The 113,860-nt window shown below is 61.9% G+C and carries 100 protein-coding genes, 1 tRNA gene, 1 other RNA gene and 1 pseudogene (2 of these 103 only partly in view); 48 read left to right on the top strand and 55 right to left on the bottom strand.

The window, feature by feature from the left end; genetic code table 11:
- The 3 genes in view from algB to ACSSNI_RS00695 are tightly spaced (at most 35 nt apart) and all read left to right on the top strand, a layout consistent with a single transcriptional unit that may run on beyond the window.
- Positions 1–1,154, top strand: partial view of a sigma-54-dependent response regulator transcription factor AlgB gene (gene algB, locus ACSSNI_RS00705; protein ID WP_102836595.1) — the 3' portion only. The gene continues 193 nt to the left of window position 1, outside the view; 1,154 of the gene's 1,347 nt are visible here — the last part of the coding sequence; the start codon falls outside the window, past its left edge; the stop codon is at positions 1,152–1,154.
- Positions 1,151–2,938 (top strand): KinB sensor domain-containing domain, encoded by a 1,788-nt coding sequence (locus ACSSNI_RS00700; RefSeq protein WP_200640027.1) that lies wholly within the window; start codon positions 1,151–1,153, stop codon positions 2,936–2,938. Before algB ends, ACSSNI_RS00700 begins: the two co-directional genes overlap by 4 nt.
- 35 nt (positions 2,939–2,973) lie before the next feature.
- On the top strand, positions 2,974–3,381 hold the full coding sequence (locus ACSSNI_RS00695; RefSeq protein ID WP_200640028.1) for a DUF1330 domain-containing protein: 408 nt from the start codon (positions 2,974–2,976) through the stop codon (positions 3,379–3,381).
- A gap of 9 nt (positions 3,382–3,390) precedes the next feature.
- Here ACSSNI_RS00695 and ACSSNI_RS00690 read toward each other — a convergent pair whose 3' ends face one another.
- The 5 genes from ACSSNI_RS00690 to ACSSNI_RS00670 form a co-directional block, all read right to left on the bottom strand.
- Positions 3,391–4,167 (bottom strand): N-acetylmuramoyl-L-alanine amidase, encoded by a 777-nt coding sequence (locus ACSSNI_RS00690; protein WP_200640029.1) that lies wholly within the window; start codon positions 4,165–4,167, stop codon positions 3,391–3,393.
- Between the two features lie 146 nt (positions 4,168–4,313).
- Positions 4,314–6,170, bottom strand: a complete 1,857-nt coding sequence (locus ACSSNI_RS00685) for a GGDEF domain-containing protein (RefSeq protein ID WP_200640030.1) — start codon at positions 6,168–6,170, stop codon at positions 4,314–4,316.
- Complete coding sequence (locus tag ACSSNI_RS00680; RefSeq protein WP_200640031.1) at positions 6,170–7,039, bottom strand: endonuclease/exonuclease/phosphatase family protein; 870 nt, start codon at positions 7,037–7,039, stop codon at positions 6,170–6,172. The genes ACSSNI_RS00685 and ACSSNI_RS00680 overlap by 1 nt, the downstream gene beginning before the upstream one ends.
- A gap of 6 nt (positions 7,040–7,045) precedes the next feature.
- Positions 7,046–7,675 carry a thiol:disulfide interchange protein DsbA/DsbL gene (locus ACSSNI_RS00675; RefSeq protein ID WP_200640032.1) on the bottom strand — a complete coding sequence of 210 codons (630 nt, stop codon included), beginning with the start codon at positions 7,673–7,675 and terminating at the stop codon, positions 7,046–7,048.
- A gap of 183 nt (positions 7,676–7,858) precedes the next feature.
- A complete protein-coding gene (locus ACSSNI_RS00670) occupies positions 7,859–8,491 on the bottom strand; it encodes a c-type cytochrome (protein WP_102836588.1) in 633 nt (210 codons plus the stop codon).
- 280 nt (positions 8,492–8,771) lie between these two features.
- On the opposite strand from ACSSNI_RS00670, the gene yihA reads away from it, so the two are divergent.
- Complete coding sequence (gene yihA / locus ACSSNI_RS00665; RefSeq protein WP_200640033.1) at positions 8,772–9,434, top strand: ribosome biogenesis GTP-binding protein YihA/YsxC; 663 nt, start codon at positions 8,772–8,774, stop codon at positions 9,432–9,434.
- A gap of 57 nt (positions 9,435–9,491) precedes the next feature.
- On the opposite strand, the gene gcvP is transcribed toward yihA, so the two are convergent.
- From gcvP to ACSSNI_RS00620, 9 genes are all read right to left on the bottom strand, one after another.
- On the bottom strand, positions 9,492–12,368 hold the full coding sequence (gene gcvP, locus ACSSNI_RS00660) for an aminomethyl-transferring glycine dehydrogenase (RefSeq protein ID WP_200640034.1): 2,877 nt from the start codon (positions 12,366–12,368) through the stop codon (positions 9,492–9,494).
- Between the two features lie 107 nt (positions 12,369–12,475).
- Positions 12,476–12,865 (bottom strand): glycine cleavage system protein GcvH, encoded by a 390-nt coding sequence (gene gcvH, locus ACSSNI_RS00655; RefSeq protein WP_159966828.1) that lies wholly within the window; start codon positions 12,863–12,865, stop codon positions 12,476–12,478.
- An 80-nt stretch (positions 12,866–12,945) separates the two neighbouring features.
- Positions 12,946–14,028 (bottom strand): glycine cleavage system aminomethyltransferase GcvT, encoded by a 1,083-nt coding sequence (gene gcvT, locus ACSSNI_RS00650; RefSeq protein WP_200640035.1) that lies wholly within the window; start codon positions 14,026–14,028, stop codon positions 12,946–12,948.
- Between the two features lie 137 nt (positions 14,029–14,165).
- A complete protein-coding gene (locus ACSSNI_RS00645; protein ID WP_200640036.1) occupies positions 14,166–15,782 on the bottom strand; it encodes an ABC transporter permease in 1,617 nt (538 codons plus the stop codon).
- Between the two features lie 136 nt (positions 15,783–15,918).
- The gene (locus ACSSNI_RS00640; protein ID WP_159966826.1) at positions 15,919–16,920 is read right to left on the bottom strand and encodes an extracellular solute-binding protein; all 1,002 of its coding nucleotides are present in this window, start codon (positions 16,918–16,920) and stop codon (positions 15,919–15,921) included.
- Between the two features lie 107 nt (positions 16,921–17,027).
- Complete coding sequence (locus ACSSNI_RS00635) at positions 17,028–18,248, bottom strand: 2-octaprenyl-3-methyl-6-methoxy-1,4-benzoquinol hydroxylase (RefSeq protein WP_200640037.1); 1,221 nt, start codon at positions 18,246–18,248, stop codon at positions 17,028–17,030.
- Positions 18,249–18,407: 159 nt separating this feature from the next.
- Positions 18,408–19,586 carry a 2-octaprenyl-6-methoxyphenyl hydroxylase gene (gene ubiH, locus ACSSNI_RS00630; RefSeq protein ID WP_200640038.1) on the bottom strand — a complete coding sequence of 393 codons (1,179 nt, stop codon included), beginning with the start codon at positions 19,584–19,586 and terminating at the stop codon, positions 18,408–18,410.
- A complete protein-coding gene (gene pepP, locus ACSSNI_RS00625) occupies positions 19,587–20,918 on the bottom strand; it encodes a Xaa-Pro aminopeptidase (protein WP_200640039.1) in 1,332 nt (443 codons plus the stop codon). It lies immediately after the preceding gene.
- A gap of 13 nt (positions 20,919–20,931) precedes the next feature.
- On the bottom strand, positions 20,932–21,486 hold the full coding sequence (locus ACSSNI_RS00620; RefSeq protein WP_200640040.1) for a YecA/YgfB family protein: 555 nt from the start codon (positions 21,484–21,486) through the stop codon (positions 20,932–20,934).
- A gap of 124 nt (positions 21,487–21,610) precedes the next feature.
- On the opposite strand from ACSSNI_RS00620, the gene ACSSNI_RS00615 reads away from it, so the two are divergent.
- From ACSSNI_RS00615 to ACSSNI_RS00600, 4 genes are all read left to right on the top strand, one after another.
- Complete coding sequence (locus ACSSNI_RS00615; protein ID WP_019341928.1) at positions 21,611–21,820, top strand: TIGR02449 family protein; 210 nt, start codon at positions 21,611–21,613, stop codon at positions 21,818–21,820.
- Positions 21,817–22,131, top strand: a complete 315-nt coding sequence (locus ACSSNI_RS00610; protein ID WP_046161525.1) for a cell division protein ZapA — start codon at positions 21,817–21,819, stop codon at positions 22,129–22,131. Before ACSSNI_RS00615 ends, ACSSNI_RS00610 begins: the two co-directional genes overlap by 4 nt.
- Positions 22,132–22,164: 33 nt before the next feature.
- Positions 22,165–22,343: non-coding RNA, 6S RNA (ssrS, locus tag ACSSNI_RS00605), on the top strand.
- Between the two features lie 6 nt (positions 22,344–22,349).
- Positions 22,350–22,952 carry a 5-formyltetrahydrofolate cyclo-ligase gene (locus ACSSNI_RS00600; RefSeq protein WP_200640041.1) on the top strand — a complete coding sequence of 201 codons (603 nt, stop codon included), beginning with the start codon at positions 22,350–22,352 and terminating at the stop codon, positions 22,950–22,952.
- 50 nt (positions 22,953–23,002) lie between these two features.
- Here the strand turns inward: ACSSNI_RS00600 and ACSSNI_RS00595 are convergent, their stop codons facing one another.
- A complete protein-coding gene (locus ACSSNI_RS00595) occupies positions 23,003–23,188 on the bottom strand; it encodes a hypothetical protein (protein WP_045423487.1) in 186 nt (61 codons plus the stop codon).
- Between the two features lie 157 nt (positions 23,189–23,345).
- On the opposite strand from ACSSNI_RS00595, the gene ACSSNI_RS00590 reads away from it, so the two are divergent.
- Positions 23,346–23,795, top strand: coding sequence for an EVE domain-containing protein (locus ACSSNI_RS00590; RefSeq protein WP_200640042.1), 450 nt, complete (start codon positions 23,346–23,348; stop codon positions 23,793–23,795).
- Positions 23,796–23,822: 27 nt separating this feature from the next.
- Here the strand turns inward: ACSSNI_RS00590 and ACSSNI_RS00585 are convergent, their stop codons facing one another.
- Positions 23,823–24,230 carry a flagellar basal body-associated protein FliL gene (locus ACSSNI_RS00585; protein ID WP_200640043.1) on the bottom strand — a complete coding sequence of 136 codons (408 nt, stop codon included), beginning with the start codon at positions 24,228–24,230 and terminating at the stop codon, positions 23,823–23,825.
- Between the two features lie 186 nt (positions 24,231–24,416).
- Here ACSSNI_RS00585 and ACSSNI_RS00580 point away from each other — a divergent pair, with 186 nt between their 5' ends.
- Positions 24,417–25,394 (top strand): NADPH:quinone oxidoreductase family protein, encoded by a 978-nt coding sequence (locus ACSSNI_RS00580; RefSeq protein WP_045423482.1) that lies wholly within the window; start codon positions 24,417–24,419, stop codon positions 25,392–25,394.
- 52 nt (positions 25,395–25,446) lie between these two features.
- On the opposite strand, the gene secB is transcribed toward ACSSNI_RS00580, so the two are convergent.
- From secB to ACSSNI_RS00565, 3 genes are all read right to left on the bottom strand, one after another.
- Positions 25,447–25,941 carry a protein-export chaperone SecB gene (gene secB, locus ACSSNI_RS00575; RefSeq protein WP_102836573.1) on the bottom strand — a complete coding sequence of 165 codons (495 nt, stop codon included), beginning with the start codon at positions 25,939–25,941 and terminating at the stop codon, positions 25,447–25,449.
- Positions 25,942–26,030: 89 nt separating this feature from the next.
- Entirely contained in the window at positions 26,031–26,285 is a 255-nt protein-coding gene (grxC, locus tag ACSSNI_RS00570; RefSeq protein ID WP_045423478.1) for a glutaredoxin 3, read from the bottom strand.
- A gap of 2 nt (positions 26,286–26,287) precedes the next feature.
- A complete protein-coding gene (locus ACSSNI_RS00565; protein ID WP_200640044.1) occupies positions 26,288–26,701 on the bottom strand; it encodes a rhodanese-like domain-containing protein in 414 nt (137 codons plus the stop codon).
- Between the two features lie 140 nt (positions 26,702–26,841).
- On the opposite strand from ACSSNI_RS00565, the gene gpmI reads away from it, so the two are divergent.
- From gpmI to ACSSNI_RS00545, 4 genes are all read left to right on the top strand, one after another.
- Positions 26,842–28,377 carry a 2,3-bisphosphoglycerate-independent phosphoglycerate mutase gene (gene gpmI, locus ACSSNI_RS00560; RefSeq protein ID WP_200640045.1) on the top strand — a complete coding sequence of 512 codons (1,536 nt, stop codon included), beginning with the start codon at positions 26,842–26,844 and terminating at the stop codon, positions 28,375–28,377.
- Positions 28,378–28,533: 156 nt separating this feature from the next.
- A complete protein-coding gene (locus tag ACSSNI_RS00555; RefSeq protein WP_102836570.1) occupies positions 28,534–29,802 on the top strand; it encodes a murein hydrolase activator EnvC family protein in 1,269 nt (422 codons plus the stop codon).
- Between the two features lie 42 nt (positions 29,803–29,844).
- Positions 29,845–31,182 carry a S41 family peptidase gene (locus ACSSNI_RS00550; RefSeq protein WP_200640046.1) on the top strand — a complete coding sequence of 446 codons (1,338 nt, stop codon included), beginning with the start codon at positions 29,845–29,847 and terminating at the stop codon, positions 31,180–31,182.
- Between the two features lie 3 nt (positions 31,183–31,185).
- Positions 31,186–31,998 carry a divergent polysaccharide deacetylase family protein gene (locus ACSSNI_RS00545; RefSeq protein WP_200640047.1) on the top strand — a complete coding sequence of 271 codons (813 nt, stop codon included), beginning with the start codon at positions 31,186–31,188 and terminating at the stop codon, positions 31,996–31,998.
- A 7-nt stretch (positions 31,999–32,005) separates the two neighbouring features.
- Here the strand turns inward: ACSSNI_RS00545 and ACSSNI_RS00540 are convergent, their stop codons facing one another.
- The 7 genes from ACSSNI_RS00540 to hisB form a co-directional block, all read right to left on the bottom strand.
- Positions 32,006–32,752 (bottom strand): substrate-binding periplasmic protein, encoded by a 747-nt coding sequence (locus ACSSNI_RS00540; RefSeq protein WP_200640048.1) that lies wholly within the window; start codon positions 32,750–32,752, stop codon positions 32,006–32,008.
- Positions 32,753–33,075: 323 nt separating this feature from the next.
- Entirely contained in the window at positions 33,076–33,822 is a 747-nt protein-coding gene (locus tag ACSSNI_RS00535; RefSeq protein WP_200640049.1) for a substrate-binding periplasmic protein, read from the bottom strand.
- 91 nt (positions 33,823–33,913) lie between these two features.
- Positions 33,914–34,684, bottom strand: a complete 771-nt coding sequence (gene hisF, locus ACSSNI_RS00530; protein WP_046161518.1) for an imidazole glycerol phosphate synthase subunit HisF — start codon at positions 34,682–34,684, stop codon at positions 33,914–33,916.
- A 95-nt stretch (positions 34,685–34,779) separates the two neighbouring features.
- Positions 34,780–35,523 (bottom strand): 1-(5-phosphoribosyl)-5-[(5-phosphoribosylamino)methylideneamino]imidazole-4-carboxamide isomerase, encoded by a 744-nt coding sequence (gene hisA, locus ACSSNI_RS00525; RefSeq protein WP_102836567.1) that lies wholly within the window; start codon positions 35,521–35,523, stop codon positions 34,780–34,782.
- Between the two features lie 101 nt (positions 35,524–35,624).
- Positions 35,625–35,885, bottom strand: a complete 261-nt coding sequence (locus ACSSNI_RS00520; protein WP_102836566.1) for a DUF2164 domain-containing protein — start codon at positions 35,883–35,885, stop codon at positions 35,625–35,627.
- Positions 35,885–36,523, bottom strand: a complete 639-nt coding sequence (gene hisH, locus ACSSNI_RS00515; protein ID WP_200640050.1) for an imidazole glycerol phosphate synthase subunit HisH — start codon at positions 36,521–36,523, stop codon at positions 35,885–35,887. Before hisH ends, ACSSNI_RS00520 begins: the two co-directional genes overlap by 1 nt.
- Positions 36,523–37,116, bottom strand: a complete 594-nt coding sequence (gene hisB / locus ACSSNI_RS00510) for an imidazoleglycerol-phosphate dehydratase HisB (protein ID WP_102836564.1) — start codon at positions 37,114–37,116, stop codon at positions 36,523–36,525. Before hisB ends, hisH begins: the two co-directional genes overlap by 1 nt.
- Positions 37,117–37,347: 231 nt before the next feature.
- Here hisB and ACSSNI_RS00505 point away from each other — a divergent pair, with 231 nt between their 5' ends.
- The 19 genes from ACSSNI_RS00505 (at position 37,348) to ACSSNI_RS00415 (ending at position 56,317) form a co-directional block, all read left to right on the top strand.
- A complete protein-coding gene (locus tag ACSSNI_RS00505; RefSeq protein ID WP_148925971.1) occupies positions 37,348–37,746 on the top strand; it encodes an acetyl-CoA sensor PanZ family protein in 399 nt (132 codons plus the stop codon).
- A 165-nt stretch (positions 37,747–37,911) separates the two neighbouring features.
- Complete coding sequence (locus ACSSNI_RS00500; RefSeq protein WP_200640051.1) at positions 37,912–40,137, top strand: AsmA family protein; 2,226 nt, start codon at positions 37,912–37,914, stop codon at positions 40,135–40,137.
- A gap of 11 nt (positions 40,138–40,148) precedes the next feature.
- Entirely contained in the window at positions 40,149–41,216 is a 1,068-nt protein-coding gene (mutY, locus tag ACSSNI_RS00495; RefSeq protein WP_200640707.1) for an A/G-specific adenine glycosylase, read from the top strand.
- Complete coding sequence (locus ACSSNI_RS00490) at positions 41,213–41,485, top strand: oxidative damage protection protein (protein ID WP_148925556.1); 273 nt, start codon at positions 41,213–41,215, stop codon at positions 41,483–41,485. The genes mutY and ACSSNI_RS00490 overlap by 4 nt, the downstream gene beginning before the upstream one ends.
- A gap of 160 nt (positions 41,486–41,645) precedes the next feature.
- Positions 41,646–41,721, top strand: a tRNA-Phe gene (locus ACSSNI_RS00485).
- A 407-nt stretch (positions 41,722–42,128) separates the two neighbouring features.
- Positions 42,129–43,067 (top strand): TonB-dependent receptor, encoded by a 939-nt coding sequence (locus tag ACSSNI_RS00480; RefSeq protein ID WP_448258761.1) that lies wholly within the window; start codon positions 42,129–42,131, stop codon positions 43,065–43,067.
- A 66-nt stretch (positions 43,068–43,133) separates the two neighbouring features.
- Complete coding sequence (locus ACSSNI_RS00475) at positions 43,134–44,258, top strand: TonB-dependent receptor (protein ID WP_448258960.1); 1,125 nt, start codon at positions 43,134–43,136, stop codon at positions 44,256–44,258.
- Positions 44,259–44,262: 4 nt separating this feature from the next.
- Positions 44,263–44,604: a hypothetical protein gene (locus tag ACSSNI_RS00470; protein ID WP_200640053.1), complete on the top strand. Its 342-nt coding sequence runs from the start codon at positions 44,263–44,265 to the stop codon at positions 44,602–44,604.
- Positions 44,605–46,182 carry a PepSY-associated TM helix domain-containing protein gene (locus tag ACSSNI_RS00465; protein ID WP_200640054.1) on the top strand — a complete coding sequence of 526 codons (1,578 nt, stop codon included), beginning with the start codon at positions 44,605–44,607 and terminating at the stop codon, positions 46,180–46,182.
- The gene (locus tag ACSSNI_RS00460) at positions 46,175–46,510 is read left to right on the top strand and encodes a DUF3325 domain-containing protein (protein ID WP_200640055.1); all 336 of its coding nucleotides are present in this window, start codon (positions 46,175–46,177) and stop codon (positions 46,508–46,510) included. The genes ACSSNI_RS00465 and ACSSNI_RS00460 overlap by 8 nt, the downstream gene beginning before the upstream one ends.
- Positions 46,511–46,637: 127 nt before the next feature.
- Positions 46,638–47,369 carry a TetR/AcrR family transcriptional regulator gene (locus ACSSNI_RS00455; RefSeq protein ID WP_448258758.1) on the top strand — a complete coding sequence of 244 codons (732 nt, stop codon included), beginning with the start codon at positions 46,638–46,640 and terminating at the stop codon, positions 47,367–47,369.
- Positions 47,366–48,322 (top strand): DMT family transporter, encoded by a 957-nt coding sequence (locus tag ACSSNI_RS00450; RefSeq protein ID WP_159969593.1) that lies wholly within the window; start codon positions 47,366–47,368, stop codon positions 48,320–48,322. The genes ACSSNI_RS00455 and ACSSNI_RS00450 overlap by 4 nt, the downstream gene beginning before the upstream one ends.
- A 311-nt stretch (positions 48,323–48,633) precedes the next feature.
- Positions 48,634–50,691: a BCCT family transporter gene (locus ACSSNI_RS00445; RefSeq protein WP_102836546.1), complete on the top strand. Its 2,058-nt coding sequence runs from the start codon at positions 48,634–48,636 to the stop codon at positions 50,689–50,691.
- A gap of 295 nt (positions 50,692–50,986) precedes the next feature.
- Positions 50,987–51,760: an ABC transporter ATP-binding protein gene (locus tag ACSSNI_RS00440; RefSeq protein ID WP_200640056.1), complete on the top strand. Its 774-nt coding sequence runs from the start codon at positions 50,987–50,989 to the stop codon at positions 51,758–51,760.
- 16 nt (positions 51,761–51,776) lie between these two features.
- The gene (locus tag ACSSNI_RS00435) at positions 51,777–52,532 is read left to right on the top strand and encodes an ABC transporter substrate-binding protein (protein ID WP_200640057.1); all 756 of its coding nucleotides are present in this window, start codon (positions 51,777–51,779) and stop codon (positions 52,530–52,532) included.
- A gap of 61 nt (positions 52,533–52,593) precedes the next feature.
- On the top strand, positions 52,594–53,289 hold the full coding sequence (locus ACSSNI_RS00430; RefSeq protein WP_159969591.1) for an ABC transporter permease: 696 nt from the start codon (positions 52,594–52,596) through the stop codon (positions 53,287–53,289).
- Positions 53,286–53,975, top strand: coding sequence for an ABC transporter permease (locus ACSSNI_RS00425; RefSeq protein ID WP_200640058.1), 690 nt, complete (start codon positions 53,286–53,288; stop codon positions 53,973–53,975). Before ACSSNI_RS00430 ends, ACSSNI_RS00425 begins: the two co-directional genes overlap by 4 nt.
- 144 nt (positions 53,976–54,119) lie before the next feature.
- On the top strand, positions 54,120–55,016 hold the full coding sequence (locus ACSSNI_RS00420) for a D-hexose-6-phosphate mutarotase (RefSeq protein WP_200640059.1): 897 nt from the start codon (positions 54,120–54,122) through the stop codon (positions 55,014–55,016).
- A 221-nt stretch (positions 55,017–55,237) separates the two neighbouring features.
- Positions 55,238–56,317, top strand: a complete 1,080-nt coding sequence (locus ACSSNI_RS00415) for an FAD-dependent oxidoreductase (protein WP_200640060.1) — start codon at positions 55,238–55,240, stop codon at positions 56,315–56,317.
- Between the two features lie 5 nt (positions 56,318–56,322).
- Here the strand turns inward: ACSSNI_RS00415 and ACSSNI_RS00410 are convergent.
- The 5 genes and pseudogenes from ACSSNI_RS00410 to purE all read right to left on the bottom strand — a co-directional run bounded on the left by ACSSNI_RS00410 (position 56,323) and on the right by purE (position 59,512).
- A pseudogene (locus tag ACSSNI_RS00410) lies at positions 56,323–56,999 on the bottom strand (uracil-DNA glycosylase family protein).
- A 3-nt stretch (positions 57,000–57,002) separates the two neighbouring features.
- Positions 57,003–57,533: a DUF3299 domain-containing protein gene (locus ACSSNI_RS00405; RefSeq protein ID WP_200640061.1), complete on the bottom strand. Its 531-nt coding sequence runs from the start codon at positions 57,531–57,533 to the stop codon at positions 57,003–57,005.
- 49 nt (positions 57,534–57,582) lie between these two features.
- On the bottom strand, positions 57,583–57,834 hold the full coding sequence (locus ACSSNI_RS00400; protein ID WP_025243550.1) for a GlsB/YeaQ/YmgE family stress response membrane protein: 252 nt from the start codon (positions 57,832–57,834) through the stop codon (positions 57,583–57,585).
- A gap of 101 nt (positions 57,835–57,935) precedes the next feature.
- Complete coding sequence (locus ACSSNI_RS00395; RefSeq protein WP_200640062.1) at positions 57,936–59,021, bottom strand: 5-(carboxyamino)imidazole ribonucleotide synthase; 1,086 nt, start codon at positions 59,019–59,021, stop codon at positions 57,936–57,938.
- Positions 59,021–59,512 (bottom strand): 5-(carboxyamino)imidazole ribonucleotide mutase, encoded by a 492-nt coding sequence (gene purE, locus ACSSNI_RS00390; RefSeq protein WP_102836537.1) that lies wholly within the window; start codon positions 59,510–59,512, stop codon positions 59,021–59,023. The genes ACSSNI_RS00395 and purE overlap by 1 nt, the downstream gene beginning before the upstream one ends.
- 248 nt (positions 59,513–59,760) lie before the next feature.
- Between purE and adhP the strand changes: the two genes are divergently transcribed.
- Positions 59,761–60,783: an alcohol dehydrogenase AdhP gene (gene adhP / locus ACSSNI_RS00385; RefSeq protein WP_200640063.1), complete on the top strand. Its 1,023-nt coding sequence runs from the start codon at positions 59,761–59,763 to the stop codon at positions 60,781–60,783.
- Between the two features lie 45 nt (positions 60,784–60,828).
- Here adhP and ACSSNI_RS00380 read toward each other — a convergent pair whose 3' ends face one another.
- Positions 60,829–61,755, bottom strand: coding sequence for a LysR substrate-binding domain-containing protein (locus tag ACSSNI_RS00380; RefSeq protein WP_200640064.1), 927 nt, complete (start codon positions 61,753–61,755; stop codon positions 60,829–60,831).
- Between the two features lie 190 nt (positions 61,756–61,945).
- On the opposite strand from ACSSNI_RS00380, the gene ACSSNI_RS00375 reads away from it, so the two are divergent.
- Together ACSSNI_RS00375 and ACSSNI_RS00370 are read left to right on the top strand one after the other, a co-directional pair.
- Positions 61,946–63,370, top strand: a complete 1,425-nt coding sequence (locus tag ACSSNI_RS00375; protein WP_148925576.1) for an aspartate ammonia-lyase — start codon at positions 61,946–61,948, stop codon at positions 63,368–63,370.
- Positions 63,371–63,535: 165 nt separating this feature from the next.
- On the top strand, positions 63,536–64,294 hold the full coding sequence (locus tag ACSSNI_RS00370) for a substrate-binding periplasmic protein (RefSeq protein ID WP_200640065.1): 759 nt from the start codon (positions 63,536–63,538) through the stop codon (positions 64,292–64,294).
- 130 nt (positions 64,295–64,424) lie between these two features.
- Here the strand turns inward: ACSSNI_RS00370 and ACSSNI_RS00365 are convergent, their stop codons facing one another.
- Entirely contained in the window at positions 64,425–65,246 is an 822-nt protein-coding gene (locus ACSSNI_RS00365) for a helix-turn-helix domain-containing protein (protein ID WP_200640066.1), read from the bottom strand.
- Positions 65,247–65,397: 151 nt separating this feature from the next.
- Between ACSSNI_RS00365 and ACSSNI_RS00360 the strand changes: the two genes are divergently transcribed.
- Together ACSSNI_RS00360 and ACSSNI_RS00355 are read left to right on the top strand one after the other, a co-directional pair.
- Positions 65,398–66,843 carry an alanine/glycine:cation symporter family protein gene (locus ACSSNI_RS00360; RefSeq protein WP_200640067.1) on the top strand — a complete coding sequence of 482 codons (1,446 nt, stop codon included), beginning with the start codon at positions 65,398–65,400 and terminating at the stop codon, positions 66,841–66,843.
- A gap of 58 nt (positions 66,844–66,901) precedes the next feature.
- Complete coding sequence (locus tag ACSSNI_RS00355) at positions 66,902–67,894, top strand: asparaginase (RefSeq protein WP_200640068.1); 993 nt, start codon at positions 66,902–66,904, stop codon at positions 67,892–67,894.
- A 9-nt stretch (positions 67,895–67,903) separates the two neighbouring features.
- Here the strand turns inward: ACSSNI_RS00355 and ACSSNI_RS00350 are convergent, their stop codons facing one another.
- The 3 genes from ACSSNI_RS00350 to nudE form a co-directional block, all read right to left on the bottom strand.
- Positions 67,904–70,768 carry a hybrid sensor histidine kinase/response regulator gene (locus ACSSNI_RS00350; RefSeq protein ID WP_418952682.1) on the bottom strand — a complete coding sequence of 955 codons (2,865 nt, stop codon included), beginning with the start codon at positions 70,766–70,768 and terminating at the stop codon, positions 67,904–67,906.
- Between the two features lie 116 nt (positions 70,769–70,884).
- Positions 70,885–71,700, bottom strand: a complete 816-nt coding sequence (gene cysQ / locus ACSSNI_RS00345) for a 3'(2'),5'-bisphosphate nucleotidase CysQ (RefSeq protein WP_200640069.1) — start codon at positions 71,698–71,700, stop codon at positions 70,885–70,887.
- Positions 71,697–72,263: an ADP compounds hydrolase NudE gene (gene nudE / locus ACSSNI_RS00340; RefSeq protein ID WP_102836778.1), complete on the bottom strand. Its 567-nt coding sequence runs from the start codon at positions 72,261–72,263 to the stop codon at positions 71,697–71,699. Before nudE ends, cysQ begins: the two co-directional genes overlap by 4 nt.
- A 121-nt stretch (positions 72,264–72,384) precedes the next feature.
- On the opposite strand from nudE, the gene yrfG reads away from it, so the two are divergent.
- Positions 72,385–73,065 (top strand): GMP/IMP nucleotidase, encoded by a 681-nt coding sequence (gene yrfG / locus ACSSNI_RS00335; RefSeq protein ID WP_200640070.1) that lies wholly within the window; start codon positions 72,385–72,387, stop codon positions 73,063–73,065.
- A 165-nt stretch (positions 73,066–73,230) separates the two neighbouring features.
- A complete protein-coding gene (locus tag ACSSNI_RS00330; RefSeq protein ID WP_200640071.1) occupies positions 73,231–75,336 on the top strand; it encodes a PAS domain-containing sensor histidine kinase in 2,106 nt (701 codons plus the stop codon).
- Positions 75,337–75,409: 73 nt separating this feature from the next.
- On the opposite strand, the gene fdhD is transcribed toward ACSSNI_RS00330, so the two are convergent.
- Positions 75,410–76,255 (bottom strand): formate dehydrogenase accessory sulfurtransferase FdhD, encoded by an 846-nt coding sequence (fdhD, locus tag ACSSNI_RS00325; protein ID WP_200640072.1) that lies wholly within the window; start codon positions 76,253–76,255, stop codon positions 75,410–75,412.
- A 576-nt stretch (positions 76,256–76,831) separates the two neighbouring features.
- Between fdhD and ACSSNI_RS00320 the strand changes: the two genes are divergently transcribed.
- Positions 76,832–77,293, top strand: coding sequence for a hypothetical protein (locus ACSSNI_RS00320; RefSeq protein WP_200640073.1), 462 nt, complete (start codon positions 76,832–76,834; stop codon positions 77,291–77,293).
- Positions 77,294–77,380: 87 nt separating this feature from the next.
- Here ACSSNI_RS00320 and ACSSNI_RS00315 read toward each other — a convergent pair whose 3' ends face one another.
- The 4 genes from ACSSNI_RS00315 to ACSSNI_RS00300 are packed head-to-tail and all read right to left on the bottom strand — an operon-like array spanning position 77,381 to position 82,102.
- On the bottom strand, positions 77,381–77,824 hold the full coding sequence (locus tag ACSSNI_RS00315; RefSeq protein WP_200640074.1) for an acyl-CoA thioesterase: 444 nt from the start codon (positions 77,822–77,824) through the stop codon (positions 77,381–77,383).
- A gap of 58 nt (positions 77,825–77,882) precedes the next feature.
- Positions 77,883–79,046, bottom strand: a complete 1,164-nt coding sequence (locus ACSSNI_RS00310; RefSeq protein ID WP_200640075.1) for an iron-containing alcohol dehydrogenase — start codon at positions 79,044–79,046, stop codon at positions 77,883–77,885.
- A 24-nt stretch (positions 79,047–79,070) separates the two neighbouring features.
- The gene (locus ACSSNI_RS00305) at positions 79,071–80,861 is read right to left on the bottom strand and encodes an acyl-CoA dehydrogenase C-terminal domain-containing protein (RefSeq protein WP_200640076.1); all 1,791 of its coding nucleotides are present in this window, start codon (positions 80,859–80,861) and stop codon (positions 79,071–79,073) included.
- A gap of 2 nt (positions 80,862–80,863) precedes the next feature.
- Positions 80,864–82,102, bottom strand: a complete 1,239-nt coding sequence (locus tag ACSSNI_RS00300; RefSeq protein ID WP_200640077.1) for a 3-hydroxyacyl-CoA dehydrogenase — start codon at positions 82,100–82,102, stop codon at positions 80,864–80,866.
- Between the two features lie 102 nt (positions 82,103–82,204).
- On the opposite strand from ACSSNI_RS00300, the gene ACSSNI_RS00295 reads away from it, so the two are divergent.
- Together ACSSNI_RS00295 and ACSSNI_RS00290 are read left to right on the top strand one after the other, a co-directional pair.
- Complete coding sequence (locus ACSSNI_RS00295) at positions 82,205–83,119, top strand: LysR family transcriptional regulator (protein ID WP_200640078.1); 915 nt, start codon at positions 82,205–82,207, stop codon at positions 83,117–83,119.
- 773 nt (positions 83,120–83,892) lie between these two features.
- On the top strand, positions 83,893–84,105 hold the full coding sequence (locus ACSSNI_RS00290) for a cold-shock protein (RefSeq protein ID WP_102836520.1): 213 nt from the start codon (positions 83,893–83,895) through the stop codon (positions 84,103–84,105).
- A gap of 730 nt (positions 84,106–84,835) precedes the next feature.
- Here ACSSNI_RS00290 and ACSSNI_RS00285 read toward each other — a convergent pair.
- The 5 genes from ACSSNI_RS00285 to ACSSNI_RS00265 form a co-directional block, all read right to left on the bottom strand.
- Positions 84,836–85,399, bottom strand: coding sequence for a histidine phosphatase family protein (locus tag ACSSNI_RS00285; protein WP_102836519.1), 564 nt, complete (start codon positions 85,397–85,399; stop codon positions 84,836–84,838).
- A gap of 133 nt (positions 85,400–85,532) precedes the next feature.
- Positions 85,533–85,955, bottom strand: coding sequence for an HPF/RaiA family ribosome-associated protein (locus tag ACSSNI_RS00280; protein WP_102836518.1), 423 nt, complete (start codon positions 85,953–85,955; stop codon positions 85,533–85,535).
- A 179-nt stretch (positions 85,956–86,134) separates the two neighbouring features.
- On the bottom strand, positions 86,135–86,716 hold the full coding sequence (locus ACSSNI_RS00275) for an Sbal_3080 family lipoprotein (RefSeq protein ID WP_200640079.1): 582 nt from the start codon (positions 86,714–86,716) through the stop codon (positions 86,135–86,137).
- Between the two features lie 67 nt (positions 86,717–86,783).
- Positions 86,784–88,076, bottom strand: a complete 1,293-nt coding sequence (locus tag ACSSNI_RS00270) for an NTP/NDP exchange transporter (RefSeq protein ID WP_200640080.1) — start codon at positions 88,074–88,076, stop codon at positions 86,784–86,786.
- A gap of 37 nt (positions 88,077–88,113) precedes the next feature.
- Complete coding sequence (locus ACSSNI_RS00265) at positions 88,114–89,031, bottom strand: aldo/keto reductase (protein ID WP_200640081.1); 918 nt, start codon at positions 89,029–89,031, stop codon at positions 88,114–88,116.
- Between the two features lie 323 nt (positions 89,032–89,354).
- Between ACSSNI_RS00265 and ACSSNI_RS00260 the strand changes: the two genes are divergently transcribed.
- Entirely contained in the window at positions 89,355–89,498 is a 144-nt protein-coding gene (locus tag ACSSNI_RS00260; RefSeq protein WP_234484681.1) for a hypothetical protein, read from the top strand.
- A 29-nt stretch (positions 89,499–89,527) separates the two neighbouring features.
- Here ACSSNI_RS00260 and ACSSNI_RS00255 read toward each other — a convergent pair whose 3' ends face one another.
- Positions 89,528–91,162: a methyl-accepting chemotaxis protein gene (locus ACSSNI_RS00255; RefSeq protein WP_200640082.1), complete on the bottom strand. Its 1,635-nt coding sequence runs from the start codon at positions 91,160–91,162 to the stop codon at positions 89,528–89,530.
- A gap of 328 nt (positions 91,163–91,490) precedes the next feature.
- Here ACSSNI_RS00255 and ACSSNI_RS00250 point away from each other — a divergent pair, with 328 nt between their 5' ends.
- Positions 91,491–93,512 carry an FIST N-terminal domain-containing protein gene (locus ACSSNI_RS00250; RefSeq protein ID WP_448258747.1) on the top strand — a complete coding sequence of 674 codons (2,022 nt, stop codon included), beginning with the start codon at positions 91,491–91,493 and terminating at the stop codon, positions 93,510–93,512.
- Between the two features lie 17 nt (positions 93,513–93,529).
- On the opposite strand, the gene ACSSNI_RS00245 is transcribed toward ACSSNI_RS00250, so the two are convergent.
- Both ACSSNI_RS00245 and ACSSNI_RS00240 read right to left on the bottom strand, forming a co-directional pair.
- Positions 93,530–95,455, bottom strand: coding sequence for a RecQ family ATP-dependent DNA helicase (locus ACSSNI_RS00245; RefSeq protein ID WP_200640084.1), 1,926 nt, complete (start codon positions 95,453–95,455; stop codon positions 93,530–93,532).
- Positions 95,456–95,706: 251 nt separating this feature from the next.
- Positions 95,707–96,309, bottom strand: coding sequence for a nitroreductase family protein (locus tag ACSSNI_RS00240; RefSeq protein ID WP_159969567.1), 603 nt, complete (start codon positions 96,307–96,309; stop codon positions 95,707–95,709).
- Between the two features lie 17 nt (positions 96,310–96,326).
- On the opposite strand from ACSSNI_RS00240, the gene ACSSNI_RS00235 reads away from it, so the two are divergent.
- Complete coding sequence (locus tag ACSSNI_RS00235) at positions 96,327–96,590, top strand: hypothetical protein (RefSeq protein WP_200640085.1); 264 nt, start codon at positions 96,327–96,329, stop codon at positions 96,588–96,590.
- Here ACSSNI_RS00235 and ACSSNI_RS00230 read toward each other — a convergent pair.
- From ACSSNI_RS00230 to ACSSNI_RS00220, 3 genes are all read right to left on the bottom strand, one after another.
- Positions 96,565–98,106: a phosphoenolpyruvate carboxykinase gene (locus ACSSNI_RS00230; protein WP_200640086.1), complete on the bottom strand. Its 1,542-nt coding sequence runs from the start codon at positions 98,104–98,106 to the stop codon at positions 96,565–96,567. The two genes, ACSSNI_RS00235 and ACSSNI_RS00230, sit on opposite strands and share 26 nt — an antisense overlap.
- A gap of 155 nt (positions 98,107–98,261) precedes the next feature.
- Positions 98,262–99,155 (bottom strand): Hsp33 family molecular chaperone HslO, encoded by an 894-nt coding sequence (gene hslO, locus ACSSNI_RS00225; RefSeq protein WP_418952683.1) that lies wholly within the window; start codon positions 99,153–99,155, stop codon positions 98,262–98,264.
- A 135-nt stretch (positions 99,156–99,290) separates the two neighbouring features.
- Entirely contained in the window at positions 99,291–99,686 is a 396-nt protein-coding gene (locus tag ACSSNI_RS00220) for an RNA-binding S4 domain-containing protein (RefSeq protein ID WP_159969566.1), read from the bottom strand.
- Between the two features lie 101 nt (positions 99,687–99,787).
- On the opposite strand from ACSSNI_RS00220, the gene rimB reads away from it, so the two are divergent.
- The gene (gene rimB, locus ACSSNI_RS00215; RefSeq protein WP_256061602.1) at positions 99,788–100,255 is read left to right on the top strand and encodes a retropepsin-like aspartic endopeptidase RimB; all 468 of its coding nucleotides are present in this window, start codon (positions 99,788–99,790) and stop codon (positions 100,253–100,255) included.
- Positions 100,252–101,157 (top strand): 30S ribosomal protein S6--L-glutamate ligase, encoded by a 906-nt coding sequence (gene rimK / locus ACSSNI_RS00210; RefSeq protein WP_019340871.1) that lies wholly within the window; start codon positions 100,252–100,254, stop codon positions 101,155–101,157. Before rimB ends, rimK begins: the two co-directional genes overlap by 4 nt.
- A 58-nt stretch (positions 101,158–101,215) precedes the next feature.
- Here rimK and ACSSNI_RS00205 read toward each other — a convergent pair whose 3' ends face one another.
- The 3 genes in view from ACSSNI_RS00205 to ACSSNI_RS00195 are tightly spaced (at most 56 nt apart) and all read right to left on the bottom strand, a layout consistent with a single transcriptional unit that may run on beyond the window.
- Positions 101,216–101,944 carry a SapC family protein gene (locus ACSSNI_RS00205; protein ID WP_200640088.1) on the bottom strand — a complete coding sequence of 243 codons (729 nt, stop codon included), beginning with the start codon at positions 101,942–101,944 and terminating at the stop codon, positions 101,216–101,218.
- A gap of 48 nt (positions 101,945–101,992) precedes the next feature.
- Positions 101,993–103,588, bottom strand: coding sequence for a ShlB/FhaC/HecB family hemolysin secretion/activation protein (locus tag ACSSNI_RS00200; RefSeq protein ID WP_448258743.1), 1,596 nt, complete (start codon positions 103,586–103,588; stop codon positions 101,993–101,995).
- Between the two features lie 56 nt (positions 103,589–103,644).
- Positions 103,645–113,860 carry the 3' portion of a hypothetical protein gene (locus tag ACSSNI_RS00195; protein ID WP_448258741.1) on the bottom strand. It continues 7,895 nt past the right edge of the window, so 10,216 of the gene's 18,111 nt are visible here — the last part of the coding sequence; the start codon falls outside the window, past its right edge; the stop codon is at positions 103,645–103,647.

The following is a 113,860-nucleotide window of genomic DNA, read 5'->3' as shown; positions in this document are numbered from 1 at the left end:
ACAACGGTCTTGATGTCCTGCAGCAGATGCGTGTGCTTGCGCCCTGGATGCGCGTAGTCATCGTGACCGCTCATTCGGCCGTGGACACCGCGGTGGACGCGATGCAGGCGGGCGCTGCGGATTACCTGGTCAAGCCATGCAGCCCGGAGCAGCTGCGCCTGTCGGCCGCCAAGCAGCTGGAAGTTCGTCAGATGGCAGCGCGTCTTGAGGCTTTGGAAGGCGAAGTGCAAAAACGCAGCGATGCGCTGGGCTCGTACAGCCCGGCGATGATGAATGTGCTGGAAACGGCCCGTCAGGTGGCCGATACCGACGCGAACATCCTCATCCTTGGCGAGTCAGGCACGGGCAAAGGCGAACTGTCGCGGGCGATTCACAACTGGAGCCGGCGCTCGAAGAAGGCCTTCATCACCATCAATTGCCCATCTCTGTCGGCAGACCTGATGGAAAGCGAGCTGTTCGGACACAACCGCGGTGCCTTTACAGGGGCGACCGAAAGCACCTTGGGGCGCGTCAATCAGGCTGACGGCGGCACACTGTTTCTCGACGAGATCGGCGACTTTCCTCTGGCCTTGCAGCCAAAACTGCTGCGCTTCATCCAGGACAAAGAATACGAGCGCGTCGGTGACCCGGTCACCCGACGGGCTGATGTGCGCATCCTTGCTGCCACCAACCTGAATCTGGAGGAGATGGTTCGCGAAGGTAAATTCCGCGAAGATCTGCTCTATCGCCTCAACGTCATTACTCTGAACCTGCCGCCCATGCGCGAGCGGCCGGAAGACGTGCTGACCCTCGCCGAACGCTTCCTGGCATTCTTCGTGAAGAGCTATGGACGCCCGGCGCGCGGCTTCAGCGACGGCGCCATTGGCGCACTGAAAGCCTACCGCTGGCCTGGCAACGTGCGTGAATTGCGCAACGTGGTTGAGCGCGCCAGCATCATTTGCCCGCAGGACATGATCGAAGTCAGCCATCTCGGTCTGGCCGATCAGGCGGTCAGCAATGCTCCGCGCATCGGTGAGCCGCTCAGCCTGGAAGCGCTGGAAAAAGCGCACATTTCAGGCGTGTTGAGCACCAGCGACACCCTTGATCAAGCCGCCCGAATCCTTGGCATCGACGCCTCGACGCTCTATCGAAAACGCAAGCAATACGGCCTATGAAAATCCAGATGAAGCTGAGGACCCGATTGTTCCTGGGGTTCTCCGCATTGATGACCGTGGCCTTGCTTGGGCTGCTGCTGGCCCTGGTCAGCGTCGTGCAAATGGCCAAGAGTCAGGAGCACCTCATTCGCGATAACTTCGGTGTTATCGAGGTCAATCAGCAGCTGCGCCAGGCGCTCGGAAACCAGCTGCTGCTGCTGGTCCGGGAAGACCGCGACACCGAAGCCCTGGACGCTTCGCGCAAAGTGTTCCTGAGCGCCCTGGCACGCGGCATGGCGGACGCCCCCGACGAGCAGGACCGCAAAGCTTATGAGGCCATCGGCGACGCTTACACCCGCTTTGCCGTGCAGCTGGAAACACCGTCCAATCTGAACGCGACACTGCTTGAGGACAATCCTCTCAGCCAATCCTTCAACCGCGTTCGTGAGTTGATGGTCGACATGCAACAGGCCGCCTACAACCAGATTCGCGATACCGAGATTCGCAGTCGCGATCGAGCGCAGTTGCTCGCCGGGCTGCTGGGGTTGACCGGTATTGCCGTGCTGCTGATCGGGTTTGTGACCGCACACAGCTTTGCCCGGCGTTTCGGTGACCCGATCGAGCAACTGTCCAGCGTCGCCGACCAGATCGGCCGCGGCGACTTCAATATCAGCCTGCCCACCTCGCCTATCGCTGAGCTGTCATCGCTGATTCGTCGCTTCGGTCTGATGGCTCAGGCGCTGCACCAGTTCAAGCAAACCAATGTCGAAGCACTGGTCGATGGTCAGCAACGGCTGCAAGCGCTGCTCGACAGCATCGATGACGGCTTGCTGATCATTGACCGCCAGGGCCGCCTGGAACATGCCAACCCGGTCGCGCAACGCCAACTGGCTTGGGAGACAGAACACCTCGGTTCGACGCTTGGCCAAGCCCTCGGCTATCCGGAGCTGGATGAGGCAGCTCAGCAAGTGTTGGCCGACACGCCGTTATCCGCCCCGCCGGAAGATCTGGTGATCGAGGCCGACGGCGAGCGCCGCCTGTTGTCATGGCGCATGAGCCCCGTGAACCATCACGACGGCCGCATCAGCGGTGCGGTGATGGTGCTGCACGATGTGACTGACCAGCGCACCTTCGAGCGGGTACGCAACGAGTTCGTTCTGCGTGCCTCGCATGAACTGCGCACCCCGGTGACAGGCATGCAGATGGCCTTCAGCTTGCTGCGTGAACGAACGCATTACCCGGACAACAGCCGCGAAGCCGACCTGTTCACCACTGTGCATGAGGAGATGCAGCGCCTGGTCACATTGATCAACGATCTGCTGAATTTCTCCCGCTACCAGAGCGGTCAGCAAAAGCTTGAGCGCGTGCCGTGCGACCCGGCGGCGCTTCTTGAGCAAGCACGGCAGCGCTTCCAGCCAAGCGCCGCGCAGAACGGCATTGAAATCAAGCTGGAACTGCAGACGCCACTGCCAAGCCTGCTGCTGGATCAACAGCAGATGGACCGGACCCTCGACAACCTGCTCAGCAATGCCCTGCGGCATACGCCGGACGGCGGCGAGATCCGCCTGTTGGCGCGGCATCACGGCGAACGGGTCATCCTCAGTGTCGAAGATAACGGCGAAGGCATTCCGTACAGTCAGCAGGCGCGCATATTCGAGCCGTTCGTGCAGATCGGTCGACGCCGTGGCGGCGCCGGACTGGGTCTTGCCTTATGCAAGGAAATCGCTCAGCTGCATGGTGGTCGTATCGGCGTGCATTCACGGATCGGCCACGGCACCATCTTCTACATCGCCCTGCCCATCTGAGCCTGGCAGGGCGGCAAGAATAAAAAGGAGCCACCATGCCCAGCCTCAATCCGACCCAGGACCAGCTGAAACGCTTCGCCGAGCAGATGCCCGCCGGCGAGCCAATCCTCATGCTCAACCTGCTGCGTTTCAACGACCAAGCCGCCTACCCTGCCGAGAGTGACCAGCAGCCATGCTCCGGCAGAGAAGCCTATGCAGTCTACAGCCGCACGGCCATCAAGAAGGTGCGTGCAACCGGCGGCAACGTGGAGATCATGGCCAACGCCCGCGTCGCGCTGATTGCGCCAGAGCACGAACATTGGGACGAGGTGCTGCTGGTGCGCTATCCCTCGCCTGAAGCATTCCTCGCCATGCTGGCGGACCCGGAATACCGCGCCGCCACGATCCACCGCACCGCAGCACTTGCCGACTCACGACTGATCGGCTGTAACCCGCGCAGTTGAGCTGAACCCTCAGCGTGCTGCATTCAGCACCGCGAGCAGCGCTGCGGTTTCTGCATCCGGCTCGCCATCGAAGCGTGCCGGGCGGTATTTCATCTGGAACGCCGCAATGACGTTGCGGGTTTCCAGATCCAGATAGCCGTGCACTGGCACCTTGTAGCCCTGCTCAGCCAATTGCGATTGGAACCAAGCCACGTCTGGCAAAGCCGTGGCGAACAGGCTGCGCTGACGGGCTACGGCCTGGGCGTCCGGCCAGGGCACCAGGCCGGCGTCCGCCAGCCGTTTCCACGGAAACAGCGGGCCGGGATCGACCTTGCGCTGCGGGGCAATGTCGCTGTGCCCGATGATAGCGCCAGGCTGCAGGCTGTGACGCTGCATGATGTCCTTGAGCAGCACGATCAAAGCGTCGATCTGCTCATCGGAGTAGGGATACCAAAGCCGTCCGTTGCCGCTTTCGATATAACCTCGATTGACCAGCTCGATACCGATGGAGCTGGAATTAAGCCAGGTGCGCCCGTTCCATTGGCTATCCCCGGCGTGCCAGGCACGACGATCCTCATCAACCAGACGGTAGATGGTCGCGGGCGCCTCGCCGATCAGATAGTGGCTGCTGACACCGTCGCCCTTGAGAATTTCCAGCGACCGCTGCAGATTACTTGAGGTGTAATGCAGCACGATGAACTGCGCGCGGCTGTCATGTCCCAGCGAAGTATGGCGGGTATCGATACGCGGACCGCTGGCGCAGCCGGCAAGCAACAGGCCAAACAGGGCGAGGATCAAGGTTTTCATAGGAGACCTCTGGTCGACAGCGACAGGACGCAGACTTAAACATCTGATCGGGCAGAGAGCGGCCCGCAGAGAAGCGCCGAGAGATCGGCGCCAGAACAGAGCGCGGGATTATACCGGGGCAGCCCTTGGGCTCCCAGCGCGTCCCGTCAGCCCGCTTCGATACGGTTGCGACCGGAATCCTTGGCCCGGTAGAGAGCTTGGTCGGCGCGCTCGAACACCTGCTCGGCTCGATCGGCTGCAGCGAAGCTTGCGAGCCCTCCCGACAGCGTTACCTGGATGCGAGCTCCCTTGAAGTGGAAAGGACAGTTCTCGATACCGGTGCGCAGATTGTCCAGCAACTTGAGCCCCGCCGAGGGAGGCGTCTCGGGCAGCAACAGCGCGAACTCTTCGCCGCCGAAGCGGGCGATGAAGTCAGTCTTGCGCAACCGCTTGCGCAGCTCATTGGCGATAATCTTCAACACCCGATCGCCAGCCAGATGGCCGAAACTGTCGTTGATACGCTTGAAATGGTCCACGTCCAGCACCGCGAGCAGCAGCTCACCGCCGTAACGTTGGTGTCGCGCGACCTCAAGCTCTAGGCGCTCATCCCAGGCGGCTCGATTGGGCAAGGTGGTGAGCGGGTCCCGCAGGGCCTTCTGGCGCTGCTCTTCGAGGTGTTCGCGCATCCCCGTGGCTGCCTTTTCGAGGCTAGCCACACGCTCAACCAGGGTGCCAAGGCGATCACTCAAGGTCTGTTCATGTTCACTTCGCTGACGCTGATACGCATCAACGGTCTCCAGCAAACCATCAAGCCGTAATTGAACAGTCTGCTTCAGGCTCGGAAGGTCCTTGGCGCCGAGCATGCTGTCTTGCAGGCCACCGACTTGCTGGCGCAGCTCTTCGTCAAGCGCCTGGGCCGTTTCTTTGCTCTGCACGTGCCCTTCGCGGGCCGCGCCAAGGCTGTCCTGCATGGTGGCCAGCCGCTCGTTGAGCAGACCAAGATAGCTTTCGAATTCACGCTGCCCCTGATCCGCCACCGCCAACATCAACTGAGCCAGATCATCGAGCACTGGCACCAGCTCATACCAGTTGAGGCCCTGCTGAATTCGCTCACGCATGGCCTGCGCCTGCGCCTGCTGGTGTTCGGGAAGCCGCAAATTCTCCAGCAGTCCGAGCAGCGTCGACTCAACACGCTCGGCGATAGCGCTATAGGCCTGCTCTGGCGAAGGTGGCAACCGATACGGGTCGGCCGGCTGATTCTCCGGCGTCGGCTCCGGCAACGTCACATCGGCTAGCACATCGCTGCGCGGTTCCGCGATATCAATGGCAGCTTGCAGCGCTTGCGCCGCCTGCGCACTGGAATCCGGGCCGTCTGGCTGAGGCAGAGGCTCGGGTGTTTCCGGCGACCCAACGGGCGGCAGTCCTTGAAGAGACTCTGCCGGCTCAGCAGGAAACGCCGACGAATCACCGTTGGGTTTCGCTGTGATCTCATTGGCGCGCTCGCGCTGTCCGAACAACCGGCCTAGCAAGCCCACCGAAGCGGAGCCGCCTAGCGGCCGCTGTGCAGTCAGTGCCTGATTCTGCAAATCACCCAGCTCGCTCAATAGCGTGGGCAGCTCGCGCGATTGAGCGGCTCGCGCACCAAGCTGTCGTGAAAACTGCTTCAGTGGCTTGCGGATTTCACTGGGCAGCTGCAGCTCAAGCAGTTGCGAAGCCAGTCGATCAAGCGCCTCAGTCAACTGCTTGAGGCGCTCCTGTTTACTGCGCTCGGTGTCGAGTACGGCGCGCTCGAGTCGCGGGACAAGGGCACCCAGACGATCATCCTGCACGTCGTCACGTAGCACGTCACGCAGCTCGCGCATGCAACGCTCAACGGCAGGATCGGCGCCGTCTACGGCAAAACTGCTGCGAACCAGGCTACGACGCAGAAGATCCAGTCGCGTATTCCAGCGCCCTTCAAGTTGCTCCTGTTGTTCCAACTGCTGCAGATATTTGTCTTTCCAGCGTTGCGCGTCGTCGCTCATCAGGTCCTATCCATAGGTACAGGCAATGCGTCAGCACCGTGCAGTGCGTCTGGCAAGCGGATTTCCACCGCTACCGGCAAGTGGTCAGAAGTCGCCTGAGCCAGCACATCGACACGCTCGAGAGTCAGACTGGGACTCAGCAGGATGTGATCCAGGCAGCGTTGCGGACGCCAGCTGGGAAACGTCGCTTCGATTTGCGGCGCTTGCAGGCCAAGATCACGTAGCGGTGAGTGCTCCAGCAGATCACTGGCGTGGGTGTTCATGTCGCCCATCAGAATCTGATGGCGGTAGCCGCCGATTAAGTCGCGGATGTAGGCCAGCTGGCGAGTGCGCGCGCCGCCGCCCAGGGCCAAGTGCATCACCACGACAACCAGGGCGTCCTCACCCTGACCAAACCGAAGCAAAATCGCACCGCGCCCGGACGGGCCCGGCAATGGATGGTCTTCCAGTCCCTGCGGCTCCAGTCGACTCAAGACGCCATTACTGTGCTGAGCGAAGCGTCCCAGGTTACGGTTGAGCTGCTGGTACCAATAGGGAAAGGCGCCGAGTTGCGCAAGATGTTCGACTTGGTTGACATAGCCTGACCGCAGGCTGCCTCCGTCCGCTTCCTGCAGCGCCACAAGGTCGTAGTTGCCCAGCAAATCGCCGATGCGCTGCAGGTTCCGCGCGCGCCCAGTGTGCGGCAACAGATGCTGCCAGCTGCGGGTGAGGTAATGATGATAGCGCTCGGTGCTGATGCCGACCTGAATGTTGAAACTCAGCAGACGCAATCGGCCGTCGCAGGGCAGGCCGCTGGAATCCAGACAAAGCGGATTGACTCGCGCCTGGCCCGGGCCAGCCAAGCGCGGTGAACTCCAGCGACGAAGCATCTGTGCTTACCGGGCCGCGCGTTCTTTTTCGATCAGGAAGTCAGCAACATCCAACGCCCGCTCCGGGCCGCCGGCGGAACCGATATCGAAGCGGTACTTGCCGTTGACAATCATTACCGGAACGCCAGTGATCTGATAAGCCATCGCCAGCTTCTTTGCCTGCTCGGCACGGCTCTTCACACCAAAGGAGTTATAAGCCTTGAGGAACGCTTGCTTGTCGACTCCCTGCTCCTCAAGGAGCTCAGCCATTTTCTCCGGAGTGTCGAGCTTGTTACCATCGCGATGATAGGCGTTGAACACGGCATCATGAACCTTCTGCTCGACGCCCATGGACTCCAGCGCGAGGAACATCTGGCCATGGGTGTTCCAGACGCCACCGAACATCGCCGGAATACGCTTGAAATCGACATCGTCAGGCAGTTGCTTGATCCATGGATTGATCACCGGCTCGAACTGGTAGCAGTGCGGGCAGCCATACCAGAACAGCTCGACAACCTCGATCTTGTCCGGCTCGGCAACCGGTACCGGATTCTTCAGCTCAACATATTCCTTTCCTGCCTGAAACTCTGCCGCACTGACTGAAAAGCCAAACAGGCTGGCGGTAACGAGAAGGGCACTGAGAACGAGTTTACGCATGGTGACTCCCTTGGTAATGAACGGCTGACCGATAGCGCCACAGGCTGCAGCAATTCATGCGTGCTCGCCAGCGCTTTCCGACGCTTTTCAATATCTTGACAATCATTATAGCGAGGGCAAAAACAAAAAAAGGCGTCCAGGCTCGAGCCCTGAACGCCTTTTGCAGGCTGATCGGTTTAACGATCAGTGCAGACCCTGGATGTAGCTCGACAGGGCCTGGATTTCCTTGTTGCTTAACTTCGACGCGATGGTGCGCATGATGGCTGCATCGCCATCGTTTGTCCGGTCTCCCTCACGGAAGTCAGTGAGCTGCTTGGCGGTATAGGCCGCGTGCTGACCGCCCAAGCGCGGGAACCGCGCAAGATTATTGCCAACACCGTCAGGCGCATGGCAACCGGAGCACGCTGGCATGCCCTGTTCCAGCTTACCACCGCGGAAAAGCTGCTCACCCTGAGCGACCAGAGCCGGGTCGGCAGTACCGATGGTCATCTTCTGGCTGGCGAAATAAGCAGCCATGTCCTGAAGATCCTGTTCGCTGTACGGGTCAAGAATACCGGTCATTTCCAGCACCTTCCGGCCAACGCCCGGCTCGGCTGTAGGGCTGCTGCCCGCCTTGATATCCTGCAGCTGCTTAAACAGATAGTTCGAGCCCTGGCCTGCGAGTTTCGGGAAGTTCGGTGCGGCACTGTTTCCGTCTGCACCGTGGCAAGCACCACAGACGGCGACCTTTTCTTTTCCTGCTTCTGCATTTCCAGCCGCGTGGGCGATACCGGTGATGCCAAGGGTCAACAGCAGACTCACGAGTACTTTGTTCATCAGCTCATCCAACTACGGCTAAGGGTTTAAAGAAATCTTATTCGGCAGTCCGACCGCTTAGGGCCATGGCGACGCTCGTTATAAACAGGGTGACGTCTGACCTGGCGCTAGAGCAGCGCTTCACTCGCTTCCGATCAATCGCCATAAGCGACCGACAGAGCGGCTAGCCGGCTCGTTTTTAGACCAAAGCGCACACAAAATCTGCGGCATTATATACTGGCGTTCCTGAAACGGAAATGAACCATTGCCGCACCCCCCGCGCGCACTCACCGGAAAGCCCATGCTCCCAAAAAACCCGATTCTAGGCCTCTGCCAGCAAGCCACGTTTATGACCAGTGCCGCCAAGGTCGATCAATGCCCGGCTGACGAAGGCCTGGAAGTCGCTTTCGCCGGTCGCTCGAATGCAGGCAAGTCCAGTGCGCTGAACACGCTCACCCACGCCAGCCTGGCCCGCACGTCCAAGACGCCAGGACGCACCCAGCTGCTTAACTTTTTCAGCCTCGACGAGCACCACCGGTTGGTCGATCTCCCCGGCTACGGCTATGCAAAAGTGCCGATCCCTCTGAAGCAACATTGGCAGCGTCACTTGGAAGCCTACCTGAGCAGTCGCGAGAGCCTCGCGGGAGTGTTCTTGATGATGGACATCCGCCATCCGCTGACCGAATTCGATCGCATGATGCTCGACTGGTCCAACGCCAGCGAGATGCCGCTACATATCCTGCTGACCAAGTCGGACAAGCTTGCCTTTGGCGCAGCAAAGAGCGCGCTGCTGGCCATCCAGCGCGACATCCGCAAAGGTTGGGGAGACGGTGTGAGCGTCCAGCTATTCTCGGCACCGAAACGCCTGGGCGTGGAAGAGGCACAGCTGGTGCTGGCGCAGCTGCTGGGAATGATCGGCGAAGAAGACGAGGATGCGCCCGACGAGCCTTCTCAAGAAGGCTGACCCTTAGGGAGAGATGCCGCCCAGTCTGATTCAAAAATCAAACCGGGCGGAGCGACACTACTCGCGATAATCCTCAACCGGTACGCAGGCGCAGAACAGGTTGCGGTCACCAAATACGTTGTCAACCCGATTCACCGCTGGCCAGTACTTGTGCGCCCGGGTATGTGAGCTGGGCGTAACGCCTTCGGCGATACTGTAAGGGCGGTCCCAAAGATTGGCCACATCGGCCAATGTATGGGGAGCGCGTACCAGCGGATTGTCCTCTGCAGGCCAACCGCCGTCCTGCACCTTGGCTATCTCCGCACGGATGCTCAGCATCGCCTCGACGAAACGATCCAGTTCGGCTTTCGACTCGCTCTCGGTCGGCTCGATCATCAGGGTGCCAGGGACCGGGAAGGACATGGTTGGCGCATGGAAACCGTAATCGATCAGTCGCTTGGCGACGTCCTCCTCCGTAATGCCGGTCTGCGCCTTCAAGGGGCGTAAATCGATGATGCATTCATGGGCTACACGGCCGTTGCGGCCGCTATACAGGACTGGGAAGGCTTCACCGAGACGCATCGCGAGGTAGTTGGCGCTGAGGATTGCAACCTCAGTGGCATCCCGGAGTTGCGGGCCCATCATGGCGATGTACATCCAGCTGATTGGCAGGATGCTGGCGCTCCCCCAGGGCGCTGCGCTGACCGCGCCATTCTCGGGGTTGGGACCTTGCAGCTCGATAACCGGATGGTTGGCAACGAATGGCTGCAGATGCGCTTTGATGCCGATCGGTCCCATGCCTGGACCGCCACCGCCATGCGGAATGCAGAAGGTCTTGTGCAGGTTCATGTGCGAGACATCGGCACCGATGTCAGCCGGCCGCGCCAAGCCGACCTGGGCATTGAGATTGGCGCCATCCATGTAGACCTGGCCACCATGGGCGTGGATGGTTTCGCAGATCTCGCGGACGCCTTCTTCATAGACGCCGTGGGTCGATGGGTAGGTGATCATCAGGCACGACAGCTTGTCACCCGCCTCGGCGGCCTTGCGCTTGAGGTCCTCCAGGTCCACATTGCCGGCCTTGTCGCATTCGACGATAACCACGCGCATGCTGACCATCTGCGCCGACGCCGGATTGGTGCCGTGCGCCGAGGACGGAATCAGGCAGATATCACGCTGCCCTTCGCCGCGGCTCTCGTGATACTTACGAATGGCCACCAGCCCCGCGTACTCGCCCTGCGCACCGGAGTTGGGCTGCATGGAGATCGCGTCGAAGCCGGTGATCGTGCAAAGCCAGGCTTCCAGCTCGTCGATCATCAACTTGTAACCCTGAGCTTGCTCCTGCGGGGCGAACGGATGCAGGTTGGCAAACTCTGGCCAGGTGATCGGAATCATCTCGCTGGTGGCGTTCAGCTTCATGGTGCATGAACCGAGCGGGATCATCGCCTGGTTCAACGCCAGATCCTTGTTTTCCAGCTGCTTGAGGTAGCGCAGCATCTCGGTTTCGCTGTGGTGGGTATTGAACACCGGATGCGCAAGATAGCCGCTGCTGCGTTGCAGCTCAGCCGGAATTCCGCTGACGATTTCGCCGCCATCCAACGCTAGGACGTTCAGTCCATGATCTGCGCCCAGGAAGACCGTTAGTAGCCTCTCGACGGTCTGCTCGTTGCAGGTCTCGTCCAGGCTGACGCCCAGCTTGCCGCGCCCAAGGATGCGCAGGTTGATCCGAGCGGCACGTGCGCTTTCGAGTATCGCGGTCTGTGCGCCACCGACTTCCAGAGTCAGCGTGTCGAAGAAGTGCTGATTGATACGCTTTATGCCGCGTTGCTCCAACGCACCGGCCAGAATCGACGTCAGCCGATGGGTGCGCTGAGCGATACGCTTGAGCCCTTCAGGGCCATGGTAGACCGCGAAGCAACTGGCAATGTTGGCCAATAGCACCTGGGCGGTACAGATATTCGAGTTAGCCTTTTCGCGACGGATATGTTGTTCGCGGGTTTGCAGTGCCATGCGCAGCGCCATGTTGCCGCGGGCGTCCTTGGACACGCCGATGATGCGGCCAGGCATGGCGCGCTTGAAGGCGTCGCGGGTGGCGAAATAGGCGGCGTGCGGACCACCGTAGCCCATGGGGACGCCGAAGCGCTGGGTCGAGCCGAGTACTACATCCGCGCCGAGCTCGCCAGGCGGTGTCAGCAGCAGCAGGCTGAGCAGGTCCGCTGCGACGCAGGCCAGCGCTTGCTTGGCATGCAGCGCTTCGATCGCCGGACGCAGATCGCGAATTTCGCCGTGAGTGTCGGGGTACTGCAGCAGTGCGCCGAAGACGTCCTGCGCCGCGATATCCTCAAGCGCACCGACCACCAGTTCAAAACCAAAAGCCTCGGCACGCGTCTGCACCACTGAAAGCGTCTGCGGATGACAGTTCTCATCGACGAAGAAGCAGTTGCTTTTGCTCTTGGCCATGCGCCGCGCCAGGGTCATGGCCTCAGCTGCAGCGGTTGCTTCATCGAGCAGCGAGGCGTTGGCGAGGTCGAGCCCGGTGAGATCGATGGTCAGCTGCTGGAAATTCAGTAGCGCTTCAAGGCGACCCTGCGCGATCTCCGGCTGATAAGGCGTGTAAGCGGTATACCAGCCCGGATTCTCCAGCACGTTGCGCAGGATGACGGGTGGCGTGATGGTGCCGTGATAACCCACGCCGATCAGGCTGGTCCAGAGCTGATTCTGTTCCGCATAGCTCCGCAGGCGCGCCAATGCTTCCTGCTCGTCCAGCGCAGCCGGCAGTGCCAGGTCGCCTTGCAGACGAATCGCCGGCGGCACGGTCTGCTTGATCAGCTCTTCGCGGCTGGACAAGCCGAGCGCTTCAAGCATGGCCTGCTGTTCAGCGGCATCAGGGCCGAGATGACGACGCAGAAAGGCGTCAGATTGCTGGAGCTGGGAAAGGCGCGGCACTTGAGACATCACTGCTTCTCTCGAAAAAGGAAAGCCCCGATATGCCGGACTGCTGTGAAAAGCGACTACGCTCGGTTTTCACGCGCCTGCACTGCGGGGCTTTGAGTTTGGACGGCTTAGGCTTCGGCGTCGCAGGAGGCCTTGTAGCCCTCTGCATCGAGCAGCTTCTCCAGTTGCGAAGCATCGCTCGGCTGAAGCCGGAAGAACCAGCTGCCATAGGGCTCGCTGTTGACAGCTTCCGGCGAGTCGGTGAGTTGCTCGTTGATCGCGACCACCTCTCCGGAGAGGGGTGCATAGATGTCCGACGCAGCCTTCACCGACTCCACCACACCGGCCTGCTGCCCTGCAGTCAGTTGCTGGCCGATTTCTGGCAGTTCCACATACACCACGTCGCCCAACGCTTCCTGGGCATGGTCGGAGATACCGACGCTCACACTACCGTCGGCTTCGAGACGGGCCCACTCGTGGCTGGCGGCGTAACGCAGATCGCTGGGGATATCGCTCATTCGTAGGTCCTCAATAAAACTGTCGGTTGCGGGCACGAAGCAGGCTTTGCGGCCCGTTGCAAAATTGCAGTCGGCCGAATTTACACCAGTACTTTGCCGTGACGCACGAAAGTCGGCTGCACCACGCGCACGGGATACCACTTACCACGAATTTCCACTTCGGCACGATCGCCTGAACCGGCAGGAACACGCGCTAGCGCGATGGCCTTGCCAAGCGTAGGCGAAAAACTGCCGCTGGTAATCTCGCCCTCACCAATACCATTGACCCGAACGATCTGATGGGCACGCAGAACGCCGCGCTCTTCGAGCACCAGCCCTACCAGTTTCGGCAGATCGCTTTGCGCCTTCTGAGTCTCCAGCGCGGAGCGCCCTATAAAGTCACGCTCCATCGGCTTCCAGGCTACCGTCCAGGCCATGTTGGCCTGCAGCGGCGAGACGTCTTCGGTCATATCCTGGCCGTATAGATTCAGCCCAGCCTCCAGTCGCAGCGTGTCACGCGCGCCCAGGCCGATCGGTGAAATACCGGCCCCGACCAACTCGCTTAGAAAGTCCGGCGCCTGGTCGGCCGGCAGGATGATCTCCAGGCCGTCCTCGCCGGTGTAGCCCGTGCGACCGATGAACCAATCGCCGACGGCGCGACCATGAAATGGCTTGAGCTCGTGAATCAATGCAGCGCGGGCCTGGTTGACCAGCTCGGAAGTCCGTGCTCGTGCGTGGGGACCCTGGATAGCCAGCATCGCCAGCTCTGGACGCTCGGTCACCTCCACGGCAAAGCCCTCGGCCTGCGCGTGCATCCAGGCCAGGTCCTTGTCGCGGGTGCTGGCGTTGACGACCAGGCGATATCCCCAATCGGTGAGATAGACGATCAGGTCGTCTATCACGCCGCCGCGCTCGTTGAGCATCGCCGAATACAGTGCTTTGCCGTCTTGCCCAAGGCGGCCCACATCGTTGGCCAGCAGACGCTGAAGGTAGGCCTTAGCATCCGCCCCCGCGACATCGACGATCGTCATGTGGGAGACGTCGAAGACCCCACAATCACGTCGCACCTGATGATGTTCTTCAACCTGGGAGCCGTAATGCAGCGGCATGTCCCAGCCGCCGAAGTCGACCATTTTGGCGCCAAGTGCAAGATGCTGATCGTAGAGGGGAGTACGCTGACCCATGGGTTTCTCCTTCCGGGCAGGTCGCCAAAGCGGCGTGGGTAGAGCTTATTAGAGCCGAGCAGCCGGCCCGACGTATTTTGAATGGCGCGCATTGTAGCCCCAAGGCCGTGACAGGTCACGGTGAGGTGATGGAGCGCTCAACCGACTCGCCGGGCAGAGCGCCGAATCAACAGGATGACCGGCAACAGCCCCACCAGCACCAGCGTCAGCGCAGGCAGGGCAGCACGCGCCCACTCGCCTTCACTGGTCATCTCGAAGATCCTTACCGACAGCGTGTCCCAACCGAATGGCCTCATCAGCAGCGTGGCGGGCATTTCCTTCAGCACATCGACGAATACCAGCAATGCGGCACTTAGCGTTCCGGGCAACAACAACGGCAGGTAGACCCGAAAGAACAGCGCCGGGCCGCCGACGCCAAGGCTGCGTGACGCCTGCGGCAAGGAGGGCCGGATGCGTGCCAGCGCGCTTTCCAGCGGACCGAAGGCTACCGCCATGAAACGAATCAGGTAGGCCAACAGCAAAGCCCCGAGACTGCCGAGCAAGATCGGCTTTTCCGCACCACCGAGCCAGCCGGACAACGGCACCACCAGTTCGCGGTCCAGGTAGCTGAACGCGAGCATGATCGACACGGCCAGCACCGACCCCGGCAACGCGTAACCCAGATTCGCCAACCCTACTGCCATTTTTATCGGACGCAGCGGTGCCTGGCGTCGAGCAAAGGCCAGCAACAGCGCCACGGTCACCGTGATCAAAGCCGCCAGACCGCCCAGATAGAGGGTATGCAGGATCAAGCCGTTATAGCGCTCATCGAGATCGAAGCGTCCGCGCTGCCAGAGCCAGACCAGCAACTGCAGCACGGGTATGACGAAGGCGCAAAGAAACACCAGGCCACACCAGCTGCTGGCGGCCAGAGCCTTGAAACCGCGAAGGCGATAGAGCACCGCCGAGCGCGCCCGATCATTCGCCGGCCTGGCCGCTCCCCGCGCGCGCCGCTCACCGTAGAGCACCAGCATTACCGCCAACAACAACAAACTGGCCAATTGGGTCGCGCTGGTGAGGCTGAAAAACCCGTACCAGGTTTTGTAGATCGCCGTGGTGAAGGTATCGAAATTGAACACCGCAACGGCACCGAAATCGGCCAATGTTTCCATCAAGGCCAGCGCCAGACCGGCACCGATAGCCGGGCGCGCCATCGGCAGCGCGACGCTCCAGAAAGCCTTCCAGGGAGACTTGCCGAGGACGCGCGCCGCCTCCATCAGCCCCTTACCCTGAGCAATGAAGGCTGAGCGGGCAAGCAGATAGACATACGGGTAGAAGACCAGCACCAGCACGGTGATGACACCGCCGGTGGAACGGACCCGCGGAAAGCGCACGCCACTGCCGAACCACTCCCGAGCCAGCGTCTGCACCGGCCCAGCGAAATCGAGCAGGCCAATGAAGACGAACGCCAGCACATAGGCGGGAATCGCAAAAGGCAGCATCAGCGCCCAATCCAGCCAGCGCCGCCCCGGAAACTCGCATAACGAAGTCAACCACGCCAGGCTCACGCCGAGCACGGTTACACCCACCGAAACGCCCAGAACCAGCGTCAGCGTATTGGCCATCAGGCGAGGCATCTGGGTCTGCCAGAGATGCGACCAGATGTCCGTATCGATATCGCTCCAACTGAACAGCAGGACGCTCAGCGGCAACAATACCAACGCGGCAATTGCGAAAGTGATGGGATACCAGCGGCGCTCGACGGGGTGGGACACGCAAGCCTCAACAGCAAAAAAGACGACGCCCCCGGCGTGCGGGGGCGTCGATTATAGCCGTAGCTGCAAACTGCAACCCAGCACTCAGATGTGCGCAGAGCCTGGCTGGCTGCCTAGGCGGCCAGCCGCGAGCGGCTTATCGCCAACCCGCACGGTCCATCAGCATGATCGCTTCGGCCTGACGCTTACCGGCCACTTCGACCGGGATGGTGTCCGCCTTGAAATCACCCCAGGCAGAAACCTCAGCCGAGGATTTCACCTCGGGGTTTGCCGGAAACTCCATGTTGATGTCGGCGAAGATGTTTTGAGCTTCGGCGGTAGTCATCCACTCGACCAGCTTGCGTGCAGCCTCCGGATGCGGCGCGTGCTTGGTCAAGCCGATACCCGACAGATTGACATGCACACCGCGACCGTCCTGGTTCGGCCAGAAAAGCTTGGCTTTCAGATCCGGGTTTTGTGCATGCAGGCGACCGTAGTAGTAGGTGTTGACGATACCTACATCACACTGACCGGCGTCGATCGCCTGAATCAACGCGGTGTCGTCGGCGAATACGTCTGTGGCCAGGTTGTCTACCCAGCCCTTGACGATTTCTTCGGTCTTCTCGGCGCCATGAGTTTCGATCAGCGTGGCGGTCAGCGATTGGTTATAGACCTTCTTGCTGGTCCGCAGGCACAGACGGCCATCCCAGTTCTTGTCGGCCAGCGCTTCGTAGGTAGTCAGCTCGCCTTCTTCGACACGCTCAGGCGAATAAACGATGGTCCGCGCTCGCAGCGACAAACCTGTCCAGCCATCAGTAGAAGAGCGGTACTGCGATGGGATGTTGTCGTTCACAACCGCCGAGTTCATCGGCTGAAGAATACCCATCTGCTCGGCCTGCCAGAGGTTGCCGCCGTCTACCGTCAGAAGCAGATCCGCCGGCGTATTTTCGCCTTCAGCCTTGATGCGGGCCATCAGCGGCGCTTCCTTGTCCGTGATGAACTTGACATTGACGCCCGTCTTGGCGGTGTAGGCATCGAAAACCGGCTTGATCAGCTCATCGATCCGCGAAGAGTAAACCACTACTTCGTCGGCAGCCTGTACAGCACTCGACAGCGCGGTGAGCGCGAGAACGGCGAGTAAACCTTTGCTTGCCTGCATGGATCAGCCTCTTATAAATTGTTCAAGAGACTGAATAGTATTGAATGTCATTTACTTTCTCAACGCGACAATTCGCGCGCCCCGACGGCGGGGAAGCTCACAACCGATCAGATCCGAGCCAGGTCCGGCATGTCACCGCTCAAGCCCAGCGCCTGACGAACAAACAGCGCTTTGGCTGCCGGAAGCGCCTGAACACCTTTCAGGCCCGCATTGCGCAACCAGCGCAGCGGCAGCGGATCGGCCTGGAACAAACGTTCGAACCCCTCCATCGCCGCCATCATGGTCAGATTATGTGGCATTCGGCGCCGCTCGAAACGCCCCAATACCCGCGGATCTCCCAGCTGCGCGCCTCGCGCGACGGCGGCCTGCAGCACCTCTGCAAGCACGGCTGCGTCGAGCAACCCAAGGTTAACGCCCTGGCCAGCCAACGGATGAATGGTATGTGCCGCATCGCCAATCAATGCCAAACTAGGTTGCACGTAACGCTTGGCATGGCGTTGACGCAGCGGGATGCATAAGCGCGGATCGGCCTCGACTATCTCACCCAAGCGATATTCGAAGGCGCGACCAAGCGCCTGACAGAACGCATCATCGCCCAGCGCCATCAGGCGCTGCGCCTCCGCCTCGGTGACAGACCAGACGATGGAGCACCAGTGCGCGTCGCCCTCCCGCTGCAATGGCAGAAACGCCAACGGCCCTTCGTCAGTGAACCGCTGCCATGCGGCCTGCTCGTTCGGCTCGGCACAGCGCACGCTGGTGACTATGGCGTGATGAAGATAATCCCATTCGCGAGTTTCAAAGCCGGCCAGCTGGCGGACCGTAGAATTGGCGCCGTCGGCCGCAACTACAAGGTTGGCGCTCAGCTGCTGTCCGTCAGACAGTGTCAGAGTCCACCCGTCCTCGTTCTGCTGTAGCTGCTCAAGTCGTGCATCGCCCTTGAGTACTACTGAGCCACGGTTCTTCAGCGCGTCCAGCAAAGCATCCTGCACGACCCGATTCTCGACGATATGGCCAAGCACATCGGCGTGTACCGCGGCGGCGGAGAAATCAATCTGACCGGTGCCAGAGCCATCCCACACATGCATGTCCAGATAAGGACTGGCGCGTCGACTGACAATCCCCTCCCAGGCACCCACGCGCTGGAGAATCCGTTGACTGGCAGCCGACAGGGCACTGACGCGAGGCTCGAAGGGGTCCGACGCTTTGAACGGATGCACGTCCAGCGGTCCGCCGTCGACCAGCATGATGGAAAGGCCAGAGTCCTGCAGGGCCAAAGCCAGGGTGCTGCCAACCATTCCGGCGCCAACGATGATGAGGTCCGCTTGCATTACTGCTCTCTCCTGCCCGTCTAGCCTGCATACAGTCGGTCCGCTCGCGCGCCAACGCGTCTTCGAGCCTCCTACCTCTGGGTTCAGCCGTAGCGGCTGGTCGAAATACTGCTGGTCCGACGTGTCGGTACTTGCTAAAGCAGCATACTCGACTCAGTCCTAACGCTCGCGCACGCCCATCCCCATCGCCTGTCGTGCAAACCAGGCTTTGGCGGGTGGCAGCAAATCCAACCCCAGCAATCCGAGATTTCGCCCGGCGACCGATAGGCGCTCCGACTCACCGAACAGCTGGGTCAGTTGGTCGGAAAAACCCACCGTGAGTCGCTGATCCGAACGCTGCTGCTGATGGTAGCCCTGCAGTACGCTCAGGTCGCCCAGCGGCGCCGAACTGCGCAACAGCGCGACCGCTAGCGCCTCGGTGTCCCGCAGGGATAGGTTGTAACCCTGCCCGGCAATCGGGTGCAAGCTGTGTGCAGCATTGCCCAGCACGACCAGACCGGAGCGCACCTGCTCTTCCGCCTCGATCAGCACAAGCGGATAAAGGTGCCGCGCGCCAACCTGTTGGAACCCCCCAAGCCGATAGCCGAACGCCTGCTGCAACTCCTCAAGAAACTCCGCTTCAGGGGCTGCGGCAAGACGCGCGGCATCCCGCTCCGGGCGAGTCCAGACGAGAGCGCAACGGTTATCAGGCAGCGGCAGCAGCGCCATCGGTCCTTCATCTGTGAAACGCTCGAACGCGCGCCCGCCGTGGGGGGTGCCGGGCGTTACATTGGCGATCAGCGCCGTCTGCCCATAAGGAGACTGTTTGACCTCGATACCGAGGTGCTCGCGCAACCCCGAGCGGCCACCGTCGGCCAGCACAGCGAGATCGCAGTCGAGCGTCTGACCGTCAGTCAGCGTTAGCCGATAGCCGCCCGGCACTGCTCGCATGCGTTCGACTTCGGCAGGGCAGCGGCGGGTCACCACATCGTCATCAAGTGCTTGCCAGAGACAGTGACCGATCCAGGCATTCTCCACCACGTAACCCAGCGCTGGCACTTGCTGGCTGGCGGCATCGAGCCGAGTGACACCTGCCCGTCCGCGGTCGGAGACATGAATATCGGTGATCGGCTCTGCACGCTCGGCGATTTGATCCCACACGCCCAAGCGCTGGTAGATAAGCCGTGTGCCGTAGGACAACGCCGTAGAACGTGCGTCGTAGCTCGGCTGATAGTCGTGGCCCGGCTCGAATGGCTCAATCAGCTCGACCGTCCAGCCACGCTCTTTCGCGCCATGCTGCAGCGCCAACGCCAAACTGGCGCCAACCAGCCCGCCGCCAACGATTGCCAGCGCGGCCATCTACGCGACCTCGGCGGAAACCGCCATCAGTGCCTCGATCTCGGCAACCGATTTAGGCACGCCGTTCGTGAGAATTTCACAACCATGACGAGTCACCACTACATCATCTTCGATGCGAACGCCGATACCGCGCCACTTCTTCGCCACATTCTGGTTGTCAGCCGCAATATAAATGCCAGGCTCGACTGTCATCGCCATGCCAGGCTCGAGCACACGCCATTCACCACCGACCTTGTAGTCACCAACGTCATGCACATCCATCCCAAGCCAATGGCCAGCGCGATGCATGTAAAAAGGCTTGTAGGCCTCAGCGGCAATCAACTCATCGACATCGCCATTGAGCAGCCCCAGCTCCACCAATCCGGCGGTGATGACTCGCACGGTCGCCTCGTGTGCCTCATTCCAGTGTTTACCAGGCGCAATGTGCTTGAACGCCTCTTCGTTGGCAGCCAACACCAGCTCGTAAATCGCTTTTTGCTCCATCGAAAAACGGCCGCTGACCGGGAACGTCCGGGTAATGTCACTGGCGTAGCAGTCGATTTCACAACCCGCGTCGATCAGCACCAGATCGCCGTCCTTCAACACCGCATCGTTCTCGCGGTAGTGCAGGATGCAGGCATTCTTTCCGGCAGCGACGATCGACCCATAAGCAGGCATCTTCGCCCCACCCTTGCGAAACTCGTAATCGAGCTCAGCTTCCAGATGGTATTCGTAGAGCCCCGCACGGCTGGCCTGCATGGCACGAATATGGGCACGCGCAGAAATTTCCGCCGCCTGCTTCATCACTTTTACTTCGTTCGCCGACTTGTACAGGCGCAAGTCGTGCAGCAGGTGATCGAGCGCAACGAACTCGTTCGGCGGCTGCGCCCCCTGTCGAGCCTGGGAACGGATGGTGTTGATCCACTCCATCAACCGATGGTCGAACTCCTGGTTACTGCCAATGGCGTAGTAGACGCGAGAGCGACCCTCGATCAGACCGGGAAGAATGTCGTCGATATCCCCGATAGGAAACGCGTCATCGGCGCCATATTCCGAGATGGCGCCGTCCTGCCCTGCGCGCAGGCCATCCCACAACTCGCGAGCCGGATCGCGCTCGCGACAGAACAGCACATATTCACCGTGCTCCCGTCCCGGAATCAGTGCAATCACAGCCTCGGGCTCGGGGAAGCCAGAGAGATACTGAAAATCACTGTCCTGACGGTAGATATGCTCAACGTCACGGTTGCGGATGTACATCGGCGCTGCCGGCAGGATGGCAATGCTGTTGGGCTCCATCTCCGCCATCAGCGCCTTGCGCCGGCGAACGTATTCGGTTCTGGGGATGCGGGTCATGGACAGGCGGTCCTCAATGCAGGGAGGGCTTGGGTGTCGGCGGTACGGGCTTTGCGCATTCGGTGAATAACAGCAAGGGCGCAACACGCAGGTATTCCATGACTTCCATGTAGTCGCTTTCGCCGTCCTCGGACTCGTCAAGCGAATCCTGAATCTGGGCAATGGCTGCCAAGTCCTGTAAGACTTCGACGGCCTCACCGCTCAGTGCACGGTCACCGGCAACCAGTCCGAAGCCGGCCAGAAAGCTCTGGCACCACTGCCCGAGCGCGAGCGCGCGCTCGGCAAGCGGTGCATCATCGGAGGGCAGCAGCAGGACAATGGCAATGTCATCGCCGGCGAGTTCGCCTTTGACCATCTCCTGCAGTCCGATGAGTGCTTGGCGCACCGGCTCGTCGGGTTCGGCACCCAGCAGCTCGACAGCATCGATCAGCCAGGATTCGGCGTCGAAGCCAGCGCCGGCGCAGCTGCGCCCGAGCAACAGACCGTGCAGCTCGGCGGGTGTGACGGGTTGGGCACTGCTGGCCAACAATGTAGCGAAAGCAGCGTAAGGCGAGTTCTCAATGGGCATTGGCAGCTAGGCGCGCAGAGGCGCTAATGTCTAGAATGAAGGCCTTGTATCCTAGCATCGGCACACGAGCCAAGACCATCGAAGCCGGCCCACCCAGCGCTCGCGCCATTGACCCGGGAATCCCATGGAAGACGCCGACCTGCAATTGCTGACCGCCAAGCTGGAGCAGCTGATTCAGCGCACCGAGCAACTCAAGGCGCAGAATCGTCTCCTGCGCCAGAGTGAGCAGGCGTGGCGCGAGGAGCGCGCTCATCTGATTGAAAAGAACGAAATGGCCCGCGTGAAGGTCGAATCAATGATTTCGCGCCTGAAAGCTCTGGAGCAGGACTCATGACCCAGCCGAACACCGTTACCGTGCACATCATGGACAAGGAATATTGCATTTCTTGCCCGCCCGAAGAGCGTAGCAATCTCGAAGGCGCCGCCCATTATCTGGACCGCAAGATGCGCGAGATTCGCAGCAGCGGCAAAGTCATTGGCGCCGACCGCGTTGCGGTCATGGCAGCGCTGAACATCACCCATGAGCTGCTGCACAAGCATGACCGCCTGGACGCCGAAGCCAACAGTGCCCGCGAGCATGTTCGCTCTCTGCTGGAAAGAGTCGACAGCGCTTTAGCCGCCGATCCAAACCCTACCGGTAACTGATGAACGGAAGCCAGATTGCGTTATAATCCCGCCCACTCCCTGGCATGTTCGCCAGTCTGCGATGACCCTCTCCCGATAAGCAACACCATGGAGGCTACACGTAGTGCCGGTGTGCATGTCCGCCTGACGGAAAGCCTTAAGGTACTCTGTAGTCGCCACCTTGAACTCTCGGGTTCAAGGGCCTACGCGGGCAGCGGCATGCTGGGGAGCCTCATCTCATGATCGTAGCCAAAGACCTTTCACGCCCGACGCTGCGACGTCAACTGCGCCAGGCGCGCCGCCAACTGTCTCCGACCCGGCAACGGCTGGCAGCACGAGAACTCTACCGTCAACTTGCCCAGCACCCGGTGTTTCGTCGCGCTCGCCATATCGCCTTTTATTTGCCCAACGACGGCGAGATCGACCCCCGCCCGTTAATGCTTGAAGCACAGCGTCGCGGCAAGGCGACCTATCTGCCAGTACTCAACGCCTGGCCGCGAACGCGCATGGTGTTTCAACGGATCATGCCGAACGAGCGCCTGAGGCCGAATCGCTTTGGCATCGCAGAACCCGCGTTTCGCCTGAACCGGCAACGGCGTATCTGGACACTCGATCTGGTATTGATGCCTCTGGTCGGGTTCGACGAGCACGGCGGGCGCCTGGGAATGGGCGGCGGCTTTTATGATCGAAGCCTGGCGTACCGCGGCAGGCGCAAAAATGGTCACAAACCGACACTTCTTGGGCTCGCACATGAGTGTCAGAAGGTGGACCGACTACCGCTAGAACCCTGGGATGTGAGCTTGCAGGCTACCGTGACGGACAAGAGCTGGTACGGGGGATGAAACGGGTGACGCGGAGGGTATCGCTAGCCGCATCCATGCGGCGGACTCGATCAGCGTTGAAGCTGCTGAGAGTGACTGATCGGAACCATCGAAGACGAATCTCCTGATTGCTCCCAAAGGCCCTGTGTATAGCCGGTAGTGACGACACCGAGGCCAAAGATCAGCACCAATATCCAAAGAATATCTGGCTTGCGTTTCATAGTTTTCGCCTCCCCCTGCCAGGCGAATAGTTTCATTCGAGTCAGTATCGTTTTAGTTTTTCAGACTCGACAATGCCAACCTCAAGCGCGGCATTCTCCGCTATGCACCGATGCTGCGCAAACAGGCGTTGCGACCGGTTGTCGGGGAGTTTCGCTTGAGAACCCAAGATGCAGATAGCAGCGAGCAAAGACCATGCCGTACTGGCTCATGAAGTCCGAACCCGATGAGTTTTCAATCGCAAACCTACAGCAACTAGGAACCGGTCGTTGGGACGGTGTGCGCAATTATCAAGCGCGCAACTTCCTACGAAACATGACTGAGGGGGACCTGTTCTTCTTCTATCACTCTAGCTGCGCAGTACCGGGTATCGCCGGCATCGGAAAAATCACCCGCAGCGCTTATCAGGACCCAACTGCACTGGATCCCGACTGCCCGTATTACGATGCGAAGGCAACTACGTCCAAAAACCCCTGGGATGCTGTGGACGTAGGCTTCGTCGAGCGTTTTCCGGTGACGTTGACGCTGCCTCAACTGAAGGCGCAGCCGGCGCTTTCGCAGATGCCGCTCGTCAAGAAAGGTAGTCGGCTCTCGGTCATGCCTGTTACCGAGACGGAATGGCAGGCCGTGCTTTCACTCCGTTGACTCAGCAAGCCGCCCCTAGAACCACGGCTACTGAATGATCAGATTGTTGAACAGCAGGTCGTCGACCAAGGGCTTGCCTTCTTCTTGCGTCAACACCGCCTGCACCTGTTTGAGCGCTTCCTGACGTAACGCTTCCTTGGCTTCGACCGAGCCGAGACTGGCGTCCGTTTGCTGGGAAAACAGTATGACCAGTTGATTCCGAATGAGCGGCTCATGGTGCTTGACCTTGGCCTCGGCTTCGCTGCCGGTCACGCGCAGCGCGATATCTGCCTTGTAGTACTTGAGCTTACCGTCGGAACCATAGTTGCCGACCAACGCGGGTACCAGCCCGTAGTAGATGGTCTTTAAAGCCGCACCCTCTTCGGGCTCGGGGGAGTTGGCGAATACGGGCAGCGCGAGGCCCAGGGCCAGACAGAGAAGAATGATGCGTTTCACAGGACTGCTCCTAGGGCTATTGGCGCCAGCATACCCAGTGATACGCACGGACCCAAGCCCAGCCTTATGAATTGCCATCAGAGCCGAACATGCTCGTTGCGTCGACCGAGCAGCCTTCTAGACTGACCGGACACAACCCAGGCCATGAGTGCCATCAGTCCAGATACGACAATAAAAGGAAACTCGATGAAAGCTGTCCTGTGCAAAGCATTCGGCCCGGCCGAAAATCTCGTCGTAGAAGAGTGCGACAGCCCTCAGATCAAGAAGGGCGACGTGCTGCTCGATGTGCACGCAGCGGGCGTCAACTTCCCAGACACACTGATCATCGAGGGCAAGTATCAGTTCAAGCCACCATTTCCGTTTTCACCCGGCGGCGAGGCGGCCGGGGTGGTCGCGGCCGTCGGCGAAAAGATTACGCACCTGAAGGTTGGTGACCGCGTCATGGGCCTGACCGGCTGGGGCAGTTTCGCCGAACAGGTCGCGGTACCTGGGCACAACGTATTGCCGATTCCTCAGGAGATGGATTTCGAAACCGCCGCGGCTTTCAGCATGACCTACGGCACCTCGATGCATGCACTGAAGCAGCGCGCCAATCTGCAGCCGGGCGAAACCTTGCTGGTCCTCGGCGCGTCCGGCGGGGTCGGCCTGGCTGCCGTAGAGATCGGCAAGGCAATGGGGGCAAAGGTCATTGCCGCCGCCTCGACTGCCGAGAAGCTGGAAGTAGCAAAAAAAGCAGGAGCCGACGAACTCATCAACTACAGCGAAACCAGTCTCAAGGAAAAGCTGAAAGAGCTTACTGCTGGCCAGGGCGTCGACGTCATCTACGACCCGGTTGGCGGCGCACTGTTCGAGGAAGCGTTTCGTAGCATCGCCTGGAATGGTCGAATGCTGGTGGTCGGTTTCGCAGCAGGAGATATCCCCTCGCTTCCTGCTAACCTGCCACTTCTGAAAGGCGCCTCGCTTGTGGGTGTGTTCTGGGGTTCTTTTGCCCAACGGCAGCCACACGACAATGCGGCGAACTTCAAGCAGCTGTTCGCATGGCACGCCGAGGGCAAGCTCAAGCCACTGGTGTCACAGACATTTGCTCTGGAGCAGGCAGCCGATGCGATCAATACGCTGGGGCAGCGCAAGGCGGTGGGTAAGCTGGTCGTGAAGGTCCGCTAGAGAGGATTCGCTCGTTGCCCACAGCCGTGCGCAACGAGCGGCAGCCGCCGAATCAATGCGCGGTAGCTGGAGTCTCGCCGCCCTGCTGCATGCGCGCCATTTCCTGGGCGTAGAGCGCGTCGAAGTTCACTGGCGCCAACATCAGCGCAGGGAAGGAGCCGCGCGTGACCAGGCTGTCGAGTGTTTCCCGCGCATAGGGGAACAGGATATTCGGGCAAAACGCGCCAAGCGTGTGGCTCATGGCCTGCGCTTCGAGACCCTTGATCAAGAAGATACCCGCCTGCTGCACTTCAGCAATGAAGGCCACTTCCTCTCCGGTCTTGACCGTTACGGAAAGCGTCAGCACTACTTCGTGGAAATCACCTTCCAGCGACTTCTGCTTGGTGTTCAGATCCAGCGCAACGCTCGGATTCCATTCCTGGCGGAAGATTTCCGGACTCTTTGGGGCTTCGAAAGAGAGGTCACGGACGTAGATCCGCTGCAGGGAAAACTGCGCGCCCTGCTCTTCCTGACCTGCGGCGGCACCGTTGTTTGCTTGTTCAGTCATGTGAAGCCTTCTCGCTGTGCATGTCGTATTTGAGTCGCGCCGCCCGTAGCGGAATTCTCATCCGCTACCGACAGGCCCTTTTTATCGATTCACGCCTGAAGCATCGCATCCAGGCGGCCTGCCCGCTCCAACGCGTGCAGCTCGTCGCAGCCACCGACGTGCTCATCACCAATCCATATCTGCGGGACAGAAGTTCTTCCAGCCTTCGCCGCCATTTCCGAGCGCAACGCGGGCTTACCGTCGACAGGAATTTCCTCGTAGCTGACGCCCTTGCGATCAAGCAAACTCTTGGCCCTGATACAGAACGGGCACCAGGCGGTGGTGTACATGACGACTTTCGACATAGTTATTTAACCACTGGCAGATTTTCGCCGCGCCAGCTGGAAATTCCTCCGGACAGTTTCGCGGCAGTTAAGCCCGCCTTCTGCAGCTCACGGCAAGCCGTTCCGGCGTGCTGGCCCATGGCGTCGACGACGATAATCGTCTTGCCCTTGTGCTTTTCCAGCTCGCCCAGTCGGCTGACCAGCTTCTCGTGGGGAATGTTCAATGAATCGACGATATGGCCGGCGTCGAACTCCTTCTTCGCGCGCACGTCCAACACCACGCCTTCATCGCGGTTGACCAGGCCGGTCAGTTCGCGGTTGCTCAGGCTCTTGCCACCCTTGCGTGCCTCGGTGATGGCAAGAAGAACCAGCAACACCAGAAAGATGCTGACCAGAACATAGTGATTAGAGACAAATTCAATCAGGTTAGCGACCATCTAAAGGGTACCCGGGGGATAAAATGCGGGCCAGTATACACAGCCCCCCCACCGGGCTGAACCCTGCGGATCGTGACGCCTAACCGGCCAACTATTAGACTGGCCGCCTTTTTTCGCGACCTGTGCAAGGAGCCCGACACATGCCCGCCGCGCCCAAACCCCTGGTATTGATCATCCTCGACGGCTTCGGACACAGTGACAGTCCCGAATTCAATGCCATCCACGCCGCCAACAAGCCAGTCTATGACCGCCTGCTGGCCAGCCAACCGCACGGCTTGATTTCAGGCAGCGGCATGGATGTCGGTTTGCCGGACGGGCAGATGGGCAACTCCGAAGTCGGCCACATGAATCTGGGTGCAGGCCGAGTGGTGTACCAAGACTTCACGCGGGTCACCAAATCCATCCGTGACGGCGAGTTTTTCGAGAACCCGACCATTTGCACCGCAGTGGACAAAGCCGTGGGTGCAGGCAAAGCGGTACATATCCTCGGCTTGCTTTCCGACGGTGGCGTCCACAGCCACCAGGACCACTTGGTCGCGATGGCGGAACTGGCCGCCAAGCGCGGCGCCGATAAAATCTACCTGCATGCATTCCTCGACGGCCGCGACACGCCACCGAAAAGCGCACAGCACTCAATCGAACTGATGCAGGCAACCTTTACCCGCTTGGGCAAGGGGCGCGTCGCAAGCCTGATCGGCCGCTACTTCGCCATGGATCGCGACAACCGCTGGGACCGGGTCGAACAGGCGTACAGCCTGATCGTCGACGGCAAGGCCGAACACCGCGCCGACTATGCAGTTGACGGTTTGATTGCCGCCTACGAGCGCGGCGAGAGCGATGAGTTCGTCAAGGCCACCACCATTGGCGAGCCAGTCCGCGTGGAGGACGGTGATGCCGTGGTGTTCATGAACTTCCGAGCCGATCGCGCACGTGAATTGACCCGCTGCTTTGTCGAGCCTGGCTTCAACGAATTTCAACGCGCCCGTGTGCCAGCGCTGGCTGGTTTCGTCATGCTGACCCAATATGCCGCGAGCATCCCGGCGCCAAGCGCCTTTGCTCCGGAAGGCCTGACGAACGTGCTCGGTGAATATCTGGCGAACAATGGCAAGACCCAGCTACGTATCGCCGAAACAGAGAAGTACGCTCACGTCACGTTCTTCTTTTCGGGCGGCCGCGAGGAACCCTTTGCCGGCGAAGAGCGCATCTTGATTCCCTCTCCGCAGGTCGCCACCTACGACATGCAGCCGGAGATGAGCGCGCCAGAGGTGACTGATCGCATCGTCGATGCCATCGAGAACCGGCGATTTGATGTGATCATCGTTAACTACGCCAACGGTGACATGGTTGGCCATACCGGTGTTTTCGACGCCGCGGTCAAGGCCGTGGAATGCCTGGACACGTGTGTTGGACGGATCGTCGCAGCGCTGGACAAGGTCGGCGGCGAAGCGCTGATCACCGCCGATCACGGCAACGTCGAGCAGATGGAAGACGTGATGACCGGACAGGCACACACAGCTCATACGTGCGAGCCGGTACCCTTCATCTATGTGGGCAAGCGCAACCTGACCATCCGCGAAGGCGGCGTGCTCGCCGATGTGGCACCGACCATGCTGACGCTGCTGGGCATGTCGGTACCCCCAGAGATGACCGGACGCTCAATTGTCGAGCTGAGCTGAATCGCTCTAGCTACTAAACGCCACGAGACAAGCACCGATACGCCGGCAAAGGCGTACCGGTTATCGCCCACGTCATCTGTAGCAGATGGCGTGCAGCCTGCCCGTGCTTTTTTAGGCATACTACGACGGTCGTTGAACTCTCGGTTACGCCCTCTCATGTCCCGTATATTTCTCGTGTTCGCACTGTTCTGCCTGCTTGGCTCAGCCATTGCGGATGAGCGCGCGGATGCGCGCAAGCAGATCGAAGCGGCACGCCAGGACGTCGCGGAATTGCAGAAGCTGCTCAAACAGATCGAACAGGAGAAATCCGCGGTCCAGAAGCAACTGCAGACGACCGAAAGCGAAATGGGCCAGCTGGAGAAACAGGTCGACTCCTTGCAACAGGAAATCGATCGCAGCGAGGCCGAGCTGGAACGCCTCAATGACGAGAAAGCCACGCTTGAAGGCGCCCGTATCGAACAACAACGCCTGATCGGCATACAGGCACGCGCGGCTTATCAGAGCGGTCGTGAGGAATACCTGAAGCTGCTACTCAACCAGCAGAATCCGGAAAAATTCAGCCGCACCCTGACCTACTACGACTACCTCAGCAAAGCCCGCTTCGAGCAGCTCGAAAGCTTCAATGAAACGCTGCGTCAGCTGGCCGGCGTCGAAGCCGGTATTGAGAAGCAGCAGGCCACGCTGGCCGAGCAGCAGGACGGCCTCAAACAACGGCGGGCGCAACTGGCCGAAGTCCGTGAGGAGCGCCAACTGGCGCTGGCCAAACTCGATAAAGACCTGTCCAGTCGCGACCAGAAGCTCAAAGCACGCAAGCAGGAGCAGGCGCAGCTGGAGCGCGTACTCAAGACCATTGAAGAAACCCTTGCACGCCAGGCGCGGGAAGCTGAACAAGCGCGCCAACGCGAACTGGCCATGGCCCGCGAGCGCGAACAAGAGCAGGCGCGTCAACAGCAGGCCGGCCGCCCTAGCCCAGCACCGTCCGGCCCGCTCGTCTCAAGTGCGGGCGGAAATTTTGGCGGTCCTTTCGCCAAGGCCAAGGGCAAGCTGCCCTGGCCGGTAGACGGAAGATTGGTGGCACGCTACGGCACTCCGCGCGGCGGCGATGCTCGAACCAAGTGGGACGGCGTGCTGATTGGCGCCGACGTTGGCACTCAAGTCCGAGCTGTGCATGGAGGCCGCGTGGTCTTTGCCGATTGGTTGCGTGGTGCCGGCCTGCTGGTGATCCTCGATCACGGCAACGGTTATCTCAGCCTTTATGGACACAATCAGAGTCTGCTGCGTGATGCAGGAGACATCGTCAAGGCAGGCGACCCAATTGCCACCGTAGGAACCAGTGGCGGGCAAGAGGCTGCCGCACTGTATTTCGCCATTCGCCAACAGGGTCGCCCGAGCGATCCGGCACAATGGTGTCGCGCTCAGGGATAGGCCAACCAGGCCTTAGCGCGCCCCTCATAACTGGAGTCAGACATGCTGCACCTGTGCCGTTTTGCCCAACCCACCACCCTGGCCCTGACCATCATGCTGGGGATGCACGGTAGCGCCTTGGCGCAGCAATCGCCCCCCGAGATCGCCCCAGAACCGCTCCAGTTGAACACCGCGACGCAAAAAGCGCCGTTGCCACTGGAAGAACTGCGGACCTTTGCCGAAGTACTGGACCGGATCAAGGCCGCATACGTGGAGCCGGTCGACGACAAAACACTGTTGGAGAATGCCATCAAGGGCATGCTCAGCAACCTCGACCCCCATTCCGCCTACCTTGAACCCGATGCATTCGCCGATCTTCAGGAGAGCACCAGCGGGGAGTTCGGCGGCCTGGGCGTCGAAGTCGGGATCGAAGATGGCTTCATCAAGGTGGTATCGCCGATCGACGATACCCCGGCGTCCAAGGCCGGCATCGAAGCGGGCGATCTGATCATCAAGATCGACGGCAAGCCGACCAAGGGCATGTCGATGATGGATGCGGTAGGCATGATGCGCGGCAAACCAGGCAGCGACATATCGCTTTCGCTGGTGCGCGAGGGCGGCAAGCCTTTTACGGTCAAGCTCACCCGCGCCGTGATCAAGGTAAACAGCGTCAAGAGTCAGCTGCTTGAGCCGGGATATGGCTACCTGCGCGTCACGCAATTCCAGATCAATACTGGCGAGGAAGTGGGTAAGGCCCTGGCACGCTTGCGCAAAGAAAATGGCAAGAAGCTCAACGGACTGGTGCTCGATCTGCGCAACAATCCCGGAGGGGTGCTCCAAGCGGCAGTGGAGGTATCCGACCATTTCCTGACTGACGGATTGATCGTCTATACCAAGGGCCGTATCGCCAACTCCGAATTGCGCTTCAACGCAGACGCGGCCGACGCCAGCGAAGGCGTTTCGCTGGTCGTGCTGATCAATGGAGGCAGCGCCTCGGCGTCGGAAATCGTGGCCGGCGCCTTGCAGGATCAGAAACGGGGCGTGGTCATGGGGACCGACAGCTTCGGTAAAGGCTCGGTGCAGACGGTACTTCCGCTGAATAACGACCGAGCTCTGAAGCTCACCACTGCGCTTTATTACACGCCTAATGGTCGCTCCATCCAGGCCCAGGGAATCGAGCCGGATATTCGGGTCACCCGCGCCAAACTGACGCGTGAACAAGCGGCGGAAGGCATTCGCGAGGCCGATCTGGCCGGGCACCTTGGCAATGGCAACGGGGGCGAGGACCGGCCCACAACGGCGCCGATCGTCAGTGAATCTCCACGCCCTCAGGATGAGGACTACCAACTCGGTCAGGCGCTGAATCTGCTCAAGGGGTTGAACCTCACCCGCGGCCAGTAGTTGATGCCCAGGGTTTTAGCTTTGCTGTTGGGGGTATTGGTTCCGCTTGCGGCTGTTGGCGCAACGGATATCGCGCCCCATGACAACGGCGATGCCGTCGATCTGGCATCCGTTTCGCGAATGCCAAAACTGGCACTGGTCATGGATGACCTGGGCCAGAACGCGGCGCGCGATGCACGCGTTCTGGCCTTGCCTGGCCCTGTGGGCATGGCGATTCTGCCTGACACTCGGCATGCCACAGAGCTGGCGGAGCGAGCCAACGCGGCAGGCAAGACCGTCATGTTGCACCTGCCCATGGCCCCTGCTGATGGGCCTTACGCCTGGCAACCGCAGCTGCCTGCAGCGGAGCTCGACCGGCGGCTGAACGATGCCCTCGCAAAGGTGCCGCATGCCAGCGGTGTTAACAATCACATGGGCAGCCAGATGACCGACCGCCAAGAGCCCATGGCCTCGCTCATGCGCGAGCTGCAACAACGCCACCTATTCTTTCTCGACAGCCGTACCAATGCAGCTACCGTTGCAGCTGCGACTGCGCAACGCATCGGCCTGGCGAGTCTTTCTCGTGACATTTTTCTCGATGACGACCCCAGCCCCGAAGCCGTGGCTGCGCAGTTTCGAGCCGCCGTACAGCTCGCTCACAGGCAGGGTTCAGTGGTGGTGATCGGTCACCCACACCCGGCAACGCTCGCCCTGTTGGAGCGGGAGCTGCCGAAGCTGGCTGCTCAGGGTATCGACTGGGTGGACCTCGGCCAGATGATCGCCACCCGAGGCAACCGCGCCATGATCGCCCATGGCGCAAACGGCCTGTATCGATGAGGACAGGTCACAGATAGCGACGCATGATGGCATCGATGGCGCCGTCACTCTTCATCTCATTCAGCGCTTTCTGCAACCGAGAGACGACTTCATCCGGCGTCTCTTTATTGAGCGCAAGAAACAACTGCGCGTCGTTAAAACGCAACACCGTAGTCAGACCGCTCACCCCCTCCTGCTTCGCCAGGTAGGGCCCGACCGGGTCGGTTGTCGCCCAGAGATCTATCTGCCCCTTGAGCAGCTTGCCGATGTTTTCCTGGTCGCGCAGTGAGTTGATCGGCTCGAAACCCTTGCTTTCCAAGTGCTGGCTAACCGCGTCGTTCTTGTAGGCGCCGACTTGGTACTGCTTGGCCTGCTCAAGCGAACTCAGCCGCATCGGGCTGCCTGCCGGGGCCAGCAGCACCCATCCGGTACTGGCCAGCGGGCCGACCCATTTGAACAGCGGCTCACGCTCAGGTGTATAGGTGGTAGAAAACAGTCCCTGATCGGGATGCTCCAGGACCTGGTTGTAGATGCGCTCCCAGGGGAAACGCAGCGTCAGGCTGTAATCAATCTCGGCACGCTTGAACATCTCGCGCACGATCTCGGCATTGATCCCGCTGATGTTGTGGTCTGCTGCGTAGTTCTTGCCGTCAGCGGCCATATTGAACGGCGGGAAATTCTCGGTCAGTAGCACCACCTTGTAGTCTTCAGGCAGTGCTGCCCTGGTCGAGACGGCCATTACCAGCAATAGCCCGGCCGCTAGAATTCGTCTCATCGCACCCTCCCCCGTATGCAAAACATCCACAGGCGACACAACGCTGACAACTGCCTAGCAGAGCCCATGCGTGTGTCGCACCTTTAATGTTTAGCAACTTGCGATCCAGGCGTAGCGTGGCTACGGCCGAAATGGGATGAACCGCACAAACTTGAGCATCATATTGCCATCACCCCAAGCCCTTACAGCTGCGCGACGGGCGAAACGGAAGGAGACTCCCCTGTGCTCGCTGAGGAGACTCAGCATTAACGTTCCGAAACGGGGCGCTGTGGCGCAACAACGCTACGAATCGGAACAAGCTGAGATGCGGCCGGAAAGACTACTTACAGATAACGACCTTCAATACTGGCTAGCGTGCCGTCAGAGCGCATCTGCTCCAGCGCGGCCTGCAGCCTGGCTACGGTCTCATCAGGGACACCTTTGTTGAGCGCCAGGTAGAGCTCCGCACTGTCGAACTTGAGCACCCGCTTTAGGCCGTTTACGCCTTGCTGCTTGGCCAGGTAGCGCCCAGCCGGATCACCGGTGGCCCAGAGGTCGATCGTGCCGCCCTGGAGCTTGTCCACGTTGGTTTGGTCGCGCAGGACCAGCGACGGCTCCAACCCCTGTGCCGCGAGGTGTTCGGCAATCGCATCACCCTTGTAGGCGCCAATGCGGTACTGGCTGGCCTGCTCGAGACTGCTGACTTCGATCGTGCTGTCGCCCCTGGCCAACAGCACCCAGTCGTCCGGACCGATCGGCCCCACCCACTTGAAGAGCTCTTCCCGCTCCGGTAGCCGCGCAGTGACGAATACGCCGTACCCTGGCATCTCCAGAGCCATCTTGTAAATCCGCTCCCAGGGGAAACGCAGCGTCAGCGTGTACTCCACACCGGCACGCTTGAACATTTCACGAACGATGTCGGCGGCGATACCCGTAATGTTTTCGTCGCGCGCAAAATTCTTGCCGTCGACTGCCATGTTGTAGGGCGGGAAATTTTCGGTGAGCAGATTGATTGGCTCCGGCGCGGAGTGCGCAGCAGAAGTGATCAGCGACAGGCTGGCGGCCAGCGACAACAATGTGTTTTTGAACATGGTGGGGTTCCTTGATGCGGCAGCCGCGGTATGTCGCGGCTGTGTCCTTGTATGTTGTAAGTGCAGCTTCGAGCAGTCCGGTACGCGCCGATCAGCGCATCACGATGCCGCAGCTGGCCATATAGGCCTTGGCTTCCGGCACGGTGTACTCGCCGAAATGGAAGATGCTTGCGGCCAGCACCGCATCGGCCTTGCCTTGCAGAACGCCATCGGCCAGATGCTGCAGATTGCCGACGCCACCAGAGGCGATCACCGGAATATGCACCGCCTCGCTGATCGCCCGAGTTACGCCCAGGTCGTAGCCACTCTTGACACCGTCCTGGTCCATGCTGGTCAGGAGGATTTCGCCAGCGCCCAGCGCTTCCATCTTCTGCGCCCACAGCACGGCGTCGAGCCCGGTCGGCTTGCGCCCACCGTGAGTAAAGATCTCCCAACGCGGGGTTTCGCCCGGCTTGGAAACCCGCTTGGCATCAATGGCAACGACAATGCACTGCGAGCCAAACCGATCGGCCGCTTCACCGACGAACTCCGGCGTGAACACCGCGGCGGTGTTGATCGAGACCTTGTCGGCGCCGGCGTTGAGCAGGTTGCGAATATCCTGCACCGAGCGCACACCGCCGCCGACGGTCAGCGGAATGAACACCTGGCTAGCCATGCGCTCGACCGTATGCAGCGTGGTGTCGCGGTTGTCGACGCTGGCAGTGATATCGAGGAAGGTGATCTCGTCGGCGCCCTGTTCGTCGTAGCGACGGGCGATTTCTACTGGATCACCGGCATCGCGGATGTTTTCAAACTGGACGCCCTTGACCACGCGGCCGTTGTCCACGTCGAGGCAGGGAATGATGCGTTTGGCCAAGGCCATGGTCGATCTCTCTCGTAGGGTGGACAACCGCGCAGCGTTGTCCACCGGGTCACCGGATGCACGGCGGACAAGCGAAGCGTTGTCCGCCCTACGGCTTATTCGTCCTTGTACTTCAGATCGCAGAGCGCCTGCGCCTCGGCAACATCGAGCGTGCCCTCATAAATCGCACGACCGGTAATTGCGCCGACAATCCCGCGCGTGTTGGTGTCGAGCAGCTTCTGGATGTCACCGATGTTGTGAATGCCGCCAGAGGCGATCACCGGGATGCGACTGGCATTGGCCAGCGCCACAGTGGCTTCGACGTTGCAGCCCTGCATCATGCCGTCCTTGGCGATGTCCGTGTAGACGATTGCCGAGACGCCATCAGCCTCGAAGCGTCGCGCCAGATCGACAGCCTGAACACTGCTGACCTCAGCCCAGCCGTCGGTGGCGACAAAGCCGTCTTTCGCATCCAGGCCGACGATCACCTTGCCCGGGAAGGCGCGGCAGGCTTCGCCGACGAATTCCGGCTGCTTGACCGCCTTGGTGCCGATGATCACGTAGCTGACGCCAGCGCGAACGTAGTGCTCGATGGTTTCCAGCGAGCGGATGCCGCCACCGATCTGGATCGGCAGGTCGGGATAGCGCTTGGCGATTGCGGTGACCACTTCACCATTGACCGGCTGGCCTTCGAAGGCGCCGTTGAGATCGACCAGATGCAGGCGACGGCAGCCGGCCTCGACCCATTTGGCGGCCATGGCCACCGGGTCGTCGGAGAACACCGTGGCGTCGTCCATCAGGCCCTGACGCAGACGCACACAGGCGCCGTCCTTGAGATCGATGGCGGGAATGATCAGCATGCTTTTTCCTTCGTCAAACGAGCGGCAAGCTGCAAGCCGATAGCGGCGAGCATGCCTGCGTATCTATTTCTGGCAACGTCAGCAGAAGCCTGCCGCTGCCGCTAGTTTTTCTCGAGCGCCCACAGGTCGCTTTCGATGCTTTCGAAGCGCTCTTTCAGGTGCGTCTGCACGTCGAAGATCGCCTTGTTGTAGTACAGCGGAGCGATCTCGCGAGCGAACAGATCGAGCACTTCCTGCGCCTCGAATGAACCCAGTTCCAACTCGAAGCGGTCTTCCAGAAAGCGCTTGATGATCTGCTGTGCGGCCTGTTCCTGAGCTGAATCCAGTGCCAAGACCGGCGCCTTGAGCTTCGCCCGGCTCATTACCAGCGGCCATCCCAGGCAGCGAAGTTCTGCAGCAGCTGCAAGCCGTTGGTATGGCTCTTTTCGGGATGGAACTGCACGGCAAAGCGCGAACCGTCGGCCAGCGCGGCGGCGAAATCCTTGCCGTAATGGCCACGGCCAACCACCTGGCGCGGATTACCGGCCTCGATGTAGTAGCTGTGCACGAAATAGAAGCGGCCATCGGCGGGAATGTTGTGCCAGAGCGGATGGCTGACAGCCTGCTCGACCTGGTTCCAGCCCATATGCGGCACCTTGAGGCGCTCGCCGTCTTCTTCCAGATCCTTGCCGAAGAAACGCACCTGACCGGGAAACAGGCCAATGCAATCGACGCCGCCGTTCTCTTCGCTGCGCTCCATCAGTGCCTGCATACCCACGCAGATGCCGAGGAACGGCCGATCGACGCTGACTTCACGGACCAGCTCGTCAAAGCCCAGCCGGCGGATTTCAGCCATGCAATCGCGAATCGCGCCGACGCCGGGAAACACAACGCGATCGGCTTCGCGAATGACTTGGGCATCGCTGGTAATCAGCACCCGACCGGCTCCGACATGCTCGAGCGCCTTGGCGACCGAATGCAGGTTGCCCATGCCGTAATCGATGACTGCGACGGTCTGCATTACAGGCAACCTTTGGTCGACGGCATCTGCCCGGCCATGCGCTCATCCAGCGTCACCGCCATGCGCAGCGCGCGGCCGAACGCCTTGAACACGGTCTCGATCTGGTGGTGGGTGTTGTGCCCGCGCAGGTTGTCGATGTGCAGGGTCACCAAGGCGTGGTTAACGAAGCCCTGGAAGAATTCCTGAAACAGATCGACATCGAAGCCGCCCACGCTGGCGCGGGTGTAGGGGACATGCATCTGCAGACCCGGACGCCCGGAAAAGTCGATCACCACGCGCGACAGCGCTTCATCCAATGGCACGTAGGAATGCCCGTAACGGGTCATGCCTTTCTTGTCGCCAACAGCTTTGGCGAATGCCTGGCCGAGGGTGATGCCAACGTCTTCGACGGTGTGGTGGTCATCAATGTGCAAATCGCCCTGGCATTCGATGTCCAGATCGATCAAACCGTGGCGGGCGATCTGGTCGAGCATATGCTCGAGAAACGGCACGCCGATGGCAAAGCGGCTCTTGCCGGTGCCGTCCAGGTTGATGGTGGCCTTGACCTGGGTTTCCAGGGTGTTGCGCTCTACGCAAGCCGTACGTTCGGACATCAACAGCTCCGCTGATCGTGGGGCGAAAAATGAGCCGCATTATAGGCCCAAACCTACCCTCGTCGATACGCGCCCAGCGGCTCGGCTGCTGCAAACCGCCGGCTGGCTGGTCGAGCAGCACGGAGGCTGACCGCTCAACGACTCACCGGCCGGCCTATCGGCTGCGCTGTCGTGCGTCGCAGAGCCGGCACGGTTATCCTTTCCGTCACTCACCACAACAGCCAGGTCAACATGCCCGTTTTCGTTGAAGTCGTAACCGAGCCCAGCCAGCAGGACCGTATCGATCTGGCGAAAATCTTCGCCGACGCCCCTGCCTGGCTCCTGACGCCTTACGCAGATGCAGCTGCCCTTATCGAGGCCGGGTTGGCCGACCACAGCCTGATCGGGGGTCGTTTCAATGACCGGCTGCTCGGTGCCGCCCTGTTGCAACGAGGCTCGCCCAACTGGCGTCTGTCGCACTTGTGCGTACGTAAGCTCACTCGCCGTCGGGGCGTAGGTGCACGCATCCTCGAAGAAAGTCGGCGTCTGGCCAGTGAAGCCGGGCAGGATCTGCACCTGGCGGCACCGGCAGACCAGCTGGAGGCTCAAGCTTTGGCCGCACGGGCACATCTCCCACTAGACGCAATCTAAGCCCTGCCAACGTTTCTCCTCGAACTGTCATAGCGTCAGGCAGCGCCGCCATCGCACGCAGGAACCCACGCGCAGGTAACCACTCCAACGCCAGCCACGGCAAAAGCCGTGGTTCGTGACGCTATACTCGCTGCTTTTGAAATGCCAAACACAAAGGACCTGTCCATGAAAGCGCTCGGCAAGATCCTGGGCCTGGTAATCCTCGGGTTGCTGCTCCTCATCGTCGCATTGGGCTTCGCCCTGACCCACCTGTTCGACCCTAACGACTACAAAGACGAGATCCGCACACTCGCTCGCGACAAGGCCGGACTCGAGTTGAACATCGCCGGCGACATCGGCTGGAGCCTGTTCCCGTGGCTCGGCCTGGAACTGCACGACACTACCTTGGCCAGCGTGCAGACACCCGAACAGCCCTTCGCCGATCTGCGCATGCTGGGGCTGTCGGTCCGGGTACTGCCGTTGCTAAGTCGCGAAGTGGAGATGAGCGACATCACCCTCAATGGGCTGAACCTGACACTTAACCGCGACGAGAAGGGACGTGGTAACTGGGAAGGCGTGGGCCGCCCGGCCACTAGCGAAACACCGCCAGACGCAACGCCACCCACAAAAGCGGCCGAGCCTGGGGATGACGAGCAGACGGCCGATAACGCCAAGCGCACGTTGCAACTAGACATCGACAGCCTGACCATCAGCGACGCACGAGTGACCTACCATGATGCACAGACCGGACAGCAGTTCAGCGCCGAAGGCATCGAACTGACCACGGGCGCCATTCGCGAAGCCACCTCTATTCCAATCAAGCTCAACGCCTTTTTCGGCAGCAACAAGCCGGTCATGCGCGCGCGTACCGAGTTGCAGGGGGCGTTGCGCTTCGATACCAAGCTGCAGCGCTATCAGCTCGAAGATCTGCGCTTGAGCGGTGAGGCCTCTGGCGAACCCTTGCAAGGCAAGACGCTGTCGTTCAGCGCACAGGGCCAGCTTTTGGCCGACCTGGCTGCCGATATCGCCGAGTGGACCAGCCTCAAGTTCACGGCCAATCAATTGCGTGGTCTTGGCGAACTCAAGGCCCGTGATCTGCAGGACCAGCCAAAAATCACCGGTGCATTGTCGATCGCTGAATTCAACCTGCGCGAATTCCTCGAGAGCATCGGCCAACAGCTCCCGGCCATGACCGACAACACCGCGCTGGGCAAGGCCGAGCTGGTCACCCGCCTTGCCGGCACCCCGACCAGCCTGACCTTCGAAGAGATCAATCTGAAGCTGGACGGCAGCACCTTTACCGGCCAAATCGCGGTCAGTGATTTTGCCAAGCAAGCATTGCGAGTCGACCTGAGCGGAGACCAGCTGAATCTCGACCGCTATCTGCCGCCGCCAGAAAAGGAGGACCCTGCCGGTGCCGCGCGTCAAAGCGAGGTCAAAGCTACCCAAGCGGCAGTTATCGGCAGCGGCACCACGCCGCTGCCAGGCAAACCAACCCAGCAGGCCTGGAGCAGCACCACCGCCCTGCCGGTCAGCGCCCTGCGCAATCTGGACACGCGCATCAACCTAGGCATCGACAACCTCACTGCAATGAAGCTGCCGGTAGACAACTTCGCCCTCAAAGCGCGCACGGCAGGCGGGCTGCTGACGCTGGAGCAGTTGCGTGGCGGGCTCTACAACGGTCGAGTTGAAGCCTCCGCCAGTCTCGATGTCCGACCGCAGGTGCCCCTGATTACCGCACAGACCCGCCTAGCCCGCGTCCCCATCGAAGGCCTGCTGCAAAGCCAGGGCGAAGAGGTGGTGATCAAAGGCCTGCTCAACCTGGACAGCGACATCCGCACCCAGGGCAACAGCCAGCAAGCCTGGATCGACAACCTCAACGGCAAGATCGGCTTCATCATCGACAACGGCATCCTCGTCGATGCCAACCTCGAGCAGCAGCTTTGTCGCGCCATTGCCACCCTCAATCGCAAGCCATTGAGCAGCGAGCCGCGCGGCAAGGACACGCCATTCCGCGAACTGAAAGGCAACCTCACCCTGCGCAATGGCGTCGCCAGCAACCCCGACCTGAAGGTCAGCATTCCCGGTCTCACGGTGAACGGCGAGGGTGATGTTGACCTGCGCGTGCTCGGCATGGACTACCGCATCGGCCTCGTGATCGAGGGTGATAAGGGCGACATGCCCGACCCGGCCTGCGCCGTCAATGAACGGTATGTCGGTATCGAGTGGCCGTTGCGCTGCCGCGGTCCGCTCGAATTGGGCGCCAAGGCCTGTCGCTTCGACAATGACCGCCTCGGCAAGATCGCCGCCCGGCTCGCCGGAGACAAGCTCAACGAGACCATCGAAGAGAAGCTGGGCGACAAGGTCAGTCCTGAATTGAAAGACGCACTGAAAGGCCTGTTCAATCGATGACCCAGCAAACGTTGAGCGACGCGCAGTTCAGCGTCGCCGTTCTCGACTGGTACGACCGCCACGGGCGCAAGGATCTGCCCTGGCAGCAAGGCATCACGCCCTACCGTGTGTGGGTATCAGAGATCATGCTGCAACAGACGCAGGTCAGCACCGTGCTCGGCTACTTCGACCGCTTCATGGCAGCGCTTCCCACCGTCGAAGCCCTGGCCAGCGCGCCAGAGGACGAAGTTCTGCATCTATGGACCGGGCTGGGTTACTACAGCCGTGCACGAAACCTGCACAAGACCGCCAAACTGGTTGTTGCCGAGCATGGCGGTGAATTTCCACAGGACGTGGAACAGCTGGCCGAGCTGCCCGGCATTGGACGGTCCACTGCCGGCGCCATTGCCAGCCTGAGCATGGGCCTGCGGGCATCAATTCTGGACGGCAACGTCAAGCGCGTGCTGGCCCGCTTTGCCGCACTGGAGGGCTATCCAGGCGAGCCAAAGGTAGCCCGACAGCTATGGGACGTGGCGGAGCGGCTGACCCCACAAACACGAGTCAACCATTACACCCAGGCAATGATGGACCTGGGTGCGACACTCTGCACGCGCAGCAAACCCAGCTGCCTGCTCTGCCCACTGAAGACTGGCTGCCGCGCCCACCTGCTGGGTCGCGAAACTGATTTTCCGACGCCCAAGCCGCGCAAGACACTTCCGCGCAAGCGCACCCTGATGCCGCTGCTGGCCAACCATGAGGGCGCCATACTGCTCTATCGCCGCCCTCCTACGGGACTGTGGGGCGGACTCTGGAGCCTGCCGGAGCTGGACGATCTAGCTGCGCTCGACCCACTCGCTGCGCGTCACGCCTTGCAATTGCAGCAGCGCCGCGAGCTCCCCACCCTGACCCATACCTTCAGTCATTTCCAGTTGGCCATCGAGCCCTGGCTGATCAGAGTCACGTCAGAAGTCGGCGCCGTGGCCGAGCCGGACTGGCTCTGGTATAACCTCGCCACCCCGCCGCGACTGGGGCTTGCCGCCCCGGTGAAGACGCTGCTCAAGCGCGCCGCTGCCGAATTGAACGCAGGAGAGATGTCATGACCCGCACCGTGAACTGCCGCAAGTACAAAGAAGAACTGCCCGGCCTGGAGCGCCCGCCTTATCCTGGCGCCAAGGGCGAAGACATCTACAACAACGTCTCGAAGAAGGCCTGGGACGATTGGCAGAAACACCAGACCATGCTGATCAATGAGCGCAGGTTGAACATGATGAACGCCGAGGACCGCAAATTCCTGCAGACCGAGATGGACAAATATCTCTCCGGCGAAGAATACGCCCAGGCCGAAGGCTACGTGCCGCCGAGCGAATAAGGTATTCGCAACCTTGGCGCAGCAAGAGCCAGCGCCAAGGTTTGCTGTCGCGCCTAGAGACCAAAGCGCCTGCATATATCGCTAAATGCCCGTTCTAACTAAATATTTTCAAAGCCACGCTTGACAGGCAAACGGCAAATCCGTCTAATAGCGCCCCGTTGCCCAGGTAGCTCAGTCGGTAGAGCAGGGGATTGAAAATCCCCGTGTCGGCGGTTCGATTCCGTCCCTGGGCACCACTAATCCGAACAAAAAGGCTCACCCATGCGGTGGGCCTTTTTGCTTTCTGCCGCTTATTTTCTGCTACGAACTCTTCGTCTGCGGCCCAGCAGCCTCCCTCCGCAACACCGAGCGCATCAAGCCAATCGCCCTGCCCTGCGCGACATGTTCGCCGCGAACCCGCGCGCCTCAGGTCCAGACGACCTGCGCGGCATCCGGCCCAAGTGCCGGCTTACATTTTGTATCAACGCCTCTTAAATGATGACTTCACCCGTCGAATGCCCGAGGCAGAGCACTTTGTTCCCGGCGATAACACCCGCGAGGTGGCCATTGGCGTCAGCATGACGACAAAGCTAATGCCAATTATTTTCATTTAGTTTACATTCCCGCCCCGATTTCCCAACAACACCAATATCGGGAGCTTCTCGTGTTCCGCAAATCCTGTCTGTGTCTGTCCATTTCGCTCGCGTCGATTTCCTTCTTGTCGGTCCCGGCCTTCGCCGAAAAGGCCGCTGAACTTGAGGCGGTAACCATCAGCGCGACACGCGCCCGCAGCGAAGCCGGCAAGACGCCACAGAAAATTACGGTGATCAGCCGCGAGCAGATCGAACAACAACTGGCGATTACCTCGGATCATGGCGCTGTGCTAAGCAACCTGATCCCGTCCTATTCGCCAAGCAGGCAGAAGATGAGCAGCGCAGGCGAGACTTTCCGCGGCCGCTCGGCGCTGATTCTCATCGACGGCGTACCGCAGTCCACACCGCTGCGTGACAGCCAACGCGACGGTTACGTCATCGACCTGTCGATGGTCGAACGCATCGAAGTCATCCACGGCGCCAGTGCCGAGCACGGTCTGGGCGCTACGGGCGGTATCATCAACTATGTCACCCGCCGCCCGGCCAGCGGTCCGCTGCGCCAGCACGCGGGCGTCAGCTTTACCGCACCCGGAGACTACGAGTCCGAAGGACTGGGCTACAAACTTGACTACCGTGTTGAAGGCACCCAGGGCGATCTCGACTACCTTGCCGCCGCCAGCTGGCAGACTCAGGGCATGTTCTACGACGCCAATGGGGATCTGATCGGCGTCGACGACACCCAGGGCGACGTGATGGATTCGACCGGCACCGATCTGCTGCTCAAGCTCGGCTACTGGCTGGATGACAATCAGAACATCGGCTTGATGATCAATCGCTACGAAGTCGAAGGCGAACACGAGTACGTCAACGTACCGGGTAACGCCAACGCTGAGATTCCCGCCACTTCGCGTAAAGGTGACCCGCAGGGCAAGGCTCCTCAGAACGAAACGCTGGCCACCAGCCTGTCCTACAAGCATGCCGACTTCTATGGCAACGAACTGGGCCTGTAGCTTTATACCCAGCGATTTCGTGCACGTTTTGGTGGCGGCACGAACGCCACTTTCCAGGACCCCAGCATCGCGCCGGCGGGAACGCTGTTCGACCAGTCGCAGAACGAGTCTGACAAGATCGGCGGCAAGCTGACCGTCAGCCGCGACGGCATGCTCAACAATCGCCTGATGCTCACCGGCGGTCTTGATGTACTGCAGGACACTACCAGCCAGCAGCTGATCCTCACTGATCGGGAATGGGTTCCTGAGACGGTATTCCGTAACTATGCCCCCTTCATTCAGGCTGAGATCCGCGCACTCGACCAGTTGACCTTCCACGCGGGGGTGCGTCATGAATTCGCCGACCTCGACGTCGACGGCTTCCGCACCATCGCTTCGACCAAACCGGTGGGCAACGTTGACGTGGAAGGTGGCAACCCGACCTTCGAGGAAACACTCTACAACGCCGGTGTGGTCTGGCAAATGAACGACTGGGCGCAACTGTTCGCCAACTACTCGGAAGGCTTCGGCATGCCGGATGTCGGTCGCGTGCTGCGGGGCATCGGCACTCCGGGAACCAGTGTGGACAACTTCCTCGACTTGCAACCGGTCGTTACCGAAAACCGTGAAATCGGCTTTCGCCTGAACCATGGCCCGTTCGACGCAGAGATCAGTTACTACGAGTCGGATGCCGAACTCGGATCGCGATTGGACAGCGTGGGCGGGGTCTATCAGGTTCGCCGCGAGCGCACCGAAATCGATGGCATCGAGTTCACCGGTGGCTGGCAGATCACCGAGGCGCACCGCCTGAAACTGATGTATGCACAGGTCAACGGCCAGTCCGATACTGACGATGACGGCAAGGTCGATACCGACCTCAATGGTGCGAACATCTCGCCGGATCGCTATGGCATCGGCTGGCAGGCCAACTGGAACGACAAGCTGCACAGCCTGTTGCAGGCCAACCACTACGCCAGCAGAAGCTTCGATCAGCCTGGGCTGGATTTCGATGGATACACCCTGGTGGATGCCACGCTGGGTTATCGCCTGCCGGTCGGCGAAGCCCGCTTGGGGATCGAGAACCTGTTCAACGAGGACTACCTGACCTACTACTCGCAGGCGGCCAATACCGGCTCGGACCTGACCCGCAACGGGCGAGTGTTCAACGGCCGCGGACGCACGCTCACCCTCGGTTATCAGGTCAGTTTCTGAGGCCATGGCCGCAGCCGCGACAAAGCCTGACAGGCAAGCACCCAGCCATCGATGGTCACGCCGCGCCAGCCTGGCGCTGCGTGTTGTCGCGGCCATTGGTGGCGGCTATGCCTGCACGGTCGCGCTAGCCTCGGCAAGCGCGCAACTGCTGGTCCTGTTTGGCAGCATCGCGCGCAGCGAAGCGGTAATCCTGGCTGCAATGCTGGGCTTTATCCTCTACCTCGTGTTGCTCATCTGGAGTTTCAGCGAGCCCAGACTCTGGCGGGTCTGGGCGCTGCTGCTGACGGGAATCCTGATCGGAGGGGCACTAAGCCAATGGCTAGCGCCTCTGCTGGGGACAGACTGAATGGCGCCTGGTAGCGGCTTTCGGCAGTCGATGTCATGGCTCCACACCTGGGCGGGCGTGCTACTTGGCGGCTTGCTTCTGGCAATCTTCTGGACCGGTTCGCTTTCAGTCTTCGATCGGGAAATCGACCGCTGGATGCAACCCGACACGCGCCTTCCGCCGCCTCCCGCGGAGTTCTCGCTTGACCGGCTCGTCGTCCCTCATGCGCGCCAACTGGCGCAGGACGCTCCTGTCTGGAGCATCAGCCTGCCGACACCACGCGTGCCGACGCTTCAGCTTGACTACCAGCGCCCACAACAAGATGCCGTGCGCCGTCATATCGATCCGCGTACCGGTGAGCTGTTGGCCGACCAGGGCAGCTGGGCCGGCACCCGGTTCATCTTTCCCTTCCACTTCAGCCTGCACCTGGGCTGGCGCAGCATCGGCTACTGGCTGGTTGGCGCGGCTGGAATGGGCATGTTGGTGCTACTGACGTCCGGCGTCGTCGCGCATCGGAAGCTGATCGCCGAGTTCTTCACGTTTCGACCGCGCAAGCGACTGCAACGCAAACTGCTAGATCTGCACAACCTGACCGGTGTGCTGGTCTTGCCGTTTCACTTCGGCATCAGCCTGTCGGGGCTGATCATTTTCTATTCGATCTATTTCCCCGGAATCACCCAGGCCCTCTATCCACAAGGCCGGGCGCAGCTCCAGCTGGAGGCGCTGGGTAATTACTCACGCCCGGCAGCCGGACTGACCGCAGAGATCGCGTCGCTGGACAGCATGCTGACGAGCGCAAAAGATGTTTGGGAAAGCAGTGGCACGCCTGGCCAAGCTTACTTCGTGCGCGTCTGGCATCCAGGCGACCGTAACGCCTATGTCGAGGTTCGCCGTTCCCATGCCAACGAGGTGACGATGAATGCCGATCGGCTGACGTTCGACGGCACCACGGGTGAGCTGCTGCACCAGCACTCGGCCGCCCCCGTTGCTGGCGTGCAGCGCTTTCTGACGGGCCTGCATTTCATCCAGTTCGAGCATTGGACGCTGCGCTGGCTCTATTTCATCGGAGGCATGAGTGGCTGCGTGCTGATCGGCACCGGCCTGCTGTTCTGGTGCGGCTCGCGACGCGCCAGGCATGAACGTCAGGGACGCATTGGCACACGGGTGGTCGACGCTGTGAGCGTGACGGCCGGCCCAGGGCTGATTATCGCGACGCTGATCTTCTTCGTCACAAACCGGCTGCTGCCCGCTGGTAGTGAATGGTTTGGCCACAGTCGCGCAGAGCTGGAGATTTGGGCGTTCTGTTTGAGCTGGCTTCTGGCACTGGCCCACGCTGCGTGTTACCCGGCGCAGGCGTGGCGCCAGCAATTGCAATGTGCTGCCGTACTGGCTGTTACAGCGGTGGCGCTTAATGCACTCACCACCGCTTTTCTGCTGCCGCTCAGTCTGTTTTTCGGATCTGCCGCCGTTGCAGGCATGGACATGATGCTGCTGGTACTCGCTGGGCTCTGCCTGCTGGCGTCGCGACGAATTCGAAGGGCCCAGATCAGCGCACCACCCGCCTCGCGGCCTTCACGGATCGAGCCGCCTCATGCCTGAACTGCTCACCTCGATCTTGGCATTCGCGCTGTGCTATTTCGCCTTCGCCCTGTTGGCACTCTCCCAGGCGCCGCATCGCAAGGCTGTCGATCCACTGGCCCATGCAGCCTCGCCTGCGGGTCAGTTTGCTCGATTGTTCGTTGCGGTAACGTGCCTTACCGCTGCGCTGGTGATTCTGCTGAAGATACAGGGCAGCGGTTTCGGAGCGGTGCTCTGGGCGCTGCTGCTCAGCGCCTCCGCCTTCACGCTGTCATTGACGTTGAGCTGGAAGCCCGACTGGCTGCGCCTGTTGCTAAGGGGCTTTTCCTTGGCCAGAAATACCCACTAAACCGCTCCAACCGGACCGAGCCCCTGACCGCCGGCTCACCCCCACGCACCAAGGCGCAGCAGCGCTCAACAGAGAAAGCTGACTTCCGCGCCGAATGAGCGCCCCGCACGGCATCGCGCGCCGTCTCATGGCCAATGACCAGGCCCAGATGGGTGAGGCTCTCCACTGCCGCCTGGTTACCGTTTCTTGTCCATGTCGTAACAGCCAGAACCCAGGTCGTATTTGGGCAAACCTCAACCTTACCGGTCAGTATAGTTTCAGCTGTCAACACGCTGAGACCTGCACCATGGACAAAACCAGAACGCGCTTGATTGATTCGGCGCTGAGACTGTTCCTATCGCACGGTGTGCATATCACTGGGGTAACGGCCATTGCCTCTTTGGCCGGCGTTACCAAGATGACGCTCTACAGCCACTTCCCATCCAAAGATTCCTTGATAGTGGCCTGTCTTGATGAGCGCGACCGGCGCTGGCGTGAAGAGGTAGCGCGCACCTTGGCGAAGCAGCCCGATCCGGTCAGCAGCATGCTTGCTTTTTTCGACCTCTATGAGCGCTTTCTTCTGCGAGACAGCGGGCGCGGGTGCTTGTTTGTCAACAGTGCGGCTGAGTTCCCGCAGCCGGACCATCCTGTGCGCCTGGCAGTCAGTCGGCATAAACAGGGGATTCGCGAGAATCTCTCGGCGTTGGCCGCGAGCGCCGGTGTACGGGACCCTGATATAGCGGCTGAAGGCCTGTTTATCTTGCTGGAGGGCAGTTTTGTCAGCGGTTCGATGAGCCAGGACACGCCGGTATTCGATACAGCTCGAAGGATGGCTCAGGGCTGGATCCAGCAACAGGAATCACAGGAGAAGAGCGCATGACACTCGGCCTGCTGGCAGCAATTGCTGCGACCTTTTCCTGGTCACTGCTCTTTATCTTTCCGCAACTGGTTGGCGATTACAGCGTTTTCGATCTGGCCGTGGTGAGCTACGCCTTTGCCGGCGTGGGCAGCGCGATAGTGCTGTTCATCTACCGTCGTGAAGTTCGACAGTTGCGGCTGAACGACTGGGCATGGGCCGCGCTGCTGGGGTTCCTGGGCTATATCGGTTTCTTCTTTCTGATCACGACGGCGGTATTGGCTGCAGGTCCGGTGATTCCTCCGGTCATGATGGGCTCCGTCCCGATAGTGCTCGCCATCACTGCTAACTTGCGAAGCTCCAGCATCCCCTGGCGCGCAATTGCCGGCCCGCTGGTGATGGCAGCCCTTGGGATAGGGGTGGTCAACTACAGCGTGTTCAACGCGAGCGGGGCGATGGTGGACCGCCCAACAGGCTCAATACTCTTTGGGCTGCTTGCATCACTGGTGGCTATTGCCTTTTGGACGGGGTTCGGACTGTTCAATGAAAGCGCTTTGGCCAAACGCCCAAAGATGTCACCGATGCTGTGGTCGGCCATGCTGATTTTCAGCTGCGCCGTTGAAATGCTGGTCTTTATCCCGGTTGGGCTCTACTTGGAGCTGTCCAATTTCGCTATCCAGCCAGGCGAAGTGGCCGGAACTCAGGCGCTGATAATCAGTGGAATGGTGCAAGGCCTCGGCGCCACACTGGCTGCGGCCTGGGCATGGTCAGTTGCAACTCGCAGGCTACCTCTCGCGCTCAGCGGTCAGTTGATCGCCAGTGAAACCCTTTACGCGACGGCACTGGGTCTGCTCATTTCGCAACGCTGGCCGTCTACTGCCGAAGCGCTTGGCACGGGGATGCTGTTCATAGGCGTTGTGTGGGCTATTCAGGCTTTTTATAGCAGGCAATCGCGCATCAAGAGCATGGCCGTCTAACTCAGCCGGGGAGCTGGAGGCCAACGAGGTGAACCAGATCTGTGGACGCTCTCCTGCGGCCCGCCGGCCAGGCTGGCCTGGCCCGCCTCAACGCAACGGAGCGGCGGCGAAAGCTCTACTTGGGCTCGGGAAAGCTCGTCCATCTGGCAGAGGGCTGGCGACATCCTTGAGCCTTAAACGCTCCGCAACCGCAATTTGTGGTGAGTATTCCCTGGCCAAACGCCGTCTACCCTTCTGATATCGGTTTCGCTTCGAGGCGTCCCTGCGCGTTTCCGTCCCCCGTTTCCAGCCAGCCAGAGGCCAGAAAACACATGGAAGCAAACAAAAAACTACCCAAGGCCATCATCCTTTTCCCCGTCTTCATCCCGGCCGTGGTCGTCACGCTGCTGCTGGTCATAGGCACGATGAGCAACCCGGATCTGGCCGGCGAGGTGTTCAGCTCTACGCTGGCCTTCATCACCACCAATTTCGGCTGGTTCTACATGCTGTCGGTGGCGTTCTTTCTGGTGTTCATCGTCGGCATCGCCATGACGCCCTGGGGCAGCATCAAGCTGGGCCCCGACCACGCCGAGCCGCAATACAGCTTTCCGGCCTGGTTTGCGATGCTGTTTTCAGCTGGTTACGGCATCGCACTGCTGTTTTTCGGCGTCGCCGAGCCGGTATTGCACTATGCGTCGCCACCAGCTGGCGCGGCGGAAACGGTTGATTCCGCCAAGCAGGCGATGCAGATCGCCTTCTTCCACTGGGGTTTCCACATCTGGGCCATCTACGGGCTGACCGGACTGGTCCTGGCGTATTTTTCGTTCCGCCACGGCTTGCCGCTGTCCATGCGTTCGGCGCTCTACCCGATCATCGGCGAGCGCATCTACGGCCCGATCGGTCATGTTGTCGATGTCTTTGCGATTCTCGGCACCCTGTTCGGCATCGCCACGACACTCGGATTGTCGGTCACTCAGATCAATGCGGGCGTCAACTACCTCTGGCCCTCGATACCGATCAGCATCAACGTCCAGATCATCGCTATCGCGATCATCACTGGTCTGGCGATCTGCTCGGTGGTCGCTGGCCTGGACAAGGGCGTTAAGAACCTGTCGCTGCTGAACATGGTCCTGGCGATCGGGCTGATGGTGTTTGTATTCCTGGTCGGGCCGAGCATCTTTATCCTCGAGACCTTCCTGCAGAACACTGGCAGCTACCTGAACAACATCATCGAACGGACCTTTAACCTGCAGGCCTACAGCCGCAGCGACTGGATCGGCAACTGGACACTGTTCATCTTTGGCTGGACCATCGCCTGGTCGCCCTTCGTCGGCCTCTTCATCGCCAAGATCAGTCGCGGCCGGACCATTCGCCAGTTCGTCTTCGGCGTGATGTTCGTGCCGACCATCTTTACCTTTCTCTGGTTCTCAGTATTCGGTGATACCGCGCTGCACCTGATCATGGTCGAGGGTTACACCTCGCTGATATCCGACGTGCAGGCGGACAACGCCATCGCCCTGTTCAAACTGTTCGAGCTGCTGCCGATGACCTCCATCGCCTCCTTTCTGGCGGTGGTGCTGATCATCACCTTCTTTGTAACCTCCTCCGACTCCGGCTCGCTGGTAATCGACTCCCTGGCAGCCGGTGGCGCAATTCACACGCCAGTTTGGCAGCGGGTGTTCTGGGCCAGCATCGAGGGCGTAGTGGCCTCTGCGCTGTTGCTGGCGGGCGGACTCAGCGCGCTGCAAACCATGACCATTGCCAGTGCCCTACCCTTCGCCATCATCATGATGATCGCCGCGCTGGGCATGTGGCGCGCGCTGGTGATCGAAGGTCACCACGAAACCAGTCTGCAGAACCATATGCAGAGCAGCCGACTGGCCAGCAATGCCGGTCCCGGCCTGTGGAAGAAGCGCCTGGCCGGCCTGGTCAGCTTCCCTGACCGAGAGCAGGTCGACGCATTCATGGGCAGCACCGTACTCAAGGCCATGCGTCGAGTGCAGCGCGAGCTTGGCGGCCAGGAATGGACGGCCGAAGTGCACTCGGACGAGGCCAATTCGCGGGTCTATCTGGAAGTAATCAAAGAGGACCAGGTGGATTTCGTCTATGAGATCCGCGCTGTCGGGTATGCCATGCCAGCGTTCGCCCTGTCCGAGGGGCCGGACACCGACGAGCAGTACTTCCGGGCCGAGGTCTTCCTACGCCGCGGCGGACAGCACTACGACATCTATGGCTATGACCAGGCCGACATCATCAGCGACATCCTCGACCAGTTCGAGAAGTACCTGCACTTCCTGCACATCTCGCCCGGCAGCCTGCCGTGGAAAATGGGCGAGCATGACGAGATGCTCACAGGCGATCCCGATCTGCCCAAGAGCGAGCCGTCCTAGCCACGCTCGCATCGACACCCGGCCGGCCCCGTTACCAGGGTTCGGCCGGCGGTTGTTATCAGGGTCTGAGGCTGTATCGGGCAAGCGAGGTCAACTTCATCTATACAGGTAAAGGCACATTGGCCGCGGCAAGCGAAGTGACTGGCCGGTCACAGCACTCGGGGCCGCGCCGCGCTTGGCGCATGCCCCCTCCCATGCTAGGTTTGCGCCTCGCCAGGACGGCGAGCAGTTGGCCGGAGCGCAATTTACATAGAAACGGACCAGGCGATGACCTGTTTCGAGAAGAGGAAGCTCTATGGCCGAGGCCATACCCGCACTGGAAATCCGCAATCTGCACAAGCGCTACGGCGATCTGGAAGTTCTCAAGGGCATCTCGCTGACCGCCCGCGACGGCGATGTCATCTCGATCCTCGGCTCGTCCGGCTCAGGAAAATCGACCTTTCTGCGCTGCATCAATCTGCTGGAAAATCCCAATGAGGGCGAGATCATCGTCGCTGGCGAAGCGTTGCGCCTAAAACGCGCCAAAGACGGCGATCTGGTCGCTGCCGATGCCAAGCAGATCAACCAGATGCGCAGCAAGCTCGGCTTCGTATTCCAGAACTTCAATCTCTGGCCGCACATGAGCGTGCTCGACAACATCATTGAGGCGCCACGTCGCGTGCTGGGCCAGAGCAAGGCCGAAGCCACCGAAACGGCCGAGGCACTGCTGGCCAAGGTGGGCATCGCCGACAAGCGTCACGTCTACCCGAACCAGCTCTCCGGTGGTCAGCAGCAACGAGCGGCGATTGCCCGGACCCTGGCGATGCAGCCACAGGTGATCCTGTTCGACGAGCCCACTTCGGCACTCGACCCAGAAATGGTACAAGAAGTGCTTACAGTGATCCGGTCGCTGGCCGATGAGGGTCGTACCATGCTGCTGGTCACCCATGAAATGAACTTCGCCAAGCAGGTTTCCAGTGAGGTCGTCTTCCTCCACCAGGGCCTGGTCGAAGAGCAAGGAACGCCGGAGCAGGTGTTCGACAACCCCAAATCGGCACGCTGTAAACAGTTCATGTCCAGCCATCGCTAATGGAGCAACACATCGCATGAAAAGCTATAAGAAGATTCTGCTGACTGCCGCCGCCACCCTGATGCTCGGCGCCAACGCCTTCGCCGCTGACAAGCTGCGCATCGGTACCGAGGGCGCCTACCCTCCCTTCAACCTGATCGATGCCAGCGGCCAAGTAGTCGGCTTCGACCTCGACATCGCCCACGCCCTGTGCGCGAAGATGGAAGTGGAGTGCGAAGTGGTGACCTCAGATTGGGACGGCATCATCCCCGCGCTGAACGCCGGCAAGTTCGACTTCCTCGCCGCCTCGATGTCGGTCACCGAGGAACGCAAGCAAGCGGTCGACTTCACGGACCACTACTACACCAACAAGCTGCAGTTCGTAGCGCCCAAGTCGGTCGACTTCAAGACTGACGAGAGCTACCTGGACGGCAAGACCATCGGTGCCCAGCGGGCTACCATCGCCGGCACCTGGCTCGAAGACAACATGGACGACGTGGTCGACATCAAGCTCTACGACACCCAGGAAAATGCCTACCTCGATCTGGCCGCCGGCCGCGTCGACGGCATCCTCGCCGACTCGTTCGTGCAGTGGGAATGGCTCAAGAGCGATGCTGGCAAGGACTTCGAGTTCAAGGGTGAGCCGGTGTTCGACAATGACAAGATTGCCATCGCCGTCCGCAAGGGCAACGATGAGCTGCGCGAGAAGCTGAACAAGGCGCTGGCTGAAATCCGAGCCGACGGTACTTACGAGAAGATCAACGCCAAGTACTTCCCTTTCAACATCTACTGATCCGTCTGAATCAAAGCCCGGCCGCCGTATGGGTAGGTCGGGCTTTGGTGTTTGAGCCCATATGATTCCCGACCTTCATGGATTCGGTCCGGCGCTGATCGCCGGTACCTGGATGACCATTCAGCTGGCTCTTGCATCCCTGGCCCTGGGCCTGGTGCTGGGCTTGCTCGGTGCACTTGCCAAGACATCGCCATACGCCACTCTGCGCTGGGTGGGCGGCACCTATTCGACCATCGTTCGCGGCGTACCCGAGCTGCTCTGGGTACTGCTGATCTATTTCGGCACCATCGGCCTGGTGCGCGGCATCGGCGAGATCTTCGGCATCGAGAATCTGGCTCTGAGCCCCTTCGCGGCCGGTACCATCGCTCTCGGCCTGTGTTTCGGGGCCTATGCCACCGAAGTCTTCCGCGGCGCGCTGCTGGCCATTCCCAAAGGCCATCGCGAAGCCGGTCTGGCACTGGGTCTGGGCAAACGGCGAATTTTCCTGCGACTGATCCTGCCACAGATGTGGCGCCTGGCCCTTCCCGGCCTGGGCAACCTGTTCATGATCCTGATGAAGGATACCGCGCTGGTTTCGGTCATCGGCCTGGAAGAAATCATGCGCAGCTCGCAGATTGCCGTCACCGCCAGCAAAGAGCCCTTCACCTTCTTCGTCGTCGCTGCCCTGATTTACCTGGGCCTCACCGTGATCGCCATGACGGGCATGTATTTTCTTGAACGACGTGCCGGTCGCGGCTTTGCCAGGAGCGCCGCATGAGCTGGGACTTGTTCATCAAGTGGCTGCCGGACTTTCTCGAAGGCGCCTGGCTGACACTGCAGCTGGTCGGTGTTTCGGTAGTGGCCGGATTGATTCTTGCGCTGCCGCTGGGCATCGCCCGGTCCTCGCGCCTGCTTGCAGTGCGCGCCCTGCCTTACGGCTACATTTTCTTCTTCCGTGGCACGCCGCTGCTGGTGCAGCTGTTCCTTGTCTATTACGGCATGGCCCAGTTCGAGGCCGTTCGCGAGAGCTGGATGTGGCCGTTTTTGCGCGACCCTTACTGGTGCGCAATCATTACGATGACGCTGCACACCGCCGCCTACATCGCTGAAATCCTGCGCGGCGCGATTCAGAACGTGCCGGCCGGTGAAGTCGAGGCGGCCCGCGCGCTGGGCATGTCCCGCTATCAGGCCCTGCGCCATGTCATCCTGCCGCGCGCCACCCGAATCGGTTTGCCCGCCTATAGCAACGAAGTGATCCTGATGCTCAAGGCCAGCGCCCTGGCGAGCACCATCACCTTGCTGGAACTGACCGGCATGGCGCGCAAGATCGCCGCGCGCACCTACATGCACGAGGAAATGTTCCTCACTGCCGGCCTGATCTACCTGATCATCGCCTTTGTGCTGATGCAGGGCTTCAAGCTGCTGGAGCGCTGGTTGCGCGTCGACGCCTGCCAAGGGCGCTGAAGGCACAGGGCTGACGGGCCCGTGGTCGCTTTGCGCCGCGGGCCGTTCGGCAGCATTGCCCTCCAGTCGTCACGCCTGCCAGCCTGCGGAATCCCTGGCCGCCGGCAGGGTCTCAACTCTCCCCATTTGCCAACGAGACTGCCCATGCCCGTCGACATTCAGCGCATCGAAAAGGACCAACTCGCCTGCTGGCGGATTCGATACGGCGACGCAGAAGCGGTCGTCGCCGAGCAAGGTGCCCAGCTACTCAGTTATCGACAGGGCGATGCACCACCAGTCATCTGGCTCAGCGAGCAAGCCGCGTTTCAATCCGGTCAGTCAGTGCGGGGCGGCGTACCGGTCTGCTGGCCCTGGTTTGGTGATCTGGCGCGCAACCCACGGCCGATTCAGGACAGCTACCAGGGCAGCCAGCCGGCACCGGCACATGGGCTGGTGCGCAATATCGACTGGGTAATGGCACGCAGCGACAGCAACGCCGACAGCGTCACGCTGCTGTTTACCTGCAACGCCAACCCTGATTTGCCCGGCTGGTCGCATGCTGTCGAGCTGAGCCTGCAGGTCTGCCTGGACAGCAAGGGCCTGCACCTGTCGCTGACCAGCCACAACCGCGGCGATACGGCAGTTGCACTGTCACAGGCCTTGCACAGCTACTTCACCATCAGTGACATCCATCAGGTGACGGTCGAGGGCCTGGACGGATGCCCCTATATCGAAACTCTGGAAGACTGGCAGCAGCGACAGCAAAAGGGCGACCTGGCATTCGCCGGTGAGACCGACCGCATCTATCTGGATCTTCCTTCGAGGCTGAGCCTGCTCGACCCGGGCCTAAAGCGACGGATCATGCTCGAGACGCAAGGCTCACGCTCTGCCGTTCTGTGGAACCCCTGGATCGCCAAGGCGCAACGGCTATCGCAGTTCGCCGACGACGCCTGGCAACGCATGCTGTGCATCGAAACGGCAAACGTCATGGGCGATGCAGTCCAGCTCGAGGCCAACGCACGCCATACCCTGAGCATCTCGATCAGCGTCGAAACGGTCTGAGCGGTCCGGCCGCCTGCCGTCAGCCAGGATCCGGGCAACCGGACGCATTGAATCTATACTGCAAGCGAGCACCATCCCCAGCCGGCAGATGACTGGGGCTGATGCAAAGCCTGCCGGCCAGTCGCAATGCTCTGGAGGACTTTTGCCATGGAAGCCAAGCCGCCGAAGACGGGTCCCGGCCAGTTCGCGCCACGTCTGCGTCAGCCATGTGCTGAAACGCTATGAACGCCGACTTCGATGTCCTACTGGCCGGCGGCGGACACAGCCACCTTGGGGTCCTGCGCCAATGGGCCAGCCGTGACCGTCCGGCGGGCCGGATCGGACTGGTCTCGGCCGAGCCGCACGCCTGGTATTCCGGGATGATGCCAGGACTGATCGCCGAGCATTACCAGACGCGCGACTGCCGCGTTGCGCTGCCCAAGCTGTGCGCCGCAGCCGAGGTCGAATTCATCCAGGGTACTTTGGTGGCGCTGCTTCCCGAGACGCCAGAGCTGCTCCTGGCTACCGGCGAGACACTGCGCAGTACCTGGCTGTCATTGAACCTGGGCTCACTGCCCTGGATGCCGGAACAGACCGATGACGGCATGGAGTTGCTCTCGGTCAAGCCGTTCGCCGACTTCATTCGCCGCTGGCAACAGTGGCAGGAGATTCCCGAGCCCGTGGGCATAGTCGGGGGCGGTGCAGCGGGTGTGGAATTGGCCTTGGCCATGGCCGGGCGGGTGCCGGCGATCGATCTGTTCTGCGCAGACGACCTGCTTGCCGGCCACTCGCCTCGCCTCAGGCGGCTGGCCCTGCGGCACCTGCAGGAAGCCAAGGTGCATGTCCATGAGCACACCCCGATCCAGACCGTACATGGCAGCACCCTCGTCGGCGAGGGTCAGGTGCGCTGGCGCGGACGACGCCTGATCGTCGCCACAGGACCAAGCCCGCTCGGCTGGCTGCGCGAATCGGGCCTGCGCGTGGACCGGCGTGGCTTCATCGAGATATCCGCATCGCTGCAGAGTCGCTCGCATCCCCACGTGTTCGCCAGCGGCGATTGCGCCAGCCTGCCGGGCGCCGTTCACAACGGCGTCCATGCAGTGCGCCAGGCGAGTGTGCTGGCTACCAATCTCACAAGAGCCTCGATTGGCCAACCACTGCGCCACTATCACCCCCAGTCGCACAGTCTCGCACTGCTCTCTGATGGCCAGCATGGGGCATTGCTGAGCTGGGGTGGGGTCGCGGCCGAAGGCCGAGTGCTCGGCCGCCTGAAAGATCATCTCGATCGCCGCTTCGTGCAACGCCACAGCACCGAGGGCTGAGGGTGTCAGCCGAGCAACTGCTGCAGACGTACTTGCAGTAACTCAGGAAACCGCTTGTACCAGGTCAGGTTGCGCGGTGATGGGTGTGGCAGCGGATGCAGGCGAAAAGCGCGCCCACTGCCCGTCCCCGTCGTCAGTTCGAGATCGAAATACGCGGTGAAACGGTCCTCTCGTTGCCAGAACGCCTCAAGCTGCTGGCGCACTTCGCGTGGCTGATCCAGACCAAACCAGAGAAACGCTTCACGTCCCAGCGTGACGATGTTGCGGCCCTGCCAGTTGTCGATCAACAACTGGCGCATCAATGGATGGAACCGACGCTTTACTGCCATCGACCAGGCGCGGTTACCGAGCGGCTTGTAGGGCACCGTGTTAATCCAGAAAAACCCTTCACCCACGCAGCGGCTGGCCTCGAAATCCGGCATGTCTGCGCCGTGGAGATGCCGATAAAGCCCGCGCCGCACCAGCTGCCCACCGCCACCGATGAAGGGCTCACCGTAGCGCACTTCCTCACGCCCCGGATCACGCCCAAAGAACGCAAGGGGGCGTCGGCCGGCCCTAGACCGATGATCGGTTCCAGCGAATCCCTATCGAAAGCCTGGTATACCGCCTCATCGATGCCCTCGATCTGCTTCGCCAGCTCTGCGAAAGCCTTGTGCTGTGAAGGAGACAACGGTCGCTTCATCGGCTAAAGATCGCTTTCGTCTACCAGCTTTACCTCAGCGGCCGAGATCGCGTAGGCCGCGTCCGCCAGGTCATTGCTGACCGGTTCGATCTGCAACGTGCCATCTACCCAAAGCGGAGCATAGATATCGTCCAGCATGATCCCGGCAGGATAGCGGACCATCACGATCTGATTGGGCGGTGGCGGTGGGACATGGATGCAGGCGCCCGGATAAGGCACCAGAAAGAACTCGGTGCTGCGACCCTGGCTATCGGTTTCCAGCGGGACCGGATAGCCACCCAGGCGAATCAGCTTGCCGTTGAGCGCCGGCACGGTCTTGGCGGAATACATCACCGCGGGCAGACCAGCACCCTGCTTGAGAGCGCCTTGATCGCTGAATCCATCGTTTTCTGGCGAGTCATGCTCGATTTCCGGCATGTCTTCAAGCGCCTGACGATCCTCAGCCGGCATCAGCTCAAGCCAGTCGAGTTCCGCCGGAGCGGCATGGATGATGGAAACGCAGCACAGAAGGACGAGCAGAATTAAAGGGCGCATGACAACCGAAAGCTGTGGGAGTGGGGCCGCCGGGCACGGCCCCGACGAATCAATGTTTACGGCTGGTGACCATGCCGTAGATGACCAGCAGGATAATCGCACCGACTACCGCACCGATAAAGCCCGCACCTTCGCCCGCCTCATACAGACCGAGCGCCTGGCCGCCGTACGTAGCCAGCAGCGAACCGCCGATACCCAGCAGGATGGTCATGATCCAGCCCATGCTGTCGTTGCCGGGCTTCAGGAAGCGTGCGATGAGGCCTACGATCAGGCCGATAATGATGGTTCCGATGATGCCCATGGGCAATCTCCTCAAGTCCGAAAATAGGCGTTACGTATTCTCGGACCTGAGGCGAGTCAGCCAGTTCGCCGCGTAAAGCGGCAAGCCAGACGGCCGGACGGTCAGTCGCGGGCGATCAGCGACTCGACGGCAGTGATCTGCCGATCCAGCGTGGAGCGATCCGGGCATCGCAGCGTGGCATGACCGACCTTGCGTCCGACCTTGAACGCCTTGCCGTAATGATGCAGATGGCAGTCCTCGACCGCGATCACCTTGGCCACGGCCGGCACTTCACCGATGAAGTTGAGCATGGCGCTCTCGCCGACCTTGGCCGTCGAGCCGAGCGGCAAGCCACTCACCGCGCGCAGGTGGTTTTCGAACTGGCTGCACTCGGCGCCTTCGATGGTCCAGTGACCAGAGTTGTGCACGCGCGGCGCGATCTCGTTGGCCTTGAGCCCACCGTCGACCTCGAAGAACTCGAAGGCCAGCACGCCGACGTAATCCAGCTCGTTCAGCACACGGCCGGCGTAATCCTCGGCCAGCGCTTGCAGCGGATGATGGGTGCTCGCCACCGACAGCCGCAGGATGCCGTTTTCATGGGTGTTGTGGACCAGCGGGTAAAAGCAGGTCTCGCCGTCACGCCCGCGCACCGCAATCAGCGACACTTCCCCGGTAAATGGCACGAAGCCTTCGAGGATGCATGGCACGCTGCCCAGTTCGGCGAAGGCGTCGGTAACGTCGGATTGTTTGCGAAGGACCTTCTGGCCTTTGCCGTCATAACCCAGGGTGCGGGTCTTGAGCACGGCCGGCAGGCCGATGTTGGTAGCCGCGGCGTCAAGATCGGCCTGGGACTGGATATCGGCAAACTCCGGCGTGGGGATGCCGAGGTCTTTGAACATGGATTTTTCGAACCAGCGATCACGGGCGATACGCAGCGCCTCGGCGCTCGGATAGACCGGCACGAACTGCGACAGGAAGGCGACAGTCTCGGCCGGCACGCTCTCGAATTCGAAGGTCACCAGATCGACCTCGTCGGCCAACTGCCGCAGGTGGTCCTGATCGTTATAGTCCGCACGCAGATGCTCGCCCAAGGCCGCCGCGCAAGCGTCCGGAGCGGGGTCGAGAAAAGCGAAGTTCATGCCCAGCGGGGTGCCTGCCAGGGCAAGCATGCGGCCCAGCTGGCCGCCACCGATCACGCCGATCTTCATTACGCGTCCCTCGGGTCCGGATTGTCGAGCACGGTCTGGGTCTGCTCGTCGCGAAATTTCTTCAGCGCGGCGTGATACTCGGGGAATTCGTGGCCCAGGATGCTGGCCGACAGCAACGCGGCATTGATCGCGCCCGCCTTGCCAATGGCCAGCGTGGCGACCGGCACGCCTGCCGGCATCTGCACGATCGACAGCAGCGAATCCACACCCGAGAGCATCGACGACTGCACCGGCACGCCAAGCACTGGCAGATGGGTCTTGGCGGCACACATGCCCGGCAGGTGCGCGGCGCCCCCGGCGCCCGCGATGATCACGCGCAAACCGCGGGATTCAGCTTGTTCGGCGTACTGAAACAGCAGGTCGGGCGTGCGGTGTGCAGACACCACGGTGACTTCGTGCGGAATGCCGAGCTTTTCCAGCATGTCTGCGGTGTGGCTCAAGGTGGACCAATCGGACTTGGAGCCCATGATCACGCCTACCAGTGCGGTCATCGTCGTGCCTCTCTTCGGCGCCTAGGCGCATCAGGAACAACGGCCGCGCTGAAAACAGCGCGGCCGTGCAGGAACAGGGTCGGAACCGGCCCGACCAAAGGCCGCGCAGTATAACTCACGCCCCAGCCCCCGGCACCTGCGACCGGTCATCTGAAACGGCTGGAAAAAGTTAGTTGGCTTGCCGGAGGTCAATGGCCCCGTCATCAGAGCGGGCGCAGACTCGGCGTTCCGATCGCAAGGAGACAGCCATGAACCAGACCATGAAAGCCGCCGTGGCCCACGCCTACGGTGAACCGCTGCGCATCGAAGAAGTGAAGGTGCCCCTACCCGGCCCAGCGCAGATCCTGGTGAAGATCGAGGCCTGTGGCGTCTGCCACACCGACCTGCACGCCGTTGAAGGCGATTGGCCTGTACGTCCGCCGCTGCCGTTTATTCCCGGGCATGAGGGCGTTGGCTACGTGGCTGCAGTGGGCAGTGGCGTCAGCCGGGTCAAGGAAGGTGACCGGGTCGGCGTGCCCTGGTTGTACAGTGCCTGCGGCTGCTGTGAGCACTGCCTGACCGGTTGGGAAACGCTGTGTACTGAACAGCAGAACACCGGTTACTCGGTCAATGGTGGTTACGCCGAATACGTCCTCGCCGACCCGAACTATGTGGGGCTTCTACCCAAAGAAGTGGCCTTTGACGAGATTGCGCCGATTCTCTGCGCGGGCGTGACGGTCTACAAAGGCCTCAAAGTGACCAACGCACGACCGGGCCAGTGGGTGGTGATTTCCGGTGTTGGCGGGCTCGGTCACGTCGCAGTGCAATACGCCAAGGCCATGGGCCTGCATGTGGCTGCGGTTGATGTTGACGACGCCAAGCTGGAGTTGGCGAAAAAACTGGGCGCCAGCCTCACCATCAACGCGCGAACGGAAGATCCGGTCGAGGTGATCCAGCGTGACATCGGTGGCGCCCACGGCGTACTGGTCACGGCCGTGTCCAACAGCGCCTTTGGCCAGGCCATCGGCATGGCCCGGCGGCACGGCACCGTGGCGCTGGTCGGGCTGCCGCCAGGCGACTTCCCGACGCCGATCTTCGACGTGGTGCTGAAGGCGATCAGTATCACCGGCTCCATCGTCGGCACCCGCGCGGACCTGCAGGAAGCCCTGGATTTCGCCGCCGAAGGCCTGGTCAAGGCGACCATCCACAGCGGCAAACTCGACGACATCAACCAGATCTTCGACCAGATGCGCGCCGGCACCATCGAGGGCCGAATCGTGATGAACATCTAGCAGGATCGCCCGGGCTCATCCTGCGCCGATGAGTCCGGCTGCTTTTCACCCCTTCAGCACGCCGTCAACACCCTGCCCCGCGCCTGCTTCCAGCTTGCGCCAAAGCAGGCGAACCGGTGCCTTGCGTACCAACGCGCAGCGGTACAGGCGAATCTCCAGCGGCACGCGCCAGTGCTCGCCGCCACAAACCACCAGTTCGCCGCGCTCCAGCTCGGCAGTCACGCTCAGTCGCGGCACCCAGGCCAGGCCGAGGCGCTGCATCGCCATGCTTTTCAGGCTGTCGGCCATGGCCGTTTCGTACACCGTCGAGGAGCGCAGACCGCGCTGCCGTAACAGCAAATTGACCGAACGGCCGAGCGAGGCGCCAGCGCTGTAGGCGAGCAGCGGGACGCTCTGCCCGCTGTCTGGGTCGAACAGGGGCTCGCCAGCGGCATCGACCGCGCACACCGGAACGATTTCGGTGCGGCCCAGCGACAGGGACGGGAACAGTTCAGGATCCATTTGCAGCGCGGCGTCAGGATCGTAGTAGGCGAGGATCAGGTCGCAGGCGCCTTCGCGCAGCGAGTGCACCGCCTCGCCGACATTGGTTGCGACCAGTCGGCTGTTCACCGGCACGCCGTCCTGATGCAGACGCGCCAGCCACTCGGGAAAGAAGCCCAGCGCCAGCGAATGCGCAGCGGCAATCTGCAACACCTCGCCGCGCTGCCCCTCGAGGTTGTGCAGGTAATGCACCACCTCGCCGATCTGATCGATCATGTTGCGTGCGGTGACGAGGAACAGCTGGCCCGCCTCGGTCAGCTCGACCGGCGTTTTGGCGCGGTTCACCAAGGTCAAACCAAGGCAATTTTCCAGGCTGCGGATGCGCCGACTGAAGGCTGGCTGGGTGACGAAGCGTCGCTCCGCTGCCTGGGAAAAACTTCGAGTCGCGGCCAGGGCGACCAAATCCTCCAGCCACTTGGTTTCGATGTTCATGCCGACTCCCGGAGCAATCAATAGGATGCTGATGGGCAGCAATAACGCTTCTCAGCCGAATGACGTCACACCACCGCTATGCCGATCACGCATGACCCAGCGTTTAACGGCATTGGCCGCAGAACCCGCAGAAACCCTATGGTAGCGGCCTTCGCGGCAAATGCCGCTTTTCTCTCGGATGAGAACCCTCATGTCCTCCGCTGCATCTTTCCGCCTCGAAAAAGACCTGCTTGGCTCCCTCGATGTACCCGCTGACGCCTACTACGGCATCCAGACGCTGCGCGCGGTGCGCAACTTCCACCTCTCCGGCGTGCCGCTGTCGCACTTTCCAAAACTGGTGGTGGCACTGGCCATGGTCAAGCAGGCGGCGGCGGACGCCAACCGAGAACTCGGCCACCTCAGCGGCGCCAAGCACACCGCAATCAGTCAGGCCTGCGCGCACCTGATCCGTGGCGAGCACCACGACCAGTTCGTCGTCGACATGATTCAGGGCGGCGCCGGCACCTCGACCAACATGAATGCCAATGAAGTGATCGCCAATCTGGCGCTGGAGTACATGGGCCACGCCAAGGGCGAGTATCGCCACCTGCACCCGAACAACGACGTGAACATGGCGCAGTCGACCAACGACGCCTACCCGACCGCTATCCGCCTGGGCCTGCTGCTGGGTCATGACACCCTGCTGGCCAGCCTCGACAGCCTGGTACAAGCCTTTGCCGGCAAGTCGGGGGAATTTGCGCACATCCTCAAGATGGGCCGCACCCAGCTGCAGGACGCAGTGCCCATGACCCTCGGCCAGGAGTTCCGCGCGTTTGCCACCACCCTCGGCGAGGACCTTGAGCACCTGCGCCTGATCGCGCCGCAGCTGCTGGTCGAGGTGAACCTCGGCGGCACTGCCATCGGCACCGGGATCAACGCCGACCCCAGCTATCAGGCCCTGGCGGTGCAGCGTCTGGCGACCATCAGCGGCCACCCGCTCAAACCTGCTGCCGACCTGATCGAAGCCACCTCGGACATGGGCGCCTTCGTCACCTTCTCCAGCATGCTCAAGCGCCTGGCGGTGAAGCTGTCGAAGATCTGCAACGACCTGCGTCTGCTCTCCAGCGGCCCGCGCACCGGCATCAACGAAATCAACCTGCCGCCACGCCAGCCGGGCAGCTCGATCATGCCAGGCAAGGTCAACCCGGTGATCCCCGAAGCGGTCAATCAGGTGGCCTTCGAGGTGATTGGTAATGACCTGGCACTGACCATGGCCGCCGAGGCCGGGCAGCTGCAGCTCAACGTCATGGAGCCGCTGATTGCCTTCAAGTTGTTCGATTCGATCCGCCTGCTGCAGCGCGCCATGGACATGCTGCGCGAGCATTGCATCGTCGGCATCACCGCCAACGAGGACCATTGCCGACGCCTGATGGAAAACTCCATCGGCCTGATCACTGCTTTAAACCCCTACATCGGCTACGAAAACGCCACCCGCATCGCCGGCCAGGCGCTGCTCAGCGGCCGTGGCGTACTGGAACTGGTGCGAGAGGAACAGCTGCTGGACGACGCCACCCTAGACGACATCCTGCGCCCGGAAAACATGATCGCGCCGCGACTGGTGCCGCTAAAGGCGTAACGCCGGCAAGGCAAACCAGCGGCAGCAGAGCCACGGTGCTCGTCAGTGAAGGTGCAAGCGCCGCTCTCCGTGCGAGGCGGCGCAGGCGCACCGATCAAAGCGTGATGCGGCACATGCCGCCGTTTTTTTCGCTTGCGTAGACTCCGCCGCTTTCACGGAGGCCCCATGCGCAGACTACTCGCCATCACCCTGTTGTTCAGCACCATTACCGGCGTGCCGCTCGCGCATGCAGAGCTGCCGCAAGGCTACGAAGTGGTGCTGCAGACCGAGAACTTCCCGCCGTTCAACATGGCCGAGGGGGGCAAGAACTTCGCTAAGGAAGAGCACATTCAGGGCATCAGTGCGGACACCGTCCGGGAGATGTTCAAGCGCGCAGGCATTGATTACTCGATGACGCTGCGCTTTCCCTGGGATCGCGTTTACCAGGCGACCCTGGATTTCCCCGACCACGGGCTTTTTTCCACCTCCATGACCGATGACCGCCGCCCGCTGTTCAAGTGGGTCGGCCCCATCGCCCAGTACCAAAGCGTACTGCTCTCGGCACCAGGCTCGAACCTCAAGCTGACCAGCCTGGAACAGGCCAAGGGCTACACCATCGGCGCCTACAAGAGCAGCGCCGTGAGCCAGCGCGTCGAAGCCCAGGGCCTCACGCCGGTCAACTCGCTGCGGGATCAGGAAAATCTGCAGAAGCTGCTCAGCGGCACTATCGATCTCTGGGCAACCTCCGACCCGGTCTGGCGCTACTACGCCCGGCAGGAAGGCGTGGGCGCCTTGAACACCGTGCTGGTGTTCAACTCCGCCCCGCTGTACCTGGCACTGAACAAGGACACGCCTGATGAAGTGGTTACCCGCCTGCAGAACGCGCTGGACGAGATGAAAACCGAGGGCTACGGCACCTGCGTCAAGCATCCTGAACTCTGCTGAACCTGCCGCCAGGGCGGTGGCGCGCGCGGCGCCATCGCCGCGTGACGACCGCGCTTTCAGGCTCTTCCATCTTGCCGAGCTGTGGTGCGCCTAAGCGACCGCCGCAGCCGCTCGGCAGCTAGCACCGGCCTTACTCGATCTCGAACAAACCATCCTGCAACGACACCGCAGCCAGTCGATCGCGGATTTCCGGGTCAATGCGCGGGTCATCCAGGCCATAGAGCATCACCTGTCGATACGCATTAACACGATTGATCTCGCTGCCCAGGTACTCCCAGACCACGCGAGTGCAGGCCGGGGTACGGCGGTCGCCGCTGGAGACGCCTGTCTTCAGGCCGTTGAGGCGGCTGATGCGGCTCTTGAAACTGGGAATGAGGATGGTCTGGCTCATCTCGTTTCCGGTCAGCGATTCGTAATCCATCAGAAACAGGCGATCCTGCAGGTAGAACGCCGCGCCGAGGTAACGACAACGCACCACCCAGTCCTCGGCCCTTGGGTTGTCGGCACGCGACTGCTCCTGGCGCTCCTGACGCTCGAAGACGAAGCTGCCACGGTCCTCGCGCAGATGCACCAGCGACAGCAGAATCTGCCCCGGCACCGACATACAGTTGGCGTATTCGAAGTAGTAGCCGCAATAACGGGAGAGGCTATTGGCGTTGTCGCGCAGGGGTTGGAACAACTCCAGCAGCGGGTCGCTGGCAGCGATGCGCTCCTGGTCGTGACTGCGCATGCCAATCAGCTGAGTGAACTGGTCGCTCGGCAGGCTCAGTTCGTAGCTTTCCACGCCAAAGAAATCGCAGATGCGCTTGAGGTTGTGTGCGGTTGGGCGGCTCTGCCCGTTCAGGTACTTATTGAACTGGGCGCGGTTGATCGTCAGCTTTCGACAGACCTCGGCGATCGAGCGGTAATGGCTGCAGAGCAGCTTGAGATTGGCGCCGAGGTGGTCTTGCATTGAGATGTCCGGTGATGCGAGCGGCGCGATTCTAGCATCAACTCGCGCCAGATCGCCGCGACCCGCGTAATTGAATGACCGCGGGGTCTGGCTAACCATTCCGGGTCGGTGTTTCACCATTTGTCAAAACAACAAGAGAGACCTCTCCGCCATGCTCGATCTTCTCAACGATCTCATCTGGAGCAAGCTGCTCATCGTGATGCTGATAGGCCTCGGCCTGTTCTTCACCATTGCCTCGCGCTTCGTCCAGTTCCGCTATTTCGGCAGCATGTTTCACATCTTCGCTGAAGCCTTCAAACGCCAGCCAGGCCAGCTCAGCTCGTTCCAGGCGCTAATGCTCAGCGTCGCCGGTCGCGTCGGCGCCGGCAACATTGCCGGTGTTTCGGTCGCCATCATGCTCGGCGGGCCAGGCGCAATCTTCTGGATGTGGATCGTGGCGCTGGTCGGCATGGCCACCAGTTACTTCGAATGCTCCCTGGCCCAGCTGTACAAGCGCCGCGAGCCCGACGGCGGCTATCGCGGCGGCCCGGCCTTCTATATCGAGCACGGCCTCGGCCAGCGCTGGCTGGGCATCGTCGTGTCGCTGCTGCTGCTGGTGACCTTTGGCTTCGGCTTCAACGCCGTGCAGTCCTACACCGTCGCCAGCTCGATGAACGACACCTTCGGCGTGCCAACCTTTGTCAGCGGCATCGTGTTGATGGTGGTAATCGGCCTGATCATCTTCGGTGGCATCAAGCGCATCGCCAAGTTCGCCGACGTACTGGTACCGATCATGGCGTTCTCCTACATCGCCATGGCGATCTTTGTCATCGGCAGCAACGCCAGCGCCATTCCTGAGGCATTCGGCACCATCTTCCGCAGTGCCTTCGGCCTGGAACCCGCTTTCGCCGGCGGCATCGGCGCGGCCATCATCATGGGCGTCAAGCGTGGCCTGTTTTCCAACGAAGCGGGCCTGGGCAGTGCGCCCAACGTGGCGGCGGTGGCTGAGGTCAAGCACCCTGTGGCGCAGGGCATCGTGCAGTCGCTGAGCGTATTCATCGACACCATCATCCTGTGCAGCTGCACCGCGCTGATCATCATCCTCTCCGGCGTGTTCGAGCCGGGCAGCGAAATGGCCGGTGTGGTGCTGACGCAAACCGCTGTGGCCGCCGTCGTCGGTGAGTGGGGCCGGGTGTTCATCAGCGTCGCGTTGCTGCTGTTCGTGTTCACCACGCTGATCTACAACTACTACCTCGGCGAGAACGCACTGGGCTTCTTCACCGGCAAGCGCTGGCCAGTTCTGGTGTACCGCGTCATGGTTATCGGCCTGGTGATGTGGGGCTCGATTCAGGACCTGGGCACGGTGTTCGGCTTTGCCGACGTCACCATGGGCCTGCTGGCAATTTGCAACTTGATTGCCCTGGCGCTGCTGTTCAAGGTAGGCCTGCGCCTGATGCGCGATTACGATAGCCAGCGCAAGGCAGGTGTCGAGTCGCCGGTATTCGATCCAAAGAACTTCGCCGATCTGGATCTGGACCCGAGCGTCTGGCCAGCCAGAGTCGGCAGTGAATCGACGGTCAACACCGCCACGGCGGCCCCTCAGGCACATCAGCGTTAAGTTGCTCCGCGTCGTTTGAACAGGGGCCGCTGGCCCCTGTTTTCATTAGGAGACCCCTATGCCGGCTTCCAGAAACACCCTGGTGCTGTACACCGGCGGCACCATCGGCATGCAGCAGAGCGCCGAAGGGCTGATGCCCGCCTCCGGCTTTGCCAGCCGACTGCGCGACCAGCAGGACAAACAACCCGAGCTGGCCTTGCCTGACTGGCAATTCCGCGAACTGCTGCCCGCCATCGACAGCGCCAACATGAACCAGACTCACTGGCTGGCAATGGTCGAGGCGATCCGAGCCGGTGTCGAGCAGGACAACTGCGACGCCGTGCTGGTCCTGCATGGCACCGACACCCTCGCCTACAGCGCCGCTGCGCTGAGTTTCCTGCTGCTGGGCCTCCAGGTGCCGGTGGTGCTGACGGGCGCGATGTTGCCGGCCGGCGCGCCCGGTAGTGACGCCTGGGACAACCTGTTCGGGGCGATGCAGGCGCTGCACGCGGGCGTCGAGCCAGGCGTGCATCTCTACTTCGCCGGCAAACTGATGCACGGTGCTCGAGTCAGCAAGCTCGGAACCGCCAGCCTCGATGCCTTCGGCGTACTGCCACGGCTGCGTCAGGGCCAGCGCGCACCCGCTATTCCCGCAACACTCGACTACCGCCAATCGCGTCAGCAGGTGAACCTCGCGGTGCTGCCGCTCTACCCAGGCATTCAGGCGACGCAGGTGCACGCCTTGCTGTCCAGTAGCGTGGAGGGCGTGCTCATCGAGTGCTATGGCAGCGGTACTGGGCCCGCGGATGATGCTGATCTGCTGAAGGCGCTGCAGGACGCCCATCAGCGCGGCGTTGTACTGGCCGCGATCAGCCAGTGTCCGCAGGGGCACGTCGAATTCAGCATCTATGCGGCTGGCAGCAAACTGGCTGCCAGTGGGCTGATGTCAGGCGGCGGCATGACGCGGGAGGCCGCGCTGGGCAAGTTGTTCGCGCTGCTCGGCACCGGGCTGTCGCAGACTGAAGTCGAGCACTGGTTCGCCCTCGACCTCTGCGGTGAGCGCGTCGACTGATCTGCGGGCTCAACCCGGATGGAGATCGAACTCCTGAAGGCAATCCCGGACCTGCCGACGCAGCTCGTCGAGGTCCAGCGGCTTGCTCAGCCAGCCCTGGCAGTCGAGCCCGGCCTTCTTCTCGCTCACCGCACTCAGCACGAGCACCGGCAGCCATTGGGTGGTCGGGGCCTGACGCAGCAAACGCAGCAACTGCTCACCATCAAGCTCCGGCAGGTTGAAATCCAGCAGCAGCAACTCCGGCGGATCGACCAGCAAGTGTTCCAAGGCCATCCGCCCATTGCCGATGACGCTGACCTCAGCCAGATCAGCCAGGGCCTTGCGCACCAGCAGCTGGCTGGCCGGGTCATCTTCGACATAGACGATCCGCGGCCGCTGGCGAAGCGGCCGGGCGCTCTGCGCACCCGCCAACGGCAGGGCGATCCAGAAGCGACTGCCGGCTCCAGGCGCACTCTTCACCCCGATACTGCCGCCCATCAGCTTGGCGTACTCCAGGCACAGCGAAAGGCCGATGCCCGCACCCTGGATGTTCGAACTCTCGCGGCCAAGCCGGCGAAACGGCTCGAACAGCTGCGCCTGCAAACTCTCGTCGATGCCAAGACCCGTGTCTTCGACCACCAGCCTTGCCTGGCCGGCGACCGTATCGATGCGCAGCACAATCTTCCCGTCTGGCTTGTTGTACTTGATGGCGTTGGACAGCAGATTGAGCAGCACCTGACGTAACCGACGCGGCTCGCCCTGCACTTCGACGGGCCCGGGCGGCAAATCGAATTCCAACCGCAGGCCGTGGCGCTGAACATCAAGCGCCACCAGCTCGGCGCACTCATGCATCAAAGCAGTGACTTCGACGGTTTTTAGCGTCAGCTGCGGCCGCTCGGCCTGCAGGCTCGACCAGTCGAGAATATCGCCAAGCAACTGGTTCAGATGCCGGCTGGCCAACAGGATCTCATCGAGATACTCAGCAGCTTCCGGCTGAGCATCCGGCGAGCAGTCCATGCGCATCAGCTGGGCGAACCCAAGGATGGCGTTGAGCGGCGTACGCAGCTCATGGCTGATGCTGGAGATCAGATGAGTCTTGGCCTCGTTGGCCGCATGTGCCTGCTGGATGGCCTGGCGCAAATCGTCCTCGACCCGCTTGATGGCATCGATATCCACATGCGTACCAGCCACCAGGGTCGCTTCGCCTGTTTGCGGGTCGCGCTCCAGCACGCGGCCGCGACTGAGCAGCCAGTGATATTCACCCAGCGCATCAGCGAAGCGGTACTCGCTCTCATAGCGCAGCGCCTGCCCTTCGTGCATGCGGTCGAGTTCGGCCTGTACCTGGGCGACGTCGAGCGGATGGATACGCTGCAGAAACTGAGCCTCGCTCAGCTGTGCAGAAGACAACCCGAAGCGCGCTGGCAGCCGCCCGCGAAGCTGCATCACGCCGCGACGCATATCGTTTTCCCAGAGGCTTTCAGTGGCGCTTTCAAGCACCAGTTCGAGACGCTCCTGAGCCTGGGTACGCTGCGCCTCGCTGTCCTCAAGCTGGGCGCCGATGCCTCGGGTGTGCTGCGCCAGATCATCCAGCTCGCGAATCTCTGACGAGACGGGCTCCGGCCGCCACCGACCGAGGCCGATCTGCCCCATCATCTGCGAGATGCCCGCGATCGGCTTCAGCAACGCCTGACTGAGCTGACGCGCGCGCAGCCACATGAAGGCAAAAAACAGCAGGTAGAACATTACCAACCCGGCAATCAGCAGATAGCCGATCTGTTGAAAGCGACTGGCCAAGGCATTGGTCTGGCTGAACACTGCGTTTTCTTCGACCACCGCCATCAGGTGCCAGCCGGTTTGCGGCACCGTCGTCCAGGCAACCAGCCGTTGTTCACCTTTCAGCTCCAGGCTCATGACCCCTTCGCTCTGCGTAGCGACCGCCTTTGCCAGCTCGCGGGTCTGGCCGCGGCGATCAAGGCGGAAATCTTCAGGCTTGAGCGTTTCCCGGCGCACCGCGTCGTTGTAATAGTGATCGGTCAGCTCGTTGAGCTCGAACTCCCGCTCGCCCGACTCCGGCAGGGCCATGATGCTCAGGTCGCGGCTGACCAGCATGGCATAGCCGTCCCAGGGCACTCGCAGGTTACTGATCTGATTCAGGAGGCCGCTGACAGTGATGTCGATACCGCTGACGCCTTCGAGCATGTCCCCTCGGTAAACCGGCGCCACGGCCGACATCATCCAGCCCTGCCCGGCCGGGTCGAGGTAGACGTCGGTCCACACCACCTTGCGCGCGGGGTTGTGCCAAGCGTTGGCCAGGTAATAGAAGTTGTAGCTGGGGATGTGCACATCCGGCGCGTACTGCTGAGCCGTATCGAACCAGGGGTAGATATGGTTGTAGCTGTCCCAGCTGTTGAAATAGAGGCTGGCGATCAGCGGGTTGCTGGCGTGCAGCTCCTTCATCAGCGGGTCGAGCCGCTGTAGCTTGGCTACCTTCTGCAGATCCTGGCGTTCCGGGGGCGTCAGCCCAGAGTAGAAGCTGGCGGCGCCGCCCAGGTCGCGGGGGCTATAGCGCACCCCATCGGCATTGAGTTCAAGCGGCACCGGCGCCACCGGGCTGTCGTCTTCCAACGCACGACGGGAGAAATTACGAAACAGAGTGGCCGCGTTCGCCACTTCCTGCAGCTGCTGGCTGATCACCCGCGACTCACGCGCCACGGCCGTTTGCAATTCGGAAAGCGCCGTTTCGCGCAGGTGCTCGATCTGCGCATCGCGGATGGCGCTGTTGGTCAGCAGGTAGGCCGCGATCAGCACGACCTCGACCAGCACCAGTGGGATCAATGTTGTCTGAACGAAGGCACGCCAGATCCATTGACGTATCCCGGTGGGGGTTTTCGACACAGGCAGCTCCAGCGTTCCAACTCAAGCGCTCGGCTTGGTCACCGCAAGAATCCTAGCATGGCCTTATGCGCGACCGAGTCACCGCGCGAATAACCGGCCTCCGGAGCACCTCGGCGTCAGCGGCCAGCCAGCTCGATCAGCTCGGCCCGCCATTCGGCGTCACGCGGTAGCGCCAGGAATGAGGGGTTGAGGAAATTCTCCCGCGCTTCGTAGGTCAGGGCGGCGCCGGCAATATCCAGCACCTCGCCGCCGGCGCCCTCCAGCACGCCCTGGGCCGCCGCCGTGTCCCACTGTGAAGTCGGTGCCAGCCGCGGGTAACAGTCGGCGGCTCCTTCGGCCAACAGGCAGAACTTCAGCGAGCTGCCGACACTGGCTAATGCCAGCTCGCCAAAACGTTGCCGCAAGCCATAGAGCAAACGCTCCTGCGCCGGGCTCGAGTGGCGACGGCTCGCAACGACGGTGAACTCGCCCGCAGCCTGATGACGCACCCGCAAGGGCTGCGCCGCACCGTCTGCTTCAGCACGCCAGGCGCCAAATGCAGCACCGCCGTAATAGCAGCGGCCATTGGCCGGAACCCCGACCACTCCGAACAGCACCCGCCCCTGCTCGATCAACGCGACATTTACGGTGAATTCTTCGCTACCGGCGATGAATTCCTTGGTGCCGTCCAGCGGATCGACCAACCACCAACGCGACCAGCCGGCACGCTCGGCAAGATCCAGCGCGCAGTCTTCCTCGGACAATACCGGGATGGCCGCATCGAGCGCCCGGAGGCCATCGGCCAGCAGATAATGAGCCGCCATATCAGCGGCGGTCACGGGCGAAGCATCGGCCTTCTCATGCACCTGCACATCGGTGCGCCAGTGCGGCAGGATGGCCTCACCGGCAGCGCGGACCAGTTCAATGACGGGGGCCAGATAGGGATGGCTCATAGCGCGAACTCCCCCCGCTGGCTGAGCAGATCACGCGCCAGATAAAGGGCCGCGAGGGCGCGCCCTTCGCTGAACTGCGGGTTCTGGATCAGGCTGGACAATTCCCGCAGATCCACCCGATCGACACGCATCGGCTCAGGCTCGTCCCCCGGCAGCTGCTCGGGATACAGGTCACGCGCCAGTACCACCTGAATCTTCTGGCTCATGTAGCCCGGCGACAGCGACAGTTCGGTGAGCAATTCCAGGCTGCGCGCGCCGAAACCGGCCTCCTCTTTCAACTCCCGGTTGGCCGCGTCGAGCACGTCTTCGCCCGGCTCGATCAACCCCTTGGGCAGCGACAGTTCGTAGGTATCGGTACCGCCGCAGTATTCCTCCACCAGCAGCGCCCGGCCGTCGGCTTCCAGCGCGACGATCATCACCGCGCCGTAACCGGTCCCCTTGCCGACCAGCCGTTCGTAGGTACGCTCCACGCCGTTGGAAAACCGCAGCTGCAGCTCCTCGACACGGAACAGGCGGCTGCTGGCGACAATCTCACGGGCAAGTACGGTAGGTTTCTGGCGCATGGGGATATCCTTGGAACGCGAAGGCCAATCATAACCCGGCTTTTTGTGATCGCCGCGAACGCTTTGCATCGAGCCGACCGCTGTCGCACCATGGGTGCCAACCGCCGAACAAGAGCCCGCCATGATCGCTTCACTGCCCTGGTCCGAGATCGACACCGTCCTGCTGGACATGGACGGCACCCTGCTGGATCTGCATTTCGACAACCATTTCTGGCTCGACCTGCTGCCGCAGCGCTATGCCGAACGGCATGGCATAAGCCGTGCCATGGCCGAACTGGAGCTGGCCCCGCTGTTCAATGAACATGAGGGCAAGCTCACTTGGTACTGCCTGGACTTCTGGACCCGCGAGCTGAACCTGCCGATTCGTGAGATGAAGCGAGAGATCGCCGACCTGATCGCCCTGCGCCCGGCTGCCGACGAATTTCTCGCCGCCCTGCGTGATGCGGGCAAGCGCGTGGTGTTGATCACCAATGCCCACCGCGACTCGTTGTCGCTGAAGCTCGAACGTATCGAACTGGCACCCTGGTTCAATCGTCTGATCAGTTCACACGACTATGGCTTCCCCAAGGAGCAAGCCCAGTTCTGGCATGCCCTGAAAACGGATCTGGATTTCAATCCGGCAACCGCGCTTTTCATTGACGACAGCCTGTCCGTACTGCGCAGTGCGCGGGCTTACGGCATCGCTCACCTGCTGGCCATCAGCGAACCGGACAGTCGCCGAGGCAGGAAAGACACTGAAGAATTCACCGCTGTGGACGATTATCTCGAGCTGATCCGCAGCCTGCAGGGCTTCTCGGCCTGACCGAAAGATGCGGGCGTGCTTAACTCAGACGCATACGTATCCGCCTTATTGAGACGGCCAGCGGATGATGAAAAAGGCGATCCAGTTGACTGACGTCCAGCGTGTACATGAACTCGGCATAGGTGCGATGCGGGTAGAACCCTGGCGCCTCAGAATGGAAGGACTATGGTTGTAGACGCAGGATTCTGGCCTTCCGAGCGCAGCGAAATGGGCCGGCAGATCCGCCTGCACGACTGGAGCACAACGGTGCTAGGCCCGGTCGAACAATGGCCGACCGTTCTGCGCGTACTGCTCGATACCGTGCTCGAGACGCCGCTGCCAATGTGCATCCTGTGGGGCGAAGCCAGCCTGCAGCTGTACAACGATGCGCATGCCGCTGCCATCGGAGACCACCATTCGGGGGCGCTCGGGGCACCAGTCGCGACATCCTGGGGCGACAACTGGCCGGATCTGCACCATGCGAGTCCGCTCGCTGAGCGCAACCGGACCTGCACACTGCGCAACTATCACCCTGTCGACAGTAGCCTGTCGCCGGGCAGCAATGTTGGCTTCGATATCGCCATCAGCCCCATCCGCGACGGGCAACAGATCGTTGGGCAGCTGCTCTGTCTTCGGCCAAGCGAAGAGGAGGCACTGCGCCGCCGGAACGCTGAAATCAAGATGATCAACGACGCCTTGCCGGTGCTTATCGGCTACGTTGATCGAGATGAGCGCTTTCGTTTCAACAACAGCCACTATGAAAGCTGGTATGGCTTAAGCCCCGAGTCGCTATACGGCAAAAGCGTTCGCGAGGTCATCGGTGAAGAGGCCTATGCCATTCGCGAGGCTCACATCAAGGCGGCACTGGCCGGCCAGGAACTGAGCTTCGAAGCCTACAGCTCGCACCGCGACGGCAAACCACGCCAAACCCAGGTCCAATACCTGCCGCGCCGCGACGACCAGGGTGAGGTACAGGGCTTTTTCGTGCTGGCTCAGGACGTCACCGAGCGCTGGGAAGCAGAACAGGCGCTGCGTGAGCTCAACGAGACGCTGGAAAGTCGGGTACAGGAGCGCACCGAGGCGCTGGCGGAAGTCTACGAGCGCCTGCTCAAGGAAATGGCCAGTCGTGAGCAGGCGCAGGAAGCGCTGCGCCAGGCGCAGAAGATGGAAGCGGTGGGCCAGCTCACCGGCGGCATCGCTCACGACTTCAACAACATGCTCACCGGCATCATCGGTGGGCTGGACCTTATCCAGCGCTACAACCAGACCGGCCGACACGCCGAAACCCAGCGTTTCATCGACGCGGCGGTCACCTCGGCCAACCGCGCGGCGGCGCTCACCCACCGGCTGCTAGCCTTTGCCCGTCGCCAGCCGTTGAATCTCAAGCGGGTCGACATCAATGCGCTGGTCGAGTCCATGCACGACCTGATGGTGCGCACACTGGGCAGCCACATCCTGGTCGACGCACAGCTGCAGCCGGACCTGTGGCCAGCCCACAGCGACGACAACCAGCTGGAAAGCGCACTGCTCAACCTGGTCATCAACGCCCGCGACGCCATGCCCGACGGCGGCAGCCTGTATATCGCCACGGCCAACGTGATGCTGCAGCAGCCCGGTGAAATCGGTGACATGGCCCCCGGGCACTACGTCAGCCTCAGCGTGATCGACAGTGGCTGCGGCATGACGCCCAAGGTCCTGGCGGCTGCGTTCGAGCCATTCTTCACCACCAAACCCATCGGCCAGGGCACCGGGCTCGGCCTGTCGATGATCTACGGCTTCGCCCGCCAGGCCGGCGGCCATGTGCAGATCCGCAGCGAGCCGGGCCAAGGCACCGAGGTCACCCTCTACTTGCCGGCACACTGCGATCTTCAAACTCAGGTTGTACCTGACGCCCCTGCCGAGCAGGTGCCGAAAGCGCTGCAGGGCGAACGGGTGCTGGTGGTGGAGGACGATGCCGCGGTGCGCATGCTGGTCATGGACGTGCTGGACATGCTCGGCTACCGCGCTCTGGAAGCGGCCGAGGCCAACGCGGCGGTGGCTATCCTGGTCAGCGGCGAACCGCTGGACCTGCTCATTTCCGATGTCGGCCTGCCGGGCATGAACGGCCGTCAGCTGGCCGACATCGCACGCCAGCTGCGGCCCACCCTGCGCGTGCTGTTCATGACCGGCTACGCCGAACAGGCGGCCAGCAGCGGCTTTCTCGACAAGGGCATGGACATGATCAGCAAACCCTTCACCATCGACCTGCTGGCCACGCGCATCCGCGCCATGCTGGCCCAGGAGCTCGAGTAGAGCCGTGCAGGTACAGCGGCGTCACAAACGTCTAGGGGCGCCGTTTGCATGCAAACGGCGGGAAGCCCGAAGGTTAGCGGGGATGCGCGCGCTCGGTCGTAAGCGCCGGGCTGTATACCCGCGGGGCGCTGTGGTGCGGCAGATGGATCAGGTTGAGCCGGTGCTGGCGCGCCCAGCGCACGCAGAGATCGGTCGGTGCTGAAAGGCTGACCAGCGTCGACAAACCCGCACGCACAGCCTTGTGGATCAGCTCCAGGCTGCAGCGGCTGGTGACCACCGCGAAGCCCCGATAGCCGTCACGCCCTTCGCGGCGCAGCGCGCCGATCAGCTTGTCCAGCGCGTTGTGCCGGCCGATGTCCTCACGGCACAGCACGATCTCGCCATGTTCGTCGACAAACAGTGCGGCGTGCAGCGCACCGCTTTGCCGCGCCAGGCGCTGCGCATCGTTGATCCGCGCGCGCAGCTCCTGCAGGTGCGCGGCCGGCGGTAAGGGGCTGGACGCCAGCGGGGTCAATTGCGGTAGCGCCTGATCGATCGCCTCCACCCCACACAGACCGCAACCGCTGGTACCGGCCAGGTTGCGGCGCTGTTGTTTGAGTGCCCAGAACGCTCGATTGCCGATCTCTACCTCGGCGCTGAACGCGTCGCCGCGCCGACTGAGCTGGATGTCGTAGATCTCGTCGACGCTGCCAACCAGCTCGCCGCTCAGGCTGAAGCCGACGACGAAGTCCTCCAGCGCGCTGGGCGAGACCATCATCACCGCGTGGCTGATGCCGTTGTAGGCGATGGCCAGCGCGCACTCCTCGGCCAGCACCGCGTCGCCCGTATTTTCCGAGGCATTCAGCTCCGCATAGCTATAGGCGGCCGGCGCCGAACTGGCGATGGGCGCGGCAGCATTCAGGGGTGCAGGACGAGGCATATCGAACTTTCCTTGCAGGCGTGCTGTAAGAATATCCGACTCAGGGCTGTACCTGCGGTTCGATCTGCTCAGGCTCAGCCTACGAGGTGGTGGTCGGGCTCTGCTCAGGGCCGACGCACCGGGTGGCCGATCGTATTTCGAGCATGGAGAGCGATGACTATCCAACTCTATCGAGCGGCAACTACGCGGACCATCAACAAGCGTCAAACCCATTCAACAGGTACCAGGCTGCTCGGCATATTCACTGATCGAGTTCGCCTCGGCAGCGCCTCCATCAACGAGGCGCTCCTTTGTCGAACGCACCCAGACGTCAACATTTGTATTCAGCAGGCCGCACAGTAGCGGCCTGCCAGTTGTTAGCTAAACGATGAAACCAGTCAATGAGATGACGCCCTGACGCGGCGCTGAGGTCGGGCTCCACGAGCCTTTTCCGGGCGGAGAAGAGGCGGACGATTTGGCTACATGTGAACCACGTCCAGGTTTTGCGAACCCGATGGCTGCCCGTGGAACCCGGCACCGGCCAGCCGGTCTATGACGGCAATTTCGCCGCACGCCGGCTTTGCTATCGAGGTGTACATGAAGTCCCTGCAGCTGATAGTTCTTTCCCTAGGCCTGACCTACGGCGGTATCGCCGCCGCGAGCAACACCGAAGCCGCTGTCGGCGGAGCATTGGGCGGTGCACTCGGCTCGGTCGTCGGTGAGCATCTTGGCGGCTCCACCGGCGCGACCATCGGCGCCGGTGTCGGCGGCGCTGCGGGCGGCATGGTCGGCGCCGACAAGCGCAGCCGCACCGAAGCGGCCATCGGTGGTGGCCTTGGCGCAGCGGGCGGTAACGTGGTCGGCCAGCGCGTCGGGGGCAGCACCGGCGGCCTGATTGGTGCAGCCGTGGGTGGCGGCGCCGGCGGCGCGATCGGCAATGCCTACGGCGACGATGATGACTATCGCAATGACCGTCGCTACCGTGACGACCGCCGTTACTACGGCCACCCGGGCAAAGCCAAGGGACACTGGAAGCACAAACACAAGCATCACCGCTGAGTCAGCCGCTCCGTAGCGCGGCGCGACCAGCCACAGCTGAACGGCCGACAAGTTCGGCCGTTCAGCTGTCTAACCACAGAGCTGCGGTTATTCGGCCGTCATTACCAGCGCTTCCAAGGCCTGGCGCAAACCGCTCGGGATCGGCGTCGGCCGGTTGCTGGCGCGGTCCACGAACACATGCACGAAGCGCCCCGCCGCACAGGCCTGCGCTTCGCCTGCCTTGAAAATCGCCAGCTCGTACTGCACCGAGCTGTTGCCAAGCTTGCCGACCCGTAGCCCGACTTCCAGCACATCGGGAAAGGCGATGGAGGCAAAGTAGTCGCACGAAGAACTGACGACGAAGCCCACCACCTCACCTTCGTGAATATCCAACCCGCCACGTGCAATCAGATAGGCGTTCACCGCGCTGTCGAAATAGCTGTAGTAGACGACGTTGTTCACGTGGCCATAGATATCGTTGTCATGCCAGCGAGTAGTGATCGGCTGGAAGTGACGGTAATTGGCGCGCAGGTGCTGCGGTTGTTCAGCCATTCGAGAAGTCCTTGTTCAGCAACCGGCACACCGCAGGCGACGCGGCGCACCAATAGGGTCAGTACGCGGCGCGGTAGATGGCCAAGGCATCAGCCTCGGTCACTTCGCGTGGATTGTTGACCAGCAGACGCTGCTGGAGCATCGCCTCCTTCGCCAGTTGCGGCAACATGTCCTCCGGCACACCGGCGTCGCGCAAACGGGTCGGCAGACCGACGCGAGCGCTCATCTGCTCGAACTCCTGGATTAGCTGCTCGGCATAGGTCGACGGGTCATCGGTGCGCAGCCGATCACCAAGGATGATCGGCGCCAGCTCGCCGTAATGGGTGGTCGCCGCATTGACGTTGAAGCGCAACACCTGCGGCAGCACCAGCGCGTTCGACAGCCCGTGCGGAATGTGGAAGTTGCCGCCCAGCGGATAGGCCAGCGCATGCACCGCAGCCACCGGTGCGTTGGCGAAGGCCTGCCCGGCCAGGCAGGCACCGAGCAGCATGGCCTGGCGCGCCTCGCGGTTGCTGCCGTTGTGTACGGCTTCGTCTAGGTTGGCCGCCAGCAGACGCAGCGCCTCGCGCGCCAGCAGGTCGGACATCGGGTTTTTCTTCAACGCGCTGGTGTAGGCCTCAATGGCGTGCACCATGGCGTCGATCCCGGTAGCGGCGGTTACCGCCGGAGGCAAGCCGAGGGTAAGGTCAGCGTCGAGCAGCGCCAGATCCGGCAGCAGCAGGGGCGAAACCACGCCCATCTTGGTGGTTTCGCCGGTGGTGATAATGGCGATCTGAGTGACCTCGGAACCGGTGCCTGCGGTGGTCGGCACCTGAATCAACGGCAAACGCTTGCCCTTGGCGTTACCGACGCCGTAGATATCCTGCAGGGTCTGGGTGTTGTCCGGGTGTGCCAGGAGGGCCACCAGCTTGGCGACATCCATCGAGCTGCCGCCACCAAAGCCGATCACCAGATCAGCGCCAGCTGACCGGGCCTGCTCGACGGCGGCCAGCACGATGGCTTCCGGCGGATCTGCGACGACCTGATCGTAAACGGCGACCTTCAACCCTTCCGTCTCGAAACCCGGGAGCACCTCGTTGAGCAGGCCGAAGCGGGTAATCCCAGGATCGGTCACGACCAATACGGAACGCGCCTCGCGCTCCTTGCAGAGACTGGCCAGCCGGCGCGACGAGCCGGGCTCACAAATCAGTTGGGCGGTTGTGGCAAAGCTGAACGGATGCATCGGTGCCTCCTGTGATCAATTAGCTCAAAACGCGAAGTCACTTTCTGGCAGCGCCATCACGCAATCGGCACCACCCTGGATTGCCTCACGATGCGCACTCGCCCGCGGCAGTACGCGACGCAGGTAGAAGTCCGCGCTGGCCAGCTTGGCCTGGTAAAACGCCTCCTCTCCAACCCCTTGCTCCAGCGCGTCCTGTGCCCGCGCTGCAGCCTGTAGCCAGAGTCCCGCCAACAACACATAGGCCGAGTACTGCAGAAAATCCACCGACACCGCGCCGATTTCCTGCGGGTCGCGCCCGGTGGCGGCGATGATCTCGGCGCTCAGCTCACGCCATTCACCGATCCGAGCCTGTACCTTGCTGGCCATGGCTTGCAGTGCTGGCCGGTCAACCTGCTGGTCGCAAATCTCGCTGAACTCGGCCTGCAGGGCTGACAGTTCAGTGCCGCCATCGCCGAGCAACTTGCGGCGGATGTAGTCGAGCGCCTGGATGCCGTTGGTGCCCTCGTACAGCTGAGTGATGCGGCTGTCGCGCATCAGCTGCTCCATGCCCCACTCGCGGATATAACCGTGGCCGCCGTAGACCTGCACGCCGAGGCTCGCGACCTCCTGGCCCATGTCGGTGAAGAAGGCTTTGACGATAGGAATCAGCAGCGCCGCGCGCTTGCTTGCGGCCTTGCGGTAGCTCGGTTCGGGATGGCCATGTTCAAGGTCCAGCTGCCGGGCGCAGTACGCCGCCAACATCCGGCTGCCTTCGACCAGTGTCTTCTGCGTCAGCAGCATGCGCCGCACGTCCGGGTGAACGATGATCGGATCAGCCACCTTGTCCGGATGCTGAACACCGGCCAGGCCGCGCGACTGCAACCGCTCGCGTGCATAGCCCAGCGAGCCCTGGTAAGCCTGTTCGGCAATGCCCAGGCCCTGCAGACCGACCTGGAAGCGCGCGTCGTTCATCATGGTGAACATGCAGGCCAGGCCCTGGTTCGGCTCGCCGACGACCCAGCCGGTGGCGCCGTCGAAGTTCATCACGCAAGTGGCCGCGCCCTTGATGCCCATCTTGTGCTCGATGGCGCCGCAGGAAAGCGCGTTGCGCTCGCCGGGCGTACCATCGGCCTTGGCGATGAACTTGGGTACCAGCAAGAGGCTGATGCCCTTCATCCCGGCCGGTGCATCCGGCAGGCGTGCCAACACCAGGTGCACGATGTTCTCGCTCATGTCGTGCTCGCCACCGGAGATGAAGATCTTGCTGCCGCTGACCTTATAGCTGCCGTCCGGCTGGGGCTCGGCCTTGGTCCGCAACAGCGCAAGATCGGTGCCGGCCTGCGGCTCGGTCAGGCACATGGTGCCGCTCCAGCTGCCGCTGACCAGCTTCTCCAGATAAGCGTTCTTCAGCTCGTCGCTGCCGTGCTTGTACAGCGCCAGCACCGCGCCTTCGGTGAGGCCCGAGTAGATGCGGAACGACAGCGAAGCGCCCATCAGCATTTCGTGGAAGTTACAGGCGACCAGCTGCGGGAAGCCCTGGCCACCGTACTCGGTCGGCCCGGTCATGCTCGCCCAGCCGTTGTCGACGTACTGCCTGTAGGCCTCGACGAAGCCCTGCGGGGTGCGCACCTCGCCGTTTTCCAGGGTCACGCCCTCTTCGTCGCTGTTGCGATTGAGCGGTGCGATTTCGCCGCCGGTGTAGCGCGCCGCTTCTTCCAGCACGCCGTCGATCAGCTCACGGTCCAGGCCGTTGCCGAGCAGCTCGCAATGAGCGCTGGCGTCGAACAGCTCGTGCAGTACGAAACGCATGTCACGCAGGGGGGCCTTGTACTCCATGCTCAGGCTTCCTTTTTGTAGTCAGCGAAGCAACTGCCGAGTGTGGCCAGGCTGTCGATCAGCTCGGCCGGCTGCCAGTGCGGCCCGTGGCGCTCGGCCAGTGCATTCAACCGGTCACGAATGGCTGGCAGGCCCTGGCGATCAGCCCAGGTCATCGGTCCGCCGACTTCGGCCGGGAAGCCATAGCCGTAGAGGTAAACGGTGTCGATATCAGCACTGGACTCGGCCATGCCTTCTTCAAGAATCTTCGCACCTTCGTTGACCAACGCCAGCAGGCAGCGCTCGAGAATTTCTTCGCTGCCGATTTCGCGGCGCTGGTAACCGAGGCGCTCGGACTCGCGCTGCACGAGCGCGTCCACTTCCGGGTCGTGTTCGGCCTGGCGGCTGCCTTCGGCATAGCGGTAGTAGCCCATGCGCGATTTCTGGCCGAAGCGGCCGAGCTCGCAGAGGCGGTTGTCGATCTGCACCTCAGGCTCATCCTGGCCCTTGCCGGCCAATTCGCGCGAACGCCATTCCAGGTCGATGCCGACTACGTCGTACATGCGGAACGGCCCCATAGCAAAACCGAAGCCCTGCAGCGCAGCGTCTACCTGGTGCGGGTAGGCCCCTTCGAGCAGCATCATTCGTGCTTCCCGCACATAGGTCGCGAGCATGCGGTTGCCGATGAAGCCCTGGCAGTTGCCGGCGATCACGCTGACCTTGCCCATGCGCTTGCCGAGTTCAGTGGACGCCTTAAGCACGGCTTTGGAAGTCTTCGCACCGCGGACGATTTCCAGCAATTTCATGATGTGTGCCGGACTGAAGAAGTGCAGCCCCACCACCTGCTCAGGGCGCCCGGTGACGGCGGCAATGGCGTCTATGTCCAGTGCCGAGGTGTTGCTGGCGAGAATGCCGGTGGGCTTAACGATGCCGTCCAGTTCGCGGAAGATGGTCTGCTTTAGCTCGAGGTTCTCGTAAACGGCTTCGATCACCAGATCGACATCGGCTAACGCCTGATAATCGGCCGCTTTGCTGATGCAGGCGCGACGTGCAGCCGCCTGAGTCTCGTCGATCCGCCCCTGGCGGACGTTATGCGCGTAGGTGTCGGCCACGACGCCCAACGCCTTCTCCAGCATCTCGGGATTGTTGTCCAGCCACAGCACCTGCACACCGGCGTTGGCCAGGCTCATGACGATACCGCGGCCCATGGTGCCCGCGCCGATCACGGCGGCGGTCTGGATATCGAAACCGGTTTGGCTCATAGCAGCTGTCCTCATCGCAAGGCGGAAAAAACTGGAGACCAACCATAGACGAAGACGCTACTATTTTTGAAATTTAGTCTTGTGATGTTTCAGATTCACCCGATGAATATCTACAACTTCGACCTCAACCTCCTTCGCGTGCTGGACGCCCTGCTACGCGAACGCAATGTCTCTCGCGCTGCGGAGCGGCTTTCGCTCAGCCAACCGGCCGTCAGTAATGCACTCAATCGTCTGCGCGAACTGCTCGATGATCCGCTGCTGGTCCGTGTTGGCCGCGCCATGCAACCCACGCCGCGCGCGCTGAGCCTGGAAGCGCCCATTCGCGATGCGTTGCAGCAGATCGAGCACACCTTGAATGCCGGGGATTTCTTCGATCCGAGCACCAGCCGGCAGCGCTTCGTCATTGCTGTCACCGATTACGTCGAGCTGGTCTGTATGCCTGCGTTGATGGCTCGCCTGGCGAGCGTGGCACCGGGGATTCAGCTGGCCATCGAGCATCTGACCCCAAGCCTGCCGGTCGAAGCGCTGGATGACGGCAAGCTGGATCTGGTTCTTGGCCGCTTCGTCGAAGTGCCGACCCGTTTTCATACCCGACGCTGGGCCAGCGAAACCTTGCAGATTGCGGTGCGCAAGGGTCATCCGTTGGTTGGCAAGACACTGGACCTCGACGGTTTTTTGCGCCTGCGCCACCTCTGGGTCCACGGCGGACAGACGCGCGGCATGGTCGATCAATGGCTGGAGGAGCAAGGACTCGGCCGCGATGTGGTCTACACCACCCCGAACTACCTGCAGGCCGCACATATCGTCGCGCGTAGCGATCTGGCCGCGGTGCTGCCGACACAGCTGGCGCGCTATTTCGCGGAGATGCTACCGCTCCAGCTGTTTGACCTGCCCTTCGATCTCGGTAGCTTCCGGCTGGATATCGTCAGCGTTGCGCAACGTGAACGGGATGCTGCCCTGCAATGGCTGATCGAACAGATCGTCGCGATAAGTGAACACGACAGTCTGCCGCGGTGAGGCGATAGGCTGCGCTGTGGCACCACGTGCCGCGGTTGCCGGAACGTTATGGCATTCCCGGCGGTTTTCCATGGGCAACAAAAAACCCGCCGAAGCGGGTTTTTCCTGACCATCCGAATCCTTCCGGGTGCCTTCCTGGCGATGGTCGATCTTCCTTGATCCTGAGCGCGTCCTGCGCTTCAGAGCTGGGCATAGATTAATCATCCGGCCGAGCAAGCTGAAGAGCAAAAGACTGGGATCCTTGTAAGCCTTTCGCTATAGGAAGGGACAAACGCATCGTCGGGAGCCTCTCTAAGCGCTGACTCGAAACAAACCCTGGAGCGATGCGCTTGAGGCGTTAACGTAGCGCTGTCGCTTCTGCGCTATCGCCGCACGGGCCATGGAGATTGGGCTAATGTCAGACCGTAATCTCTCAATGCAGGCGCGAACTAGCCGCCAGCCGAGCGATAAACGACCCATAAAGTTTCGGCGAAATTTCACAACATTTAATCTTATGAAAACGGCGAGATATGTGACTGTAAATAACGGAAATAACAGGCTAACTCATTTTTTGCAGATGCTCAGTAGTCACCTTCTTGAAACAGCCTTAGGCAAACAATGCTGTACATATCTTTTTATGTGCGTATATTCCGGGTCACTGCTTCGCAATTAACACTTCGACACCCGGCATGATGTTTCTCTGTTTCATCTCCTCGGTTCGTTTTGCTTCTCGCTTCTCAGTCTCGGCGCCGGACAATTCAGCGCTGCAGCCTTAAAACACCTGGGAGATACTCATGTCTACTCGTCAAAATGGCACAGTTAAATGGTTCAACGATGAAAAAGGTTTCGGCTTTATTACGCCGACCGACGGCAGCGAAGACCTGTTCGTTCATTATCGTTCGATCGAAAGCGCAGGTTTCAAAAGCCTGAGCGAAGGCCAAGCAGTTTCTTTCCTGGCCACTAAGGGCCAGAAAGGAATGCAGGCTGATCAGGTTCAAGTCTCTTAAGACGCCTGAAATAAAAAGCCCCGCTTCGGCGGGGCTTTTTTTCGTCTGGATTATTTAAATTCAGCTATAAAGTACTGCCCACCCATGGGCATATTTGAGTCACTAGTTTCAGAGATAAACCAGGCGGTTACTGCATAAAGCATCAGCATGGCAGAAGCCAAATCTTGCCGAAACAGTCTGTGGCTTGGCCAGGAAGCATTTTCCGAGCGCCGCCAAACTGAGCTGCGCAATGCCTGACGCGAAACGCGTGTGCAGGGTGCGGAAAAGCAAAAACCCGCCGAAGCGGGTTTTTCTGACCTATCCGATTCCATTCGAGCGCCTTCCTGGCAATGGTCGATCATCCTGATCCTGAGCGCTTCCTGCGCTTCAGAGTGGGCATAGATTAATTACTTGAACGCTGGAGCTGTAGTCGTGATCGCGCAGATTCATGTAAGCCTTTGGCTATTCGCACCGCCGAGGCCCAACCTTGACACCACAGCAAAACCCACGCCTCACGCAAACTTTGCGTCGTTATGTTGGCTTTCAATCCAAAAAATCAGGATTTAGCTGTCATCAGCTTTATTGAGGGCAGGCTATCAAGCTTCGAGACCCTCTCAACAACCCTGCTTTTTCTAAGTATTACCCCTGACTTGCCTCATCAATGGCTGCGGGTGTTTGGCCGTCCGATTTTCAGGCCTGCCTTCGCCTACGTCTGCGCTGTCACTGCCGCCAACGTTGATGAGATATGGGTTCAGGATGGCTTGCGGTAGCGGCTCGGATGCCAGTAGCCCGACAGCAGCGGCAGTGCCGGCCCCTGCCAACCCCGTCGGCGCAGCTGCGTGGCGATCAGTGCGTTCATGATCTTGTGCCCCATCAGCAACACGCTGCCATGCGTTTCCGCCAGCTCGATAAGCCTGTCGGCCGCGACACTCGCACGTCGCCTCGATTCGCTCACTGGCTCGGTGTGACGTGCGAAACCAAGGAACCAGGCCGTGCGAAACGTAATACGCCAGACACGAGAAGGCATCAACGGGTAAGCCCAGTCCGGATAAGGCAGATGGGCCTCGGCAAACAAGGGATCGGGCTGGTGCAGGCATTGGCAGTCCAGATGGTCGCGCGACTCCACGCAGCGCATCAGCGAGCTGCAGACGACAATGCCAACCGACTCAGCAAGGCGTCGCAAGGCTTCGGGCCGCTCGCTGCCCACGACACTGGCGGCATTGTAAACCTCGACCCAGTGCTTCATGCCGGCTGGCGTACTCCATGGGTCGGCGTTGTGGTCAGGCCGCCCGTGACGCACCAGGATGATCTGCATGAAGGGACTACCAGAGGAGGGCATTGCTCATTCGAAACGCAACGGCAAGGGCTGGTTCCGGACAGCACAACGATAACGAGGAGTGAAGCGGGTTTAGCTGGGAAGGCCCTGGTAAAGACCAGGGCCGGACGCCTTACTTGTCAAGCTCTTCCTGTTTTTCCAGGAATTCCTCTTCGAGCATCGCATCCTTTACCGCCTGCGGTTGCTCGTCACGCAATGGATCATTGAGTTCGCCGCCAGAGAGTACCTTGGTGTCCAACTTGCCGATCAGGTGCTCAAGGGCGTGGCGCATCTTCTCAGCGGCACCTTCAACGGCCAACTGAAGGGATTCGGCCTTGTGTGTCACCGATACGGCCTGATGGCCCTTCGGGCGGGCTTCGATCTGGCAGCGCTTGTCATCAGCGCCGGCCTTCTGTGCATTCTCGTCGCTGACGTGTACTTCGATGCGAGTGAGGAAATCGTCGAAACGCTCCAGCCGCTCCTCTACGGTCGAACCGACCCACTCATGCAGCTCGACACTGCCGGGGATGTGGTGGCTGTTGACTTGAACATGCATACGACTACTCCTGATTGATGACGTACCTACTAAGGTTCGAGGCGTCTGTACCGCCGAGGTTCAGCGGTTTCGTCTGGCTGAATTGTCTCCAGCGGCGGACAGGCCTTCGCTGACCCAGATCAGTGAAGCGCTTGAGCTCCGAAAGCCAGCGCTTCGAAGCCCCCAGCCGCCTGAGCCTGCTACTCCTCCATCAGCTGACGATAGCGGCGTTGATATTCCTTGTAAGACAACGTCTCATCCTGCAACCGTTGCAGTTGCTGCTGACGGTACGCGTGTGGGCTCAGCGGCGCGCTCACCACGGCCTGTGGCCTTGCGACACCCAGGCCGCTGGCCCCGTCGGGGAACAGTTGGTCGGTGAGTTCGGCAATCTTGTTTTCGGCGCTGATGAATTTGTCTGGGCGACCACTGCCCCAGCGCGCGTCGTATTCGGCCTGCCCCACCTGACGCCCCTGCTCGTAGACACGGATGTCGGCGTAACTCATGTAGAGCAAAAGGTCCCAGCGCCATATCCCGGTGTAAGTGGTGCTCAAGGAACAGCGGTCGGGTTTGCTGCCGGCCGCCAACTGACGGACCTTGAAGCCCTTGTCACTGAGCAACTGCTGATAGGTGGTGTTGAAGCCAGCGCGAAGCCCAACGGCCGGAATGGCACAGATCTCCGGCGCCAGCTCGGGCGACAGATGCACAGGCGTAACGGTCTGCTTGATGCTGCAGCCGGTGATGGAAAGTGAGGCGAAAAGAAGAAACGGCAAGGCGACGCGCATCGGGACATCCTGTCTGGAGAAAATTGCGGGCATTTTGCCAGCATTCAATCACTTGCGCGTGCGTTACCTAGTCTCGCCCGCGTTGCCTGCTGGCCTCGTCGGCTCGCCCGCCGAGCCGCCAGCCCACCCCTCCCCAGACCGCCGCGCTTGCCGCGCCAACCAGGGCGACCAGCCAGACACCTTGGCCAAGGCTGTCGAGCAGAGCCTTGCCCCAGCCGCTGAGGGCATCACCACCGCGATAGATCACGGTATCGATGAAGTTCTTCGCCTTGTATTTGCTCTCGGCATCCAGCGGCGCGAACAGCATCTCTCGGCCTGGGCGAACAAACGCATATTCACCGATGCGCCGCACGATCATGACCGCCGCCAGCACGGCAAAGCTCGGTGCCAGCGCCAAGCCGATGAACCCCAGACAGACCAGCGCCGGCACTGCGCTGAGCAGCACCCGCACCCCGAGTCGCTGCGCGATACGCCCGGTGATGAACAGCTGCGAGAGCAGTGCGCCAGCCTGCACGACGAAGTCGATGGCACCGAAGACTCGCACCTGCTCTGTACGCTCCGGAAACAGCTCGGCCACCAACCGCGCCTGTTCGAAATATAGAAAGGTGCTGGCGGTGGTCAGCAGCAGCACGAAGGCAGCGATACCCAGCAGATAGCGCGAGCCCAGCACCCGGGTCAGCCCGCTGAACGGATTACCCATCACCGGTCGCCGCGGGCTTTCGGCGTGTTCGGCACCGGGGCGGCCGGCACCCAGCACTCCGCGCCAGGCCATCAGGTAGTGCTTGATCGCCACCGCTACCGCCAGTAGCAGTGCCGCCAGCAGCATCAGCCCGAACTGCCCGAGCACGCCGACGAGCAAGGCGCTCAGAGCCGGTCCCGTCAGCCCACCGACGCTGGCACCGGCCGCAATGAAGGCGAACAGCCGACGCGCCTGGGGTGCGTCGAACACATCGGCCATCAGGCTCCAGGCAACCGAGACCACGAACAGGTTGTAGACCGAGATCCACACGTAGAACACCCGAGCCAGCCATATGCTGTCACGCAGGAGAAAGAACAGCCCGGCAAACAGCAGCAGGTTGAGGCAGAAGAAGCCGTACACCCAGTCGATGTAATGGATGCGCGCCACGCGCGAGTTGAGCCAGGCGAACAGCGGCACCGCCACCAGCATGGCGACGAAGGTCGCGGTGAACAGCCACTGCAGGTTCTCGACGCCGCCCTGAATACCCATCGACTCGCGGATCGGCCGCAGCATGAAATAGCCGGTGAACAGGCAGAAGAACAGGGCGAACCCTGCCAGCGCCGCGCGCAGCTCGCCCGGCCGGGCATTGATCAGCGCGGCGGCACGCGCGGCAAACGGCATGATCATCCAGCCCCAGCCCGGAGTCCCTCAGCCACGGTCATCGGAAGGCTTCGACAATCATTTCCCGCTGGCGCGCGTCCGGCAACCGGCCCTGGCCGGCCATGAGGTTGTCAGCCATGTAGCGCGGATTGGATGTGGCAGGTATCACCGTGGTCACCGCGGGCTCGGCGAGGATGAACTTGAGCAGCAACTGCGCCCAGGAGCTGGCATCGATGTCTGCCGCCCAGCCAGGCAAAGGCTTGCCCTTGACCCGCGAGAGCAGGTTGCCGCGGGTAAAGGGCCGGTTGATCAGCGTGGCAATGCCGTGCTCGGCGCAATACGGCAGCAACCGCCTTTCAGCATTGCGCTCGCTGACCGAATAGTTGAACTGAACGAAATCGACAGGCTCCTGCTTGAGCACCTCTAGCAGCCGGTCATGGGCGGATTCGACATAGTGAGTCACGCCTATGTAGCGAATACGGCCCTGCTCCTTGAGAGTGCGGAGCAACTGGAGCTGGGTGCGCGTGTCCTGCAGGTTGTGCACCTGGATCAGGTCGATCACTCCGGTCTGCAGCGCCTCGAAGCTCTTTTCGATCTGCGCCACACCACGCTCGCGGCCGGTGGCGGACACCTTACTGGCCAGAAACACCTGCCTACGTACATCGCCGCGCTGGACCAGCTCACCCACCACCCGGTCAGCATTGCCGTAGCTCGGCGCGGTATCGATCACCCGTGCGCCACCCTCGACGAGCACCCGCAGCACCTCGAGCAGGGTTCGCATCTCGTCATCGTCGAGCTGAACGTCATGTGTCCGCGAGGTTCCCAGCCCGATCACCGGAAGCATCTCGCCGGTCGCGGGAATCGCGCGCTGGCGTAACGGTTCGGCCCCTCTTGCCAGCAATGGCAGCAGCGGCCCGAGGGCGGCGACAGTGGCTAACAGGGCGGAACGACTGAGCAGCTGGCGGCGAGTCTGCATGAGCGGATCTCCAGGTCGGGCGGCGGCGACCTTTGAGTATGGTCGACACAGCCAGGAGCGCCGGCTGATATCCACGCTAGAGCTTTTCCGATTGTGACAGCGCTGCGATGGCAGACGCTGGGGGATGGCGGCTACCCGAATGACAGCCCATCGGGGAAGCCTTCACGATAGTGGCATTATGCTTTCATTTCGGGTTTACTTCGCCGCCAGAACGGTACAGGTCGGCTCCGCGCCACCAAATGAGCCATGGCTTGCTATCCATCGAGAGGACGATGCACCCATCCCCTTCACGTTCCAGCGCACAACCGACCAGAGCAGCACCCGTGACACGACGCCGCCGACGGCAGCGCCTGATCAGCCTGGCCTATGCGCTCGGCCTGCTGCTGGTGTTTATGCTCAGCCTGTTGTTGTTACCGGACGACACCGGGCTGGGCAAACTGCTGTGGGGCGTACGCGTCCCCGGTTAGCCGGACGCCGCGCAAGCGCGGGCGCCAGTTCAGACCTGGAAGCGACCCACCAGGCTCGCCAGAGTCTGCGACAGCCCGGACAATTGCTGGCTGGCCTGCATGCTCTTCGTAGAATTGGCAGCCGCATCATCGGACAGATCGCGTATATCGCTGATGTTGCGCGCAATCTCCTCGGTCACGCTGCTCTGCTCCTCGCAAGCCGTGGCAATCTGCGCCGCCATGTCATTGATGCGCTGTACCGACTCCGCCGTGTCGGCCAACACCTGATCGACGCCAGCAGCACGCTCCACACTGTCGCGCGCCTTGCCACTGCCGGCGTGCATGGCCTGCACGGCCTTGGCAACCCCGCTCTGCAACCGCTCGATACGTAGCTGGATGTCCTTGGTTGAATCCTGAGTACGGCCTGCCAGCGCCCGCACCTCATCCGCCACCACGGCGAAACCGCGACCTTGCTCGCCGGCGCGGGCAGCCTCGATGGCGGCGTTGAGCGCAAGCAGGTTGGTCTGTTCTGCAATGCCGCGAATCACTTCGAGCACCGCACCAATGCTGGCGGTCTCTTCAGCCAGGACCTCGATGGTCTGCGAGGTACTCTCCACCTCCTGCGCCAGCTGGCGGATTGACTGGACGGTGCTGGTGACCACCGCTGCGCCCTGGCTTGACTGCTGTTGCGCATTCCGCGCCGCATCGGAAGCGTTCTGCGCGTTCAGCGCAACTTCATGCACCGCAGCGCTCATTTCCGTCGCCGCCGTGCTGACCTGGTCCACGGCCGCATGTTCGCTGCTGATCAGTTGATCGTTCGTTGCCGCCATCCTGGCCATATCACGCGCCGCCGCATCGACTTCTCCGGTAACCCGACCGACTTCGGCGATAAGCGGTTGCAGCTTGTCGAGAAAACGGTTGAACGCATTGCCGAGTTGGCCCAGTTCGTCAGCCGACCGCACATCCAGCCGGGCGCGCAAATCGCCGTCGCCCTCGGCAATCTGCTGCACACGCTCAAGCAACCGCTGCATCGGCCGCAGTACCACCAGAGGCAGGCCCACCACCAGTAACACGCAGCCGAGCAGACCCACAGCCAACACGATGATCTGCTGTTCTGCTGTCGCCGCGCCTTCAGCGATGGCGGCCTCGCCTTCGCTGTTAGCCGCCGCCGCTTCAAGATCGCCCAGCTTGTCGATGGCGTCACGCATGGCATCGAAGCTCGACTCGCTTTCGCCAAAGCTCAGTGCACTGGCGGCCAGCGGATCAAGGTCGATCTGCTCGATCACCCGCTGCGAGACCCCAGACCATTGCTGAAAGCCACGGTTGAACTGCTCGACCAACGCCAGCGCTTCCGAACTTGGCTGCATGGCGGCGTACTGCTGCACGCGGTCGTAGGCCTGCTTGAGGTTTTCCGCATGGCTGGCCCTGAGCGCCTGGACGTGGTCGCCCGCATCGCTGTCGAGCAGGCTGCGCTCGGCGACAAAGGCCTGATACAGGTCACGGTCGGCATTGAGCAGCAGCCCGATGGCGGGCAGGTGCCGTGTCGCCAGCTGCTGGCTCGAATCGGCCACATGGTTGACGCCACGCATGCCGACGACCCCCATCAGCACCAGCAGCAGGGCCAGTGCCGCAATGGGCAGGGTAATTTTCCAGCGGAATCCGAGATCGGTGAACAAGCGAGACATGGCGTCGCTCCTTGTGAGCCTTTCCTTGCTATCGGCCACAACCACTGCGGCAACAGGTCGCTCGTCGACAATTGCACAGCCGCAGTCGACTTCCGTTGAGCCACGTCAACTCGAGTCGCCGCCTCGCTCAGTACTTCCGGATGAAGACCATGGTGGCATGGCGATCTTTTATCCAGCGGCCGATAACGTCACTGACGACGGCACCACCGAGCGACATGCGCCTCACGGCCACGGTGGCGATAACAACAACTAGCTTCTGATCGATGGCTGATCAGTGCGGGAGCGGCCGAGTGTCCCGCTTCCTTTTCTAAAAGCGCGAGTAAAGCCCATGATTTCGCTTTCCCGATTCAAGCCAGGCCACACGCAATCCAGCGGCACGGCAAGTCTGCTCTGCTCGGCTCAGCAGCTGGCCCAGCAGCTCGCCGCTCTGCGCTTCAACCCGACCTACATTGCCGGCTTCGTCTCGCCGCATGTGAATCTGGATGACGTGGCAAGACAGGTGTCGCAGCGTTTTCCGCAGGCGACGATCAGCCTGTGCACCACGGCGGGCGAGCTCTCCAGCGAGGGCCAGCGGCTCTACTGTGCCACCGGCGCGCAATGGGATCGGGTGGTGCTGCAGCTGTTCGACGCCAGCGTCATCGCCGCCGCTGAGATCGTTCAGGTCCCCCTGGAAAGCGAAGACATCCGCGGCCAGGGCAACCGCATGAGCATGGCGCAGCGGATCGCCAAACTGACGGCCTCGATCAAGCGAGTGCAGGTGTCGATGAAGATCGACTACCGCGACACCCTCGCCAACATCTTCTTCGACGGGCTCTCCGCTTCGGAATCCTTCTTCATGGAAGCGCTGTACGAGTCCGGCCGCTTCCCGTGTCTGTTCGTCGGTGGCTCGGCCGGTGGCAAGCTCGATTTCCAGAAGACTCAGCTGCATGACGGCAAGCGCAGCTACCAGAACCACGCGCTGATCGTCTTCCTCAAGTGTGCGCGGGATGTGCGTTTCGGGGTGTTCAAGAGCCAGAACTTCGAGCCCACGTCGCTCAGCCTGAGCGTGCTCAGTGCCTCGCTGGAAGAGCGCTACATCAGCCAGGTGATCGATTCCCGCGGCAACATCCGCAGCATGGTCCAGGCACTGTGCGAGGCGCTCAAATGCGCGCCAAAAGAGCTGGACCAGCGGCTCTCCGACTACTCCTTCGCCATCCGTGTCGGCGAAGAGGTTTTCGTCCGCTCGATCTCCCAGATCGACTTCGCCAACGAGCGCGTGCACATGTTCTGCGACGTTGCGCCCGGTGAGGAGCTGATCATGGTCAAGCGCACCCCGCTGGCCGAAACCACCCGCCGCGACTATCAGAAATTCATGCAGAACAAGCCCGGCAAGCCGCTGGTGGGCATCCTCAACGACTGCATCCTGCGTCGTCTGAACAACGAGCAGGCTCTCGGTGGCATGGACCCGGTGTTCGATGACGTCCCGGTGGCCGGCTACTCGACCTTCGGCGAGATCCTCGGCCTCAACCTCAACCAGACACTGACGGCGGTGTTCTTCTTCCGCACCAACGGCAAGGATGAGTTTCACGACGAGTACACCGACAACTTCATCGCCTACCACGGCGAGTTCAAGGCCTTCTTCCTGCGCCGGCAGATCAAGAAGCTGACCGGCCTGAGCCAGGTGGTGGTCAAGCAGATCGAGCAGTTCAAGCGCCAGGACTACAGCAGCGCGGTGGACATCAACGGCCTCGATGAGCACATCCGCCCGGTGTTTCGCGGCCTGGCCGACCTTGGCCAGGTGCTCTCCCAGGCCGACCATGAACGGCAGTCCATGTCCGAGCAATTGAGCCAGTGCGCCACCGAGCTGCACGGTTCGATGGATGACCTGACGCTGAACATCAATCAGCAAGGCACCGTCATCGAACAGGCCGGCAGCTCGGTCAAGCAAATGGTCCATCAAGCAGATGAGGTGGTCAGCAGCGCCCGCGATCTGGCGCAGTCCAGCCAGCGCATTCAGTCGGTGGTGCAGACCATTCAGCAGATCGCCGGGCAGACCAATCTGTTGGCCCTGAACGCTGCCATTGAGGCCGCACGCGCCGGGGAGCAAGGTCGCGGTTTCGCAGTGGTGGCCGACGAGGTGCGCAAGCTGGCCGAGATCACCGGCAAGAACGCCGAAGAGATCGGCACCGACATCGACCGCCTGGCCAGCGAGATTCGCGCGGTGGCGCAGCACATCGAGACCCAGTCGGCCGGTGTCGGCTCGCTGACCGGGCTGCTGGATGCGCTGGAAAATTCGAGCAACCTCACCGCCGGCACCTCACGCCAGACCAAGGGCGTCGCCGACCGGCTGATTGGCCTTACCGCGCGCTGAGGTTCTCCGCCACTGATCTAGCACGTCAGGCGCGCGCGAACCTCGGCGTAGGGGTAGGCCTCCAGCGAGGCGAAACCGGGGATCTGGCGCGCCTTGAGCTTGGTGAACACCGGCACGCTGATGCCGCAGAGAAACCGCGTCAGGCACTCGGCGCCCGGCGCATCGCCCTTGAGTTGCCGGTAGCGCTGAATGAAATCGGCGCAACGTGCGGTCAGATCCATCTGCTCCAGAGGCACCAGGGCTGGCGGTTCCGGCAATTGTGCGACCTGTCCGCGGCAGACCGAGCAATGCCCGCAGCGCTGCGGTGCCTGGCGATCACCGAAATAGGCCGCCAGCCGCTGACTCAGGCACTCGGCGGACTCGAACAGCGCCAGCATGTTGTCGATGCGGGTTATTTCGTTGGCTTCATGCCCTTTGAAATAGGCATGCAGCTCGCCACTCAGGGCGTCGGCATCGAAACGCGGATCGAGCAGCGCATAGACCTCGGTCATCTGCTTGCTCTCCAGCTCGATCCAGCCCTTTTCCTGGAAGTACTCCAGCGCCTTGACCACTCGCGCGCGGTCGGCGCCGTGCTGCCCGTAGAGCGCGTCGAAATCCAATGTGCACCAGGTTCGCGCCCGTGCTGAGCTCTGCACGATGGCCTCGACGAACTGCCGCCGCTCGCCGTCGAACTTCGCCACCAGCGCCTCGGGCTCGAGCAGGTACTTGAAGCGGTACTCAGCGAAATAGGCGAAACGTGGCGCAATGATGCCGCGCAACTCCAGTTGCACCAGCAGGGTTTTCAATGGCAACTGGCGGATGTTGCTCTGGTCCGACAGCTGGTTGAGCATCAGCTCCCACTGGCCGCCGGCGCTGGCTTGCAGCAACTCGTCCAGCACGCAGCGGATGCCTTCGCGTTCGGGCGTGTCGCCGTAGACGAAGTTCTGCAGCACGCTGAGGCTGTCGCGGTTGGCCAGCACCAGGCAATCGGACGGCTGGCCGTCGCGTCCGGCACGGCCGATTTCCTGGCTGTAATTCTCCACGGACTTGGGCAGGTCGTAATGCACCACGTTGCGGATATCGGCCTTGTCGATACCCATGCCGAACGCGATGGTGGCGACGATGCAGTTCAGCTCGCCAGCCATGAAGCGGCGCTGGATCGACTCACGCAACTCATGGGCCATGCCGGCGTGGTAGGCGCTGGCCGGGAAGCCGCGCTGCGCCAGATGCTCGGCAACCTGCTCGGCCGTCTTCTGCTGGGTGACGTAGACAATGGTCGGCTGACCGCCCTTGTCCGCCAGCCACTCCACCAGCCGCCGCTGCTTGTTAAAACCGCTGACCGGCTCCACCAGCAGATTGAGATTAGGTCGGTAGAAACCGGTGGTGACCACGTCGTCCGCGGCAATCAAGAATTTGGCATGCATATCGGCGATCACCGGCGGCGTTGCCGTCGCGGTCAACAGCAGCACCTGGGGGATATTGAACTGCCGCTGGTAGTCGGGAAGCTTGAGGTAATCCGGGCGGAAGTTGTGCCCCCACTCGGAGATGCAGTGCGCCTCATCCACCACCAGCAACGAGATCGGCACCTGGCTGATGAAATTGCGAAAGCGCTCGTTTTTCAGCCGCTCCACGGAAATCATCAGGATCTTCAGCTCGCCGGACTTGGCCCTCGCCATGGTCTCGCTGGCCTGCTCGCGGCTCTGTGCGGAATCGATACTGCCGGCGGCGATGCCGTGGCGATGCAGAAAGGCCAGTTGATCCTGCATCAAGGCCAGCAACGGCGAGACGACCAAAGTCAGATGTGGCAGCAGCAATGCCGGCAGCTGGTAGCACAGCGATTTGCCCGAACCTGTGGGGAAGATCGCCGCCGCCGAACGACCGGCCACCACCGCGCGGATGGCCTGTTCCTGGCCGGGACGAAAGCCGTCGTAGCCGAATGTCTGCTTGAGGGTCTGCTCGATCATGCGGGGTCACGCCTTGGACGGGAGGCCGGAGGGTAACAAAAGGAGGGAGACGGTACAGCAAAGCGACCGGCACGCGCAGACAGCCTCGCGAAGAGAAAGAGACGCCGCGTATGGGGAAGCTGCGACGCTCGCGCTTTAAGACTGCAAACGCAGCGGGCTAGCGTCGTCAGCAACAGGCAAAAACACACCGCCGCGGAAAGTGCCGCGGCGGCGCAGAGACAGAGAACGCTTCGCGCGCTCGCTCGGATGATTCAGAAGCGGTCGCGGATGATCACTTCGTCGAACGGCAGCTTGCCCACGCGGGGCTTGGGGTCGACCGTGCGCTTACCGACCGCGACCATCATGGCGATGACGTGGTTATCCGGCAGGTTGATCAGCTTGGCCACCGCATCGAAATCGAAGCCGTCCATGGGGCAGGAATCCAGGCCCTTGCCACGTGCAGCAAGCATCAGCGTCTGCGCCATCAGGCCGCAGCTGCGCATGGCCTCGTCACGCTGTACCTGCGGCTTGCCGCGGTAATAGTTGTCGATGGCGCCGGCCATGTAGTCCTGCACTTCGGCCGGAGCACCGTCCCAGACGCGGCGGACGTTCTTTTCCCAGCTGTCGACCTGAGCACAGACCACCACCAGCATCGAGGCATCGGTCATCTGCGCCTGATTCCAGCCCACCTCGCGGATCTGCGCGCGCAATTCCGGGTTACTCACCTCGACGAAGCGCACGTGCTGCAGGTTGAACGCTGACGGTGCCAGCAACGCCAACTGCAAGAGCTCGTCCTTCTCTTCGCGGCTGAGCTGAAAGCTAGGGTCATACGCCTTGACAGCACGGCGAGTCTGGATGGCTTCTTCGATTTGCATGGCGTGGATCCAATGGGGTGAAAGTGATCGTTATGCTATGGGCCAACAGCCATCGAATCCATCCGTCTTGGTTGATAGAAGTTATCAACCGAACCGATGAAGGGTTCGGGTTCAATGTCTCGAAGTTCGGGACGGCGGCACTCGTGGTCAATCCCGCCAAGGGCGACCGGAAGGCCATCGACATAGTGAACCGGCAGAAAAACGCCCATGAAAAAGCCGCCCGAAGGCGGCTTCTCCAACGCTTGGCGTTACAGCTTAGAGCTGCGGGCCAGCGGCCTTAATGGCGTCGGAAACGTCGAACTTCTTGAAGTTCTCGACAAACTTGTTCGCCAGCTCCTTCGCGGCCTCGTCGTAGGCGTTGCCATCGGACCAGGTATTGCGCGGGTTGAGCAACTGGGTGTCGACACCGGTGACGGCCTTCGGCACGTCGAGGTTGATGATTGGCAGATGCTCGGTTTCTGCACCCACCAATGCACCGCTCTGGATCGCAGCGATCACGGCACGTGTGGTCGGGATGTTGAAGCGCTTGCCGACGCCATAGCCACCGCCGGTCCAGCCGGTGTTGACCAGGTAGACCTTGGAGCCGAACGCCTGGATGCGCTTGATCAGCAGTTCGGCATAGACACCGGCCGGCCGTGGGAAGAACGGCGCGCCGAAGCAGGTGGAGAAGGTCGACTTGATGCCGCTGCCCGAACCCATTTCGGTAGAGCCCACCAGTGCGGTGTAGCCGGAAAGGAAGTGGTAAGCCGCCTGTTCTTCGTTAAGGATCGACACCGGAGGCAGAACACCGGTCAGGTCGCAAGTCAGGAAGATCACTGCGTTCGGCTCGCCGCCCAGGTTCTTCTCACTACGCTTCTCGACGTATTCCAGCGGGTAGGCTGCGCGGCTGTTCTGGGTCAGGCTGTCATCGGTGTAGTCGGCGGCGCGCTCACCGTTCAGTACAACGTTTTCCAGCACGGTGCCGAATTGGATGGCTTTCCAGATGACCGGCTCGTTCTTCTCGGACAGGTCGATGCACTTGGCGTAGCAACCGCCTTCGATGTTGAACACCACGCCAGTGCCCCAGCCGTGCTCGTCGTCGCCGATCAGATGACGCGATTCGTCTGCCGACAAGGTGGTTTTACCAGTGCCGGAAAGACCGAAGAACAGCGTCACGTCGCCATCGTCGCCAATGTTGGCGGCGCAGTGCATCGGCAGCACGTCTTTTTCCGGCAGCAGGTAGTTCTGCACCGAGAACATGGCCTTCTTCATCTCACCGGCGTAGCGCATGCCGGCGATCAGCACTTTCTTGGCGGCGAAGTTGATGATCACGCAACCATCGGAGTTGGTGCCGTCACGCTCGGGCACACACTCGAAGTTGGCGACGTTGAGTACCTTCCACTCTTCCTTGCCGGCCGGGTTGTAGGTTTCCGGGTTGATGAACAGCTGGCGACCGAACAGGTTCTGCCACGCGGTGGCGGTGGTCATCTTGACCGGCAGGTAGTGATCTGCGGCGGAGCCAACATGCACGTGAGAAACGAAGAAATCCTGGCCGCGGTTGAACGCCTCGACGCGATCCCACAGCGCATCGAACTTGTCGGCCGGGAACGGGCGGTTGATCGGCCCCCAGGCAATAGAAGCCTGGGTGCTGGGCTCCTCGACGATATAGCGGTCAGCTGGCGAACGACCGGTCCGGTGGCCGGTTTTCACGACGAGCGCGCCAGTGGCGGCCAATTCACCTTCACCGCGCTTGATGGCTTCTTCGACCAGTTGAGCGGTGCTGATGTCGATGTATACGGCGTTAGTGGCTTGCGTCATGAGTTTCCCGTCGGCCCTGGGCCGATTCCTCCATGCTTTGTAGCCCACAGAGTAGTGGACTACACCGAAAAAAAGTGCGCGCGATTATGACAGAAATGACGCTGCGCTGGGTATGAGGCCGTGATGGCGAAAAGGTTCCTAGTCCCGCAAAGCCTTTAATGTCGCGTGCCGGACGGGCCCTCTGTTCCCGCACCCGCGAACAGTTGGGCGATATCCGCCGCGTCGAAGCGGTAGCTGTGGTTGCAGAACTGGCAGTCGATGGTGATGGCTCCGCCCTGCTCCGACAGTAATTGCTCAGCGTCTTGCTGACCGAGACTGATGACGGCATTGGCCGAACGCTCTCGCGAGCAGCTGCAACGGAACACGATCGGACGCGGATCGAACAACCGAACCTGCTCTTCATGATAGAGACGATGCAGGATGGTCTCGGTATCGAGGCCCAGCAACTCTTCGGTCGATAGGGTATCGGCCAGCGTACGCAGGTGCTGCCAGCTGGCTTCACGCTCCTCGCCGTCACGGATGCGGTCGGCCGGCAGCTGCTGCAGCAGCATGCCGCAAGCACGGCGACCATCCGCCGCCAGCCAGAAGCGCGTCGGCAACTGTTCTGACGAGGCAAAGTAGTTAGACAGGCTGTCCGCAAGTGTCACGCCGTCCAGCGCAACAATGCCCTGATAACGCTGCCCTTGAGCCGGGTCGATGGTCATCGCCATCACGCCATCGGGCATCAGCTCCGCCAAGCTTGCGCCAGGTGTCAGCTGCGTTTCGTCGTAGCGAGCGATGCCGCGCATCTCGCGGCTGCTCGAACATTCGACCATCAACAAGGGTACCGCGCCCGAAGAGCGAGCCTGCAACACCATCAGGCCGTCGAACTTCAGCGTGCCAACCAACAGCGCCGCCGCTGCCAGTAGTTCGCCAAGCAACTGGGCAACCTGTTCGGGATAAACATGTTTGGCCAGGACTTCGGCATAGCTGCGCTCAAGCCCGACCCATTCGCCGCGCATGTCGGTGTCATCGAAGAGAAAGCGTTGGGTGTAATCGGTATCGAGCATGGGCATGACCAGAGCAGGTGGGCGTTCGGGGCCGTTAGCGAATAGCGAAACGTCTAGGTCTCGGCAATCTGGCGGCGCCTAAAGAGAAGGGACCGCATTCTAGGGTGAAAGTGGCGACCGTCCAACCAGACGCACTCAACCAGCGTCAGAACGAAAGCGCTGCAGGGCGCGGCGTTGCTTCTTGCTCGGCTTGCCATCGGTTTCCACACCCAGACTCCCAGCTTTACGCAGGGCGGCGGCGGTTTCGCGTCGAGACAAGCTTTCGGCGGTCTCCTCATAGAGCAGTTGGGCCTCTGGCGCGCCCTTGCGCACCGCCGACAGCGCACGAATCACCACCGTGCGCTCATCAAAGCCTGCACGAATCACCAGTTCTTCCCCCAGCTTGGGCTCCTTGCTCGGCTTGCACCGTTCACCGCGGCAGTGCACCTTGCCGCCCTCGATGGCTGCCTTTGCCAGCGCCCGGGTTTTGAAGAAACGCGCCGCCCATAGCCATTTGTCCAGACGGACTTTGCCGTCGTCTTTCTCACTCATGGTTCAACTCTGTCTAGCGTCTCGTTGTCATAGGTTGGAACAGGGAGATGCGGTTGTCATGCAGCCTGTCTAGAATGCGCGGAAATTTACTGGATACGCTTTTGAACAGTCCCGACCTCCAGACAATCATCGGTTTGCGCGAATGGATCGCCCTGCCCGAACTCGGCGTGGTCGGCCTGCGCGCAAAGATCGATACCGGCGCCAGCACCTCTGCCCTACATGCGACCGACATTAGCGAATTCAAGCGCAATGGCGAACGCTGGGTCCGTTTCACGGCGCACCTGGGTACGCTGGTGCAGAGCCGCCACCGCTGCGAAGCGCGGCTGGTGGCGCGCAAGATCATCAAAAGCTCGAACGGGCACGTACAAACGCGTTATGTGGTGCGTACGCTGTTGGCGCTGGGCGACCACCTGTGGCCCGTCGAATTCACCCTTACCTGTCGCAAGACCATGCGCTATCGCTTGTTACTGGGGTCAAAAGCCCTGATGGACGGCAAATGGCTGGTCGACCCTGCCCGCACCTACGTGCAGGAAAAACCCCAGACTCTCACTCTTTCCGGTGCCCAATGAAAATCGCCGTGCTGTCGCGCAACCCACGCCTGTATTCGACCCGCCGTCTGGTGGAGGCCGGCCAGCAACGTGGCCATGAGGTGGTCGTCATCGACACCCTGCGCGCGTACATGAACATCGCCAGCCACAAGCCGCAGATCCATTACCGCGGCCGTCCGCTGGAAGGCTTCGACGCGGTGATCCCGCGGATCGGCGCCTCCGTCACCTTCTATGGCTGCGCGGTGCTGCGCCAATTCGAAATGCAGGGCGTTTTTCCGCTGAATGAATCGGTGGCCATTGCCCGCTCGCGGGACAAGCTGCGCTCGCTGCAACTGTTATCGCGCCGCGGTATCGGCCTGCCAGTGACCGGCTTTGCCCACTCCCCTGACGACATCGCCGACCTGATCCAGATGGTCAACGGCGCGCCGCTGGTGATCAAGGTGCTCGAAGGCACCCAGGGCATCGGTGTGGTCATGTGTGAAACCGCCACCGCCGCCGAGTCGGTGATCGAGGCCTTCATGGGCCTCAAGCAGGACATCATGGTGCAGGAATACATCAAGGAAGCCGGTGGTGCGGATATCCGCTGCTTCGTGGTTGGCGACAAGGTCATCGCCGCCATGAAACGCCAGGCCAAGCCCGGTGAGTTTCGCTCCAATCTGCACCGCGGCGGCACCGCCAGCCTGATCAAGATCACCCCGGAAGAACGGATGACCGCCATCCGGGCGGCCAAGGTGATGGGCCTCAGCGTCGCCGGCGTCGATATCCTGCGTTCCAACCATGGCCCGCTGGTGATGGAAGTGAACTCCTCCCCAGGCCTGGCAGGCATCGAAGAAACTACCGGCAAGGACGTGGCGGGCCTGATCATCCAGTACCTGGAGAAGAACGCAGGACCGCATCTGACGCGAACGAAGGGAAAGGGCTGAGCAGCGGGAAAACCTCGAGCCGGTGCCTCATGATGGCACCGGCTCACTCAGTTGGAGGTTAATCCGACGCCTTTTTGGCCAGGTAATCGGCGAACAGCTGGTTGGCGTTGCCCTGGGACATCAGATGGGCATAGACCCAGCCGAGGAACCCGGCCTTGTTCAACTCGAGCACTCGCTCGTCGGGGAGGTTGAGAAACTTCTCTTCGTCGACCGCGTGGAAGTCGCGGATAACGAAGCTCTCACCACTGGCGTGGGTAAGCTTGAGGGTTCGCGGAATCAGCAGTTCCAGCTCGTTGAGCTTGGTAACGAACAGACGGGTGCGCTCCATCTCGGCAGTGAAGTTCTGCAGGAACTGGATCATTTCGTCCAGGAACGCCGTGTTCTGCCCGTCTTCGGTAAACAGGTCCCGGCCTTCTTCCTCGTTCCAGCCGCTGTAGGCTGCGTCGAAGCAGACGGTGAAGTTGTTCGCTTCGTCCTGCGCCAGCACGAACGGATAGCGGCGCACGAACGCCGGGACATAGGTATTGTCCTGCCACTGCTGTTCGGCGGTCAGGTAACCGTTGTGGCCGTCTTTCAGTCCCAGCAACGCGACCGGCATGGCCTTGTCGCCCTCGCCGATGAACACGATCGGGTAATGACGGGCCGCCTGGAAGAATTCCAGGCCAGCCAGCGGTACCAGATGGGTGCTTTCAGCAAACGCGCAGTCGGCCGCGGGCTTGAGCCGCAGAGCCTTGTGCTCTTCACGGTTGAGCGCCTTGATTTCCTTGTAAAGCAGCATCGTGGTCATGGTGTCTCCCCCTTTGTTCAGGCTTGCGGGCGGCTTGTCCGCCGCGCATCAGCGAATAGTGATTTGCAACAGGACCTGGCCGCTGTCCTGGTCCGGCACGACATCCTTGAGCGTGTTGGCTGCCACGGCGCTCACGCTCAGGTGACGGCCCCAGTTGTAGTTCACGCCGATACCGACGCTCTGCAGATCCACGTCGGCGGTTCCCAGCTCCATCGCCCGGCCATAGTCGAAAAACACGAATGGCTGCAGCGACTCGCTGTAGTTCCAATAGCCTTCCAGGTTCAGGGTTATACCTTGTGGTGAGGAAATCACCCCCGAGTCGTAGCCGCGAATGTTGCTGATGCCCCCAAACTGGTAGAACAGCGCGGACGGCAGGGCCTGGGGGTCGCTGGCATATTGCCATCCCAGCCGACCGACCGCTTCGAAAGTCCGACCGAAGGCGCGCAGCAGGTAGGCGTTGCCATCGAGCAGCGAATAGTTGCCGCTTTCGCCGGTCACCTGGTTGTCGGCAGAGGCCTGGCGAATACGCTGCTCGTAGCGCACATACCAGGGCGCATCGCGGTACTCGACCTGGCCCTTAAGGATGACCTCGTCGACGCTGGTTTCGCTGAGTACCAACCCTTCGATGGTGGTCTCCGACGTTTGCTGGCTGTAGCCGAGGCCACCGAGCAGTACCCAATTCTCGTCTAGCCACCAGGGCTGGTCGTAACCGACCCCATAGGTCTGCGACTCACCCTCGATATTCAGTGCGGCGAGCGGGCCGGCCTCGATGGTCAGCGTGTTGGCCCCTCCCTCGACGTAAGCCACCCCGTTGTAGCGATTCACCGGGCGGCTGTAGCGCAGGCTGCCGTATTGTGAGCCCGCGGTGGCGACCACCACGGCATTCAGAGCATCGGCCACGCCGGTGGGCGAGAACCAGGTCAGCGTGCCGCCGTACTGTTCGCGCCCGGTCGCCTCATTGCCGTAATTATTCACGAACAGGGACCATTGCCAGGGATCGGGCTCGAACGCTTCCAGGTCGACGCGCGTGGTCCCGAAGCGCTGCCCTGGGGCAAGGCTGGCACTGAGTTGCGGCCCCGGCGTGGTCGCGTTGAAGCGCTGGATCGCACTGATCAGCGCGGGGCTGTCCAGCGTCTGGCCCGCTTCGACCGGCAACTGCCGCTCGTAGAAATCCTGACGCACGTGCGTCGGCTTCTGCCACTGGAGCGCATCGACCTTGGCCTCAACCAGGACGATTTTCAGTACGCCGTTGTCGAGGGTCTGCGGCGGGATGATGGCCCGGGCAGTCAGTTGCCCCTGCGCCTCGTACAGGCTGTTGATCGTCCGTAGCAGCTCGTTGAGCTCGCCGAACGAGACGGGCCGGCCGACAAAGGCCGCGGCGATCTCTTCCAGCTTTTGCTTTTCGAGGAATGTCGAGGCGTTGAAGGTGATGCCGGAAAGGACGAAGCGTGCCTCCTGCTCGGGCAACACCTGCTCGGCAGGCGCCTCGCCCTGCAGGGCCGGCACCTCGATGCGCCGTGCCCGCTCCTCAATGGCCTGCTGCCGCTGATTGCGCTCGAGCTGCTCGCGCTGCAGGTTCGGGTCGAACTGTCCAACGCCCTGCGGCGGGATTGCCTGAGCCAATGCGCCTGCGCTCGAGGCCATCACGCCGACCGCCAGGCAAGGGCCGTATACACGGCGCCAGGCGCAGCCGTTTCGATTCAAAGCTCCCACTGATCAACCTCATTCTGTGGCGCGGAGGGCTGGCTCAGATCCAGATTCATCCGCATTTCGGGTCGCGCGGCCGGATTGGGCAGCCATGACGTTTCAGGCGGCAATACCGGCATGATCATGCGCGGCACAGACGCGGTGCGGCGCTTGGTGAGGCCGCCCGACAGTTGCTGTTCGGAATACCGTGCGGCACTCATGCCCTGGAACACCACGCCGCTGCCCACCTGCGCCTCGGGCGCCTCGGCATGGGCCTCGCTGAAGTTGGGCACGAGCACCTGGTGAGTGGTCTTGCGATGTACCACATAGGCATTGGTACTGCTGACCAGGCCGTCCTGGCGCAGATGGAACGTCTTGTCCATCTCGTACAGCTGCACGTCGGCAAGCGGCTGGTAGGCCGGCGACAGGTTATCCACCATCACCGTGGCCTGCGCGCTGTACAGGCGCAGGTTATCCACCGCCGAGGCATCCTTGATGTCTACCTTCGAGCCGCTGGTACGCAGCGTACCGTCCACCGCGTACAGACGCGGCGAGACGATGTCGGCGGCCACCAGACGGGTATCGAAACGACGTGCCGCACGTTCACCGGAGCCCTCGACCCAGAGGTTCAGTTGCCCGGAGCCGGTATGCCGGCCGTACAGCTCGATATCCATGCCGTGCAGGTCCATCGACTGACCGATGGCCGCGTCGGAAACACGGATCAGATTGCCGGCCCAGAGGCTCAACGTCGGAGCAATCGCCTGATCGAGGTGAATGCCGGCGTTGCTGGCCACGCGGTTGCGCCAACCGGCGTTGACAGTGGCCCCATCAGCCGTCTGCAACAGCTTGCCGCGGGTGTCGAGCAGACTGTCGAGCAGTGCTTGCCCACTGGCGAGGAGACGTCCGAAGCCAATGCTTTCGTCGGCATGCCAGGTCTGGTTGCCACCGCTCTGGCTGGTGCCGCTGATCTGGATCACGCCGCGGGCCAGCAGATCGATGTTAGTGGTCGAAGTCAGGCTGGACAGGCGCAGACTCTGTCCGTCAACGTTGACGTAGTTGGCGACCATCTGCGTCCCGGTAATATCGCCAATCGCCGACAGGTTGGCGTCGCCTTTAGCCAGCAAGTTGCCGAACTCAATGCTCTCGGACGCATCCCAGCGCTGGTAGCCATCGCTCTGGCTCGTGCCGCTGACATGAATCAGCCCGCGCGCGGTCAAATCTACGTCGCTAGCTGCGGTCACGTCGGTGAAGCGTAAGCTGTAACCATCGACCTGAACATCGCTGGCAACGACGCGCTGCCCGGTCACATCGTCAATCGCCGACAGGTTAGCGTCGCCTTCAGCAAGCAGGCTGCCGAACTCGATACTCTCCGCCGCATCCCAGCGCTGATAGCCCTCGCTCTGGCTGGTGCCGCTAATACGAATCAGGCCCGTCGACTGCAATTTTACCTGCTCGCTACTGCGCAAGTCGTCTACAAGCAGATCGTGACCGGTGACATCGATCAGGCCCTTCGCCGCCTCAATCAACGGCGTTACCACATTGCCCGATGCGCTGATGGTCACCTTACCCTGCAGCGCTTGGCCCTCGTATGGCAGGCCAGTAGACGAGATGCTCCGCCCCACCGTGATATCGCCATTCCGGGCGATCAGCGTGATGTCACCACCGGCAGTCACGCTTTGCGCGATGTTTATCTGTTGCCCCGACTCGATCCGCAGGTGACGACCGGCTTCGGCGCCCTCCAGATCCACCTTGCCGGCGATGAGGAAGGTCAGGTCGCGACCGGCGATGGCGTAGCCGCTGACGTTGAGGTCGCGGCCGATGCCCACGGTCAGGTCACGCCCCGCCTTCAGCGAATAGGTGCCGCCGTACTTCACGGTCGGCATGTTCAGGTCGCCGTTGGCGACGATCCCAACATCTCGCTTGGCTTCGACGAGCAGGCCGGTGATGTCGCCGTGGCCTTCGTCCAGCGAACCGCCCGCCTGGAGGAAGATATCTTCCTCCAGGCTCTGCACGCGACCGAAGAACAGGTTGCGCCCGATAATGCGCACCTCGCGCTCCGCCTCGGCATTGCCGCCGAAGACGTCGCCATCGGTTTTCACCAAGAGATTCTGGTCCGACTTCAGATGCGCCGGGACCAGTACGTCGGGCACGTTCGGGTCAGCCAGCATGCCGAAGCGAATGGTGCCGAGCGAACCCTCGGTGGTGGTCAGCGCCATGTCGCCGCCGCTGCGGCCCGTTGCGATCGTCAGGTCGCCATTGGTGTTCACGGTCAGCGTACCCAAGCTGCTGACGTTTCCAAGCAGCGCCGACCCCGACTGCAGGTCGACCCACTGCTGACGGCTGTGTACCTCATCAGCCCCGAACAGCCCGGCGGCCTTCAGCGACAGGCTGCCGGTAGTGCTTTCCAGCGAGCCGAGGTTGGCCGTACCCACATCGAAGATGACATCACCAGCCGCCACTGCCTCGGCCCCGACCCAATCACCGGCCCCGCTGACATCCAGCGTGCTGCCGATGGCCAGCTTGCTGTAACTCAGACGGGTGCCGGCAGTGCCGGTGTGCGTCAGCGTCGCGGTCTCGGAGACTGTCGCGCTGCCCAGATTCAGCGCGCCGACCACGTCGAGCGCCAGGTCGCCAGTGATAGCCAGATCGCCAATCGCCGAACCGGTGCCGGTATTCAGGTTGGTATCGGCGCCAGCGGTCAGGCTATCGAGGATCAGATCGCAGGACAGCGTGAGCACAACCGGCCCGGCCAGGTTCGCCGTACCGATGTCGGCGCTGGTGCCCTTGAGGGTCCAGCTGCTGTCGCCGGTCAGGGTACCGAGGGTCAGCAGGCCGCTCTGGGTCATGCTGACGGTGCCGCCAATATCGGCAGTGCCGATGGTCGACTGGGCGCCGTCAAGCGTCCAACTGCCGCCGGCCACGAGATCGGTCATGTCCAGGGTGCCATCGAGGGTCTGCTGAACATTCCCTGTCAGTTCGGCGCGGGCAATGGTGGCGTTGGCCGCATCCAGCATCCAGCCCTGCTGACCGGTGAGCGTACCGAGGTCCAGATCGCCACTCAAGGTCGTGTTGACTTGCCCAGCGAGGGTTGCGGTGGTGACCTTGGCGCTGGTGCCGTTCAGGGTCCAGCTGCTGTCGCCGGTCAGGGTACCGAGGGTAAGCAGGTCGGTCTGGGTCATGCTGACGGTGCCGCCGATATCGGCGGTGCCGATGGTCGACTGGGCACCGTCAAGTGTCCAGTTGCCGCCGGCGACGAGATCAGTCATGTCCAGCGTGCCGTCGAGGGTCTGCTGAACATTCCCGGTCAGTTCGGCGCGGGTGATGGTGGCGTCGGCCGCATCCAGCATCCAGCCCTGCTGACCGGTGAGCGTGCCCAGGTCCAGATCGCCACTGAGGGTCGTGTCGACCTGCCCGGCGAGGGTTGCGGTGGTGACCTTGGCGCTGGTGCCGTTCAGGGTCCAGCTGCTGTCGCCGGTCAGGGTACCGAGGGTCAGCAGGCCGCTCTGGGTCATGCTGACCGCGCCACCGATGTCGGCGCTGCCGATGGTCGATTTGGCACCGTTGAGGGTCCAGTTTCCGCCGGCCTCGAGATCGGTCATGTCCAGCATGCCGGTCACGGTCTGCCGCACGTCGCCGGTGAGCTTGGCCTTGGCGATGGTGGCATTGGCCGCCTTCAGCATCCAGCCCTGCTGGCCGGTCAGCGTGCCGAGGTCCAGATCGCCGGTGAGGGTCGTGTCGACCTGCCCGGCGAGCGTGGCGGTGGTGACCTTGGCGCTGGTGCCGTTCAGGGTCCAGTTGCTGTCGCCGTTCAGGGTACCGAGCGTCAGCAGGCCGCTCTGGGTCATGCTGACCGCGCCGCCGATGTCGGCGGTGCCGATGGTCGACTGGGCGCCGTCAAGCGTCCAGCTGCCGCCGGCCACGAGATCGGTCATGTCCAGGGTGCCATCGAAGGTCTGCTGAACATTCCCGGTCAGTTCGGCGCGGGCAATGGTGGCGTTGGCCGCATCCAGCATCCAGCCCTGCTGACCGGTGAGCGTGCCCAGGTCCAGATCGCCACTCAAGGTCGTGTCGACCTGCCCGGCGAGGGTTGCGGTGGTGACCTTGGCGCTGGTGCCGTTCAGGGTCCAGCTGCTGTCGCCGGTCAGGGTACCGAGGGTTAGCAGGCCGCTCTGGGTCATGCTGACCGCGCCACCGATGTCGGCGCTGCCGATAGTCGACTGGGCACCGTCAAGCGTCCAGCTGCCGCCGGCCACGAGATCGGTCATGTCCAGGGTGCCATCGAGGGTCTGCTGAACATTCCCTGTCAGTTCGGCGCGGGCAATGGTGGCGTTGGCCGCATCCAGCATCCAGCCCTGCTGACCGGTGAGCGTACCGAGGTCCAGATCGCCACTCAAGGTCGTGTTGACTTGCCCAGCGAGGGTTGCGGTGGTGACCTTGGCGCTGGTGCCGTTCAGGGTCCAGCTGCTGTCGCCGGTCAGGGTACCGAGGGTCAGCAGGCCGCTCTGGGTCATGCTGACCGCGCCACCGATATCGGTGGTGCCGATGGTCGACTGGGCGCCGTTCAGGGACCAGTTGCCGCCGGCGACGAGATCGGTCATGTCCAGCGTACCGGTGAGGGTCTGCTGAACGTTGCCACCGATGGTCGCCAGGCCCACGTCAGCACTGGCCGCAGTGAGCGTCCAGTCACCCAGCGCGTTGAGCGTGTCGGCTGAGAAGCGGTTGACCAACGTGGCGCTGAGGTCGCCGTGGCTGCTAGACGCCGAGCCGAGGGCAAGGCTGTCGCCCGCCAGGGTCAGGTCGTCGCGGGCCGCCATGGTATCGACGCGTACGTCGCCGGTGCCTTGCAGCGTCACGCCTGCAGCGGTGCTGTGGACCTCGGTAAGCGTCAGATTGCCGAGCGTCTTGAGCATCTGTGCGCCGGCGCTGACGAGGCTGCCCTGGCCAATCCCGCCGAGCAGATCGAGGAACAGCGCACCGGTGGTGCTGGCCACTGCCAGCTGCTGGGCACCGAGCGTCGCATGACGGCTTGCACCGCCGATGTCTCCGTAGGTGCTCAGGGCCAGCCGGTCGTTGGCACGCCACTGGTTGCCATCGGCCGCGACGGAGAGGCTGTACCCACGGATATTGATGTCGGCACCGGTTCCGGTCGCACTGACGTTCGCCAGCGTGGCGGCGCCATCGACCTCGGCGAACAGGCCGCCGCTGGTGGTCAGCGTGGTACCGCTGGTCATGGTCCACTGGTTGTTCAGGTCGAGCACCAGCCCGCCGAGCTCCCAGTCACCGTACTGCGTCAGGCTATAGGTCTGGCCAATGTCCAGCGTGCCGCCGACGGTCGCACCGGCGAAGCGCAGCACGCCCGGCTGGCTCGCGACGCCCTGAAGGCCGCCGAGCCAAGCGTTGCCGCCGATATTTACCGCGATCCGGTCATCCACACCGCCGGTGCCGATCTGCACCCGGTCGGTGCTGCTGCCGACATTGCCGGTCACCGTCAGGTTGACCGAGCCACCCAGCAGGCTCTCGCCAAGCTGGCTGGCCGAGGTCAGGTTGCCGAGCACCTTCAGGTGCAGCGCGTCGAGACCGGTCAGGCGCTGAACGCTCAGGTCGCCATGCTGGATCAGGTTGAGGTAGTTGGCGCGCGCGGTGAGGTCGCCGGTCGCCTGCAGGTTCAACCCGCCGGCCTTGGCGCCAATGGAGCCGCCTGCGGCCTCGAGCACCACGTCATGCCCATTGATCACCACGTTCGAGCCATTGGCGCTTTCGATGCTGCCACTGGTCTTGATGCGGATCGAGTCGCCCTGGACGTTGTAGATGTTCAGGTCCTGCTCGCCACCGAGGAACACGTCGCCCTGTGCGGTGACGCTGAGCGTGCCTGTGGCGGTGACGTTGACGTCGTCACGCTGGACGATGCTGAAGCGCAGCGGATTGTTTTCGTCGAAGTAGACGTCGTCCTGCTCGGCGCTGGCGAGGGCCACGCGCTGGGCAGTGGTCAGCGAACCGGCGCCGTTGCTGAGGTCGATCGAGACGTCGTCGGCCAGCAACTTGCCGATACGGTTGGCGATCAGGGTGACGTTGCGCCCCTCGATGTTCATCGCCTCGGTAGAGCCCGAGCCGCCGCTCCCGCGGTTGAGCAGCGAGGAGGCGATGGAGTAGCGCAGCTGGTCTTCTGTCCAGCTGGCGGTGGTATCGAGCTGCGCCGTCTGCTCGGCGGACAGCTGATAGGTATAGGCAGAATCGTAGGCCTGCCCGCCGAACTGCGCATCCAGGGCCTGGTAGTCCGCCACGCGACGCACCTGCTCGGCATTGATCTGCGCGTCGGTCCAGCCAAGGCTCTTGAGCTGGTCGACCTGGGCGCTGCCCAGACGTGCCTGGTCGGCGTCGAACGCATCGGCCTGCCAGGAGCCATCCCCGGCCTGGCTGAGGTTGCGTAGCTGCCAGTAGCGGGCATAGCTCTGCTGACCGGCCTCGACCAGGGTCTGCTTCTGCTGCGCCAGCGCGGCCTCAGATTGCGCTCCGGTCAGGCCCATCTCGGCCCAGAGGGCTTGGAGGTCGGCCAGCGAGCGCTCGTCATAGGACACTTCGGAGTTGCCGTCGAGCAGGTCGCCGCTGCGTACCTTGATGCCGATGTCACCGCCGGCCTTGACCTGATCGATCACCAGGTTGCCGCTGGTTTCCTCGACATAGATGTTGCCCACGGCTTCGGCGTTGAACAGCGCGGTGCTGGTTAGGCTATGGCTGCCGGTGTTGAGGTTCAGCCACTGGCCGCTGGTGCCGATGCTGCCGTGGGTGGAACGCAGGTCGATGGAGCGGCCGGTGACGACGGTCCCGGCGTTGCCGGTGATGTTGCCCTGTGCGCTGAGCGCGATGTTGCCTTGTGCCGCCTCCAGGCGCGCCAGGTTGACGCCGCCATTGACCGCCTGCAGGTTGATGTTGCCCAGGGCGCTGTACGCCGACAGGCTGTTGCCGATCTGCAGGCGCAGCGCCTGGGACAGATCCCCCAGCCCGTTGCGCGCCTCGACGGTCAGGCTGTTGGCGCCGATCACCACGCTATCGGAGCCCTGTGTCAGCGCCCCGTTGGTCACCTTGATGTTGGTGTTGCCGCCCAGGTTGTACAGCGAGCCGAGCAGGGTCACGTTGCCGGCCGAGGTTAGGTCGATGCCGCCGGCCTCATAGCCGATGAAGCTCACCGAAATCGGCACGTCGGCGCGCACCGTGTAGCGGTCGATCTCCTTGAAGCCCTGCTGGGTAACCGTGGTACGCGTGGTGCGGTACACCTGGCACCAGATGAAATGGGTCTTGCAGTAGCCCCCCATCCACTTGCCAATTTCCACGTCACCGCCGGTTTCATAACGCTCGGAAAGCTGCGACAGCACGCTACCTGCGCCTAGCGCATCGGTGCCGATATAGCCCATGTACTCGGCGCCTTCGATCGGCGTGCTGGCGCCCTTGACTGTCACCGGTGGACCGAGCAGCGTGCCGTCGCCAGTTGGCACGAAACCCCAGAACTTGTCCCAGTACTCCACCTTGGTAGTGGTGTCGGTGGTGTCGCGACCCTGCAGCCACACGTAGCTGCGGCCGGTGGTGGTGCCGTAGCTGGTGCTGCTGCCGGCAGAGGCGCCTTGGTAGAAGGCGCCGGTGGTCTGGATCTGGTTGCTCCAGCCTTCGTAGCGCTGCACCTGGTCGCCAACGTTGGTGTAGATGGTCGACCAGACGCCGTCGCCACCCTTGCGGCCGACGTCGTTAATCCGCAGCGTGCCCTCGACCCCGTTGCCCAGGTCGATGCCGGCGATGTTCAGCTGGCGGGTGGTGTTGTTGACTACCTTCACCTGGCTGTAGCCGTCGAGCACCTTCAGCTGGCCGTTGCCGGTGCTGAGGATATGGCCGGTCAGCTCCATGTAGCCGCCGCCGACATCAACCTGGTCGAGCAGGATGCTCTCGGTACGGAAGTCGTAGCTGAAGCCGATGGTGCCGGTGCGCGCGTCAGTCTGGACCAGCTGGACCACGGCGGCGCCGCCGTTGCGCCAGGCAGTGCGCAGGCTGTCGAGGCTGCCGAAGGCGCTCTCGTTGATGGTGACTGCCCAGTCGGCGACCCCGCTTTGTACGAGCCCGTTGATGTTCAGGTACAGCGCGCTGATCACCACGTTATTGCCGGCGACCACACCGGAGCCGGCCCGCGGCCCAGTGAGCACGCCGCCGGAATTGTTATGCGCCGGGTCGCCGCCGATGTGGGTGAAGGCATCGGGGTTGTTGAGCACGAAGTTCTGGCCGGCACTGATGGTCAGGCTCTGGCCACGGATATCGGCATTGGCATAGATACTGCCGTAGCTGGCGGTAATGGATACGTTGCCACGCTTGTTGGCGATGACACCGTTGATGTAGATGTCCGGCGCCGGTGCCTTCAGCCCGGCAGCATCGGTGAAACCGGTGGCCGGGTTGTAGGTGTTCTTGACGATCACCTGCGGCGCCGGCGAGTTCTCGGCCACCTGCACGGTGAAGCCGGCACTGCCCAGACCCGCCACGTTGGCGGCCTGGATGTTGGCGTTGCTGAGCATCTTGGCGCCGTTGAACAGCAGCTGGCCGCCGTCGCGGTCTGGAATCTCCAGGCCCTTGATGTCCAGGAACAGCGAGCTGCTGTTGATCACTTCGATCTTCGCATCGCCCGGTGCATTGAGCTTGCCGCTGCCTACCAGCGCGTCGCCGGTGACAAAGATGTTGCCCGGCCGCGCGAGAATCGGATCGACCTCCAGCATCCACACCTGCAACTGGCCCGGCAGGGTACCGGTGGCGGCGTCGCCGCCCATCTGCGTGTAGATGCGCGCCAGGGTCTGCTCAAGCAGGTTGAGCTCGGCCTGGAAGGCAGTCTTCTCGAACGGCGACAGGCCGTAGTCGGCGAGTTGCTTTTTCAGCTGGACGATCCGGTCGCTGATCAGCTGCGAGTATTCGCCGCTCTTCACGCGGTAGGTAATGCCGTCGCTGATCTCGCTGATCACCGGCACGATGCTGAGGGTGCCGGTGGTGTTTTCGTTGAGCGAGGCGGGATCCACCTCGACGCCGTTGAGCAGGTACTTCAGCCCGCTGACGTGCAGCTTTTGCTGGCTGTAGACGCCCGCATCCAGCGTGCCGTTGGCGGTAACCTTGGCGCTGCCACCGTTCTGGGTGCTGCCGCCGGTGATATCCAGCGACACCTCACCGACGATCGCGCCGAGGATTGCCGAGGCGACTTCGCGGTACAGGTCCTTGCCGATGCCTTCACCGGTGAGGATGCTGTAGCCCTTGCCCGCATAGGCGTAGATGTCCCCCACGCTGCGCACATGGCTACCGCCGTTGAGCAGCAGGTTGCTGTTGCGCACGTAGATGGCGTCGGCTTCGGGGTCGGTTACCACCGGGAAGGCGGTGTTGTTCCACAAGTCGGTGCGGGCGGTGAGCACCGCCTTGTTCATCTGCCCGGAAACGTTGTAACCGGCGTAGAACTTGGCGTCGCCATAGCTGAACAGGTTGGCATTGGTGCCAACGGTCACGGCGTAGTCGGCATTGACCTGGGCACGGCTGAGCCCCTGCGCGGCGCCGGCCGCGCCCCAGGTCTTGGCGTTGACGCGCGCGTCGATGTCGTAGAAGCCGCTGGCCGAGAGAATCAAATCGCCGACGCTGTAGATATCCGCGCCGCTGCCAACGGTGACCCTGGCCTTGGCCTGGGTAACGTCGATCAGCGACTGCGCCAGGGCGATGGAAATCGCGCCGCCACTGTCGAGTTTGACCTTGTCACGTGCATAGACGTTGTTGAACGCCTGCACGCGCAGGTGTTCGGGATTGCGCCAGTCGCCATCCAGCCGCAGCCGTGCATTGGCACCGATGTTGGCCTGGGTGTTGAGCGCAATGGTCGTGGCGCTGCGCACCGCGGCGGCATCGACCACGCCGCCGGAGCCCGACTGCACGTTGTAGTCACCGGACGACTTCACGACATCGGTGTAGGCACTCTGATCGTAGGCGCCGGTCAGCACGCGCGAGGCCGAGGCCAGCTCGCTGAGCGTGGTGACATTCAGACTGTTGCTGACATGCGCGCCGCTGGCGCCAACCAGCGAGGCGTTGATGCTGTTAGCGAATCCGTTGAAGCGCGACTGGTGATACGCCGAGAGCTCGACGGTATCGAACACCGCATCGACGCTGTCGGTGGCGCCGCGGGCGTAGAGCACGGCACGAGTAGTGCTGGTGTCGCTGGTCCGTACCACCGAGGCG

This window comes from Stutzerimonas tianxiuensis (genome assembly GCF_053470365.1).
The sequence above is the reverse complement of the archived record's forward strand: the minus strand, read 5'-3'. Positions and strand labels throughout refer to the sequence as shown.

What these genes read in the sequence shown, in the direction of transcription:
- ACSSNI_RS00700 (WP_200640027.1), top strand. Translation starts at nt 1,151, where the DNA reads ATGAAAATCCAGATGAAGCTGAGGACCCGATTGTTCCTGGGGTTCTCC.
- ACSSNI_RS00695 (WP_200640028.1), top strand. Translation starts at nt 2,974, where the DNA reads ATGCCCAGCCTCAATCCGACCCAGGACCAGCTGAAACGCTTCGCCGAG.
- ACSSNI_RS00690 (WP_200640029.1), bottom strand. Translation starts at nt 4,167, where the DNA reads ATGAAAACCTTGATCCTCGCCCTGTTTGGCCTGTTGCTTGCCGGCTGC.
- ACSSNI_RS00685 (WP_200640030.1), bottom strand. Translation starts at nt 6,170, where the DNA reads ATGAGCGACGACGCGCAACGCTGGAAAGACAAATATCTGCAGCAGTTG.
- ACSSNI_RS00680 (WP_200640031.1), bottom strand. Translation starts at nt 7,039, where the DNA reads ATGCTTCGTCGCTGGAGTTCACCGCGCTTGGCTGGCCCGGGCCAGGCG.
- ACSSNI_RS00675 (WP_200640032.1), bottom strand. Translation starts at nt 7,675, where the DNA reads ATGCGTAAACTCGTTCTCAGTGCCCTTCTCGTTACCGCCAGCCTGTTT.
- ACSSNI_RS00670 (WP_102836588.1), bottom strand. Translation starts at nt 8,491, where the DNA reads ATGAACAAAGTACTCGTGAGTCTGCTGTTGACCCTTGGCATCACCGGT.
- yihA (WP_200640033.1), top strand. Translation starts at nt 8,772, where the DNA reads ATGCTCCCAAAAAACCCGATTCTAGGCCTCTGCCAGCAAGCCACGTTT.
- gcvP (WP_200640034.1), bottom strand. Translation starts at nt 12,368, where the DNA reads ATGTCTCAAGTGCCGCGCCTTTCCCAGCTCCAGCAATCTGACGCCTTT.
- gcvH (WP_159966828.1), bottom strand. Translation starts at nt 12,865, where the DNA reads ATGAGCGATATCCCCAGCGATCTGCGTTACGCCGCCAGCCACGAGTGG.
- gcvT (WP_200640035.1), bottom strand. Translation starts at nt 14,028, where the DNA reads ATGGGTCAGCGTACTCCCCTCTACGATCAGCATCTTGCACTTGGCGCC.
- ACSSNI_RS00640 (WP_159966826.1), bottom strand. Translation starts at nt 16,920, where the DNA reads ATGCAGGCAAGCAAAGGTTTACTCGCCGTTCTCGCGCTCACCGCGCTG.
- ACSSNI_RS00635 (WP_200640037.1), bottom strand. Translation starts at nt 18,248, where the DNA reads ATGCAAGCGGACCTCATCATCGTTGGCGCCGGAATGGTTGGCAGCACC.
- ubiH (WP_200640038.1), bottom strand. Translation starts at nt 19,586, where the DNA reads ATGGCCGCGCTGGCAATCGTTGGCGGCGGGCTGGTTGGCGCCAGTTTG.
- pepP (WP_200640039.1), bottom strand. Translation starts at nt 20,918, where the DNA reads ATGACCCGCATCCCCAGAACCGAATACGTTCGCCGGCGCAAGGCGCTG.
- ACSSNI_RS00620 (WP_200640040.1), bottom strand. Translation starts at nt 21,486, where the DNA reads ATGCCCATTGAGAACTCGCCTTACGCTGCTTTCGCTACATTGTTGGCC.
- ACSSNI_RS00615 (WP_019341928.1), top strand. Translation starts at nt 21,611, where the DNA reads ATGGAAGACGCCGACCTGCAATTGCTGACCGCCAAGCTGGAGCAGCTG.
- ACSSNI_RS00610 (WP_046161525.1), top strand. Translation starts at nt 21,817, where the DNA reads ATGACCCAGCCGAACACCGTTACCGTGCACATCATGGACAAGGAATAT.
- ACSSNI_RS00600 (WP_200640041.1), top strand. Translation starts at nt 22,350, where the DNA reads ATGATCGTAGCCAAAGACCTTTCACGCCCGACGCTGCGACGTCAACTG.
- ACSSNI_RS00595 (WP_045423487.1), bottom strand. Translation starts at nt 23,188, where the DNA reads ATGAAACTATTCGCCTGGCAGGGGGAGGCGAAAACTATGAAACGCAAG.
- ACSSNI_RS00590 (WP_200640042.1), top strand. Translation starts at nt 23,346, where the DNA reads ATGCCGTACTGGCTCATGAAGTCCGAACCCGATGAGTTTTCAATCGCA.
- ACSSNI_RS00580 (WP_045423482.1), top strand. Translation starts at nt 24,417, where the DNA reads ATGAAAGCTGTCCTGTGCAAAGCATTCGGCCCGGCCGAAAATCTCGTC.
- secB (WP_102836573.1), bottom strand. Translation starts at nt 25,941, where the DNA reads ATGACTGAACAAGCAAACAACGGTGCCGCCGCAGGTCAGGAAGAGCAG.
- grxC (WP_045423478.1), bottom strand. Translation starts at nt 26,285, where the DNA reads ATGTCGAAAGTCGTCATGTACACCACCGCCTGGTGCCCGTTCTGTATC.
- ACSSNI_RS00565 (WP_200640044.1), bottom strand. Translation starts at nt 26,701, where the DNA reads ATGGTCGCTAACCTGATTGAATTTGTCTCTAATCACTATGTTCTGGTC.
- gpmI (WP_200640045.1), top strand. Translation starts at nt 26,842, where the DNA reads ATGCCCGCCGCGCCCAAACCCCTGGTATTGATCATCCTCGACGGCTTC.
- ACSSNI_RS00555 (WP_102836570.1), top strand. Translation starts at nt 28,534, where the DNA reads ATGTCCCGTATATTTCTCGTGTTCGCACTGTTCTGCCTGCTTGGCTCA.
- ACSSNI_RS00550 (WP_200640046.1), top strand. Translation starts at nt 29,845, where the DNA reads ATGCTGCACCTGTGCCGTTTTGCCCAACCCACCACCCTGGCCCTGACC.
- ACSSNI_RS00545 (WP_200640047.1), top strand. Translation starts at nt 31,186, where the DNA reads ATGCCCAGGGTTTTAGCTTTGCTGTTGGGGGTATTGGTTCCGCTTGCG.
- ACSSNI_RS00540 (WP_200640048.1), bottom strand. Translation starts at nt 32,752, where the DNA reads ATGAGACGAATTCTAGCGGCCGGGCTATTGCTGGTAATGGCCGTCTCG.
- ACSSNI_RS00535 (WP_200640049.1), bottom strand. Translation starts at nt 33,822, where the DNA reads ATGTTCAAAAACACATTGTTGTCGCTGGCCGCCAGCCTGTCGCTGATC.
- hisF (WP_046161518.1), bottom strand. Translation starts at nt 34,684, where the DNA reads ATGGCCTTGGCCAAACGCATCATTCCCTGCCTCGACGTGGACAACGGC.
- hisA (WP_102836567.1), bottom strand. Translation starts at nt 35,523, where the DNA reads ATGCTGATCATTCCCGCCATCGATCTCAAGGACGGCGCCTGTGTGCGT.
- ACSSNI_RS00520 (WP_102836566.1), bottom strand. Translation starts at nt 35,885, where the DNA reads ATGAGCCGGGCGAAGCTCAAGGCGCCGGTCTTGGCACTGGATTCAGCT.
- hisH (WP_200640050.1), bottom strand. Translation starts at nt 36,523, where the DNA reads ATGCAGACCGTCGCAGTCATCGATTACGGCATGGGCAACCTGCATTCG.
- hisB (WP_102836564.1), bottom strand. Translation starts at nt 37,116, where the DNA reads ATGTCCGAACGTACGGCTTGCGTAGAGCGCAACACCCTGGAAACCCAG.
- ACSSNI_RS00505 (WP_148925971.1), top strand. Translation starts at nt 37,348, where the DNA reads ATGCCCGTTTTCGTTGAAGTCGTAACCGAGCCCAGCCAGCAGGACCGT.
- ACSSNI_RS00500 (WP_200640051.1), top strand. Translation starts at nt 37,912, where the DNA reads ATGAAAGCGCTCGGCAAGATCCTGGGCCTGGTAATCCTCGGGTTGCTG.
- ACSSNI_RS00490 (WP_148925556.1), top strand. Translation starts at nt 41,213, where the DNA reads ATGACCCGCACCGTGAACTGCCGCAAGTACAAAGAAGAACTGCCCGGC.
- ACSSNI_RS00470 (WP_200640053.1), top strand. Translation starts at nt 44,263, where the DNA reads ATGGCCGCAGCCGCGACAAAGCCTGACAGGCAAGCACCCAGCCATCGA.
- ACSSNI_RS00465 (WP_200640054.1), top strand. Translation starts at nt 44,605, where the DNA reads ATGGCGCCTGGTAGCGGCTTTCGGCAGTCGATGTCATGGCTCCACACC.
- ACSSNI_RS00460 (WP_200640055.1), top strand. Translation starts at nt 46,175, where the DNA reads ATGCCTGAACTGCTCACCTCGATCTTGGCATTCGCGCTGTGCTATTTC.
- ACSSNI_RS00455 (WP_448258758.1), top strand. Translation starts at nt 46,638, where the DNA reads ATGGCCAATGACCAGGCCCAGATGGGTGAGGCTCTCCACTGCCGCCTG.
- ACSSNI_RS00450 (WP_159969593.1), top strand. Translation starts at nt 47,366, where the DNA reads ATGACACTCGGCCTGCTGGCAGCAATTGCTGCGACCTTTTCCTGGTCA.
- ACSSNI_RS00445 (WP_102836546.1), top strand. Translation starts at nt 48,634, where the DNA reads ATGGAAGCAAACAAAAAACTACCCAAGGCCATCATCCTTTTCCCCGTC.
- ACSSNI_RS00440 (WP_200640056.1), top strand. Translation starts at nt 50,987, where the DNA reads ATGGCCGAGGCCATACCCGCACTGGAAATCCGCAATCTGCACAAGCGC.
- ACSSNI_RS00435 (WP_200640057.1), top strand. Translation starts at nt 51,777, where the DNA reads ATGAAAAGCTATAAGAAGATTCTGCTGACTGCCGCCGCCACCCTGATG.
- ACSSNI_RS00430 (WP_159969591.1), top strand. Translation starts at nt 52,594, where the DNA reads ATGATTCCCGACCTTCATGGATTCGGTCCGGCGCTGATCGCCGGTACC.
- ACSSNI_RS00425 (WP_200640058.1), top strand. Translation starts at nt 53,286, where the DNA reads ATGAGCTGGGACTTGTTCATCAAGTGGCTGCCGGACTTTCTCGAAGGC.
- ACSSNI_RS00420 (WP_200640059.1), top strand. Translation starts at nt 54,120, where the DNA reads ATGCCCGTCGACATTCAGCGCATCGAAAAGGACCAACTCGCCTGCTGG.
- ACSSNI_RS00415 (WP_200640060.1), top strand. Translation starts at nt 55,238, where the DNA reads ATGAACGCCGACTTCGATGTCCTACTGGCCGGCGGCGGACACAGCCAC.
- ACSSNI_RS00405 (WP_200640061.1), bottom strand. Translation starts at nt 57,533, where the DNA reads ATGCGCCCTTTAATTCTGCTCGTCCTTCTGTGCTGCGTTTCCATCATC.
- ACSSNI_RS00400 (WP_025243550.1), bottom strand. Translation starts at nt 57,834, where the DNA reads ATGGGCATCATCGGAACCATCATTATCGGCCTGATCGTAGGCCTCATC.
- ACSSNI_RS00395 (WP_200640062.1), bottom strand. Translation starts at nt 59,021, where the DNA reads ATGAAGATCGGCGTGATCGGTGGCGGCCAGCTGGGCCGCATGCTTGCC.
- purE (WP_102836537.1), bottom strand. Translation starts at nt 59,512, where the DNA reads ATGACCGCACTGGTAGGCGTGATCATGGGCTCCAAGTCCGATTGGTCC.
- adhP (WP_200640063.1), top strand. Translation starts at nt 59,761, where the DNA reads ATGAACCAGACCATGAAAGCCGCCGTGGCCCACGCCTACGGTGAACCG.
- ACSSNI_RS00380 (WP_200640064.1), bottom strand. Translation starts at nt 61,755, where the DNA reads ATGAACATCGAAACCAAGTGGCTGGAGGATTTGGTCGCCCTGGCCGCG.
- ACSSNI_RS00375 (WP_148925576.1), top strand. Translation starts at nt 61,946, where the DNA reads ATGTCCTCCGCTGCATCTTTCCGCCTCGAAAAAGACCTGCTTGGCTCC.
- ACSSNI_RS00370 (WP_200640065.1), top strand. Translation starts at nt 63,536, where the DNA reads ATGCGCAGACTACTCGCCATCACCCTGTTGTTCAGCACCATTACCGGC.
- ACSSNI_RS00365 (WP_200640066.1), bottom strand. Translation starts at nt 65,246, where the DNA reads ATGCAAGACCACCTCGGCGCCAATCTCAAGCTGCTCTGCAGCCATTAC.
- ACSSNI_RS00360 (WP_200640067.1), top strand. Translation starts at nt 65,398, where the DNA reads ATGCTCGATCTTCTCAACGATCTCATCTGGAGCAAGCTGCTCATCGTG.
- ACSSNI_RS00355 (WP_200640068.1), top strand. Translation starts at nt 66,902, where the DNA reads ATGCCGGCTTCCAGAAACACCCTGGTGCTGTACACCGGCGGCACCATC.
- cysQ (WP_200640069.1), bottom strand. Translation starts at nt 71,700, where the DNA reads ATGAGCCATCCCTATCTGGCCCCCGTCATTGAACTGGTCCGCGCTGCC.
- nudE (WP_102836778.1), bottom strand. Translation starts at nt 72,263, where the DNA reads ATGCGCCAGAAACCTACCGTACTTGCCCGTGAGATTGTCGCCAGCAGC.
- yrfG (WP_200640070.1), top strand. Translation starts at nt 72,385, where the DNA reads ATGATCGCTTCACTGCCCTGGTCCGAGATCGACACCGTCCTGCTGGAC.
- ACSSNI_RS00330 (WP_200640071.1), top strand. Translation starts at nt 73,231, where the DNA reads ATGGTTGTAGACGCAGGATTCTGGCCTTCCGAGCGCAGCGAAATGGGC.
- fdhD (WP_200640072.1), bottom strand. Translation starts at nt 76,255, where the DNA reads ATGCCTCGTCCTGCACCCCTGAATGCTGCCGCGCCCATCGCCAGTTCG.
- ACSSNI_RS00320 (WP_200640073.1), top strand. Translation starts at nt 76,832, where the DNA reads ATGAAGTCCCTGCAGCTGATAGTTCTTTCCCTAGGCCTGACCTACGGC.
- ACSSNI_RS00315 (WP_200640074.1), bottom strand. Translation starts at nt 77,824, where the DNA reads ATGGCTGAACAACCGCAGCACCTGCGCGCCAATTACCGTCACTTCCAG.
- ACSSNI_RS00310 (WP_200640075.1), bottom strand. Translation starts at nt 79,046, where the DNA reads ATGCATCCGTTCAGCTTTGCCACAACCGCCCAACTGATTTGTGAGCCC.
- ACSSNI_RS00305 (WP_200640076.1), bottom strand. Translation starts at nt 80,861, where the DNA reads ATGGAGTACAAGGCCCCCCTGCGTGACATGCGTTTCGTACTGCACGAG.
- ACSSNI_RS00300 (WP_200640077.1), bottom strand. Translation starts at nt 82,102, where the DNA reads ATGAGCCAAACCGGTTTCGATATCCAGACCGCCGCCGTGATCGGCGCG.
- ACSSNI_RS00295 (WP_200640078.1), top strand. Translation starts at nt 82,205, where the DNA reads ATGAATATCTACAACTTCGACCTCAACCTCCTTCGCGTGCTGGACGCC.
- ACSSNI_RS00290 (WP_102836520.1), top strand. Translation starts at nt 83,893, where the DNA reads ATGTCTACTCGTCAAAATGGCACAGTTAAATGGTTCAACGATGAAAAA.
- ACSSNI_RS00285 (WP_102836519.1), bottom strand. Translation starts at nt 85,399, where the DNA reads ATGCAGATCATCCTGGTGCGTCACGGGCGGCCTGACCACAACGCCGAC.
- ACSSNI_RS00280 (WP_102836518.1), bottom strand. Translation starts at nt 85,955, where the DNA reads ATGCATGTTCAAGTCAACAGCCACCACATCCCCGGCAGTGTCGAGCTG.
- ACSSNI_RS00275 (WP_200640079.1), bottom strand. Translation starts at nt 86,716, where the DNA reads ATGCGCGTCGCCTTGCCGTTTCTTCTTTTCGCCTCACTTTCCATCACC.
- ACSSNI_RS00270 (WP_200640080.1), bottom strand. Translation starts at nt 88,076, where the DNA reads ATGCCGTTTGCCGCGCGTGCCGCCGCGCTGATCAATGCCCGGCCGGGC.
- ACSSNI_RS00265 (WP_200640081.1), bottom strand. Translation starts at nt 89,031, where the DNA reads ATGCAGACTCGCCGCCAGCTGCTCAGTCGTTCCGCCCTGTTAGCCACT.
- ACSSNI_RS00255 (WP_200640082.1), bottom strand. Translation starts at nt 91,162, where the DNA reads ATGTCTCGCTTGTTCACCGATCTCGGATTCCGCTGGAAAATTACCCTG.
- ACSSNI_RS00250 (WP_448258747.1), top strand. Translation starts at nt 91,491, where the DNA reads ATGATTTCGCTTTCCCGATTCAAGCCAGGCCACACGCAATCCAGCGGC.
- ACSSNI_RS00245 (WP_200640084.1), bottom strand. Translation starts at nt 95,455, where the DNA reads ATGATCGAGCAGACCCTCAAGCAGACATTCGGCTACGACGGCTTTCGT.
- ACSSNI_RS00240 (WP_159969567.1), bottom strand. Translation starts at nt 96,309, where the DNA reads ATGCAAATCGAAGAAGCCATCCAGACTCGCCGTGCTGTCAAGGCGTAT.
- ACSSNI_RS00230 (WP_200640086.1), bottom strand. Translation starts at nt 98,106, where the DNA reads ATGACGCAAGCCACTAACGCCGTATACATCGACATCAGCACCGCTCAA.
- hslO (WP_418952683.1), bottom strand. Translation starts at nt 99,155, where the DNA reads ATGCTCGATACCGATTACACCCAACGCTTTCTCTTCGATGACACCGAC.
- ACSSNI_RS00220 (WP_159969566.1), bottom strand. Translation starts at nt 99,686, where the DNA reads ATGAGTGAGAAAGACGACGGCAAAGTCCGTCTGGACAAATGGCTATGG.
- rimK (WP_019340871.1), top strand. Translation starts at nt 100,252, where the DNA reads ATGAAAATCGCCGTGCTGTCGCGCAACCCACGCCTGTATTCGACCCGC.
- ACSSNI_RS00205 (WP_200640088.1), bottom strand. Translation starts at nt 101,944, where the DNA reads ATGACCACGATGCTGCTTTACAAGGAAATCAAGGCGCTCAACCGTGAA.
- ACSSNI_RS00200 (WP_448258743.1), bottom strand. Translation starts at nt 103,588, where the DNA reads ATGGCCTCGAGCGCAGGCGCATTGGCTCAGGCAATCCCGCCGCAGGGC.